Genomic DNA, 115,343 nt, shown 5'->3' on the forward strand with positions numbered 1-115,343 from the left:
GCCGAACTGGACGCGCAGTTCCCCGGCGTGCCCGAGCTCGGTGACGACATCGAACAATTCATGGAGGTCGCCCGTGCTCAGCACTGGATCGAACTGGCCTGAATCCGCGTCAGACAAGTTACCGCGCGAACCGGAAATCGGCCTGCCGCTGTGGTTGCTGGCCGAGCTGACGTATCGCTGCCCGCTGCAATGCCCGTACTGTTCCAATCCGCTGGATTTCGCCGAGCAAGGCAAAGAACTGAGCACCGAACAGTGGATCAAGGTTTTTCGCGAAGCGCGGGAGATGGGCGCAGCGCAATTGGGCTTCTCCGGCGGCGAACCGCTGGTGCGCCAGGACCTCGCCGAGCTGATTGCCGAGGCGCGCCAGTTAGGGTTCTACACCAACCTGATCACCTCCGGCATCGGCCTGACCGAGCAAAAAATCAGCGACTTCAAAAAGGCCGGTCTGGACCATATCCAGATCAGCTTTCAGGCCAGCGACGAGCAGGTGAACAACTTGCTGGCCGGCTCGAAAAAAGCCTTCGCCCAGAAGCTGGAAATGGCCCGCGCCGTGAAAGCCCACGGTTATCCGATGGTGCTGAACTTCGTGACCCATCGGCACAACATCGACAAGATCGACCGGATCATCGAGCTGTGCATCGCCCTTGAAGCGGACTTTGTGGAACTCGCCACATGCCAGTTCTACGGTTGGGCGCAGCTCAACCGGGTCGGTCTGTTGCCGACCAAGGAACAACTGGTCCGCGCCGAACGCATCACCAACGAATACCGCGCCAAACTGGAAGCCGAAGGGCATCCGTGCAAGCTGATTTTCGTCACCCCTGACTATTACGAAGAACGCCCGAAAGCCTGCATGAATGGCTGGGGCAGTATCTTTCTGACGGTCACGCCGGACGGAACCGCCCTGCCCTGTCATGGCGCCCGACAGATGCCGGTGCAGTTTCCCAACGTGCGCGACCACAGCATGCAGCACATCTGGTACGACTCGTTCGGCTTCAACCGCTTCCGCGGTTACGACTGGATGCCCGAACCGTGCCGCTCCTGCGACGAGAAAGAAAAAGACTTCGGCGGCTGTCGCTGCCAGGCCTTCATGCTCACAGGGGACGCGAGCAACGCCGACCCGGTGTGCAGCAAATCGGAACATCACGGCGTGATCCTCAAGGCCCGCGAAGAAGCCGAACACGCGACCCAGACCATTGAACAACTGGCCTTTCGCAATGCGCATAACTCGCGGCTGATCGCCAAGGTCCGCTGAATGCATGAATCCAGGCTCACCGTGGCCAGTCAATGAGCCCTCGCCGGCGACTTTAGCCGCCGCGCCGGCAGCCGCGGCCCAGACTTGCAACTCAGGGCGACGGCAGGTAGGCCATCGCGCGGGACTCGCCCATCAGCAGCGGATGATTGAGTTCAGCACAGGCGCGCAAATAGTCAGCTACCAAGGTGATCCGCTTGAGCTTGCGCAGGTCCTCGCTGTAGTACATCCAGAACTGTCGAGTGACTTCCACCTGATCCGGTAGCACTTCGCACAGGCGCGGGTCGGGACCGGCGAGGAAGCAGGGCAGGATGGCCAGCGCGCGCCCTTCCAGCGCCGCATGGTACTGGGAAACTACGCTGGTGCTGCGCAGGCGGCTGTGCGCGCCGGGCAGCAGGTCGTTCAGGTAGAGCAGCTTGAAGCTGAAGGCCAGATCCTCGACATAGGTCACGAATGGGTGACCGGCCAGGTCCTCGCGGCTGGCAATCGGCGAATGATTGGCCAGGTACTCCGGTGTCGCATACAGACGCAGACGGTAGTCGCACAGCCGCGAGCACACGTACGGACCGCGCTCAGGCCGCTCCAGGGTGATGGCGATGTCTGCCTCGCGCCGTGACAGATTGACGAAGTGCGGGACCGGCAGGATGTCCACGGAGATATGCGGATAGTGGATGATGAAGTGGCTCATCTGCGTGGTGACGAAACAGGAGCCGAAAGCTTCGGTACAGCCGATACGCAGGTGCCCGGCGAGCCCCCCGGTGGTTCCGGAAACCTGCTCGCAGGCTGCCAGCAGCGTACTTTCCAGAGTTTCGGCGTGACTGACCAGGCGCTGCCCCTCGATAGTCATGACGAAACCCGACGCTCGAGACTTCTCGAAAAGCAGTGCGCCAAGGCTTTGCTCAAGGGCGCGGATGCGCCGCGACACCGTGGTGTAGTCCACCCCCAAACGGCGCGCTGCGCCACTCGCGGTGCGTGCACGGGCGACCTCGAGAAAGAAACGCATATCGTCCCAATTCACGTGACTTTGCGTTGTGCTTTTTTGCATATTCATCAGGCTTTTCTGCCAATACATATTGGAAATTAGCCAACATATACTCGCATCCAGCCTGGTTTGACCAGCATCGTTTCTCAACCGGAAAGGCCCCGATTTCAACCAGGGCTAACGGCATGAATGCAGGGTAAAAAACACTGCTTTCAAGCCGAAAACAGGTGGCTGCGCGACAGCGCAATCACTGCCACCATCGCGCCCGCCGAGGGCTAATACGGCGGGTTTCCTGTCGGCGCCACACGTGCCATTTCAACCCTTGCCTCCGGAAGATCGCCAGGGCAGCAACGACTCCAGCAGCATTCAGGTGACGCTCCGCTTCGGGACGTCGCCCGGGTACCCGTACGCCCCTCAAAAGGCCGGAAAACAACAACAATTAAAAGCGGAGCCTCACTATGACGATTGATCATCCGAACCACGCCCAGACCTGCGCCCAGGTCAGGGCCAATCCCAAGTTCCAGCGACTCACCCGCCAGCGCGCGTTCCTGGCTTGGTCACTGAGCGGCGCAGTCCTGGCTGTCTATTACAGTTTCATCATGGTAGTGGCCTTCGCACCTGCCTGGTTGCACCTGCCACTGTACGACGGCAGTCACCTCAGCCTCGGCATGCCGGTCGGCGTGGCAATTATCCTGCTGTCCTGGCTACTTACCGCCTGGTACGTGAACACCGCCAACACCCGCTTTGACGCGCTCAGCGCGCAGATCCTCCAGGAGACCCGCGCATGAAACGCCTACTCGCCCTTCTCGCCCTCAGCCCCCTATTGGCTAACGCCGCACCCATCACCGTGGAGAAGCAACCGCTCAATGTGCATGCCATCGGCATGTTCTTCATCTTCGTCCTCGCCACTTTGCTGATCACTTGGTGGGCGTCCCGTCGCACGCGCTCCGCTGCCGACTTCTACAGTGCCGGCGGCGGTATCACGGGCTTTCAGAATGGCCTGGCGATCGCCGGTGACTACATGTCGGCGGCCACTTTGCTGGGCCTGTCGAGCATGGTATTCGCCAAGGGTTACGACGGCTTCGTCTACATCATTGGCTTCTTTGTCGGCTGGCCTATCGTCACCTTTCTGATGGCCGAGCGCTTGCGCAACCTGGGGCGCTACACCTTCGCCGACATCGTCTCCTACCGCCTAGATCAAACCCGCGTACGCAGCTTTGCCGCCCTCGGATCGCTGACCGTGGTGTGCTGCTATCTGGTGGTGCAAATGGTCGGCGCCGGTCAACTGATCAAACTGTTGTTCGGTCTCGACTACCGCACGGCGGTGGTGGTAGTCGGCGTGTTGATGTTGGTCTACGTGATCTTCGGCGGCATGCTCGCCACCACTTGGGTACAGATCACCAAGGCGGTCCTGCTCCTGGCGGGCGGCACGACCCTGGTGCTGATGGCCATGAGTCGCTTCGACTTCAGCTTCGAGACGCTGGCCGCCCAGGCTGTAGCCGTGCATGCCAGTGGCGTGCAGATCATGGGCCCGGGCACCTTGCTGGCCGACCCGATCAACGCGGTGTCGTTATCTCTTGGACTGGTCTTCGGCATCGCCGGCCTGCCTCACATTCTGATGCGTTTCTTCACCGTGCCCAATGCCAAGGAGGCGCGTAAATCCGTACTGTTCGCCACGGTATTCATTGGCTTCTTCTTCCTGGTGGTCTGCGTTCTGGGCTATGCCGCCATCGTCATCGTCGGCACGGATCCTCAGTACTACGTCGATGGCAAGCTCGGCGGGGCCATGATTGGCGGCAGTAATATGGTGGCCATGCACCTGGCGAAGGCGGTGGGCGGCAACCTGTTTCTCGGTTTCCTCTCCGCCGTGGCTTTCGCCACCATTCTCGCTGTCGTGTCCGGTCTGGCCCTGGCGGGTGCCTCGGCCATCTCCCATGACCTTTATGCTTCGGTATTGAAGAAGGGTCGCGCCGACGAGAAAAAGGAAATGCGCGTGTCGCGCATTGCCACCGTCTGCCTGGGCATCGTTGCGATTTCCCTTGGCATTCTGTTCGAGGGCCAGAACATCGCCTTCCTAGTCGGCCTGACGTTCGGCATCGCCGCCTCGGCGAATTTCCCGGTACTGATCATGTCCATGTACTGGGGCGGCCTGACCACCCGCGGCGCCCTTTATGGCGGCCTGACCGGCCTGATCAGCGCACTGGCCCTGGTGGTCTGCTCACCGTCGGTTTGGGTCGGTGTACTGGGACATGCCCAGGCGCTCTTCCCTTACGACCAACCGGCGCTGTTCTCAATGCCCCTGGCCTTCCTGGTCATAGTGGTCGCTTCCAGGCTTGACCGCAGCGAACGCGCCGACCGCGAGCGCGCCGCCTATGCCGACCAATTCGTCCGTGCCCAGACCGGCCTTGGAGCTTCCATGGCCAGCAGTCACTGACGCTGCTTTTTCCGGGGCTGATGCCCCTAGCGCGAGTCCGCTCCTTTGCTTCGCGCTTTTTTACGCCCGACCTGCGCCGCTCGGCGCAGGACACCCAAAAAGCGCCACTCCCTCGCCAACTCCAAATGGCGCGGGAGCGGCTCGTCGACAACAAAAACAACAAAAGGCATCCAATGAAACCTACCACCCTTACCCTGCTCCTGGCCGGCAGCGGCCTCGCCGTACAGGCTCACGCCGACTTCTTCGCAGACAGCACAGCCAACCTTGAGCTGCGCAACTTCTATTTCAACCGCGACTATCGCCAGGACAACGCCGCCCAATCCAAACAAGAGGAATGGGCCCAGGGTTTCCTGCTGCGCTATGAATCGGGCTTCACCGAAGGGTTGATCGGTGTCGGTTTCGACGCCATCGGCCTGCTCGGCGTCAAGCTCGATTCCAGCCCGGATCGCGCAGGCTCCGGCCTGCTCAAACGTCACCGCGACACGAGCAAAGGTGCACAGGACGAGTACGGCGAACTGGGCCTGACCGCCAAAGTGCGTGCCTCGAAAAGCACGCTGAAACTCGGCACGCTGCTGCCGAAACTGCCGACGGTACTGGCCAACGACTCACGGCTGTTGCCACAAACCTTCAAGGGCGGTCAGTTGACCTCGCTGGAGCTCGAAGGCCTGACCCTGGATGCCGGGCGACTGACGCAGGTCAATCAGCGCGACTCCTCGGATTACGAGGACATGGGCATCACCCGCACCGGCGCCAAGGGCATCACCAGCCGTCATCTCGACAGCGACAGCTTCGATTTCGCCAGCCTGAACTACAAATGGACCAGCAACCTCGCCACCGGCTACAGCTACGGCCACCTCGACAATTTCTACAGCCAGCATTTGATCAACCTGACCTATGTGTTGCCGGTGACGACGGGCCAGTCGCTGAAGACGGATCTGCGCTTCGCCCGCTCCACGGATGATGGCGGCAGCAATGTCGATAACAACGCCATCGGCGCGATGTTCACCTACAACCTTGGCGGGCATGCGTTGGGCCTGGGTTATCAAGGCATGAGCGGCGACACCGGCTACGCCTACGTCAACGGCACCGATGCCTTTTTGGTGAACTTCGTGCAGATCGGCGACTTCGCCAGTAAGGACGAAAAGTCCTGGCAGGCGCGCTACGACTACAACTTTGCGGCCATTGGCGTTCCGGGCCTGACCTTCATGACCCGCTACCTCACCGGCGACAATATCGATCTGGGCGGCAATCGTCCGGAAGGCAAGGAATGGGAACGGGATACCGACATTGGTTATGTCGTGCAGAGCGGACCGTTGAAGAATGTCGGGCTGAAGTGGCGTAACGCGACGGTGCGCTCGACCAATTTCGGCAGCGATCTGGATGAAAACCGCCTGATCCTCAGCTATACCCTGGCGCTCTGGTAAATCCCCCCGCCAGACGGGGGCCGCTCGCATCGCTTGAGAGTGCGAGTGGCCCCCCAATCCAACGCGCCACCTCTATGATTTTTTTGCACAACGCACCGGTTTTTATGAGCATTTTTAATTGATTTTTGCATGCATATACTGGGCTCAAGCGCCTGGTCATGAACCGCGCCAGACCCAACAAAAACAAACAAGGGCATACACCGTGAAGACATCCATGCTTGCCGCCGTCTCCCCGCTCTCAGGTACCTGCACGCGTCTCGTACGCATTGCTGCCCGCAGCGAAGCTCCCTTCGCCGCCTGACCATCCCGTACCTGTACCCGCGCCGATCGTCACCACGATCGATGGAGACTCCAATGAACAGCAACTGCCAACCGTTCCTCGCCGCTCGAGACTTCCTGCTGGCCCACCGTACCGACTACGCCACTGCCGTGCGTGACTTCCGCTGGCCGCAACTGAACGAGTTCAACTGGGCACTGGATTACTTCGATGCCATGGCCGAGGGCAACCAGGCCAACGCCCTGTGGATCGTCGAAGAAGACGGCAGCGAACAGCGCTACAGCTTCCAGCAATTGGCCTCGCGCTCCAATCAGGTGGCCAACCACTTGCGTGCCCTTGGCGTGCGCCGTGGCGAACGCATCCTGCTGATGCTCGGCAACGACGTCGCCCTGTGGGAAACCATGCTGGCTGCCTTCAAAATCGGCGCCGTGGTCATTCCCGCCACCGCCCTGTTGACCCCGGATGACCTGCGCGACCGCATCGAGCGCGGCCAGGTTCGCCACCTGGTGGTCGGCAATGCCCATGTCGACAAGTTCGTCGGCCTGGGTGAAGGCTGCAGTCGCATCTGCGTCGGTCCGGCCCCCGCCGACTGGACCCCATACAGCGCAGCCAGCGAATATTCCGAGCGGTTCGAAGTCGAGGGCCTCACCCTGGCCACTGACCCGATGCTGCTGTACTTCACATCCGGCACCACCTCCAAACCGAAGATGGTGCTGCACAGTCACCAGAGCTACCCGGTCGGCCACCTGTCGACCATGTATTGGATCGGCCTGCAGCCGGGTGACCTGCACTTGAACATCTCGTCACCGGGCTGGGCCAAACATGCCTGGAGCTGCCTCTTCGCACCATGGAACGCCGGCGCCTGCATCTTCATCCACAATGTCGCGCGCTTCAGCGCCACGGCTCTGCTCGGCGCGCTGGAGCGCTACGGCGTCACCAGCCTGTGCGCCCCTCCCACCGTCTGGCGCATGCTGATCCAGGAAGACCTGGCCAGTTACAAGGAGCGCTTGAAACTGCGTGAACTGGTGGGCGCCGGTGAACCGCTCAACCCGGAGATCATCGAGCAGATCCTGCATGCCTGGGACTTGCCACTGCGCGACGGCTTCGGTCAGTCGGAAACCACCGCTCTGGTCGGTAACACACCCGGCCAACTGCTCAAACCCGGCTCCATGGGCCGTCCGCTGCCGGGCTACAGGGTGACCATGCTTGACCCCGACGGCGTACCCGGCAACGAGGGAGAAGTAGCACTGCCGCTGGACGTGCGTCCGCTCGGCCTAATGTTGTGCTACGAGGACAGCCCGGAAAAAACCGCCGAAGTGATGCGCGACGGTTACTACCGCACCGGCGATACCGCACAGATCGATGAAGAGGGCTACATCACCTTCGTCGGCCGTGCCGATGACGTGTTCAAGGCTTCCGACTACCGCATCAGCCCTTTCGAACTGGAAAGCGCGCTGATCGAACACCCGGCGGTGATGGAAGTGGCCGTGGTGCCGAGCCCTGATCCGGTGCGCCTGGCAGTGCCCAAGGCCTATCTGATCCTGGCCCATGACGCTCCGGGCAGCTACGAACTCGCCGCCAACATCCTCGCCTTCGCCCGCGAGCACCTGGCGCCCTACAAGCGGGTGCGACGAATCGAATTCGTCAGCGAACTGCCCAAGACCATCTCCGGGAAGATCCGCCGGGTAGAACTGCGGCAAATGGAAGTGCAGCGTCGCCAGGGCGACGCACGAGGCCCGCAGGAATACTTCGAAGAAGACTTCCCTCACCTCAAGGGCTGAACCCGGGCCGGTACGCCGGCCCTCCTGAATTCAAACGCGACCGCTCGGCCAACCAGGCCGAGGGGCCTCACTCGACTCAAAGAAAGTAGACAGGACCCGAAAATGACCTCCTCCAGCATTCCTAGCGTCAAGCTTCTCATCAACGGCGAATTCGTCGAATCGCGTAGCACTCAGTGGCGCGACGTGGTCAACCCGGCCACCCAGGAAGTCCTGGCCCGCGTCCCCTTCGCCACCGCAGAGGAAATGGACGCCGCCGTCGCCAGCGCCAAGGAAGCCTTCAAGACCTGGCGCAAGACTCCGATCGGTGCCCGCTCCCGGATCTTCTTCAAATACCAGCAACTGATCCGCGAAAACATCAAGGAACTGGCCGCCCTGCTCACCGCTGAACAGGGCAAAACCCTGCCGGATGCAGAAGGTGATGTGTTCCGCGGGCTAGAGGTCGTTGAGCACGCAACCGCCATCGGCAATCTGCAGATGGGCGAACTGGCCAACAACGTGGCCAATGGCGTCGACACCTACACCTTGATGCAGCCGCTGGGCGTGTGCGCCGGCATCACCCCGTTCAACTTCCCGGCGATGATCCCGTTGTGGATGTTCCCGATGGCCATCGCCACCGGCAACACCTTCATCCTCAAGCCGTCCGAGCAAGACCCGCTGGTGACCATGCGCCTGGTCGAACTGGCCCTGGAGGCCGGTGTACCGAAGGGAGTGCTCAACGTCATCCACGGTGGCGTCGACGCGGTGAACCTGATCTGCGACCACCCGGACATCAAGGCCGTGTCCTTCGTCGGTTCGACCAAGGTCGGCACCCATGTCTACAACCGCGCTACGCAGAACGGCAAACGCGCACAGTGCATGATGGGCGCGAAGAACCACGCCATCGTCCTGCCCGATGCCAACAAGCAGCAGACGTTGAACAATCTGCTGGGTGCTTCCTTTGGCGCTGCGGGCCAGCGCTGCATGGCTCTGCCAGTAGTGATCCTGGTCGGTGAAGCGCAGGCCTGGTTGCCGGACCTGATCGAGCGAACCAAGACCCTCAAGATCAATGGCGGCACCGAACCGGGCACCGACATCGGCCCGGTGATCTCCTGCGCAGCTCTGGATCGCGTCAACAGCCTGATCGCCAGCGGCATTGCAGAAGGCGCCATGCTCGAACTGGATGGACGTAACCCAAGCGTGCCTGGCTACCAGGACGGCAACTTCGTCGGCCCGACCATCTTCTCCGGCGTCACTGCACAAATGTCCGTATACCGCGAAGAAATCTTCGGCCCGGTGCTGTGCGTCATGCACGCCGCCAGCCTGAGCGAAGCGATCGAGATCATCAACGCCAACCCGAATGGCAACGGTACTGCCCTATTCACCCGTTCCGGCGCTGCGGCCCGTCACTTCCAGGAAGAAATCGACGTCGGCCAGGTAGGCATCAACGTGCCGATCCCGGTACCGGTCCCGCTGTTCTCGTTCTCCGGTTCGCGCGCCTCCAAACTCGGTGACCTGGGCCCCTACGGCAAACAAGTGGTGACCTTCTACACCCAGACCAAGACGGTGACCCAGCGCTGGTTCGACGAGGACGACACCGGCGGCTCGGTGAACACCACCATCACCCTTAAATGATCTCTTCCGGCCGGCGCCCAGCGTCGGCCGGCCAGGAGCTGAACGATGGAATACCAGACATTAACGGTTGATGTGCAACAGCGCGTTGGCCTGATTACGCTCAACCGGCCGCAGGCGCTCAACGCGCTGAACAGTCAGTTGATCGCCGAGCTGAACCTGGCTCTGCACCGCCTGGAGGCCGACCCCGAAGTCGGCTGCCTGGTCATCACCGGATCGACCAAGGCCTTTGCCGCCGGCGCTGACATCAAAGAGATGGCCGCGCTGGGTTATCCGCAGATCTACCTGGACGATTTCTTCGCCGCCGCCGACCGCATTGGCGCCCGACGCAAGCCAATGATTGCCGCAGTGGCTGGCTACGCGTTGGGTGGCGGCTGCGAGTTGGCGCTGATGTGCGACTTCATCTACGCCGCCGATAACGCCCGCTTCGGTCTTCCGGAACTGAACCTGGGAGTGATTCCCGGGATCGGTGGCACCCAGCGCCTGAGCCGCGCCGTAGGCAAGTCCAAGGCCATGGAGCTGTGCCTGACTGGCCGCCAGCTCGGCGCCGAGGAAGCTGAGCGCGCCAACCTGGTGGCCCGTGTTTTCCCCGTCGCAGAGTTGTTGGAACGAACCCTGGAAGTCGCCCGCGGCATTGCCGGCAAGTCGCTGCCGGCGGCCATGATGATCAAGGAATGCGTCAACCGCGCTGAAGAAATCAGCCTCAGCGAAGGCATACGTTTCGAGCGTCGGCTGTTCCATTCGCTGTTTGCCGGCCACGACCAAAAGGAAGGCATGCAAGCCTTCGTCGAAAAGCGCGTGCCGAATTTCCTGCACCGCTGATCCCCACTCGCAAAAGGTAGTCATCATGCATATCGGATTTCTCGGCCTCGGCAACATGGGCGGCCCAATGGCCCGCAACCTGCTCAAGGCTGGACACAGCCTGACCGTTTTCGATCCTTTCCCGCAGGCGGTCGCCGCCCTGATGGAGGCCGGTGCCAGCGCCGCTGACTCACCCGCCGCTGTGGCCAAAGCCAAGGTTGAGGTGATCATCACCATGTTGCCGACCGCCGACCATGTGAAGCAGGTCTATCGCGGCAAGGAGGGCCTGTTGGCCAATATTGGCCAGGGCGTGCTGTTGATCGACAGTTCGACCATTGACCCGCTCAGTGCCCGCGAAGTGGCCAAATTCGCCCTTGCCCAAGGCAACCCGATGCTCGACGCGCCGGTATCCGGCGGCACCGGTGGCGCGACGGCAGGCACCCTGACCTTTATGGTCGGCGGCCCGGTCAGCGTATTCGACCAGGCCCTGCCAATCCTCTCGGCCATGGGCAGGAACATCGTGCACTGCGGCGCAGCAGGTAACGGCCAAGTGGCCAAGATCGCCAACAACATGCTGCTCGGCATCTCCATGGTCGGCGTCGCCGAGGCCATGGCCCTGGGTGTGGCCCTGGGCATGGACGCCAAGGTGCTGGCCGGTGTCATCGGCACCTCCACCGGTCGCTGCTGGAGCTCGGAGATCAACAATCCGTTCCCGGGCGTGCTGGAAAACGCTCCGGCCTCGCGTGGTTACAGTGGCGGCTTTGGTACCGACCTGATGCTCAAGGACCTCGGCCTCGCCACCGAAGCAGCGAAACATGTGCGTCAGCCGGTGGTGCTCGGTGCTGCCGCCCAGCAGCTGTACCAGACCTTCAGCCTGCAAGGTAATGGCGGCCTGGACTTCTCCGCCATCATCAAACTGTTTCGTGGAGAAGCAAAAGCATGAGCGAGCAGCAAGCCCCGGTGCTGGCCAGTGTGCGCAACCGCATCGGCCACCTGACGCTGAATCGACCAAGCGCGCTGAACACCCTGGACCTGCCCATGGTGACACTGTTGTGCCGGTACCTGTGGGTCTGGGAACAGGACCCGGAGATCGTCGCCGTGACCCTTCGTGGCGCCGGGGAAAAAGCCTTCTGTGCCGGTGGCGACATCCGCATGCTGTACGACAGTCACAAGGCCGGCGACAACCTGCACGAGCTGTTTCTCGAGGAAGAGTACGCCCTGGATGAGTACCTGCATGGCTATTCCAAACCGGTGCTGGCGCTGCTGGATGGGTTCGTCTTGGGTGGCGGTATGGGGCTGGCACAGGCGGCCTCACTGCGGGTGATCACCGAGCGCACGCGGATGGGTATGCCGGAAGTCGGCATCGGCTTTTTCCCCGATGTCGGCGGCAGCTATTTCCTGCCGCGCCTTCCGGGTGAGCTGGGTATCTATCTGGGGGTCACAGGCTGCCAGGTACGTGCCGCCGATGCCCTCTATGCCAACCTGGCTGACTACTGCCTGCCCAGTGAGCAACTGGCCGAATTGGATGCCGCGCTGGATCAGTTGAACTGGACCGGTGCGCCGGACCAAGACCTGCAAGACCTGCTCGGCGGCATGGCCACCGAGCGTATAGCGGGGGCGGAGCTCAAGGCCTATCGCCAGGTGATCGATGAATATTTCGCCCTGCCCGATGTGCCGGCCATACGCACCGCCCTGCAGCGCGAGCAGCGTCCTGAGTTACGCGACTGGGCCGAACAAACGGTCAAGCTGCTCGACAGCCGCTCGCCTCTGGCGATGGCCGTGACCCTGGAGTTGCTGCGCCGCGGCCGTTACCTGAGCCTGGCCGACTGCTTTGCCCTGGAATTGCACCTGGACTATCAGTGGTTCGACAAAGGCGACCTGATGGAGGGCGTGCGCGCCTTGATCATCGACAAGGACAAAACTCCGCGCTGGAACCCGCCAACCCTGGCGGAACTGGCACCACCGCGGGTGCAATCCTTTTTCAGCGGCTTCCGCCCGGCCTCCGCCAACCCTCTTCGCACCGCCTGATCGGCAGGAGACACTGCAATGCACGATATCGAATTGACCGAAGAACAACGCATGATCCGCGACATGGCGCGCGACTTTGCCCGCAGCGAAGTCAGCCCGCATGCCCAAGCCTGGGAGAAGGCCGGCTGGATCGATGACGCCGTGGTGGCGCAGATGGGTGAACTGGGCCTGCTGGGCATGGTAGTGCCGGACACCTGGGGTGGCAGCTACACGGACTATGTGGCCTACGCCCTGGCCGTGGAGGAAATCTCGGCTGGCGACGGTGCCCTCGGCGCCTTGATGAGCATCCACAATTCAGTGGGCTGTGGCCCCCTGCTGAAATATGGCAGCCCGACTCAGCAAGACGACTGGTTGCCGCTTCTAGCCAGCGGCCAGGCCATAGGCTGCTTCTGCTTGACCGAGCCGCAGGCCGGCACCGAAGCACACAACCTGCGCACCCGCGCCGAACTGCATAGTGGGCAGTGGGTGCTCAGCGGTGCCAAGCAGTTCGTCAGTAACGGCGAGCGCGCCAAGCTGGCCATCGTTTTCGCCGTCACCGATCCGGAACGGGGCAAGAAGGGGCTGTCGGCCTTCCTGGTACCGACCGACAACCCTGGTTTCGTGGTTGACCGCCGTGAGCACAAAATGGGGATCAAGGCCTCGGATACCTGCGCGGTGACCCTGAACAACTGCACGATCCCCGAGGCGAACCTGTTGGGCGAACGCGGCAAGGGCCTGGCCATTGCCCTGTCCAACCTGGAAGGTGGTCGCATTGGTATCGCCGCCCAGGCCTTGGGCATCGCCCGCGCCGCTTTCGAGGCCGCGCTGGGGTATGCCCGCGAACGGGTCCAATTCGGCAAGCCGATCATCGAACACCAAAGCGTATCCAACTTGCTCGCCGATATGCACACCCGGCTCAATGCCACCCGACTGCTGGTGCTGCATGCCGCACGCCTGAAAAGCGCCGGGCAACCGTGTCTGTCAGAAGCCTCGCAGGCCAAGCTGTTCGCCTCGGAAATGGCCGAGCGCGTGTGCTCCAACGCCATGCAAATCCATGGCGGCTACGGCTACCTGGAGGATTACCCGGTGGAGCGTTACTACCGCGATGCACGCATCACCCAGATCTACGAAGGCACCAGCGAGGTCCAACGCCTGTTGATCGCCCGCGAGCTGGCCCACTACGCGCTCTGAGTCCCCCCCCGTCCGGATGCGCCCGCCGCGTCCGGCCGCCCACTTTTCTGCCCCTCCTTGTGGAGTTGCCCATGCCCCGCTTGCGCAATATTCCCATCAACCGCCGACTGTGGTTGATCCTGCTGACGTCCATCCTGATGCTGCTGACTCTCGCCGGCATGATGCTCAAGCAGAACTATGACAACCTCTATGCAGCCAAGGCGCTGAAAACCCGTCACGTGGTCGAGACGGCCAGCGGCATCCTGCGCCACTTCCAAAACCTGGAAGAACACGGGCTCAGTCGGGAACAGGCGCAGCAACAGGCTATCGCGGTAATACGCGATCTGCGCTATGGCCACGAGGAGTACTTCTGGCTCGAAGACCTCGATACGCGCATGATCCTGCATCCCAATGCCAAGCTTGAAGGCAAGCGCATGGCTGGCACCCTCGACCCTGATGGCAAGGCGCTGTTTGACGAGATGGTTGCCGTGGCGAAACGCGACGGCTCAGGCCTGGTGAGTTACCGCTGGCCCAAGCCGGGTTCCGAAGCGCCGGTGGAGAAGGTTTCCTACGTCGAACTGTTCAAGCCCTGGGGCTGGATCGTCGGCTCGGGTATCTACATTGACGACGTGCAAGTCGAGTTCCGCCGCCAGCTGGTACACACCTTCGTCATCCTGATAATGATCACCCTGCTCCTCAGCTCGCTGATCCTGCTGATTGCCCGCAGCATCGCCTCACCACTGGCGCAAGCGGTCGATGCCATGCAGAACATCGCCAGCGGCGATGCCGACCTGACCCGCAACCTGGACAGCCGCTGGCGCGACGAGCTGACCGCCCTCAACGGCCACTTCAACGTGTTCACCAACAAGCTACGCACTGTGATCGGCCAATCTATGCAGACCGCCGGCAGCCTGGACCAGGCCTCGCAATCACTCGCTGAGATTGCCAGCGATAGCCAGCGCCACAGCCAGCAACAGTCCCAGCAGATGGAACTGGTGGCCACCGCCATTCACGAGGTTTCTTACGCCGTGCAGGAAGTGGCGAAGAACGCCGAACACGCCGCCAACGAAGTACGCCAGGCCGATGAGCAGGCACGCCAGGGCCAGCACAATATTGACAACAGCCTGAGCCAGATCGACCAGTTGTCCGAGACCATCGGCCAGGCTGTCGAGGTGATCCAGAGCCTGGCCCAGGAAAGCACCCAGATCGGCAGTGTGCTGGAAGTCATTCGCGCCATCGCCGAGCAGACCAACCTGTTGGCGCTGAATGCCGCCATTGAGGCGGCGCGCGCTGGCGAACAGGGCCGCGGCTTCGCCGTGGTAGCAGACGAAGTGCGCCTGCTGGCCCAGCGCACTCAGCAGTCCATCGCGCAGATCCAAGGCATGATCGAGCGCCTGCAGGGCAACTCGAAAGCGGCGGTGAAGGTCATCAATACCAGCAGCCAAGCCGCTCAACAAACCGTCGAACAGGCCCGCCTAACCGGTGAAAGCCTGCACCAGATTCTCAGCGCGCTGCGCAATCTCACCGAACTGAACGCCTCGATCGCCAGCGCCACCCTGGAGCAGTCCCATGTGGTCGAGGACATCAACCAGAATGTCACCCGTGCAGCTTCGCTGGCCCACGAAAATGCCCAGGCAGCAGGCCGGTCCAACGAGGCCAGCCAGGCATTGGGCCAACTGGCGGGTCAACTGAATCGGCTGTTGGGGCAGTTTCGCGTATGAAGGTGATGGCGGTACCTGCCGAACAAGGGCACCACTCGCGCTACCTGGAAACCCGGCACAAGGCTCTCGAGCTGTTCGCCAGGTGTGGCTTCAGCCGGGTAAGCATGCGCGACCTCGCCACTTATCTGGGGATCAATGTCGGCTCCATTTACAACCACATCGATAGCAAGGAAGCCCTGCTGTTCGAGCTGATCGAGGAACTCTACGAACAGTTGCTTCACGGCGCCAGCCTGGTGAATCGCCGCAAATCCGCACCGGCGGTACGACTGCACGGCCTGCTTGAGGCGCACCTCCTGCTACACGAGCGCATGGGGGCGCATTTCCGCCTGGCAGAGTACGACCTCCATTGCCTGAGCAGCGAACAGCATGCCTTGATCCTGACCCTGCGCCGACGCTACGAGGAGCACCTGGTGGAAACTATAGAGCAGCTCACCGGTAAACCGACCAGTGCCACCCGGCGTGCCACCTTGAGCGGCATCGTGTCCCTCCTCAACCAACTGCCAGCCTGGGTTGGGGAGCCCCACGCAAGCAAGGGAGTACGCCGCAAGCTGCTGCATGACATGGTGATGAGTACCCTTAAGGGTGCGTTGCAGGCGACTCATACCTCAGGCTCTGAACTCTCGTCAAAGCCGGGCTAATGGCCGGACGCTGAACATAAATCTCATGCACAAAAAAACGCCACTCATTGAGTGGCGTTTTTTTGTGAATCCTGGAGCCTTTCTCAAGTTCTGCGCAGGAGCGTATGAGGAGCCACACCAAAGGCCTTGCGAAAAGCATGACTGTAATGGGAGAAATCGGAGAAACCGAAATCCAGTGCAGCTTGAGAAATGCTGCGTACCTGGCCGCGTTCTATTGCCTCGCGACTGGCGATCAGGCGCTCTTTCCAGATCTCCGCGACCGGCGTTTTCTGGTAACGGGCAAACGCGCGAGTGACGGTTCGCGTGGACACATAATGCACTTGAGCGATGCGCTCGATCGACAGGTCCGGATCGGTCAGATTCTGCTGGATGTAGTTCATGATCCGACCGTAAAGATCCAGCTCCTCATGTGTCGTCTTCAAGTCCTGGAGTTCCAGGCTGATCGCCAGGAGGTCAAGCAAGGTGTTGGAAAACCGGCTGGATAGCCCCTCGTCTTGAAAGCTCGCAGGAATGCTCGCCGCTTGATGCAACATCTCGCGCAATGGAATCACCCCTGGACGGCGATCGTCCAGAACCACGGCGGTGCAACCTGCTACGCCCGGCAACCGCTGGCTGAGCAACTGTCGCGGAATGCGGACCAAGTGGTTTTCAGTACCACCCAGGCTGAATCGGAACGTCTGGGATGCGTCATAAAGAAACATATTGTCCGCCGCCAGCGTTGCCCTGCGCCCTGCCTGCTCCAATTCACCATAGCCACGCCGGGTGAAACCGAGCCATAGATCTTCATCAGGACCACTGCGCAAATGCTGGGAGGAGCGCTCCCAAAAATGCAGTGGCGAGGACAACGTGCAGATGTCCAGCGGCCCCATGCCGTGCACCTCCAACGCCCCGTTGAAATCGCTCTGCGCCAACGGTTTGCTGTCGGCCACGAGGCAGTGACGGCACACCACTTCTTTCCAGTAATCAAAGCGACGTGGAGCCGCAACGGCAAGGGTTGAATACTGATTGCTTTGACTCATGGCATTCACCTCACGGCGGCGGCTGGACAACAACGGTGACGGTAACGTTGGTTCCCTGTTTAGCAAATAGCAGGCCACTCCCCTTTCGGGCTGCCAACGATTCAGACAGTTGCATATCCGAATCCCGCTGACACCTGACACTGATTACACCTGCCCGATATCGATGCACACACTCGCCTGCTGACGAAGCGTGCGCACCAATTCAACGCATCGTAATCCTGTTTTCAGGGCCTGTCCTTTCTAGCCAAACGGTTGTCCGTACGAGCCAAGCGTACCGTGCCGTCCCCGCCTAACTTCTACCCCACACCGTGCCCCTCCCACCACAACTGATGAGGTGTCCCATGCAACTGCCAGAGCAGCAGCGACAGTCCGATTCATCCTGGCTTTTGCAGAGGCGCGACCTGGCACCTGAAGAGTTCGCCACCTACCTGTTAGAGCTGGGGACTCTGGTGCTGCTGCGTCGACTGGGTGCGCCCACCGCCCGACAGCCTCGCCCTTCGAAACGTTGAACAGATAACCGCATACCAAAAAAAACCAAGGAGCCCCCCATGGAATCTGCGATCGATAAACACCTCAAATGCCCGCGGACGTTGTCTCGTCGCGTCCCCGATGAATACCAGCCCCCCTTCCCCATGTGGGTTGCGCGCGCCGATGAGCAACTGGAACAGGTGGTGATGGGATATTTGGGAGTGCAGTACCGCGGGGAGGACCAGCGTGCAGCGGCCCTGCACGCCATGCGCCACATCGCCGCGAGCCTGAGTTTGCCCGACGGCCCACTGAGCCATGACCTGACTCACCACACCGACAACAGCGGTTACGACAACCTGATGATCGTCGGTTACTGGAAAGACCCAGCCGCCCATTGCCGCTGGCTGCGCTCGCCTGAGGTAATCGAATGGTGGTCATCAGAGGATCGCCTGAGCGACGGTCTCGGTTACTTTCGGGAAATTGTCGCCCCGCGGGCCGAGCAGTTCGAGACGCTGTATGGCTTTCGCGAGGAATTACCCGGTGTCGGCGCCCTGATGAACACCATCAGTGGCGAAATCGAAGAGCACGGTTACTGGGGATCCATGCGTGACCGCTTCCCGATTTCCCAGACCGACTGGATGGCACCTTCCGGTGAACTGACGGTGATCACTGGCGACCCGGCCAAAGGTGGGCGCGTGGTCGTGCAAGGCCACGACAATATCGCACTGATCCGCTCCGGCCAGGACTGGGCGGATGCTGGCGAAGAAGAACGATCACTCTATCTCAACGAAATTCTGCCGACGCTGCAGGCGGGTATGGATTTCCTGCGCGACAGTGGCAAGGACCTGGGTTGCTACAGCAATCGCTTCGTGAATTACATCGACCTGGACGGCAATCTTCTGAACCTGAGCTACAACATTGGCCACTGGCGCTCCCTGGAAAAACTCGAGCGCTGGGCCGAATCCCATCCGACCCATCTGCGGATCTTCGTGACCTTCTTTCGGGTCGCCACCAGCCTGTCGAAGCTACGGCTTTATCACGAAGTCTCGGTATCCGACGCCAAGGATCAAGTGTTCGAGTACATCAACTGCCACCCGCAGACCGGCATGTTGCGTGACGCGGTGATCCCTAAAACCTGACGTCTGACGCTACCCGGCGTCCACGGGCGGTCTCGATCCGAATTCCGCCCTGACACGGATCTCGCTCCCAAACATCTTTTGGCCCCCCATCTCTAGCGCATGGGGTTGGGGGCCCTTTTGTCAGGAAATCGATCATGAAGTTGAGTCACTCTTTACTCGTGCTGTGCATGCTGCCGTTTGTTAAAAGCCAGGCCATCGAGGTAGCTCCCGGCGATTTCGAGCCATTGCCGGCCGGCGCCAACGCCTTGCTGCTCTACTACCAGCACGCTGACCGCTCCGACCTGTACCAGAACGGCCACAAGGTCTCCGACGACGCCAGGCTCAGTTCGGACATCGGCATCCTGCGTTATGTGCACGCCATCGGCCTGTCAGAAAACCTCTCATGGGAACCGCAGATTCTGTTGCCTTTCGGCCAGATGAACGCCTCGGGAGATATCGGTGCCTTGGGCGATACCCGCGGCATCGGCGACCCGATCATTACCGCGCCGCTGAAGTGGACGTTGCCCACCGCAAACAAAGACATCTTCGCCTTGGCACCCTATCTGTACTTCCCGGTGGGGAGCTACGACAAAAACGATGCCCTGAACCTCGGCGAGAACCGCTGGCGCGCTACGCTACAGGCGGCGTACATCCACCATTTCTCCCCGAAATGGGCGCTGGACACGGTGGCCGAAGCCTCTTGGGTGTCGGCCAACAATGACTTCGGCCCGACCGGGGCGAAACTGGAAGAAAACACCCGTTACGAGTACCAGGCCGCCGTGCGCTACAACTGGACGCCGAGCACCACCTTCGCCGTTGGCGGCGGCTACATCACCGGCTCGGCGACCACCGTCAACGGGGTCGATCAGCACGATGGGGTATCCACTTCCTACGGGCGTTTCACCGTCACGCACTTCATCGAGCCCACGCTGCAGATTCAAGCGCAGATCGGCACCGACATCGAAGTCGAACAAGGCTTCAAGGAAGGCGCACGCCTGAACCTGCGCGTCTTGAAAGTGTTCTGAGCGCGCCACGCTTGGCAGGTTGTCCTTTTCAACCAAATGGCTGTCCTTCTCAGCCAAGCAAATGCTGAGAGGGATGCCTAACTTGAACCCTGTTACCCACATCGATTGATGTCGCTCCAGGTGCCCGGCGCGAGGTGTTTTGCGAACACCGTCGAACGCTCCCGTACTGACTGACCCGTCGTCGATCACAGACAAAAAAAATAGGAAAACCATGGCCATTGTTCGCCCTACCCTCGACCAACTGCAGGACATCGCTGGCCGGCTGAATATGCAGCTGACCCACGAGCAAGCAGCGGAATACCTGGCACTTATGCAACCAAGTTTCGACGCCTATGACCTGGTCGACGAGTTGCCGAATTTCACCCCGCCGGTGCGCTACGATCGCAGTTCCGGCTACCGACCTTCGAACCCGCAAAACCTGCTCAACGCCTGGTATTACAGGACCGAGGTGAATGGCGCCCGTGAGGGCAAACTTGCCGGCAAGACTATTGCGCTCAAGGACAACATCTCCTTGGCTGGCGTACCGATGATGAACGGCGCTTCTATCCTGGAAGGGTTTGTACCGTCGTTTGACGCAACCGTGGTGACTCGTTTGCTAGACGCCGGGGCTACCATCCTGGGCAAGGCGACCTGTGAGCACTACTGCCTCTCCGGTGGCAGCCACACCTCTGATCCGGCGCCCGTACACAACCCATACCGGCAAGGTTTCGCTGCCGGCGGCTCCTCCTCCGGAAGCGCTGCATTGGTGGCAGCGGGCGAGGTGGACCTGGCGGTTGGCGGCGATCAAGGCGGCTCGATCCGCATCCCTTCAGCGTTCTGCGGCACCTATGGCATGAAGCCGACCCACGGTCTGGTGCCCTACACCGGGATCATGGCGATCGAGGCCACCATCGACCATGCCGGTCCCATCACCCGCAACGTGCGTGACAACGCGTTGATGCTGGAAGTCATGGCCGGTGCCGACGGGCTCGATCCTCGCCAGGCCGCCCCTCAAGTCGACGCCTACTGCGACTATCTGCAGCGAGGTGTGAGCGGACTGCGGATCGGCATCCTGCAGGAAGGCTTCCAGCTGGCCAACCAGGATCCACGAGTTGCCAACAAGGTACGCGGCGCCATCGCCCGACTCGAAGCCTTGGGAGCCCGCGTCGAAGAGGTCTCCGTTCCCGAGCACAACCTGGCAGGTTCGCTGTGGCACCCCATCGGCTGCGAAGGTCTGACCATGCAAATGATGCATGGCAATGGCGCAGGCTTTAACTGGAAGGGGCTCTACGACGTTGGCCTGCTGGATAAACAGGCCGGTTGGCGGGAACAAGCGGACGCATTGTCCGCGTCGCTCAAGCTGTGCATGTTTGTCGGCCAGTACGGCCTGGAACGCTACAACGGTCGTTTCTACGCCAAGGCACAGAACATCGCACGCTTCGCCCGGGCCGGTTACGACAAGGCACTGCAGAACTACGACCTGCTTGTCATGCCGACCGTGCCGATCATTGCCCAGCCCCACCCTGAGCCGGGTTGTTCGATCACCGAGTACGTGGCCCGAGCGCTGGAAATGATCGGCAATACCGCGCCGCAGGACATTACCGGCCATCCGGCCATGTCGATCCCGTGCGGTCTGGTGGACGGCCTGCCCGTCGGGCTGATGTTCGTTGGCAAGCACTATGCCGAAGGCACCATTTACCAGGCGGCGGCAGCGTTCGAGGCCGATGTCGACTGGAAGACGTTGTAAGGCTGCCTCCCCCCAAACCTCCCGGACATCAATAAAAAACCGGGGGCTGTTCTTCACTTTTTTGACCGTGTTAAACCGATGAGGAGTTACACCATGAGCGCCACTGTATCCCCAGCATCCACTTCGACGCCCAGCGAGCGAGCCTGGGCCTTGTTCAAGGTGATGAAAGAAAAGGAACTGATTCCAGAGGGCTATATCGAGCAGCTGACCGAATTGATGGTGCACCAATGGAGCCCGGAAAACGGCGCCCGTGTAGTCGCCAAGGCCTGGGTCGATCCACAGTTCCGGGAGCTGTTGCTCAGAGACGGCACCGCCGCGTGCGCGCAGTTCGGTTTCACCGGCCCGCAAGGCGAATACATCGTGGCCCTGGAGGATTTGCCCCAGCTGAAAAACGTCATCGTCTGCAGCCTGTGCTCTTGCACCAACTGGCCGGTCCTGGGGTTGCCGCCGGAGTGGTACAAGGGTTTTGAGTTCCGTGCACGCCTGGTTCGTGAAGGACGCACCGTGCTGCGTGAGATGGGCACAGAGTTGCCAAGCGATGTGGTCGTCAAAGTCTGGGATACCAGCGCGGAAAGCCGCTACCTGGTCCTGCCCGTAAGGCCCGAAGGCTCCGAGCACATGAGTGAAGAAGAGCTTCAGAAACTGGTGACCAAGGATGTGCTGATCGGGGTTGCCCTGCCCCGCGTACGTTGACCCAAAAGACGCTCTTCATCTTCTAATTTTCGGAGGTTTTTATTATGGATGGCTTTCACGATCTCGGTGGTTTTCAAGGCTTTGGCAAGGTTCCCCATGTCATCAATAGCCAGGATTACAAACAAGTATTCAAACAGGAATGGGAGCACCTGGCTTACAGCCTGATGTTTATCGGCGCCGACCAGTTGAAAAAATTCAGCATCGATGAAATACGTCACGCCGTAGAACGACTCGATGTCCGCCAGCACGTTGGCACGCAATATTACGAGCGCTACGTTATCGCCACGGCCACGTTGCTGGTCGAAACCGGCGTCATTACCCAGGAAGAACTCGATCAGGCATTGGGTTCAACCTTCAAATTGGCCAACCCTCCCCACGACAAGGGCCGCCCCGCCATCACTGGCCGCCCGCCATTTGAAGTGGGCGACCGGGTAGTGGTTCGCGACGAGTACGTGGCCGGACACGTGCGCATGCCGGCGTATGTGCGCGGCAAGGAAGGCATCGTCCGACACCGCACCTCGGAAAAATGGCCGTTCCCGGACGCCATCGGTCACGGCGATTTGAGCGCAGCGCACCAGCCCACCTACCACGTCGAATTCCAGGTGAAGGATCTGTGGGGCGATGCCGCGGATGATGGCCTGGTTGTCGTCGACCTGTTCGAAAGCTATCTGGACAAGGCCGTCGATGCGAAAACGGGGGCCGCATGATTGACGGGGCCCTGTCGGGCCGGCTGCCGGTGACGGTCCTTTCAGGCTTCCTCGGCTCCGGCAAGACGACCCTGCTCAACCACATCCTGCGCAATCGCGCAGGCATGCGGGTGGCGGTCATCGTCAACGACATGAGCGAAGTCAACATCGACGCCGAGGACGTAGCACGCAATGTGTCGCTGCACCGCGGCAGCGATGAACTGGTCGAGATGAGCAACGGCTGCATCTGCTGCACGCTGCGCGCTGATCTGCTTGAGCAGATCAGCCTGCTGGCGCGTCAACAGCGCTTCGATTACCTGCTGATCGAGTCAACCGGAATTTCCGAACCGATGCCGGTCGCCGAGACCTTCGCCTTCCTCGACTCGCAAGGTTTCAGTCTGAGCGAACTGGCGCGGCTCGATACCTTGGTCACCGTCGTCGACGGCAGCAACTTCCAGGCGCTGCTGGCCTCGCGGGACACCGTTGGCGGCGCGGACGAAACGGGCACGCCATTACGCCACTTGTCCGATCTGCTGATCGAACAGGTGGAGTACGCCAACGTCATCCTCGTCAGTCGTCTGGACCTGATAGGCGAGAAAGGCTTTCTGGAACTGAGCGCCCTCCTCGCAGGCCTCAATCCGAAGGCAGAAATCCTGCCCATGACCCACGGTGCCATCGATCTGTCGAAAATCCTCGACACCGGCCGCTTCGATTTGCCGAGTCTGGTGCAGTCACCCGGCTGGATGAAAAGTCTGGAAGCCAGTGACGAGCATCCTCCCGAGTCGGACACCTATGGAATTGCTTCCTGGGTGTATCAGGAGCGTGCGCCATTCCATCCGCTACGTCTGCTGGAGTTCCTGCAGCGGCCCTGGCTCAACGGGCGGCTACTGCGTTGCAAAGGCTACTTCTGGGTCGCCAGCCGGCATCTGGACATCGGCATGCTGGTGCAAAGTGGCGGGCAATTTCGTTGGGACTATGTCGGGCGCTGGTGGGCATTCATCGCGCAATCGCAATGGCCCCAGGACGACTATCGCCGACAAGGGATTCTGGCCAAATGGGACGACATCACCGGTGATTGCCGGCAGGAAATCGTCTTCATCGGTCAGGGTCTCGACCTGGATATGTTGAAGCGGCAACTGGACGCCTGCCTGTTGACCCCGGAAGAGATCATGGACGGTCCACAGATGTGGCCAACCTTGCCGGGCGCAACCTCCTTCGACCTCCAGGCATTGTCACACTGACTGCTCGGTGAACAGCCTTTCAATACACCCACTTTAGCGAGGCAGGGCAAACCTCGTTATGACCTTTGACTTCAATTTCACAGACTGAGAGGCGCTGTATGTTGTTCTTCAGCAGAACTACTCATCGGACACTGGCTTCACTCGCCGACAGGCTGGATCGACCCGAGATCGCTGACTCATCGATCACGTCGGCCGATCCGCTGTTGCGGCGGATTCTGACAAGGGTGGAGAGCCTTCTCAGCGAGCGGCGAGATCTGCGGGCGCGAGAAGAGAAGCTGAGCCAAAACCTTGAGCAAATCACCTCACGCCTCGCCGAGCGGGACGTTCAGTTGCAACAGCTGGAGACTCGCTGGGAGCTCGCCGTTCAAGGGTCGGGGGACCTGTTCTGGGAATTGGAGCTCGGCGCAACCACACAACCAGATACCGATAGCGCACTGCGGTGGTCGGGGTCCTGGCCGATCCAGACACCGATGCCCGACCAGCTCAATCTCTGGAGCGAGCGGCTGCACCCGGGTGACCGTCAGCGCAACCACGATGCGTTGTCGAAGCATCTTGCAGATCGCAGCGGCCGAACATCCTATGCCCTGGACGTTCGAATGGCCTTCGAAGGTGAATATCGCTGGTGCTGCATCAGCGGAAAATCCCGCCGCGATGCCCAAGGCATGCCCGTGACCATCGCCGGAGTGTTGCGCGACATCCATGCACAACGCTTGCAGGACGAGGCGCTTTCACTGGCTGCCACCCGTTTCGAGATTGCCCGGGAAATGCTTCACGACGGGCTCTGGGACATCGAGGTGGTAGCTGGTGATCCGGCCAATCCGAAGAACGCCATCTGGTGGTCTTCACAGATGCGTCGCTTGCTCGGCCATGCAACGGCCGAAGAGTTTCCCAACACGTTGGAAGCCTGGTCGTCACGCCTGCATCCCGAGGACAGCCAGCGCGCTATAGGCGCCTTCGTCGCACACGTCGATGATCGCAGCGGCAAGACTCCCTTCGACGTCGACTACCGGCTCAGGCACAAGAACGGTGAATACCGTTGGTTCCGCGGCCGCGGCCAGACCCGGCGTGCGGCTGACGGTTCGCCGTTGCGAGTCGTAGGCGCGATCACCGATATCCACGCGAGTCACGAGGAGAGACAGTTGCGCGAGACCCAGGAACGACAACACCAGGCCATGCAGGAAAACCTCACCAAACTGACGCAGATCGTTGCCGCCATTCAGGGCATCGCCAACCAGACCAACCTGTTGGCGCTTAACGCAGCGATCGAGGCCGCCCGCGCAGGCGAGGCCGGACGCGGCTTCGCCGCGGTTGCCGACGAAGTTCGCAAGCTCGCCACTCGCACCAGCCAGGCGACTCAACAGGCTGCCGACATGATAGAGGGCTACTGACCCGCCACCGTGAATGAAGCACCCCATCGGTTGCGTAATTCGGTGGCGCCGTCCCGAACTCGCGGAGTGCGAGTTCGAGCCCCATGACAAGTTCAGTAATGGGTGCTGGAAAAACTACTTAATCAATTTGTAATGGAAATGCTCAGGGTTAGGCTGATTAGTACCGATAGGTTGCCTGCACTGAAACTCCATTAGCACTATTGTCGTAACTTGCACTGTATTGCGGTTGAAGACCTGAGTTGTTCGCCTGCTTTACCGAGACTTTGGAATCCCAGAGATAACCATAAGCAAAGTCTATCGTCAGGTCGGCATTGGGCGAATAAGCACCGCCCAAAGTCACCGCTTGGCGATTCCCAACCGGAATGCGCACGCTGCGATCGGCATTTCTAACGGGCGATGGATCATAGGCGTAGCCTGCGCGCAGCAGCCATTGTTGGTTCAATTGATAGGAGGCGCCCACTGCGGTGCTCCAAGTGTCACGCCAGTTCATTTCTTCGGTCACACTTCCAAGGCCCGCCGCCTCGCCCACAGGGGAAAGACCGCTGTTGACTGCCTCGACCTTCTGGATCCGGCTCCAACGTTTCCAGGTGGTCCCCAGGTAACCCGTCCAGCGACTATTGAAATGATGGGTGATTGAAGTGTCCACGGATTCGGGCATCGTGAGGTCTATCTTGTTGTCATACGTTCCGTCCAGCGGGATAACGCTCGGGGAGCCAGAAACCTCAGTATGCCCTTCGAGTTCATAGTCCACCTTCGAGTGATAGTTGATTCCCCAACGGGTAGCCTCAGTAAAGTCGACCAGGATGCCTACGTTGTAGCCAAGCGCCGTGTCATCGCCTTTGATGGTGACGAGTGTGTCCTCGCCATTGTTCAGGGCGCCGGTGGCCAGGTAATTCTTAAGCTTTGCATTGAAACGGTTGATGGTCGGTCCACCACCAATGGACACGTAATCATTGATCCGATAGGCAATGGTGGGCTGCAGGGTTATTTCCTTGGTCGTGCTATAGGAACCATGGTAACGGCCCTGAAAGCTGCTCTCATAATCATTGATCAAACCACTCGGAGCATAGAGGCCCAGACCAATCGAAAAGCGATCATCAAGTGGCGTCGACATATAAGCGAAGGGCACGACGCCCAAAGGTACCGAGTCCCCTTTATTGGTGCCCGGGACATTGCTTTGCGCATCACTGATGTCGTCGCTCACCGAGACGACCGCGGCTCCGCCGGAAATCTCACTACGCTTCAACTTGGTCAAGCCTGCTGGATTTCCAAAGATGGTGCTGGCGTCCAGCGCGGATGACGACCTTCCCGCATAAGCAGTTCCCGCACTGCTTGCACTTTGTTCGTTCAGGGCAATGCCATTGGCGCCCGCAGTTGTTGAAGCGCCGAGTATGGCTACGGCGCCGGTTAACTTGATCCAGGAAGCAAATGCTTGCTGAACAGAGAAACACGGGGTCGCACGGTTATTCACTTTCATTGTCCACCTCTTATTCTTTTTGTTGGTTGCACGCAGGCAAGGCTTGGCCTTCCCGTGCACATGTCAGTGCCGGTTGGAGTTGATCGAAGTTGTGAAAAAGGCCCTGGCTGATGAATACCAGGGCATGTTTGTTTAACTTATGAAGGCGAACTCACACTCATTTAAGCCACTCCACTTGAAAGCTATAGCGCCCTAGAAGAAGGGCCAGCGACTCTTGGTTTCCTCCCGCCCGGATGCATGCGACTAGCCCGCGTCGTCCATCCTGTACCACCTCTACCTCAACTTCCTGCAGACACATACGCTCCACTTCCTGTCGGACTACTCTGGCAATTTCCCGCTGCTGCAAGGCGGGCTTGAATATCTTGCCCACGGCAGTCAGTGGCAATGCTTCGAGGATTTCAATGCGCTTGGGAACGGCTGCCCGCTCGCTGATATTGAGATGCGCGAACGCCTCAAGTTCTTCCGCGTTGCAAACTTGCCCGGGGCGCAGTTGAACGTAGGCGATCGGCACCTCGCCTGAGTAGGCATCGGGGCTGCCGATTGCAGCGGCCAAGGCGACAGCAGGATGCGCCTGAAGAGCCTCCTCGATTTGCTTGGGATCGATGTTGTGACCGCCACGGATGATCAACTCCTTCTTGCGTCCGGTCAGCCAGAAATAACCCTGCGCATCCTGGCGACCCAAATCACCCGTATTCAGCCAGCGCTGACCGTCGATATCGATCCAGAGGCCCTGGTTATGACGCTCCTCCAGATAGCCATTGAAGAGATTCGGACCACTGATCGTGATGAGGCCAATCTCATCCACGTGGGCGTCGCGCAGGTACTCTCCCGAATCGTTGAGCAAGACCGCGCGCATATTCTGGTAGGCGATCCGTATCCCGATGGAGCCTATATGGCGCTCGCCATGGGGCGGATTGATCGAGGAGACGCAGGCGCCCTCGGTGAGGCCATAACCTTCAAGGATCTTTACCCCGGTCCGGCGCTCGAACTCTCGGAAAAGCTCAGCAGGCATGGGTGCGGCGCCACACATGGCAAAGCGAAGACTGGATAGGTCGCGGCCCTGCCATTCATTTTGCAGAAGTGCAGCATAAACAGTAGGCACGCCGGAAAAGAGGTTGATACCGAAGTGCTCGACCATCTCCCAGAATCGTGAAATCACCCCCTCGCCACGATACCCCTGAGGCGTCCCGAGGATCACATGGTCGCCTTCAGTCCAAGGCATCAGTCCAGTCACCAGCTGGCCATTGACATGAAACAGCGGCAGGCCACAAAAGATAACCTGGCCACCACTGCGTGGCTGTAAGTGAGCAGCCACGGCCCATGCATTGAAGACTTCCGAGCCATGGGTACGCGCCGCGATCTTGGGCAACCCGGTGGTGCCGCCCGTACAGATGTAGGAGGAGCACTCCTCTTGGCGGATTTGCCGACCGCTCTTGAGGTGTGTGTGCGGCTGAGTCTTCATCAGCGATTGCAGATCGTGAATCGCAATACCGTTGTGTAAGTCTCGCTCCTTCAGTGCCGCGACTTTGAGAGCCTCACGCACAGGTTCGGCGACATAGGGTTCCATGCTGACCCAAACGACAGACCTGACCGTGGGTAACTGATCCAGCTGCGAAGCCAGTTTGGGCCACAGATCGCTGCCGGGAGTCGGCGCGAGTGTCACCACCACAGATGCCTTCGCGGCATTCAGCAAGCCAGCCATCTGCTTGGCCTCGAGCAGAGGATTGATCGCCATGACGATCCCCGCCGCCTCCCCGCCCCAGATAGTGAAATGGGTTTCCGGCAGGTTGGGCAGGATGAAGGCCAGCACCTCACCCGGTTTTATACCCAGGTCATGGAAGGCATTGGCCGCTCGGGTGATCTCCGCAAAGAGCTGGGAGTAGTTCCACTCGCAGGTGCGCTTGAAATCGGCGGCATCGGCAAAGAAACTCAGCGCTGGTGCCTCGGGGGCACGCTCGGCCCCCTGACGCAGCGCTTCATAAGTGCTGCAAGCCAGGCCACGCTCCGACAAGGGGACTCGTTCAAGACTTTCGATGTCGTTCAGGGTCTGCACAACCATTCAGGCTTCCCCCACGACGCGGTTGCGTTGCACACCGAGGTCGACCACACCATCGGTGCTGCGAATGCGTGCCTCGACCACGTCACCTGCCTTGAGATACTGCGTCCGGCCTTCCTGCGCCTTGAGGAAAAGCTTCCATTTGGTGGCTTCCGGCATCAGGGCCGCAATGCGCTGTTTCGCAGGCGAAGGGATCGTTAGCGCACAGCCCGCTGGAGTGCCGGTGGCGATGAGGTCTCCAACAGCGAGATCTTGCAAGTCGGAGAGTTCGGTCAGGGTTTCAGCGGGGCCGTAAACCAGGTTGGCCGTGCTGTCGTTCTGTCGCACCTGGTCGTTGACCGTCAGGCGTAGCTGCAGGTCTTTCAGGTAATGAATGTTCGAGGCATCCAGAAGGCAGAGGTACGGGCCGACCGGGCCGAAAGTGCGGTAGCTCTTGCCTTTGTAGAACTGCATCTGGGGAATCTGAATGTCACGCGCCGAGTAGTCATTGACGATGACGACGCCGGCGATGAACTCATGCAGATTGGCGTCAGTGACAGACATTGAACCGGTGATCGCGCGTTTCATCACCAGTCCCAGTTCAATTTCGTAGTCGAGAAAGCGCACGTGGCGCGGCTTGATCAGATCGCTGTCAGCCGCCACCAGGCAACTCGTCGCCTTGGTGAAGATCATGTTGAATTTCTTCGCATCCGGGTCCATGCCCGACTCGATCATGTGCTGACGGTAATTGGCGCCCTGGCAAACGAACTGCTGGTTACGGGTCACCGGCGACAGCAGTTTTACTTCGCCCTCCGCAAGCTCCGGGCCTTTCAGTTGAGCGAGGTCGTCGATACTGTTCTGGCGAACGAAGTCACCGGTGGTTTCAAAAACACCGGGGACAATCGTGATACGGCCCTGGCGAAGCACGCCCCAGTGGATACCGTTCTGAAATTCAAAGCGGACTACGTGTACAGCAGACATTGAAGGTACTCCTGGAGCGGCGTTTGTCCCGCGTTCGGTTGCGCGAGAACTGAGGTGTTGTTCTGAAGGCGGACTGACAACGGTGTAGACCCACGCACCGCCAGCAATCAAAGCGCCGGTTTTAAGCACGTCCCGCCGGCCAAACCGGGTTGAGTTGTCCGACATGGCGGCAGCTCTACCCGAACATCCGCATGAGTGTTATCAACTTGCGAAAGGTCAGGTCCGGGCTGCGTCGCAGGTTGCGGATCAGCAGAAGCACATTGCTCAGGTTCATCTTGGGTTTGGTAAAACTCTTGGGCATGCGCTGCCCCCACTGCGCCATTGCCTCGGGACTCACCGGATGAATGCCCGTAGGCCGAGTGGCCGTGAAAATATCCCCGTCGCAGTAATGCTCGTGCTTATCGCCCCAAGGGTCTTGCCAGTAATCGAAGATCTGACTGCCCAGAATGTGCCGGCCGATACCCCATGAGTGCGCCCAACCGCGCTCGCGCAGGACGCGCTGCCCCATACCCACGGCGTCTGCATCGACGACTTCATAGGCGCTATGGCTGTAGGTGGCCATGAACCCTTGCGCAATCGCGAGCGTATGGTGATCCGCGGGAATATCACCGAGATCAAGGCGCATGAAAGTGACGATAGGCGTGCCGTCGGGGAGTACCTGCACATCGCTGGGAATAAACCCGAAATGCTGCGTATACCAGGCACAGGTCGCTTGGTAGTCGGCCACTTCAATGACGATGTGACCGAGTTTGAGTACTTCAGGGGGAGCAATCGGCGGGCGCTGCGTGGCGTTGATCCGCGGTTGCTCGTGCACCAGGTTCCAGTGCAGAGGAGCTCTATGTGCCAGCGTCTTGCCTGGCGTCTGGTCGCAAACGGCTTCCACAATGAAACCGGACGGATCCGTCAGCCTGACGTAATACCCTTTACCCGGATGTTCCGATTTCTCGACCGATGACGCACCCGGGATTCGAGTGAGCTTTTTCAGATCTTCCAGAGACCGCACTGCAAGTCCGAACCCGATAAAACGTGCATGTTCGGCACGATGGACGCGATAACAATACGCAGTGGCTTCGGTGGCCCGCAGGTAGAGCGTATCGGCCTCCTGCCGACTTACCGTCAGGCCGAAGTCAGTCAGGAAGCGCGCGGCCTCATTCAAGTCCGGTCGTTGGAAGATCAGGTGAGTCAGATCCTGGGCCTTTACCGTCGGCTGCGGATGCCGCGCGGGGTGTGGTGTCGCCAACCGATGCAATTCGTTTTTGTTGTTCATTGTTCTTGTTTTCCGGGTTTTTAGGGCAAAGCTGTCCCGAACCCCTGAAGACTCAGGGGTTTATTCAGTCAAATCAATTACGAGTTCAGTCGAGAGATGGAAGTGCCGGCAACTCTTTGGTCGCCAACGCACGAGCCTCCTCTGACGGCACACCCAATGCCCGCAGTACCAGCTCGGCGGTGTCAGAGCCCGATTCGCGCCACGTCCTGTGACCTTCCAGTACCAGGAAAATCGAGCCGAGCACGCTGCTCGATATCAGCGTCAGTACCGAGAGCAATTGCTCCTGCGCAAACGTGTAGCGCCCAGTGGCAAGCCCGCTCAGAAGATCCTTGGTCGCTTGGCTGCTGAACATTTCGCGCAACGCAGAATTGCTCATGGCGAATTTATGGATGAACGCGCCCCACTGGGAGTCTTCGTGGGCTCGGCGAATGAAGAACCGAATGCCATTGGCAAGGCGCTGAGCTGGATCCGAGAGGGAATTGAAGCTCTTATTGACGCGCTCATGCATCTCCCTCGCGAGATGGCTGGCGACCGCCTCGAACAGGTTTTCCATGCTGCCGATGTTGCTATAAACCGTTCCGCGTGCCACGCCTGCCTCTTGCGCGAGGTCAAGGATGTTCACTTGTGAGGTGCCTCTCTCGGCGAACAGGCGAAAGGCAGCTTGATGAATGCGGCGTTGTGTTGGATTCAGGGATTCCACGGTTCTCTCTCCAGGATTACCTCATAAGTCGATTGAACACTCGTGTTCATTTTACGTCAACCCTATTTTTAAACCTGTAGGTCTTTCTGTCGGAAAACAGGCCTACAACCTAGTAATCTGGATGCTGCGATCGATGTCTTCTGGTCAACAAAAGTCCTGCGCATTGACATAATTGAACACGCATGTTCAGTTATGTTGGCGAACTTTTATTAGCTGAAGGACAGAACATGACCGGCTCAAAGCTCTTCAAACCGCTTCGATTGCCTAACGGCACGGTGATTCCAAACCGAATTGCCAAGGCTGCCATGGAGGAGAACCTTGCCAATGAGGATCACGCTCCAGGGGAAGCGCTAATTAAGCTCTATCGGCGTTGGGCGGAAGGTGGGGCCGGTCTGATCATCACTGGCAACGTCATGGTTGATCGCCACGCCTTGACCGGACCGGCTGGCGTCGTGCTTGAGGACGATCGGAACCTGGTGAATTTCCGGCTATGGGCCGATGCCTGCCGCAGTCGTGGGGCCCAGGCCTGGATGCAAATCAATCATCCCGGACGGCAGCTATTGGCTTCCATGGGGCAACCGGCAAGGGGTCCCTCCGCAGTGGCGGTCGATATCCCCGGACTGTCAAAAGCTTTTGTGCCGCCCAGGGCCTTGAATGAGCAGGAGATCGAAGAGCTGATTGAACGCTATACCCAAGCGGCGGTGCTGGCTGAGCGCGCCGGATTCACTGGCGTGGAAATTCATGCAGCGCATGGCTATCTGTTTAGCCAATTCCTGTCGCCTTTGACCAACCAGCGTAATGACCGCTGGGGCGGTAGCCTGGAAAATCGTGCGCAAATTCTGCTGCAAACCATCGACGCGATACGTCAGCGAGTAGCACCGATCTTTTGCGTCGCTGTGAAACTCAATTCCGCGGATTTTCAGCGAGGCGGTTTCAATGCCGAGGATGCGGCTCGCGTGGTGGAAATGCTCAACGCCAAGGCGGTCGACTTGGTCGAGTTATCGGGTGGCAGCTACGAAAGCCCGGCGATGCAGGGGCAGACCCGCGATGGCAGCCGCTTGGCTCGAGAAGCCTACTTTCTCGAGTTCGCGGAGAGAGTAGGAGAAATAGCGCGCATGCCGCTGATGGTCACTGGCGGCGTGCGTAGAAAGGAGGTCGCGGAGCGAGTGGTGAGCGGCTCAGTGTCGATGGTCGGACTTGCCACTGCGCTGGCAATCGAGCCCGCCTGCCGAGACAGTGGATGGCAGGTCGGGACATCAAAGTGGAGCCCATCGTCGTTCACTGGAAGAACAAGGCGCTGGCATCGCTCGCACTGGCGTCGGTGATCAAGAAGCAGCTTGGCTTGCTGAGCCAAGGCAAACAGACACAACCCGGGACGTCGCCCCTCATGGCATTGATCGGCAATCATCTGAAGTCTCGTCGCCAGGCAAAGCGCTATCGGCGATGGATTGATCAGGCCTGGCCTGATCAAGGATGACATCGGCTCAGGCAGGTAGCGGCTTGCCGGCGATTCTCTTGGCTCTGGCAGGTGTTACGCCCAGAGCCCGGAGAATCATTTCGGCGACCCGCAGATCGTGCTCTGCCACTGCACGTCCCTCGACAACCGAGCGCATTGCTCCGGTTGTGCACGAGACAACCATGTCCAGGGCAATGCCTTCATCCTCGTAAGCGAAAGTGCCCTCGCGCAGACCTTCACGCAGGTCACCAAGCACATGGGCAGCCAAACGCGAGCGCATGGCCTGATCGAAATGGATGATGCGCAGCAGTGCATTGGCCCATTCGTGATCGTCGGCGGCCCGGCATACAAACATACGCACGCCAATCGAAAGCCGCTGTGCGCCGCAGTGCACGTCCGTGCTCAGGACGGAAATGGCATCGGAAAACTCGGCGGCCATGGCGATGCCCACCGCCTCCAGTACTTCGTCGCGAGTTCGAAAATAGTTGTAGATGGTACCGTTGGATACCTCTGCTTCCGCGGCTACCTCGAGTAGCGCGATCTCCCCCACCTCCTTACGTGCGACAAGGCGCAATGCCGCGTCCACCAGGCCGCGACGGGTGCGTTCACGCTTCTTGTGGCCTCTCGTGAGAGGTTCTGGCGCAGCTTCTAAAGGAAGAATGGGGGAATGCATTATCAAGCTCGCAATCTAGTGGGCTCGTTGATGGTAACGGAAACGCTGTCAGGAGTGGCGTGTTCGCTAACCAGCAGGAGCCGGCAGTCACGAAGGAGACTGTCTGCCTCTGCGCCAGGGGCGTGGTGCATGATGATACGGTCAGGACGAACCGCGACCAGCGTTCCTTTAGGGGCCAGCGGCAGGATGTCATGGTTCATGTCTTCAATGAAGTCACAGCTGCCGCCGGAACGTTGGCCGCGTGTTCTGACCTCTAAGAAATGGCCTCCCATTTTTTCCCAGGAAACGATCTGATCAGGGGTTAGCAGTGACAACGGGTCAACACCCAATCCAACCAGGGTCAGGTTGTCTCCCAGAGCATCGTCGCTCAGCTTGATCTGCTTTTGCATGTTACGAACCCAGGCCTGGGGAAACAGGCTGCCACGTACCAGTTTGTCGCCCCGACGATGCGGCACGAACAGGCCGAGCTTGAAGGTGTTCTTAGGCTTGATGTCCAACTGTTCGAAGTACCTCCTGGTAGCGGGAGTCAACGCCAGCGTGCGCATCAAGCCGTGGATAAAGAAAGCTGCGATCTTGTTTTTGGGCATCACCAGGCGGCCCATGAGTTTCGCTAGATTGATCATCGCCTGGGCATGGGGGCGGCGCTCTACGTCATAGGTATCGAGTATTGCAGGCGCGGCATGGCCGCGAAGGACCCAAGCCAGTTTCCAGGCAAGGTTGGCGCCATCCCGAAGTCCCGCTACGAGGCCCTGCCCGACAAAGGGAGGGGTGATATGCGCTGCGTCGCCAGCGAGGAAGATGCGTCCCTTGCTGAATCTGTTGCAGCAGCGCGCGTGGAATCGATACACCGCCTTGCGCTCGATTTGCAACTCTCGCGGGTTGATCCATGGCGCGATTAGCCGGGCTATGCTTTCCGGGCTTTCCAGCTCTTCGCGCGATTCACCGGGTTGCAGCATGAACTCCCAACGCTCCCTTCCACCGGGTGCGGGCATGTGCGGCGTCGGCCGCCGCGGATTACAGAGAAACTCAATGTGATCAATCGCCGACTTATGCCGGTTCATGACATCGACAATCAGCCAATCCTCCGCATAGGTCTGCCCTTCGAACTCCTGGCCAATCAGTGCCCTGACCCTGGAGCTTGCGCCATCCGCACCGACCAGGTACTGGGCGCGAACGGAATGCGATTGCCCATTCTGATCCCGTACGGAGGCGACGACGCAATCCGACTCCTCGACCAGACTTTCAAGCTCGAAGCCACCAAGACTGGTCACTGATTTCAGTCGGGAGACCTGGCTACGCATCGCGTGTTCAAGGTCGGGTTGATAGAACGTCACTAGTTTCGGATGGCCGTCGATGCATCCCTCAGTATTGGCACGACCAAATTGCCCGAGTACCGGGGAGTGCATCCTCACTTCAGGGATAACGATCTTCTCGAAAGCGTCTTCCGACAAACCGGCGAGTTGCAGGATGCGCAGCGCCTCGTTGTCCAGAGCAATGGCACGAGGCATCAGTACGACCTCATGGGTCTTGTCCAGTACCAGGGTCGTGACCCCATAGCGGCCGAGCAGCGCCGCGATTGTCGCACCTACCGGACCGTTACCGATGACCAACACGTCGACAGCGGAAGGAGGCAATTCGGAAACTTTCTTGTTGTTGTTCATCTTGAGCCCTTTTTGTGATTGAAGTCGTGAGGCGCGCAGGTCTCATCGTCAGGCACGATGAAGGTATTCAATATTGAGAGATATTTCAATATTGATGTTTTTGTCATTGTTTTTTTGGGATCATGCTCAAGCCGCGATGAGGCCTAGGGGCGAGCCGAAGTGCGCGGTTTGAACCGAGTTTGCGCGAGTGCCAGTTTCCGACCGGCGACGCTTGGCTTCAGAGCCGATCAGCGTTGTCATTGGAACAATGGCTCAAGACTGCCGAGGCTGGAGAGCAGTTGATTCAAAAGGCTGGTCGATAGGACCAGGAAGCCGGACACACCGGTTTTCAGTATCGAACCCTTTGTGAAGCTTCGCGGTGCACAACCCTGTTTTAGTCTTTAGGAATTAACCGTGGCACGTCCGCAGCCCCATCCGAACCCAGTATTGCTCTGCTTCGTCGAATTCGAGCTCGACGAGTCCAACGCCTGCTTGTTACGTAATGGGGAAGCCGTTGCAGTGGCGCCGACGCCTTTCACGTTGTTATGCGTGCTGGCACGCCAGCCAGGGTCGTTGGTGACCAAGGATGCCTTGCTTGATGCCGTGTGGGGGCATCGGTTTGTCAGCGATTCGGTGCTGAAGACGGCCATCAGCGATCTGCGCAAAGTGCTGGGCGACGACCCCAAACGGCCCCGCTATATCGAGACCGTGTCGAGGCGCGGCTATCGCTTCATCGCTCCGCCCTCCTCCGCACCTTCGAGGCCGCCTATATCCGCGACGGTGCCGGCGGCCGGCGCGCACTCGTCACCGCCATTCATCGGTCGCACCGACGAGGTCTCAAGACTGCAACGAGCGTGGGAGCGAGCGGATGGCGGCCAGCGCGCCGTGGTTTGGCTCGCCGGCGAGCCGGGGATCGGCAAGACCACGTTGATCGAACATTTCCTCACTGGCCTTGGCGACATCGCCTGCGCACGCGGCCATTGCGTGGAGCACTACGGCGCCGGCGAGCCGTATCTACCGGTGCTGGAGGCCTTAGCCGATCTGTGCCGCAACGACCCTACCCTGCCGGCCCTGATGCGCGCCGTGGCACCGACCTGGCTGCTGCAACTCCCGTGGCTGAGTACCACGCAGGAGAAAGACGCGTTGCGGCGTGAGCTTGCCGGCATCGGCCCGGACCGCATGCTCCGGGAAATGGGCGAATTGCTGGACCGCTACACCGAGCAGCGACCGCTGTTGCTGGTGACCGAAGACCTGCATTGGAGCGATCGCGCGACGGTCCAGCTCATCAACTATGTGGCGCGGCGACGTGGCCGCACGCGGCTGATGTGGCTGTCAAGCTTCCGCCTCGCCGAGGTGGTTGCGCTCGATCATCCCCTCAGCTCGTTGCGCCACGAACTGCGCCTGCAACGTCTGAGCGAGGAAGTGGTGCTCGACCCGTTCTCGGAAACCGAGGTCGCTGACTATGTTGCGCTGCGTTCGACCTCGCTGGCACGCGATGAAGCCTTCGTGCGCGCCCTGCACGAGCGGACCGATGGTGTGCCATTGTTTGTTTCGTCAATCACCAGTGAAGTGATGGACCCAAAGGACGACAAAGCCACCATCGAGGCTCGGCTTGCGAATCTGGCGGTTCCCGAAAACCTTGCAGCCATCATTGATCACTACATCGCCAAGCTTGGTCCGGAGCAACGTACACTCCTCTCGGCCGCAGCGGTGTGCGGGGTCGAATTCCGAATCGAGACGGTTTCACTGACCCTCGAGCGCGACCTCGCTTCGGTGGCCCACGCCTGTGAAGAGCTGATACGCGAACAGGTATGGCTCATACGATCGCGGGCCACAGAAGTTGAAGAGACGGAAGAGCTACCCCACTCCTTCCGGCATGCGCTCTTCCGCCAGGTGCTGTACGACCGCACGCCGCGTTCATTGCGCACCCAACTCCATCGCCAGGTTGGCGCTGCCCTCGAACGCGAGCGCACGGCCGGCGTGCCGGTTGCTGCCTCGGAGCTGGCGATGCACTTCGACCGCGCTCGGCAGCCGATGATTGCGCTGCGCTACTACGCCGAGGCCGCAGAAGCTGCGCTGCTGCACTTCAGTCCGGACTTGTGCACTGGCCTCACTGAGCGCGCCTTGGTCCTGTTGATGCAGACTCCCGAAGGGACGGAGCGCAATGCCCTCGAAATTACCCTGGCCACGCTGCAGGGGGTTTCGGCTTTCCACATGCTCGGTGTCGGCAGCGAAGCCAAGAGCGCCTTCGAACGTGCATACAGGCTGTTGACGGATGTACCTGAGCACCCCATGCGTGGTCGCCTCCTGCACGGATTCGGCTATCTGCTTGGTCTGCGCGGCGACTATGCGTTGGCGCTCGAAGTGGCGGAGCGTGCCGAAGCCCTCTCCTGCGACGCAAATGATCAAGAGCTCATGCTGGCGGCGTGCATCGTCCAGGGCGAGGTGCATCACCTCCAGGGACGCACGAAAACGACTCGCCGCTGGCTGGAACGTGCCCTCGCGATCGCCGAACCGCTGGACATCGGGACGAACGAGATCTTTGCGGCTGATCCCCAGGTCATGCTGCACGGCATGCTGGCTATAGAACTCGTGCGTTCTGGTCTGGTCGAGCAAGCCCGAATCCACCTGCAGCAGGCACGGGCACGCGCGCAGGCGTTGCGCCAGCCCATGACCTGGCTGGTCGCCGCCTGGCAGGAGGTGTTGATCGAGGTGAGGATGGGAAACCACATGCGTGTGGCTGCGCTGGCCGACGACATGCAGGCGCTGGTCGATGAATATTCGCTCGCACTTGGGCGAACGGCTTGCCGCTGGTGGCGCGGCTGGGCCGACGCGCGCAACGGTGCACCGCGCGACGGCTACCGTCGCATCCGCGAAGCCTATGAAGAACACACCGGGCTTGGAATGCGCTCCGGAGCCAGCGAGGTACTCGGCTACGCCACCGAGGCGTTGCTGCTGGCGGGTGATTACGACGCCGCACAAGTCGAGCTACAGGAAGCATTTCGGGTGGGCGAAGAACTGGGCGAGCGCGTCTACCTGCCGCAACTATTGCTGCTGGAGGCAGCAATCTCGCGAGCGCAGGGTCAGCCCGACGCCGGCATCGCTGCGGCGCGGCGCGCGATTGAGGAGGCTCGCGCCCAGGAAGCACCGTGGCTGGAGCTGCTCGCGCGGGTCGAACTGTGCGAGCATCATGACGCTACGCCCGAGGACCAACAGGCATTGGCCACGCTCGTTGATCAGTCGCCCGAAACTGACGGAACCGAGCTGGCGAAACGTGCGCGCTCGCTTCTTCAGGCTGCACAGTCGACTTGAAGCGTTAAGGACGAAAACTTGTGGGAGCGAGCCTGCTCGCGATGACGGCGGGACATTCACCGCCGCTATCGCGAGCAAGCTCGCTCCTACAGGGGCTGCGGGTGTTCAACGCCTTAACTTAAGGTGTTGTCCTGACCGAAGTCTGACCTTTCGCTTACGACTCGCCCCAGGGGGCCGCTTACGCTGTCGTCGAACTTTCCTGCCCCCCTGGTCTGCGATGATCCTGAACCCTGAATCCAAATACCCGAGCCGCCGCTCCTACGTAGTGAAGCTGCGCAGCGACGCCGCGCCGGGGGCCCTGGTGGGCCGCCTCGAAAACCTGGTCACCGGACGACAGCGCGAGTTTTCCTCCGCCGAAGAGCTGCTGGAGTCGATTGCCTCGGACCTCGCGTTGTCAGCCGGCGATGAGTGACGCCTCCACCACGAATGAGCGCTCGATATGGCGACCGAACGGCGACCCTTCGCTGACGACTTCGCGCACACCGAGCCCTACGCTGATGCCACCTCGAATCTTCACGAGTCCAATCCGATGCCGCGACTTCCAACTTTCCATCTGTTGACCCGCAACGGGCAGACGCCCCTGCACTATGCCGAGCGCGTGGTCAGCATCGTCATGGGGGCAGCGCTCGCCGCGTCTGTTGCCATGGTCTTGACAGGGTGCTCCACGGAGGTGCTCACGCCGTCGGTAGACCTGCCGAGCAACTTCTCCGCGAGCACGGCTTCCGAAATGGAACCCGAGGCGGCATGGTGGGAGGTTTACCACGACCCGGTGCTGACGGATCTGGTGCGCCGAGCAGCGCGCGAGAATCGCGACGTCAAGATTGCCGCCGAGCGCCTGCACGCCGCGCGTGCTGGCGAAACGGTCAGCCGTTCATGGCTGTTCCCGAGTGTCGGCGCATCGGCCTCCGGCAGCGATCGCAGCAGCGGCTACAACTCGGCCACGAAACAGGGTTATCCGGATACCAAGACCACCAGTGCCGGCCTGGACGTCTCGTGGGAGCTCGACCTGAGCGGCCGCCTGCGCGCCGGCGCAGCGGCGGCCGACGCCGATGCGCTGGCCGCCGAACACAGCATGCGTGGAGTGCGCCTGCTGGTGATGAGCGACGTCGTTAGCAACTACTTCACACTGGTCGGTGCGCAACGCCAGGTCGCGACGCTTCGCGCAATCTCTGCGATGCAGGATGAGACGCTGCGTCTGGTCACTGCGCGCCAGCAGGCAGGGCTGGCATCAGCCTTCGACGTCGAACGCGCGCAGACCGACGCCTTGTCGGCGCGGGCGCAGATTCCGCCGCTGGAAACGCAGGTGGCGGTGTCGCGCCATCGTATCGCGGTGCTGATTGCCGACCAGGCCTTCAATACCGCGAACGTCCAGACTTCGATTAGCGATGTGACAGTGGTGCCCGAGGCCAAGCCGGGCCAGCCCGCCGAGCTGCTGCAACGCCGACCTGACGTGCTGGCGCTGATGGCGCAACTCGATGCAGCCAATGCGCGCCGCAAGCAAGCCGCGGCCGAGTGGTTTCCGCGGCTGTTCCTCGATGCCTCCTTCGGCCGCCAGGGCTTGAGCCTGAACGGCGCCGATCTCGGCGTTGCACGCTTCACCAACGTGGCGGGCCTGCTGGCGATGCCGCTCTTTAACGCCGGGCGCACGCAAGCAATCAACGATGCTGCCGAAAGCGCTCAAAAAGAGGCGTTGCTGCGCGCCGAAGACGGCATCGTACGGGCGCTCGAGGATGTGGAGAACGCCCTCGTCACGCTAGCGCAGGAGCGGCGCCGCGCCGGGTCGCTGCAATTGGCCGCCGCGTCCGCCGAGGCTGCGCAGAACCGCGCCCAATCGCTCTATAACCGCGGGCAGATCGACCTGTTGCCACTGCTGGATTCGCAGCGGGCGCGCCTGGCGGCACGCCTGAACTCCAATGAAAGCAACACCCGCCTGCTGATCGATAGCGTGCAGCTTTATAAGGCACTGGGCGGGGGCTGGCAGGTGTTCGAACAACCCGTCACCCCCACCGCAGCGACCAAAGCCGACCTGCCACCACTTTCTTAAGAATCTGCCGTTTACTAGAGGAATCGCCTTGAAAACCTCCCTTACTGCGGCCGGCGCCCTGGCCGTAGCCGTCATGCTTTGCGCGTGCAGCCCGGACAAGCCGTCCGTGCAGGCACCCCGACCGGTGCGCACCGTTGCAATCAGCTACGACAATGCCCACGAAAGCAGTCGCTACGTGGGAACCGTACAGTCGCGACATGAAGTCGACCAGGCCTTCCGCGTGGGTGGCAAGGTAGCCCAGCGCAAGGTCGATGTAGGCCAGTTTGTGCGTGAAGGCGACATCCTGGCTGTGCTGGATGACAGCGACTACCGCCTCGCTGAGGAAGCATCGCGACAACAGTGGACGGTTTCCGTCGAGCAGACTCGCCAGGCCGATTCTGATCGCCAGCGCCTGACCGCGCTGAAGACTGACGGCTCGGTCAGTGCGGCCGACGACGAGCGCGCACATACGAATGCCCAAACCGCGCATGCGACCGCCGAGGCTGAAGCGCGAAAGCTCGAACTTGCGCGCAACCGGCTCAAGTACACCGTGCTGCGCGCCTCGCGTAGTGGTGTTGTCACAGCTGTGCGCTTTGAGGCGGGCCAGGTCGTGGCGGAGGGCCAATCGGTTGTCTCGGTTGCGAATCCGGATGAATCCGAGATCGTCATCGATGTGCCCGAGGATCAGCTGTCCGTCTTCAAGGACGCGCGTTTCAAGGCCTCGCTGGCCAGTGCGCCGAACGAGATCTTCGATGCCACGCTGCGCGAGCTGTCGCCGCAGGCTGCGACGCAGACGCGCACCTATCGCGCGCGGCTCAAGCCGTTGCAAGCGCTGCCTCTGGGCGCCACCGCCACAGTCATGGCCGAGCGCGAAATGACAAGTGTCTCGGTAGCGGCGATACCCGCCACGGCACTGACGCAAAACGGCGGCCAGCCGGCGCTGTGGGTGGTCACGCCCGAGGGCAAAGACCCGGTAGGCATCGTCGAACTGGAGCGTGTGGCCGTTTGGGGCTACCGCAAAGATGAGGTGCTCGTCTCTGGGCCCAAGGCTGGCGTATTGGTCGTCACCGCCGGCGTCCAGAAAATGACTTCCGGACTGAAGGTCGCGCTACCCGTGACGACAATCGTTGACGCGAACACCACGCAGCAGGCGGCCCGATGAACAATTTCAACCTCACCGACTGGGCGCTGCGTCATCGCGCCATCGTCCTGTTCATGCTCCTCCTTGTCGCGGTGGCCGGCGTCTTCAGCTTCACCAGGCTGGGTCAGCTCGAGGATCCGAACTTTTCCGTGCCCTCCATGACTACCATGGTCATCTGGCCGGGCGCCACCGCCCAGCAGATGCAGGACCAGGTCCTGAACCGCATGGAGAAGAAATTCGAGCAGATCGACAACTTCGAGAAAGTGGTCACCTACGCGCGGCAAGGCTACGCGGGTATGACGCTCACCGTGCGCGGCGGCACCTCCAAGGCCGATCAGCGCGAGGCCTGGTATCAGGCGCGCAAAAAACTCAATGACCTGAGCCTTGAGCTGCCTGACGGCGTGATCGGCCCGATCGTAAACGACGAATACGGCGACGTGTATGGCCTGATGTACGCGGTCAAGGGCGACGGTATTGGCCATGCTGACTTGTCGGACGCCGCCGAGGACATCAAGCGCCGCATGCTGAAGGTGCCGATGGTCAAGAAGATCGATGTGATCGGCAAGCAGGCCAAGCGTGTCTACGTCGAGTTCTCGCACGAGCGCCTGGCAGCGCTGGGCATTACACCGCTGGCCATCGCCGAAAGCCTCAAGAGCCAGAACGCCATGTTGCCCGCAGGCCAGATCGACACCAACGGCGACCGCGTCATGGTGCGCGTGAGCGGCCAGTTCACCAGCGAAGAGGCTATCCGCAACGTTCCCATCGCCGCAGGCGGCCGGCAGATCAAGCTCGGCGACGTTGCGACCGTTACACGTGGCTTTGAGGATCCGCCAACCTACACGGTTCGCCACAACGGCCAGCCAGTGCTGATGCTAGGCATCACGATGACCAGCGACGGCAACATCGTGGACCTCGGCAACGCGATGGAGACGGCGGTCGACAAGATCCAGTCCGAGCTGCCGCACGGCGTGGAGCTGGAACGCGTAGCCGACCAGCCCTCCACTGTGAAAGACGCGATCTGGGACTTCGAGCGGTCACTGATGGAGGCGCTGATCATCGTCATCGCGGTGAGCCTGGCCAGCCTGGGTTGGCGCACTGGCATTGTGGTCGCGACCTCGGTGCCGCTGGTGCTGGGTGGTGTGGCGCTGGTGATGCTGGTGATGGGTTGGAACCTCGAGCGCATCTCGCTCGGCTCACTGATCATCGCGCTCGGCCTGCTGGTCGATGACGCGATCATCGCTATCGAAATGATGGTGGTGAAGATGGAGGCCGGCATGGACCGCGTGAAGGCGGCCGCCTTCTCCTATCAGTCCACCGCCATGCCGCGCCTGACCGGGGCACTCATCACCGTCGTGGGCTTCCTGCCCATCGGCCTTTCGAAGTCCACCACCGGCGAGTACGCGGGTGGCATTTTCTGGATCGTCGGTGCCGCAGTGCTGTTCTCGTGGATTTGCTCGGGTATCTTCACACCGTACCTGGCGGTCAAGATGCTGCCCAAAGACTTCGGCAAGCACCAGCATGCCGGTGATCCGTATGACACGAAGCCCTACCGCAGGCTGCGTGGCCTGATCGATACCGCCATTGAGCGCCGCTGGGTTGTCATCGGAGCAACGTTTGGAGCCCTGGCACTTGCACTGGCCGGCATGAAGTTTGTGCCGCAGCAATTCTTTCCCAACAGTTCGGCCCTGAGTTGGTCATCGACCTGCGCTTGAAAGAGGGCTCGTCCATCGCGGCGACCACCGAGCAGGTGAAACGGATGGAGGCGTTGCTGTCGAAGGACGAAGAGGTCAAGTACTTCACCGCCTACACCGGCGCCGGCGCACCGCGCTTCTACCTCTCTCTCAACCCCGAGCTGCCGAACCCGGGCTTTTCCCAGTTCGTTGTGATGACCAAGGACCTGGATGCACGCGAGCGAGTACGTGCACGACTGGTGGCCGCGGCCGACCAACAATTCCCCCAGGCATGGGTGCGTGTAACCCGGCTTGAGCTGGGTCCACCCGTCGGCTACCCCGTGCAATTCCGCGTCGTGGGGCCCGATACCCAGGTTGTACGCCAAATTGCCCGCCAGGTGGAGAAGGTGGTCGCGTCCAACTCGAAGGTGCGTGATCTCCAGCTCGACTGGAACGACCCGGTTCGCACGCTGAAGGTCGAGCTGGATCAGGACAAGGCGAGCGCGCTCGGCCTCACGCCGGCCGACGTGTCGTTGGCGACCCAGACCGTGATGAACGGCGCTACCTTGTCGCAGCTACGTGAGCACGAGGACCTGATCGACATCGTGGCTCGTGCCGTGCCAGAGGAACGCTTGAGCCTCGACACACTGAAAGACATCAACCTCTATACACGTCAGGGCACGGTGGTACCGCTGTCGCAAGTCGCACAGGTGCGCGCTGAACTGGAAGAGCCGGTACTGTGGCGTCGTAATCGCGACATGGCGATCACTGTGCGTGCCGATGTGAAGGACGGTGCACAGGGTGTATCCGTGACGCAGGAAATCCAGCCATTGCTTAAGGACCTCGAAGCCAAGCTGCCGACCGGTTACCGCATCGATGTGGGCGGAGCGGTTGAAGAAAGTGACAAGGCCAACAAAGCGCTACTCGCGGTGGCCCCGCTGATGCTGGTCACTATCCTTCTGTTGCTTATGCTGCAACTGCAGAACTTTTCCCGCATGTGGATGGTGGTGCTGACTGCACCGCTGGGCTTGATCGGAGTGGTGCCAGCGCTGCTGGTGTTCCAGTCGCCGCTGGGCTTTGTTGCGATCCTGGGGATCATCGCACTGGGTGGCATGATCATGCGCAACGCGGTGATCCTGATCGATCAAGTGCAAATCGAGATCGCTGAAGGGCGCGACCCGTGGAATGCTGTGCTGGATGCCGCCATCCACCGAGCCCGTCCAGTGATGCTGACGGCGCTGGCCACCGTGCTTGCAATGATCCCGTTAACGCGCAGTGTGTTCTGGGGCCCCATGGCAATCGCAATCATGGGCGGCCTTACCGTGGCAACACTGCTGACGATTTTCTTCGTCCCGGCGTTGTACGCAGCATGGTTCAAGGTGGGTCGCCAGACGGCCGCTGACACCCAACAGGTCCGGGGGGACGCCGCGCTCGCATCTGAGTGAGCCGCTATATATCCGTGAATGAAACACCCCATCGGTTGCATCCAGCCTTTGGGGTGCAATTCATCAAGCCATCAAGAGCGCCCTACGGAACCTGTGACCGGAAGATTCCCCAGCAAGTGGAGCCCGGTACTCTTCACGAAAGCGTCATAGTCCATCGGTCTCTCGATACGGGTTTCAGCGTTGGGCAGTACGTAGGCCCAGGCACGCTTGGACGATGCGTCGTAAACCAGCTTGAACAGACGGGTCGGCACCCAGACCTTGTTGTCGCCGATGGTGGTGTGGCCTGAGTCAAAGAGCGGGCCGGTAAAGACAAAAACATTGCCATCGGCGCGCTTGGCAAATTTTCTGACATCCGCCTCGACCTTACTCCAGATCTTCCGATTGTTGGTGGGGTCTTGCGGCACCATGTTCGACAGCGCAAAGGATTGGGCCATTGCATTGGGGTTCGGTGCATCGGCTGCCGGGGATTGATGGCCACGGTCCACGGCCGGATGTTGGCTACGGTAGTCGCTCAACTCTGCCCGTCCACTCTTGGGGATGCGTGGGTCCGGGTAGAACTGGTTGGTGCGCTCCTCCCCTTTGGCATCCTGTAGCTGGGAGGCATTAAGGCGTTCGACCACTACCAGCGGCGTCTTGCTGGTTTGCGAGTACAGCACCGCAAAGTTGTCAGAGCACAGGGCCAGGGGTTTCATGGTTGCAGGCACAGTGGCCATGTTGATCGGTTTGGCTGCCGGGAACAGATCTGTACAGCCGTCAAACGATGCCTGTTTCTGTTTGTTTGAATAGAGTTCCAGCGCCGCGTTCTGGCTGATCGAGCCCGAGCGGGACACGTGTTCCTGATGCTGGGTGGGCGGTTTGAGGAGATCCAGCAGACTGCGGGCTTCTGCCCCGGTCGAGAGCAAAACAAGGGCCGACAGCCCAACTGCAATTTTGCGTAGGTGCATGCTTTTAATCTTCGAATTGGATTGAGGGGTATACGTACGGCGAGTCCCGATTCACGGAACCAGGTGGAGGCGGTTGCTGATTATCTTGCGGCGAGCATGCTTTCACTGTCCTTGATCAAAATACCAATGCGGATCCGGTCGGCTCCGAGCAGTACGACCGCTGACGGTCGTGCGGGATTTATTGACCATGACAAGTCACTTTAGTGCTGAGCAGCGATTACATTCTACTGGCCAATGTCTAAGCGGACTCCTTAACTGGCGCGAAACGTTGTGCGTACTCCTTTGGACTCACCCCCATGCGTCGCACGAAGGCTTTTCTGAGCACGTCGACACTGTGATAACCGCATCGGCGCGCAACCTCTTCCATCGACCGCCTTCCCAGCTCTATTTGCCGACAGGCCGCTTCGACCCGGACGTCCTCGACGTACTTCGCAGGCGTTGTCTTGAATTCCCGCTGAAACATGCGAATCACGCAGACCAATGCGAGCACAAGATCGATTCCCGCCCAGATGCCTGCCGAGATGGAAGCCGCGAGCTCAGGTGACGGCGTTTTTGTGCTGGATGGGCAAATGGTCGATGCGCCGGTCATTGGTCGTGCGCACTCCATTCTGGCGCGCGCGATTTGACTCTGACAGCTCATCCGCTGCGAACACCCAGATAAAAATCAAGCCCCAAAAAAACGCGGGGCTTGATGTGAGTCACACCTCATCAGGATTTACGTCCGCTACCAGGGCCTTGCTCGCCTCCTTCTCGCCCTGCTTGAGAGCCTTTATCTCTGTCGTCGGCAAAGTTACCGCCGCGACCACTACCCTGGCCGCCGCTGGTCGACTTATCCGCATCGGTGGATTGCCGACCGCCCGAAGCCTGGCCACCTTTCTGGCCCGACTGCGAGGCTTTGTCGCTGTCGTCGGTAAAGCTGCCTCCGCGTCCTGCGCCCTGACCACCGCCGGACATACGGTCAGCATCTTTTGACTGCTGTCCGCCTGAAGCCATGCCACCTTTTTGGCCAGCCTCAGAAGCCCGTTGTGGATCGTTGGCAAAATTACCGCTTGATGCCTCTCCGCCTTTCTTGCCGGCTTCTGAGGCTTTGTCCCGGTCTTTGCCAAAGTTTCCGGGGTTGTTGTTTCCAGTGTTAGCCATTTTTGTTCACCTCTTTCTCAAGGACGAGCGCGTGTGCTCGCCTTCAATTACGAGGTCATGAAAAATCGAAAGTTTGAACGAAAATACCCTCTCGGGACGGGCGGAATGGGCAAGATAGTTCCCGAAAAATCTGCCCTGAGCGACTGGCGGCACAGTCACCGCCGATCACCCTGCGATTGGATTATTTTTCAAAAGAGTTCAGATTTTTACTAGGCTATAGAGGCTTTAAAATCCTGCGAACGTCGTGCATGGGAGGTCAGTCGATGACCGAACACATCGTCCATTTTCACTGCCAGATCGATCAGGGAACGACCGAGCGCTTCAGGGATTGTTGTCTTGAAGCCATCGATCAAGGTGCCACGTCGCTGCTGTTGAACCTGTCCACGTGTGGTGGCAGCACCAATTTCGGCTTCACGCTCTATACCTTCCTGAAGTCATTGCCGGTGCCGCTGTGCGCGATTAATGCGGGCAACATCGAATCAATGGGCATTATCATGTTTTTAGCAGCAAGCCGACGCATCACGTCGCCGCATGCGCGCTTCCTGATACACCCCATGAACTGGTACTTCAGTCAAAAATCGGTCGACCATCAACGCTTGCGCGAATACCTGTCGAGCCTCGACAACGACCTCGCCCGCTATGTACAGATTTTCAACCTCGAAACCGCTGAGGCAGAAACCAAACTCGATATTTTCCATTGCCTTTCAGCGGAAGAAAAAGTCATCGCAGCCCACGAATCCCTGGCCTACGGCATCGCTCATGAGATGCAGCAGATGGTCTTCGCCGACGATGTCAAACACTGGAAAGTCAGCGGTGGTTGAGGACAAAAAAATACCCGACTCAAACGCTTCAGAGGGTCTGCCAAACACTTTGAATTTTTCTTGACGCGCTCACTCCTTTGTCTATGAACATAAGGAGGGGTCTCATGAACCGCACCGATCTCTTCGTCATCGAGTACAAGCTCCATGGAGAGCCGAGGTCCTTCATCATCAGGGCAAAGACAATGTGCAATGCGGATGCCTGGCATTGGGCGAGTTGTGATGCCGGATTGGCACCTATTCCCAGACCCGGGAAACCGCCGCTTAAAGTCGTATCCAAACCCCAGGCAGAGCGATACGGGGTCACTGATGTGAAATGGCGCGAGTCCGCAGCGCTGGATTGGACGGATATTTAGTCTTCATGAACGGTCAGCGGTCATCGCGATGACCGTAATAAGAACAGATAAAAAAACGGGAGGTCAGTTCAGGCCTCCCGTCGTTCATTCGACCTTTTACGAAGTGCCTAATCCTCGTGATAGATCGGCAGGCGAATCGGATGCTGGACGGCGCTCCCCATCCGGTCTGATTTGCGTGCCCGAATGATCAGTGGTCTTTGTCACGGTGTCGCGCACCGCCTCAAAGCCCTCCCGTGCCTGTTGCTTGACCTTGTCGGTCAGATCCGCGCTGGTCTTGCCAAGGTACCGTTGTTCAGTTGCCGTCGACGGCAATGCCGCCCCCAGCATGGCGCCCAAAGCGATGCCAGCAGCGGCGACCATCAAGGGTTGTTCCTTGAGCAGATGGCTGAATTGATTGCTCATGACGTGGGTGCTGCGCACCATCCGGTCGCCGACATCATGCACGGCGTGGCTGATGTTTTCGGTGGCGGCACCCAGATTATCCGTCAGGTTGACGGCTTTGCTTTTGACCGTTTGATAACCCTCCTTGAGCGTATCCGTGGTGCGGTGCAAATGCTCGCGCGCACTGTCGATACCGTCCGCCAGGCCATCGGCCCACTCGCCAACCCTGCCCTGATCGGGGACCGTTCGATAAACCGGGGTCGGCGGACGGTTCTGACTCATCATCAACCACAGCAACCCGACTGACGTCAGTACAGCGGGAACGGGATTGTTACGAACACTGGTGCCCAGGTTGTTCAGGAACATCGAGCCATTGCTCTGCATCAAACCCAGCGCCTGATCGAATATCTGACCTGGTGTGAATTTGCTTTCCAGCGCATCAACGATATTGCCGATGCTGGCCCGCTGCGCATCAATTTCACGCTCGATGGCTTCGGGGCTTTTTTGTGATTCCAGTTCAAGTTCACGGTTCATGAGACTTTCCTCCGCAGGGCTTCCTGGTCTTTATTCAAAGCGTCCAGTGTGCGATCTGGCTTGAAGTGAGATGGCTCGAATTGTTTTCTTCCTGACTGCAACATTGCGAACCCGATGATCATCACCACCACACCCACAATCAGCGCAGCCAACCAGGGCGCCATCACGAGGCTCAGGCCGTAGACGGCAGACATCAACAAGATAATGAAGCCTGCCAGCAGCACAATCGCACCGCCCGCGACCGCGGCAATGCCGGCCTTGAGCGTCGCCAGGCTGGCTTGAAGTTCGGCTTTGGCCAATGCCAGTTCCTTGGTGAACAACGCTGGCACTTCGCGCGATAGCTGGCGTAACAAACCGACAACTGATGCGTCATGTTCAGTGGCGGACACCGGTCTTGTGCTAGGGAAATCCGAATCTTCTCTGTTCATCACAGTTCTCCTTTGAAGGCTGTCGAGCCAGGTGTGGAACTCGTTGCGAAGTCCGAAGGACGATCTTGTTCATTCGGTGAAGCCGGCGTGATGCCTGTGTCCTGACCGGCGCCTGGATCGGTACGGGGTGCAACGGAAGTTTCGTAAGGTCGTTGGGCGCCAAAACCGCCTGGGGGCGGCATTGAGTGGCCTGCTGCCGGGTCGCCGGTATCGGGGAATGTCGCCGCAGGGGCGCTGCCGGCTTTCAGGAATCGCGACAGGCCAAAACCCAGCGCAACACTGCCTGCGATGAAGAGTGCGGGGTTGTTACGCGCCAGGTTGGCCGCGTCGTGAAGCAGCTGTTCGGCACTCTTTCCACGCAGGTTGTCCGCCAGACCGCTCATGGACTGCGCGATGTCTGACAGGTAGTCGGACATACCGAGCGTGTCTTTGCTTTCAATCTCGCAAACGAAGGATTTCGTTCCCTGCGCCAACGCCTCGATCTGGTCTGCTGCCGTGTCGCGGTATTGCCCAAACTGGGCATCGGCCTGCTGTCTTGCGCCGCCAATCGCCTCTGTTACGTGTTCCTTCAAGTGTTGAAAATCCTGCTCCGCTTTTCCGGAACCCTGCTGGTCGGTCTGACCGTCCGTTCTGGTGTCTGAAGTATTCATGACTGCCCTCGCCTTCTGGATGAAAAAAAGCGGTATCGGGTTCGCCACGAAACGCCCGTAGCCCCCCTCATTGCAGATGACGGAGCCGCGTTACGGGAGTTCCAATGAAATGATGAGCGATGCGCGGGCAAGACAGTTCGGGAGTTGTGTGGATCATCGTCGAAGCCTTCCGCCCGAGTTTCGGTGGCGGATTCCGTTCCGCTTCGGCCGCCGAACTCAAGACCCAATTGGCAGCCTATGACGGCTATCCGCTCTACCTGTTCGACGGACCGCAATACGTGTCCGATTGGTGGAGCAACGGGTGCGCTAATGCTCATCGCCTCAATGGCACCGAAACATCCAGAAACTGTCGCACGTTAAACAGCGCTAAATTTCTCGCGCCAAGATTGAATGCGGAGATTTAATCATGAGCACAACACACCGACAGCCGTTCTCTGGGCATTTGCTTATGGTGGGCTATGGCAGCATTGGCCGCGGTGTGTTGCCGCTACTGCTGCGCCATATTGCAATTGATCCGGACAGGCTAACTATCATTTGCCCTTCCGCCGCTGCCCGTGAAGCGGCGCAACAATATGGGGTGAAGGTGCAACAGGAGGCGTTGACTGAAGAAAATTTTCACCAATGCCTGCAAGCGCAACTTCAACCTGGGGATTTCTTGCTCAATTTATCGGTGCAGGTCTCCAGCCAAGCGCTACTCGCCTTTTGCCAAGCGCATCAAATTCTTTATCTGGATACCTGCACCGAGCCATGGACAGGTGGTTATAACGCGCAAGACCAAGTGCCAGAAGAACGCACCAACTATGCTTTGCGACATGGTGTCCTTGCTTTGCGCGCAAGCAAGGAAACGGCAACAGCGATCATTACCCATGGCGCCAATCCAGGGCTGGTATCGCATTTGGTCAAGCGAGCGCTGGAGAATCTTGCAAATGATACAAATCACACATTCTCTTCCCCCCTGCAACGCCAAGACTGGGCCAAGTTAGCCTATGACCTTGGAGTGAAAGTCATTCATATTGCCGAATACGATTCTCAGTGTGCTGACCGCCGTAAAGAAATCGGAGAGTTCGTAAACACATGGTCAGTGGAAGGCTTCATCGCGGAGGCATGCCAGCCCGCGGAACTTGGCTGGGGCAGCCATGAACGTGCACTACCTCCTGACGGACGGCGACATCCCTATGGCAGTCAAGCGGCAATCTATTTGGAACGCCCCGGCGCTGCCACTCCGGTGTATACCTGGACGCCCGGAGTGGGGTCAACGCTGGGTCTGCTTGTCACACACAGCGAAGCTATTTCCATTGCCGAATATCTGACGTTGGGTGAGGGCCATCATCCCGACTATCGGCCTACGGTACATTACGCTTATCGGCCTTGTGACGATGCGCTTCTCTCGCTCTATGAACTGGCGGCGCACCATTGGCAGCCACAAGATCGCCATAGAGTGCTCGATGACGATATTACTTCTGGCTGCGACGAACTGGGCGTTCTGCTGCTAGGGCATGAGCGCACCGCCTATTGGTACGGATCACGACTCGGCATCACTGAGGCGCGAACACTTTGCCCCAATAACAGTGCGACCAGCCTTCAGGTCACTGCCGCTGTAATGGCTGGCGTTGTGTGGAGCCTGCGCAATCCTCGCCGAGGAATTCTTGAACCCGATGAACTGCCACACCGGGAGATCCTTGATCTTTGCACGCCCTACTTGGGAGAACTGAAGGGTTTTTATAGTGATTGGACGCCACTTGCGAATCGTCAACCGATGTTTCCAGAGCACAGCATCGAACCGGACGACCCTTGGCAATTCCGCAATTTTCGAGCCAGCTGGTGAATGCCTGTCCTGAATGGCAATGGCCGTCGTCAGTGGTATTCCAACCTGCATGTCGCCTGTGGCAAAGCTGACACCTATCGCCATCCCTTCCGGCAGGTTATGCAGCGTAATTGCCAGAACGAAAAGCTAGGGTCGACTCCCTGCGGTTTGTCTCAACCAGTACAGGCGTGCGTTCCTACCGTCTTGCCGAAGGAATTTTTGGAACCCCACATAATCATTCGTTCATGAGTGACAGAAGAAACTCATGATTGCAGCGCATGTTCAGACCGATGGCCAAGCGTTTTGGTGTCACCGAGGTGCAAGGGCGCAACTCTGCTTCGCTCGCCTGGGAGGATCGCGAAAATGAGTGAACGAATTTCGAGCTTCACCGATGAGCGTTATTGGGACGATAAAATCGCCACCAATGCCGAACAATTCCACGAAGCCGATCGGCTCGATGTGGAAGCGTACAAACTGATTCAAGACGATCGAAGCCCCGAAGCATGGGCGCGATTCACCGAGGCAAAGACCAAGGCTGACGCGAAGCGAGCCGCTGCATTCCAGGAATGGGTGCGCCTGAAACGCATGATGACAAAGGAGGTGAGCGATTGAGAATTTGATTGAAAGAACAGGAGGATTGTTCGCCTTCTTAATCGACATGGCGAGCAATCCCCCTGAGAGTTCATCCCATTTCGTTGATGCACACTACTTTGGGTTGTGTCATGTCCTCATAGGCAAATCGAACGCCTTCTCGTCCCAGACTTCCGTACTTGAAGCCACCGAAAGGCATGGCATCAAAACGGTAATCGGAAGAATCATTAATCATCACTCCGCCGGCTTCGATTTGCCGCGCCAACTTCAAGGCCTTGGAAAGATCACGTGTGAACAGTCCCGCATGCAAGCTGTATTCCGAGGCGTTGGCCAGAGCAACAGCATTATCAAGGTGGTCAAACGGTTCCAGGATAACCACCGGCGCGAAGACCTCCTGCTGCCAAATCCGACTGTTATGGCTTACACGCTCCAGCACGGTCGGAGCATAGCTTCCCGCTTGGCGATGATGTCCGCACAGAAGAAGAGCACCTTCGGCCAGCGCTTCATTCACCAGCTGTTCGGTGCGGCGAGCCGCCTGCTCTGTGATCATCGGGCCAACATCCGTTGCTCGTTGATCAGGATCGCCAAGTACCAATGCACGTGCCTGGCTGACAAAGCGTTCACGGAAATCTTCGTAGATTGAACTGTGCACGAGGATGCGCTGCGTGCCGATGCAGTTCTGTCCCGCTGCCCAGAAAGCACCCGATACACAAGACTCTACGGTCGGTTCTAGATCACAGTCTTCGAGCACGAGAACCGGTGCATTTCCTCCTAGATCCATCGCCAGTTTCTTCAAGCCTGCACTTCGCGCAATGGACTCTCCAGTGGCAAAACCACCCGTGAAGGAAATCATCCGCACTTCTCGCAGCTCCACCAATGCTTTACCCAGATCGACGCCTCCGGTCGCCGGGGTTACCACGGACGGAGGTAGGCCCGCTTCCACCAGGCACTCAACCAGTTTGAGAGCCGACAACGGAGCGAGCTCTGAGGGTTTCAGGATCACAGCATTGCCACCGGCGATAGCCGGGCCCAGTTTATGGGCGACCAGGTTCAGCGGATCGTTGTAGGGGGTGATCGCGACGATAAGCCCCAGCGGCTCACGAGTGAACCAGCCTTGGCGCGATTCGGAGCCTTCATAGGCCTCGAATGGAATCACTTCCCCGGCGTTACGACGAGCCTCTTCCGCCGATAGCTTCAGCGTGTTCACACAACGCTTCACTTCCTTCTCTGCTTGCCGCAGCGTTTTTCCTGCCTCTGCAACAATGAGTCTGGCGAATGCCTCTGCCTCGTACTCTACACGTCGAGCCGTTTCCTCAAGGATGCGTGCGCGCAGGTGACGGGGCATTGCCGCGCTCTCACGCACGCCGATTCGCGCACGCTCCAGCAAGCCAGGAACTGCGGCTGCATCGAGGCAAGGTACGCTTCCCACCAGGCGACCATCGAATGGACTGAACACATCAATCTGTTTGGCATCAACAAGCTGAATGCTGGCCATGCTGGATACGCTCATGACGACTCTCCTACTACTTGCCGTGGGTGGTATGGATAGCGACGATGTCCGACAGCAACGCAAAGGCAGTCTCGATACGCCCTGCCCCAGGCCCGGACACCGTGACAGCCCCCAGAAGTTCGGTGTTGAACGACACCGCATTCGTGGCGCCGGAAACGCCTGCAAGAGGATGCGAATTCGGCAGCAGTCGAGCTTCCACACTCGCTCGAACCGAGCCATCAACTTCGCGATTTGCAGAACCGATCAGCTTCCAACTTGCACCGTTGGCACTTGCTTGAGCGATGTCCCCTGGACTGATGCTGCTAATCCCTGAGCAAGCCACATCACTGACGCTCAATCGAGCATTGAGCAGTTCGTTGGCGAGGATCACCACCTTGAGACGAACGTCAAAACCCTCCACATCAGCAGTTGGGTCTGCCTCGGCATAGCCGAGCTGTTGGGCCTCTGTGACAGCGTCGTTAAAAGTCAGGCCGTCCTTCATGCGGGTCAGCACATAATTGGAAGTTCCGTTCAGGATGCCTTCAAAGCCTTGAACCTCTGCACCTGCCAGAGCCTGTCTTGCCAGGCGAATCACTGGCGTACCACTCATAACCGAACCTTCGTACTCGAAGGCAACACCATTACGACGCGCCAAATCCTTAAGCTCAGCGCCGTGTAACGCAATCGGCCCCTTGTTGGTGGTCACAACATGGATGCCGCTTTCCAGTGCCCAGCGGCAGAACGTAGTAGCGGGCTCACCATCGACAGGGTTGGTGAAGGTGGCTTCAGCAATCATGTCAGCACCAGAATGCTTGATCACGGTTTCATTGAAGGCCTCAGCATTGCCGCCAGGCAGTTGAGCGAAAGCACCTTTCTCAACGGGCAGCGCGACCAACTGCTTTGCATCCAGACCGTCTTTGGCAACGATGGAGCCCAGAAACAGATCGGTGACACCGACAATTTTGATAGTGAAGCCCAGGGACTCTTTCCACTCGGCATTACGATCGGCGACTAATTGGGCGAAGCCACGATTCACGCCACCAAACCCTACCAAGGCAATTTTGTACTCAGTCATAAAGCTGTTCCTTTATTGATGTTGTTCGATAGGAACATCCTAAGAGCCGAGCTTTGGCAGTTGAATATGGCAGAGTGCTGTATTTGTTGGCCGTTTTGCCCGTACAGCAAGACAAGGTGTGTACGGGGCAGAAAGCGCCTTTCTTTGTGCTCAAAACACTGCAGAAAGGACGAATGAGGTGACGGTGTTTTCCACCCCTGGCATCGCAGAGATTTCCTTCCAAACGAGATGGACACGTTCGGGAGAGGCCGCATTGACTCGAAGCATCAAATCAAACTCACCACTCAAGACTTCACACTGAACCACCTCGGGGAGCGAGCGCAGCGCGGCAAGTACCTCTTCTCCACGCATGCGGTCGTAGCGGTAGACAAAGATCACTGCACTGATCAGCGAAGAAGGCCGTCGGGAATCACCGAGACGTACCGTATAACCCTGGATGGCGCCGTCTCGTTCAAGACGCTCAATGCGCTGGCGCACAGCATTGCGAGACAAGTTGACCTTGGCGCCCAACTCAACATGGGCGATACGAGCATTCGCTGTAAGTTCGGCAAGTATGCGCTCGTCCAGCGGGTCCAGAATGCGCTTCATACGTGCCTCTGCTGTGCCAACAAAAGGGCCCGGCATAGACCGTCTAGATCGCCTTTAGCCAAGTACGGTGACTGAGCAAAAATGTCAGGAGTTGTTGGCACCTCTCCCTGCCAGACACCTAACTCGGACAACAGAGCCGCAGATTTGGCCGGAGCAATTTGCCCAAAGGTCACCATTGGAGCCCCCAGACTGCGTCGATGAATTCGGCCAGCCAGCACACCTACAGCAGTATGTGGATCGATTGCAGACCCGGTCTCACAGAACAACTTGACGACTTCGTCGCGAACCTGTGATTCGTCTACGGCATAGGAGTCGAACAAAACTCGGGCTCGGAGCCACTGCTGGTTGCCAATGCTTAACTCGCCGCACTCCTCAAAGTGCTCCATTAACGCCTTCGTTGAGCTCCCATCGTGCCCATACAGCTCCCAAATGAACCGCTCCAAATTGGAAAACAGGGAGAAATCCATCGCTGGAGACAGCGTTCGGTTGCTCACTCGGGTCGAGTAGCGATTGCGGTGAATGAACTGGTGAAGTGCGTCATTGCTGTTTGTAGAAATGATCACCTGGTTGATGGGTAATCCCATTTTCTGAGCAATGTAGCCGGCATAGATCTCAGCAGAGCTGGCTGCTGGAACGCTGAAGCCTACAGGACGTGTTCCGCCCCCCAGTTGCAAGGCAGCATGGAAATAAAAAACGATCTGCGCGAGGACGCCGACCCAGTTCGTGGAGTTGAAACAGATCGGTATTACCCCATCTAACGGCCAGGCCCGGAAGAGCCGAGAAACCAACGTCTGGCAGTCGTCGAAATTACCGTCGACTGGAAAAAGCTGAACCCGATCTGGGTCTGCCGCCTGCAGGACAGAGAGTTGCTCAGCCGGTAGCCCATTGCGCGGATACAGTATCGCCATCCGAGTGCCCGGGCAGTTAGCAAACGCCTCAAGCGCAGCCAGCCCGGTATCGCCATTGGTCGCGCCGACGATCAGCGCCTCTCCACCGACCTCACCCAAGAAATGCTCCACCAAGCGCGATTGCAGTTGCGCAGCGAAATCTTTGGACGAATGGGTCGGGCCATGAAACAGCTGGAGTATCCACTCGTTATGGCCAATCTGCTCAAGCGGCGTAATAGCACGGTGGTTGAAGTTTCGATAGCTGTCGCTCAGCAAGGCCCGCAGCGTGCTTTCGTCCATGGAAGAGCCAACGTAGGGTGAGACCACTCGCCAGACCAGCTCATCGAATGGTAACCACGACCAACTGGTAATTTGCTTCTCAGTGAAGACAGACAAACTTGCCGGGACATAGAGACCACCATCTTCAGCAAGCCCCGACAGAACTACACTGCGAAAATCCGCCCGCACGTCACCGCCGCGTGTGCTTACGTAATGCATGAAGACCCCACATCAGAATTACAAAAGGCGGTGAGCTTGAGCCACCAACCAAGTAGAAAAAGTCGCGGCATCAGGCGAGAGCTGCTCGGCCTGCTCACGCACTAGATAAAAAGACTCGCTGGCTTCGATTCGGTGATTGAACGGAGCAATCAGGTGCCCACTCTTGAGCAAATCTTCCACTACGGAAGACCGCGCCAAGGCAACGCCCTGACCTAGTTCTGCCATGCGAATTGTGGAAATCAGTGTGTCGAACTGAAGACCACGGGAATAATCGACTTCGTTTGCTCCAACCCGCTTCAACCAGTAACCCCAACCTTCCTCGTACCCCAACACATGAAGCAAAGAATGGTTCATCAAATCGCGAGGCTCACGTATCGGTGATTTGGCCATAAGCTCTGGCGAGCAAACGGGTTGGAGGATGTCCCACGTTAATCGCTGAGAGTGCAATCCCGACCACTCACCGCATCCCCAGCGAATTTCCAGGTCATCCTCTCCGTCCGGTTCCTTCACCCAAATGTTGCTGATGTATCGGATGTCGATGTGGGGATACTCTCGACAAAAATCTTCGAGCCGAGGGGCCAACCAATAGTGAAGGAAGGAAAGGCTGCCACGCACCTTCACATGCCTTCGATTACGCTGACCAAAGATCTCGTTGGTCCCCACCGCCAGACGACTGATTGCGTCCTGTACCACTGGCAAGTACGACTGCCCTTCTTCGCTCAAGCCAAGCCCTCGGGGCAGGCGCTTGAAAAGCGCCACACCGAGATGCCCCTCCAACTGACGGATCTGTTGACTGACTGCACCTTGAGTCAGGTGCAACTCCTCCGCTGCATGGGTGAAATTCAAATACCGCGCCGACACTTCGAATGCCCTCAGCCAATTCAAGGGTGGTAGTGATTTCTGATTCATCGGCGCAACCTTATCGAAACTTATCGGAGCTCAATCATTGCCTGAGCCAATCAAGCTGCGCCAGCGGAATGATGGACAGCTGCCGCCAATGCCAACCGTTCTTCTCGCTTCTTGCGAGTGATCCAATAAACGAAGTAGCACCACGCGATAAACGGAAGGCCGAAGTAAAGTGCTACACGCTGTTCCGGATCAAAGGCAATACCGACACAAGCCAGCAAGCAGCACAACAGCGCACCAATTGGAACCCAAGGGTAGCCGCGTACACGGAAATGCAGATCCTCAACTCGCCCGCCATTGGCGACGTATTGTCGGCGGAAGGCTATCTGACTCGCAGCGATGCTCATCCACACGACCACCACTGCAAGTCCAGAAATCGACACCAGGGCCAGGTAAACCGTATTCGGTGCAAGCACACTGCTTAGAAGAGACGCGACAGCACCGGCCATACTCAAGACGATCGCATTAACCGGCGTACCCTGGCGCGATAGCCTGGCGAAACGCTTAGGCATGTGCCCTTGATCACTTAACGTCCAAAGCATGCGCGAAGCCGCATACAACCCTGAGTTAGCCGCAGAAATCAGCGCGGTAAGAATGACAAAGTTCATGATGTCAGCTGAGTACGGGATACCAATCAGTTCGAACACCATCACGAATGGACTTTCGATGACGCCGGCCTGTTCGCGGGGCAGCAAGGTCGCAAGGACAAAAATGGTACCTACGAAGAACAGCGCCAAACGTACTACTGTGGTGCGGATCGCCTTGGGAACGCTTGTCTGAGGATCCTGCGCTTCACCTGCCGCAATCCCGATAAGCTCAGTCCCGGAAAATGCGAAGGAGACAGCTAGAAGTGTCATCGCAATGGGTAAGAAACCTGTAGGGAAAAGCCCTTCGCGGGTAAAGTTGGAGAGTCCGGCGCCCTGCAAATGCTGTACTTGGAAGAGGCCGCAAATAGCCCCACCACCAATGACGATAAAAGTGATAACGGTCAAAACTTTAATGAGCGAAAGCCAGAATTCAGTCTCCGCAAATAGACGAACAGATACAACGTTGCTTACAAAGACTGCAATGGCAAAAAAAGCGCTCCAAATCCATACCGGCGTATCGGGGAACCACCGAACCATCAAGATACCCGCGGCCGTAAATTCAGAGCCAATAGCGACTGCCCAAGTGAGCCAGTACAGCCAGGCCACCGTATAACCCGTACCTGGGCCCAAGTATCGAGTTGCATAAGTACTGAAAGATCCGGTTTCTGGCATCTGTACCGCCAACTCACCGAGACAGACCATTACCAGATACACCATCACCGCGCCGATGATGTAGGCAATTACCGCACCGAGTGGCCCTGCCTGATTAACGGTGTAACCGGAAGTAAGGAATAATCCCGTACCGATAACACCGCCCAACGCCAACATAACAATGTGACGGGTTTGCATTTCTTTCTTGAAGTTTAACCCTGGATCGGACTGATCGTTTTTTGCTTGGATAGTCATAGTTATATTCTCATGAAATGTTCGGACAAAATTTCTCGTTACCGACTACTAGGCAGCACAATTAATTTGTCGCTAGTTGTTATTGTTTTCACTCTTCATGAACGGACGTATTGCCGAGTTCAGCTTCCCACCTCGGTGAAACGCTCGGTGTTTCCAGCGTGAAGGCTTGAATGAAATTGTTTATTACGAACCCACTCAAATGCTTGTTTAAGATCAGCCAGCAAGTCGGCCGTATCTTCAATACCTACAGAGACCCTGACCAAGCCCTCAGAAATCCCAAGTGCCTCGCGTTCCTCCAAGGTGTTTTCCACATGGCTTGTCGTCCGTGCCGGCCCGTAGATGGTTTCAACCGCTCCCAGGTTGCCCGCACGATGGGCATACTTAAGCAGCGGTAGCAAACGAGTCACTGTTTCCATGCCTCCTACCAGCACGAAGCTGACAATTGCGCCATATCCACGCATCTGCGAGCGAGCAATGACATGACCTCGATGTTGAGGCAGTCCCGGATAGTTCACAGATTCAACCAGCGGCTCGGTGCAGAGATACTCGGCCAGTGCTTGTGCACTCACCTGCTGCTGACGAAGACGCAAAGCCAGAGTCTTGATGCCCCGGATGATGAGATAAGCCGAGAACGGATCCAGCGAGGCCCCATTGATTTCGCGGTAGTGGCGAACTTGAGACATAAGATGCTCGCTGCCGCAGACCATACCGCCAAGCACATCGCCATGACCGGACAGAAACTTGGTTGCGCTGTGAACTACCACATCAACCCCTAGGGCAAGGGGATTCTGATTTAAAGGCGTCGCGAACGTATTGTCTGCTATGACCAAAGCCCCAACGCGCTTCGCCGCCGTCACCAGGCGTCGAATATCCAGAACCTTCAGTGTTGGGTTCGTCGGGGTTTCCAGGTAAAGGACATTGCAGCCTTTTGCGATCTCATACTCGATAGATTCGGTGTCGAGGGTATCGCAAAGCGTGACCTCGACTCCCATGCGAGGGAGAAACTCTTCGAAGATTTTGTTTGTGCCGCCGTAGCTGTCGCGGGTAGAAACCACACGCTGACCACAGGACAGGAAGGTATGCAGCACTCCACTGATTGCGGCCATCCCGGTACTGAACGCGACAGCCGACTCTGCGCTTTCAAGCTCGCAGAGTTTGTCTTCCAGGACAGAGACCGTAGGGTTGCTCATGCGGCTGTAAATGAACCCCGGTTCTTTACCCAATGCCACGTCATACCATTCATCAATGTCTTGGTAACCGTAGGCGGCACTGACTACGATGGGAGTTTGGGTAGCGTTGTAGGGATGCTGAACTTGCTCCCCTCCCCAAACCACTCGCGTCCCCAAACCAGCACCCTGGCTATGGCCGGGTTTTATCTTGTCATCCATAAATCTATCTCGCATCGATGAAACACAGATGTGTTCCGATTGGGCTTGCGATGACTATAGGGAAGGCTTGAGCGTGTGAAAAATCATGTTATCTGGGGCTAAGGGGTGGTTTTTTTAATGGATGTCGATATGAAAAAGCCATGGGCATGGCTTTTTCGTCAGTGAAGCTCAATCGCGCTTCCGCCGCGCCAGGCAATTAGTGACCGCGAATATACTGTTCGAGTTGCAGAATCAGGTTTGCTTGTTCTGTAATTGCAGCTTTGACCAGATCACCAATCGACAGCAAGCCAAGTAGTTTTTCGCTTTCTACAACAGGCAGATGACGAAGATGACGTTCGGTCATAATTCCCATGCAGGTCTCAATACTCTGACGAGAGTCCACCGTTATCACGGGTGAACTCATAATAGTCCTGATGGGTGTGCCCGCCGAGGAACGCCCCTTCAATACCATCTTGCGCGCGTAGTCTCGCTCACTGATAACACCGATAACAACTCCGTTCTCTACGACAGGCAACGCGCCAACATTCCGTTCAGCCATGGTCCTGACAGCATCAATGACCATTTGCTCTGGTGCAACGGTGTAAACATCATGATTATGTTCGGATTTCAAGCAGAGTAATTGCGCAACAGTTTTCATAATGAAACCTCTCTTATTTTTATCAAACACAAGTACCCTACACCGGGAGCTCAGACAGCAAACAACTCAACGAACAATACAACCAGTCTGAATCAGAAAAAGAATCTGAAAATTAAAATCCAGCGTTAGAATCCGCCAGTACGATCAATGCTTTCGACTCCGTTCAACCGTCTTCGATGGCACTTCCAAAAATAATTTCTTGTAGTCGGATGAGAAACGACCCAAGTGGTTAAATCCCCACTGCATCGCCACCGCTGCAATGTTTCCATTGCATCCGCCCTCCAGCAACGCCTGTCTTACAGCTTCAAGCCGAAAACGCTTTAAATACACAGTCGGCGTAATACCGAAATATTTCTTGAAGTCATCATAGAGCTTGAAACGGGATACACCCACCGCCCGCCCGACCTCGTCCAAATTGACTTCATCGCAGGCATGCTCATGTATAAGTTTTTTGGCTTTTAATAAATATTCAGGACAGCGAATCTGCGAAAGACTAGCCAACTCGCTCGAATAATTATTTGGCTGCGACAAGATCAAACCCTTTATCAACGCTTTTTCAATATCACGGGTAATGGAGACATGACCAAAAAAATCACGTGCCTGATCCATCTCCACAAGCAGAAATTTTACCAGCCGCCACCATGCAGCAGGAGCGCCGTCACTTGTACTTATTTGGGCTTCGAAGACAATCGGCTGTTGCGAGGGCCTCTGTAACAGTTCCTCCAACACTTGCCGCATTGCCGTACACGTAATGGCGACCTGAATTTTTCGACAATTACCTGCAATAGAGAGTTCTTGCTGATCATAAGGCGATACGATTATTCCGTTTCCGCTATCGGACATCAGCAATCCATTGGGTTTTCTCAGTTCCTGCGCACCACTGATTGGTAAACTGATGCTGTAACTATTGAGTACTGACGCGTCAATATCGATAGTGACATCGGTACCGTATTCGATATATCCAATCACTGTAGACATCGACTTCAAAATATTTCCGGCATGTTGAAAATGAAGGCGCTGCGGGGACGATGCCTTGAGTTCGTGGGGGCCGCAGATATTCACCATCCAGGCTTGCGCACCTTGTACATCATGATGCACTGCATGGATGTCTTGAAATTCAGCATTATTCCCAGCATGAGTTTGCAGATTCATCGCAGCACCAAAAAAGTTACCGATCAGGCTATAACCATACTTTCAACGTCTCAGAATCACTATCCGCATAATGCAAAAATCGTCATAAAAACGCACAAAAGAAACCCGCCATGATTTTCCCACAAAGAGCGAGCCTTACCACCTCAGAAGCGGATAGATATCGCCTCGAATACGGATAGATGCACCACACAGAAAGGCTTTCAATCGGGGTGAGCCTAAAAACTACAAAAGGGTGTACCTGATGAACAACTCGAGAAGCATTGCGCAGTGGCAAGAATACATCCAGGGCTGCCTGGATTTCCGTCCAGCTGAAGGCATTTACCGCATTGCCCGTGACATGTTTACAGAGCCGGAACTGTTCGACCTGGAGATGGAACTGATCTTCGAGAAGAACTGGATCTACGCCTGCCACGAGAGCGAAATCGCCAACCCCAATGATTTCCTGACGATGCGTGCTGGTCGTCAGCCCATGATCATTACCCGCGATGGCAACAATCAGCTTCATGCACTGATCAACGCTTGTCAGCATCGGGGCGCGACACTGACTCGCGTCAGCAAAGGCAACCAGTCCACTTTCACATGTCCGTTCCACGCATGGTGTTACAAAAGTGACGGCCGCCTAGTCAAGGTCAAGGCCCCGGGGGAATACCCGGAAGGCTTCGACAAAGCAACCCGAGGTCTGAAGAAAGCGCGGATTGAAAGCTACAAGGGCTTCGTTTTCATTAGCCTGGATGTCAACGGCAGCGACTCCCTGGAAGACTACCTTGGCGATGCCAAAGTGTTCTTCGACATGATGGTCGCCCAGTCTCCTACCGGCGAGTTGGAAATACTGCCCGGCAAGTCGACCTATAGCTACGACGGCAACTGGAAACTACAGCATGAAAATGGCCTGGACGGTTATCACGTCAGCACCGTGCATTACAACTACGTTTCCACGGTGCAGCATCGCCAGCAAGTCAATGCCGCCAATGGCGGTGGCTCCAGCACACTGGACTACAGCAAACTGGGCGCGGGTGATGCAGAAACCGACGACGGCTGGTTCTCGTTCAAGAATGGCCACAGCCTGTTGTTCAGCGACATGCCCAATCCATCGGTGCGCGCCGGTTATACCACGGTCATGCCGCGTCTGATCGAGGAATACGGCCAGCAGCAGGCCGAGTGGATGATGCACCGCCTGCGCAACCTCAACATCTATCCAAGCCTGTTCTTTATGGATCAGATCAGCTCGCAGCTGCGTATCGTGCGCCCGGTGGCCTGGAACAAAACAGAGATCACCAGCCAATGCATCGGCGTCAAAGGTGAGTCCGACGCAGACCGAGAAAACCGTATTCGTCAGTTCGAGGATTTCTTCAACGTTTCAGGCATGGGAACCCCGGACGACCTGGTTGAGTTTCGCGAAGCCCAGCGCGGATTCCAGGCGCGCCTCGAGCGCTGGAACGAAGTGTCTCGCGGCAGTGAAAAATGGGTCGAAGGTCCCACCCCTAACAGCGAGGTTCTGGGTATCAACCCGGTACTGACCGGCACTGAGTTCACCCATGAAGGGCTCTACATCAATCAGCACGGATCCTGGCAGCGCTTCCTTTTGCAAGGTCTGGAACAAAAAGCCCTGAAGTTGAAGGAGGTGTGAAATGAGCGCACTACAGTATTCCGTCGAACAATTTCTCTACCGCAAAGCCGAGCTGTGTGATCAACAGAACTGGGACGCCTATATCGCCCTGTTTGATGAGCAGAGTGAATTCCACCTGCCGCAATGGGAGTCAGAGCATGTGTACACCACCGACCCCAAGCGCGGCATGTCGCTGATTTACTACTCGAACCGCTCCGGTCTGGAAGATCGCGTGTTTCGTTTGCGCACGGGTAAATCGGCGGCTTCAACGCCGATGCCGCGCACCTTGCATCAAATCAGCAATGTGCGCATCAACGAGCTCGACAACGGACTTCTTGAAGTCAAGGCAGCCTGGGTCACGCTCTTCACGCGACAAGGGTTGTCCGAGCAGTTCTACGGCCATGTGACCTACCACCTCAAACCCGTCGCGGACAGCTGGAAAATTACTCGCAAGCACATCGTATTGCTGAACGACACCATCAACTCAGTGCTTGATTTCTATCACCTTTGAGCTGTGGAGCACGCTGTCATGAATCATAAAGTCGCTTTCAGCTTCGCCGACGGCAAGACCTCGTTCTTCGAGGTCAAACCAAACGAGTTGCTGCTCGACGCCGCGCTGCGCAATGGCGTAAACATCCCCCTGGACTGTCGCGAAGGTGTTTGCGGGACCTGCCAGGGACGCTGCGAATCAGGCCAATATACTCAAGATTACGTTGATGACGAGGCCCTGTCCGAACAGGACTTGGCGCAACGCAAAATGCTCTCTTGCCAGACCCGCGTGCAATCGGATGCCTCGTTCTATTTCGACTTCGATTCGAGCTTGTGCAACGCTGGGGCCACTCAGTTATTGCAAGCGGTGATTACCGGTGTAGAGCAGGTTTCGGCCACCACGGCGATCCTTCATCTAGATGCTTGCTCCCACTCCCAGCAATTGGACTTTCTTCCGGGGCAATACGCTCGATTGCATGTACCTGGAACCAGTGAATGGCGCTCCTACTCATTCGCCAACCGGCCCAATCCCAATAATCAGCTTCAGTTTCTCATCAGGCTGTTGCCTGATGGAGTGATGAGCAACTTCATCCGTGAGTATTGCCGCCCCGGAGAAGTGCTCGAGTTCGAGGCGCCTTTGGGTAGCTTTTACCTACGTCAGGTCAGTAAGCCTCTCGTCCTGGTGGCAGGAGGAACCGGCCTATCGGCCTTCCTCGGAATGCTGGATACCATTGCCGAAAAAGGTGGTTGCGGACACCCGATCCAACTGTTCTATGGCGTCACGCAGGATAATGACCTCTGCGAAACTCAACGCCTGGCTGATTATCGCGAGAGAATCGCGAACTTTGATTATCACTTGGTGGTGTCGAAGCCATCAGAACACTGGAAAGGTAAAACCGGCTGGATTCCTGATCACTTCGACCGCCAGTCGTTCGAAGCCAATCCATTCGACATTTATTTGTGCGGTCCCCCGCCGATGGTCGAAGCGATTAAAGCCTGGTTCAGCGATCAGAAGATTGAGCGGTTCCAGATGTATTACGAAAAATTCATCGAGAGCAATTCCAAGCATTGAGATTGCATGAGGAATATCTGGTGCAGACCAGATATTCCTGTGCTTTTTTCATTATCCGCCGACGCTGCTGATCAATACCCCACCGTCGAACTCTCAGCGATCAAAACGATCTGCCAAATGCCGTAGCGCTTTGGCCTGAGCGAGCAGATCCTCGCCAATCCGCTGACCGTCCAATGCCTTATCTACACTTTGCGTCGACAGCTCGGCCACTTGCACAACCTGTTGTGACAAGCTCTCGACCACTTGGGATTGTTGCTCCATGGCGGATGAAATCTGCATGCTCATGCCAGATATTTGGGTCAGTGACAAACTCACTCCAGCCAAATTACCTTGGACTGATTCCACCTCGCTCGTACTGTTTCGCGCGAACTCCCGCCCCTCGTTGGTCAGTTGTACGGTGCGTTCGGTCGCATTACGCAGTTGCAGTAACAGCGGTTGGATTTGCTGTGTTGCTTCCTGAGTCCGAGTCGCCAGTTGCCGTACCTCGTCGGCAACGACGCTGAACCCCCTGCCTGCTTCGCCGGCGCGAGCTGCTTCAATAGCCGCGTTCAGAGCAAGTAGATTGGTTTGTCCGGCAATCGAACTGATGATGTTGGTAATAGCGCCAATGGACTCGGTAGAGCTGGCCAGTTGTTGAACCGCCAGTGCAATATCCCCAACCGATGTACTGAGTTGCTGCATCGCATCGAGGCTCTTGCTGGACAATTGTTCGCCATGATTGGCAAGCCGGGCAGCTTCCTGAGTGGCCAGATTGGTGGCCTGAACGTTGCTGGCAACTTCCTGTATGGTGGCGCCCAATTCGCTAAGGGCGGTCACCGACAAATCGGTTTCATCGCGTTGCCGTTCGAGGCGCAGGGTTTCGCCCTGGATCAACTGGGCAAGCTCGACCACCTGCTGTTCTACGACGCCCCCGGTCGTCCCTATTCGTGACAATGCGCTTTGCAGACGACGTTCTTCGGCAACCAGTGCCATCTCCATCAACGCTGCAACACCTGGCGCGCTGCTGTAAATTTTCGCGGTCAATCGATCGGCAAACGCTTTGGGATGCGCCACAAAAACTTGCTTGACGGCTCGGGTCTGCCGCCAATCCTGAATACCCGCTATAACGAGCGATCCAGCAACAACTAAGGCGCTCTGAGTCAAATGGGAGTTCAGTTGCCAAAGGCCTGCTGACAACAGTAATCCGAGCGGCAGGGTCGGTAATGCAACGCCCACTAGTTGATGGATATGAGAGCTCCACTGCAGAACGCCGCCTCCTGATTTCAATCGCGAGTAGAGCTTTTCTGCACGCTCACATTGCGCTTGCGAGGGTGAGCTATAGACAGCCCCATATGCCTGAACTCCATCATCGCCGAACACTGGTTTTATGTAGACGTTCAGCCAGTACGTTGAACCGTCCTTGCGCCTGTTCTTCAAAAGTCCCATCCAGGGCTTTCTTTGTTGCAGCGCGCTCCACAGGCTAATAAAAATATGTGCAGGCATATCAGGGTGCTTCAGAAGACTGCTTGACTGTTGCAACAGCTCCTTACTCGTATAGCCGGTAAGTTTGATGAACGCGTCGCTACTCTGGGTAATGCGCCCCTGCAGGTCGGTGCGACATATCAGAACAACATTGTCAGAAGAAGTAGGAGATGCAGACATGGCTGAAGGTCCCAAAAATGAAAAAAAAGCCCGCCCCCTAGGGGCAGGCAAAAGACCAAAGTAATCGAAGCTATGGAGCACAATGACTGTGGCGGTCTAAAAATGATGGACATACCGCACTTGCACACGACTACCTTCAGGACGATTCTCGACGTCCTGTTCGAAGTACGCATTCACAAATACATGATCCTCTTTGGAAAAGCTGTACATCGCCCCAGGCCCGATTGCCCATACCTTTTCGCGGCGGCCGGAAACCTCATGACCGTCAACTTTGGTATCCGTGATTTGCTTCAGCCAATAGCCATTGATACCCAAACGCAGCTGCGGCGTCACCGCATACTCAGTAGCAAAGTTTGCGTGTAAAGCCTGGCCGGCTTGCATATCGTCGGCGCCACCAAACGCCGGGCCCGGATCATCGTTCTTGCCGTTGTAAAGATAGTGAGCACGAACGGATGCAGTCCATTTTGGAGTAAACCAATAAGTGGCCGCCCAATAGGGGTCAAACGACCAAGCGTTGGCGCCCGGATTGATGTCATGCTTACTGTCGTATTTGCCAGTCGGCACGTTCACCTGCAACTCAATGCGATGCGCGAAACGCGGTCCATCGGGTCCCATGATTGGATCAAACTGAATCATCGGGCCCAAAAGCAGATCGCCTACGCCACTTTGAGCCTTCAGCGCCACATTATTGAGTCCGTCATCAACATCCATGCTCGTTACAAAAGGAAGCACGGCATTCATACCCAGCGTAGCGTTGCCCAAGCGAAGGTCGGAAAAATAGCTGACTTGTGTCACCGCGACCTGATAATCCAGCTCCTGCTTGGGCAAGCCCAGCGACTTTCCATTTTGATCCCGAAAACGATTGGCACTGTAATTCTGGAAGTATTCCTGAAAGTACCACCCCGCCCCCGCTGGCGGCGCACCATCGAGAAAAGTTGTTAAACCCAGATTGACGACTGGCAGGTCATACGCCTGCGCGGTTTCAATTCCCAAGAGGCTAGTGCTCAACACATATACCGATAGCAGTTTTCTTTTTATTTTCATGACGCTCTCCACTTACAGCAAGGCTAAAGGCAGAGAAGTTGAACGTAGCAATGGGCGCGTAAAGGCTGTCCGTTACCACATAACGTTGAACCCTTGCCGCACAAGCAGCGCATCAACAAGTCTCAACACCTGTAGGATGTTCAGCAGGCATTAGTGTTTTTACAACCACCATTTTTTTATTTGGGGGCTGGGCTTGATCATGATCACCGCCTCTCTTTCTGACTATCCGCCAACTGCATGGGCTATCCACTATGCGCGAGTAAATCCAACAGGCTATTTGTTCAAGATGACTAGCCCACCTTCGGCATTTAAAATGCAACGCGGTTTAGGCTCGCCTCAGCAATTAAACGGCATCAGAGCTTTTCAGTTAATTATCCGAGAGCACTAGTCACTTCATATGAATAGCCCTAGAAAAATTGCGCTTGTAACGGGTGCTGGACAGTGTACCGGGCGGGGAATCGCCCTTCGCCTGGCCAGAGAGGGGGCTGATATCGTATTGGTCGATAAGGACGCAACGCTGCTGCGGCATACGTCCGAAGAGATCATTGCAGTGGGGCGTCGCGTGTCAGTTTTCCTAACCGATCTGACCCGACAGAAACAACTTCAAGAGGCAGTCGATCATGCGGAAAAAACATTCGGCAGCTTAGATATCATGGTCAATAACCCTGAATTTGAGAGAGAACACCCAAACGCTGATATTGGCTATGACGAAGTTGCACGACTGATCAATCACAGTGTTCAAAGCACACATTGGGGCATTCAGGCCGCCGCGGATAAATTTCGTCAGCGTTGCCAAAAAGGCACGATCATCAACGTATTGTCCAGCGCCGGGCATGAAAACCCGACACTGATCGATATTCTCTCTGCGTCAAAAATGGCGGTGCGGGTGCTGACTCAGGCCGCATCCAAAGAACTGGCTCCGGCCGGAATCATAGTCACTTTGCAATGTTTCGGATCCATCATTCCAATGGCGAGATACGTGTCGTAACAACAGGCGTACTTCGCCGTTCGAAAAGAACGGCGAGGTTCAAGCCCTGACTTATCGATTTACCCCGGGATGTTGCGCAGCCACTCGATACTGCCCGCCGTGAAACACCAGCGGCTCCCCTGCGCCGTGGCGGTAGTGTTCGATTTGTCCAAGGAATATCAAATGGTCACCGCCCTCATATTGAGTGACATTGCGGCAGACCAGCGTGGCAATCACGCCATCGAGCAGAGGCACCCCGGACTCTCCGGCCTGGAAGGCCACACCCGAAAACTTGTCTGGCGCAGGTCGTGCAAAACGTCCGGAAATATCGTGCTGATCTGCGCCTAGGACGTTGATCGCAAAATGCTCGCACGACAGGTAGTCCGGCAGACTCGGCGCGTTGCGCGCAATACTCCAAAGCACCAGTGGCGGATCGAGTGAAACCGACGAAAAGGAGTTGGCGGTCATGCCAACATTGCGTCCATCGGTCGTGCGCGTAGTGATTACGGTCACCCCAGTGGCAAACTGCCCGAGCAGATTGCGCAGTTCGCGTGGATCGCAATCCTGCGCGTTGACCAGATCATGTTCGATGGATTCTGCGGTAAGTGCATTCATGATGAACTCCTGGCTCGATGGCGGCTCAAGCGGCCTGACGAGTCTTTTTCTGAATAAAGGCCTGGCAAGACTGGGCGTCGAACCACCAAGGTGCGAAAGTGCGTGGATCATCGAAACCATTGGCGATGGCCGATGCCAGAGGTTGTGACTGGCTCGCGGCACCGAGCAGTTCGAGCAGGTGCTGAGGCGGTGGTGTCAGCATGGTGTTGGTCCACTTGACCACATGCTGGGCATAGCTCCAGTACTGCTCGAAGGTGTCATGCATCCAGTCAGGGCCAAAGTCTTGCGTGCCACGAGCGATAATCGCATCCAGGTAAACCTTGCTGCACTTGGCAGCATTGTTGGAACCTTGGCCCGTAATCGGGTCGTTGACTACAAGAGCATCGGCCATACCAAAGACCTTGCGTCCCGACGGCAGCGTCAATACCGGTTTGCGTACCATTGGCGTGAATCTGCCGGACAAGAATCCCTTGTCATCAGTCATTTCCACGGAGCGGCAGCGTTCGGCTTCCCAAGGGACGTAACGATTGATCAGCTCCAGGCTTTTTTCGAGATGTTGCTCGGCAGATGTAATCCCCTGCCAGCAGTCCATCGGCCCACCCGGAATTCCTTCAAAGACCATGATTTCGCAAGGTCCGGTGGTCGTCAGGCAAGGAAACACAAAGTACTCGCCTACACCTGGAATCAGGTTGAAACTGACCCGGGAAAACGGCGACATCGGTGTCATACCCTTCACATAGGTCAACGACAGCGCCCTTTGCGGCTGCTGAAACTGAGTACGCTCGGCGTCTTTTTCAAACAGATTGACGATTTCGCCCTTGCCCGCAGCCAGCAGTACCAAATCATGGGTGGTCGACAAGAGCTCCAGCTCGGCTACCCCGACATCCTGGATAATGACCTCACCGCCACGCTTTGCGACCTCGTCCAGCCATACCGGCATTTTCAGGCGCTGATCGACGGATTGGGCATAGCGATCCAGCCGGGTACTCCAGCTGAACAGTGGCTCATTGGGCTGCTCTGGGTTAGGCACTGCCAGACCAATACCTTCAACAGCCGGGCATTGGTCTTCCCAGAAGTTCAGCCCCAAATCACGCTCACTCTGCAAGGCGGCGTTGAACATACACTGACTGGACATCACTTTACCGTTGCGAATGTCCTCGCCATTACGATTAGTGGTCAAGGTGACATGGTAACCCTTGGCGAGCAGGCCTAGAGCGAGTTGCAGGCCGGCTTGACCGGCTCCGACGATGGCGATTCGACGCATTGTTATTCTCCTGGTTATCGACGGTTACAGGTGTGGCATTCGGCAGTCGCCGAACAGGGTTTCTTGTTAGGGTTTTGTGTTACTCGGCAAGCCGTGGTATCGCCGGCAGGTTCTGTTCCGGTCCCATGACCGAGTAACCTCCATCGACGGCATAATCCGCGCCCGTCACAAAGCTGGCGGCGGGTGAACATAGAAACGCCACCACATTGGCCACTTCGGAAGGTTCTCCCAAGCGCCCCAACAGGTGATAGGAAGCGGCGACCGCATCAGCCTTCTCACGGTTATCGCCACTGACTTCGGCGATCACTCGCGACCAGGTCCAGCCAGGCGATACCGAATTGACGCGGATGCCGTCAGCAGCCAGATCCATGGCCATGCAGCGAGTCAGCTGCACCATCGCGGCCTTCGAAACTGGATAGAGCCAACGGCCGGTCTGGGCACACTTGGCCGAGATGGAAGTGAAATTGACAATCGCACCACGTCGCGCTTTAAGGTCCGGATGCACGGCTTGAGTCAATGCCACCGCTGATACCAGGTTCACATCAAGCGCTTGTAGCCAATCCTGACGGCTGGAAGCAAAGCCCTGATCGCTGTAAGTGCAGGCCAGATTGATCAGCAGGTCGACTCCACCAAAACGTGCTCGAACTTCTTCGACTGCATGCGCGATGAGCTCGTCATCCGTCACATCGAGATGAAAAAATGCGGCTCGCTCACCCAGTTCGGTGGCGGCCTTGAGACCCGCTTCACGATCGATATCGAACAGTGCAACGCTAGCCCCCGCATCCATTAACGCCCGAGCCACGGCGGAGCCAATCAAGGTCGCACCACCGCTGATAACAGCCACTTTGTTCTGTAGATGTGACATGGTTATCCCCTTAAACCGACTTGTCGGCGCTGGAGGCCCAACTCGGCATCAACGTATTGGAAGGCAGCGATTCATCGAGCAGTTTCCGGGCAGTCACTACACCGGCCACTGGCAACCCTGTCGGGTCAAGCAGGCCGATCTGAACCAGCACACTGGCCTGATCCCAGTAGATGTGTTCGTGATAAAGCTTGGGGCCGCGGAACTTGACTACGCCAAGCATCGGGATCTCGACATAGCGTCCGGTTGGTGCTACCCCGGGAAGCATCCAGTCGATCTCGGAGTCATGGGTAAAACTCATGATGAATTCATCAACGATCTGTGACGCACCGACCGTGCGAGACAGCGGCGTGAGCGCCATGTCCTTGGGATTGCCATGGACGAAGTGATGTTGGTAGAAGCGGCTCAACTCTTTTGCACCCACGCCGCCGGTCATGGTCGGGATGTGATTGACGTAAGGTTCAGCGACCATGGTGGCCATAGTTGCAGGTACGTCCCGGGTATCGAACTCGTGTCGCACGTGTTCATCCCAGAGATCAGAGAGGTTGTAGTCAGGGCCTAGAACCCGACGCAATGCAGCCACAGTCCGTTCGTGAGCCAACAGTGCCGACGGTTTGTGATAGTGATGGCCGTTAGGGCGAGCGAAAGCATGATCAACTCCCGGATAAACGTAAAGTTCAACACCTGGCTTGTCGTTCAGTACCTTTTGAATCGCGGACCGAGCCTCGGCAGGACAGAACTGATCTTGTTCGGCCATATGGAGCACCAGGCGACCTTGCAAACTTTCAGCTTCCGGCAAGGCGTTTTCAATACCCACGCCGTAGTAGCCGACGGCACAGGCTACTTCAGGTAACCGACACGCCGCCAGGTAAGCCAGCTTGCCGCCCAGGCAGTAGCCCACAACACCCAGGTCGCCCGGCTTACATTGGGGCAAGCTCTGCAGGGCATTCAGACTGGCGCGAATATCATCGATACCAAGTGCCTCGTCGAAACCTTGGTAGAGCTCGTAAGCGCGACCAAAGTCTGCCTCGGTGTAACCTAATTCGACACCGGGCTCCTGGCGCCAGTACAGGTCCGGTACCAGCACGGTGTAACCTTCTTCGGCCAACAGGTCAGCGACTTCACGCATAGCCTGGTTAACACCAAAGATTTCCTGACAGAGCACCACGCCCGGGCCGCGACTATCGACGGAGGTCGCCAGGTAAGCCTGGAAATGACCACCGGACGCAACCGGCACGCTGACATATTGGCCTTTCATATCGATTCTCCAAGGGTTCAGGAACGTTGGAGATGATATTGGGCACCTTTAGAGGTGCCGACTATCCGCTGAATGCGATGCCTGTCCGTGGTATGCAGGAAGTTACACAGGCCAGAATCTGATGCGCAAAATGAAACAAAGCTGTGAGAGTGGCCAGAAAGAGCAGACGCCGAACGTTCACCTCATCAACCAACTGTTTGAAGGAGAGCCGAGCGGGGACGTGACTGCCGCGCCTCACGCTCTTCAAAATGCTCGACGAGCAAAAAAGTGAACCAAGGGCGGACCGGTATAGGAGGAGAACAAAACTTGTTCAGTACAATCCTTGAAGGTGAAAGCGCAGTACTAAACGATGGCGGTTCTCTGAAGCAGTCCGGGCAGGGCCAGCAGAAGCAATCGTAGTACCGAGAAAGGATGAGCCGCAAAATTGCGAACCTGATCACTGCGGCTTTCGCCGTAGAGGCACCAGTTGCAAAAGTGTTCACAGTTGTTGGTCAGCAGCCGGTATTGATTTTCACCTACCCGAGAGAGCGCTCGCCGGATGATTTCTTCTCGTTCGAATCTGACTTGCTGGGCGCTCTTTACCCAAAGCCGTTGCCCGGACGTAAACCGTTGCAGTGTCAGAACTTCTATAGGGCCTGCGTGCAAACCGGAGTAGAGCCCTGAGTAGTGAACGACTTGGTATTCACCCAGGTAAATCCCATGATGGTAATAGCCGTTTCGTGAGGTGATGAGGTGGCTCCCAATGGCGACCTCTGCCTCAGCTTCCCAGTCCCAGTCTTGCCATTGGCTGGTACGGAGCTCTTCTACTGCAGCGAATTTATAGGAGATGTTCATCATGTTCCGCCTTACTGGGCATGTGTGAGTGCTCTTGTTGGCACTCCCACCTCAGTTAATTCAGAAGCGTTGGAACGATATTGAACATCTGCACCGAGCGGGACTATCCGCTGGGCGCTAAACCTGTCCATGACGTGCAGAAAGATTTCTGATTCGCAACTGACTTGAAGACAGTGCTTTTTCCTCCTTCGAAAACGCCAAATAGCCAAGAAAAAAACGTTGGACACCTAATGTTTGCGGGGGGATTCTAGGAACCAATGAATCAAGCTTCGCAGCAGGCTTGAACACTTGAAAGCTGTCTGGCATGCCCATTGCTTGAGTAGGTAGAAGGCCCCGATGAGGGCACATAAAGAAACGGACATGCATACAGGTTATCCGGTTAACGCAGCGACTATCCTTATCCTGCAAAACCTCGGTAACACTACTGTGCGCCATGCCTTGAAACCGTGCATGCAAGTGAGTCGACCATGGGCCTGAATCTCATCCCGGAGAGTTGCGGCAGTCTCTTTGACAGAGCTTCGCTGTTCACTCCTAAAAACCAGTTATTTCTTCTCAATGACCTGGATGCCATTCGTGACGGAGTCAGTAGCGTTTTCAAAAAACACGAACTGCGCTGTATTCAGGAAACCGACCGCATCAGCGCACGGATGCACCATGTCAGTCGCGGGCATTTGTCCCTGAACCGACTGGAATATGGAGCCCGGGTAAACATCGATCCCGGTCGCCTTGAAGATTTCTTTTTAATCCAGGTTCCCATCAGCGGAAAGGCACGCATCATTTGTGGCGGACACGACTTCATCTCCTCCCCCAACATAGCTTCCTTGATTTCACCGAACCTGCCGTTATCGATGTGCTGGGATGCCAATGCTCCCCAACTGGCACTTCGAATCGAACGTGACGAGGTTGAGTACCATTGCGCTCAACACCTTGGACATGTGATGGACAGACCACTGGAGTTTAATCCTGAACTCGATCTGACCACCCCAGGCGGAAGCTACTTGCTTCAGCTGATTTCCATGCTCGCAGATGCAATTACATTGGATGAACATCCGCTCCACCACTCTCTGGTGCTCAAACAGTTCGAGTCAGTCCTGATCAATGCATTGGTCTATGGCCAACCCAATAATCTGCGAGAACAACTGGAGGGTGCCAGTAAACCAAAAGCACTCCTGCCATTTTTCGTCAAAAGGACCGAGGAGTATATGCGGGCTCATGCGAATGAACCGCTGAGCATAGAGCAATTGGCCGAGCACGCAGGAGTCAGCGTTCGCACATTGTTTGCCGGCTTTCGCGATTTTTGTGACACCACGCCCATGGCCTACCTGCGCAACCTGCGATTGGAGCAGGTGCATCTTGAATTGAGCAGTCATAGCCATGACGCTTCAGTAACCGATATCGCGCTCAAATGGGGCTTTGCCCATTTGGGACGGTTTGCTCAGGAATATAAAAAACGTTTTGGCGAGGCACCTTCAACGACGCTCAGATTCCGACGCTGATATCGGCCCAGACACCCACGACCTGCCAATAGAATTGGTCGTAGGCGCTCTGATTGTGCAGCTCAGGTGTCAGTTTGTACGCCAGCCACGCGAGCCTTCCTCTACGAATGCTCCGCTTGTGACCATCCATCCCGAAAAGATCACCCCGATTGTTCAGGATTTCAAAATCTTGATACTTGCGAAGGTTGACTCATCACGTGCCTGATCCAGCAAGCTCATCGGCCTTGCCAATGGCAAAGCCTGCGCAATCGATCTTGCTGTCACTAGCGGTTGCGTTTCCGCCACCAGGCGCTCGTCGCTGGGTGGAATGCCGAAACACTCGCGATAGCACTTGGAAAAATGGGGGGTGGACACAAAGCCACATACCACCGACAACTCTACGATGGAGATCGGCGTTTGCTTGAGCAACTGACGTGCGCGAATCAGGCGCAGTTTGAGGTAATACCGCGAAGGCGAGGAATGTAGGTATTTCTGGAACAACCGCTCAAGCTGTCGACGCGACAAGCCGACGTAATTCGCCAGTTCGTCCAGATCAATCGGCTCTTCCAGATTGGCCTCCATCAAGGCGACGACTTCCTGCAACTTTGGTTGATGGGTACCGAGCATGTGCTTGAGGGGCACTCGTTGGTGATCCTGCTCGTTGCGGATTCGCTCGTAGACGAACATTTCGGAGATGGCCGCTGATAGTTCATGACCATGATCGCGACTGATCAGGTGCAGCATCATATCCATTGGCGCCGTTCCACCAGAGCTGGTGAAGCGATCTCGGTCGAGGGTGAATAAACTGGAGCTGAGGTTCACTAGCGGGAAAGCTTCCTGCATGGCGGCCAGAAATTCCCAGTGCACACTGCAATCGAAGCCATCGAGCAGGCCCGCCTTGGCCAAGGCCCAACTGCCAGTGCACACGCCGCCGATCCGCTTCGAACGTCGCGCCAGGGCTCGCAACCAGGTTACGTGCTCCCGGGTCACAGCGCTTTGAATGCCAATGCCACCGCAGACGATCACGGTATCAAGCATCGGTGCGTTAATGATCGAGGTGTCCGGAGTGATCGGCATGCCGTCGCTTGCCCAGACCTGCTCTCCCCCCAAACTCAAGGTATGCCAACGATAGAGCTCTTGACCGGTCAACTGATTGGCCATTCGTAGAGGCTCTACTGCAGACGCCAGCGAGATCAACGTGAATTGGTCCAGCAGCAAGAAACCGATAGTTTGGGGAGGAGCGGCCTTGGAGGTGTCGTATGCCATCGAAGATTATTCTCGCAGTGACGGTAGTGGCCCGTGGCGCAGGCGGCTTTTGCCGCCTCGCCACTGGTCGAGCACTGATGAGGTCGCCAGCAGGTTTACGCTGGAGATGGCTGCTATGCACTTTCCGCCGACACCGCCCGCTGCGGCTGACCATGGTGACGCGTAGTCACAAGGCCGATAAAGGAAATCACCAGCGCCAGGCCGATGGTCGAAGAAACCTCCATACGGTGCTCGGGGGTCACCATCATCACCGCCAACGCAGCGCAGATGAACACGATGACCAACCAGGTGAGCCAGGGAAACAGCCACATCTTGAAAGTCAGCGTGACGTTCTGCCGACGCAGAATCCTGCGCATGCGCAATTGCGACACGGCGATAACCAGGTACACCAGCAAGGCGATGGCGCCGGAACTGGCGAGCAGAAACTGGAACAGTCCGGCAGGCATGAAATAGCTGAACAAAGTCACGCCGGCACCCAGTATGGTGCTGGCGATCACCGCAGCTCTCGGCACGCCCGCCGACGACGTCACCTTCAGCGGCTCCGGTGCATCACCGCGCTTGCCCAGCGAGAACAGCATGCGCGAGGAAATATAGATCGAGGAGTTCATGCAACTGGCCACGGCAATCAATACCACCACATCCACCAGTAACTTGGCGTGGGGAATGTTCATCAGTTCCAGCGCTCGCTGGTACGAGCCCACCGACGCCAGCAACGGATCATTCCAGGGCACCACGGAAATGACCACGAAAATGGACAGCAGGTAGAACACCCCAATGCGCCAGATCACCGAACGTGTGGCTTTGGCAATGTTCTGCGCAGGATTGCTGGATTCGGCGGCAGCAATGGTCACCGCTTCTGTACCGATGAAGCTGAACATGATGGTGATGAATGCCCCTACGACCGCTGACAAGCCGTTGGGCGCAAACCCGCCATGTTCCTCCATGAGTCGACTCAACCCGCTGGCTTCCCGCTCGGGAATCCAACCCATCAACACCGCAAAACCAAGACCGATAAAGCCGATGATCGCCACGACCTTGGCCATCGCAAACCAGAATTCGAACTCGCCGTATTTGGACACGCTGAACAGGTTAGTCACGACCAACAGGATGATCGACAGCAAGGCAAACAACCAGGTATCGATCTGCGGGAACCATTGATTCATGACATGCCCGGCCGCGAGCGCTTCGATCGGAATCACCAACACCCAGAACCACCAGTAGAGCCAGCCGATGGTGAAACCGGCCCAACGCCCGATCGCCTGATCGGCATAGGTTGAGAAAGAACCGGTGTCCGGGTTGGCCACTGCCATTTCGCCCAGCATGCGCATGACCAATACGACCAACAGGCCGGAGCACAGATAAGCCAGCAATACCGCCGGACCGGCAGCAGCGATGGCATGTCCCGACCCGACAAACAAGCCTGCGCCGATAATCCCCGCGATGGAAAGCATGGTGACGTGTCGCGGCTTGAAACCCTGTGCCAACTGACCGTTCGAATCTTTGGAGTTCAGGCTATTCATTGTTTTTTTTTGTTCTCTGGTGATCGACGTTAGCGCGTGCTGACTGAGGGTCAGGCGATCATCATTTCTTCCTGTTGCCCCTTATCGAAAGCGGCGAACCTCAGCGCTTTGGAGCATTCCCCATCAGTCAACGCAACTGCACACTGACATGAAATGACACGCCACCTTACGCGCCCACTCATCCACGCAAGTAGCCTGAGCGCGCCACGTGCGAGTCTGATTTCGACATGCATCAGTGCGTAGGGTCTCTGGCCTTCAAGAAGAGATCCCTCATCCAACCGATAAATTGACCGCCGGAAGTAGACTTTAAGGCCCCACATCTTCTTTTCCGACGTACAACCTGTCCTTTGGGAATTACTTCTTAATCTTTCACTCATTGCTGCCGATGCCTCTAGATTAGGGCATAGGAGCAATACAGATGAGAAACAACCAACCGGTTACGCAGCGCGAGGTTGCCCTTGGACCTCAACAAAAACTCATCTCGACAACGGATGCACGAGGTGTCATCACGTACTGCAATGACGCCTTTGTTGATATCAGCGGTTTCAACAAGTCCGACCTGATCGGCGCACCTCAAAACATCGTTCGTCACCCCGACGTACCCTCCGCCATCTTTGCCCATATGTGGGGCGCGCTGAAGCAAGGCAAGCCGTGGATGGGCATCGTCAAGAACCGCTCCAAAAACGGCGACCACTACTGGGTCAACGCCTACGTCACGCCGATTTTCGAAGGTCGTGAGGTCGTTGGCTATGAATCGGTCAGGGTCAAGCCGACGGCCGAGCAGATCCGCCGCGCCGAAGCCCTCTATAAACGCATCACTCTTGGAAAATCAGCCATTCCCGGCAGCGATCAATGGCAACCCGCCCTACTCGCCTGGTTGCCTGTTGTGACGATCGGATTGGTGGGGACGCTGGGCGGCATGTTCCTCAGTGCGCCTGAGGCTTTCATTTTGGCCGTCGGGGTATCGATTCCCATCGGGTTGCTTGTGTCCCGCAGACAAAACCGAGGGGCGCTGCATCTATTGGAAATGGCTGAGGCCTCAACCTCCGACTCGTTGCTGGCCAAAATGTACAGCGATGAACGCGGTCCTCAGGCACGCCTTGAAACGGCGTTTGTCAGTCAGGCGTCTCGGCTCAAGACCTGCCTCACTCGGCTGCAAGACACGGCAGAGCAACTGACCAGTCTGGCGGGGAGATCCGATGGCCTCGCCGCCGATAGCTCTCGTGGACTGGACCGCCAACGGGTCGAGACCGAGCAGGTGTCGGCCGCAGTCAATCAAATGGCGGCCACCACCCAGGAAGTCGCCAGCCACGTCCAGCGTACTGCCGACGCCACTCAAGAAGCCAATGTGCTGACCGGACGTGGACGCGAGGTGGCCCGAGACACTCGAGAAGCCATTCAGCGCCTCTCCGTCGTGGTGGGCGAGACAGGGCTGACAGTGGCGCAGTTAGCCAAGGACAGCCATGAAATCGGGACGGTGGTGGATGTCATCAAAGGCATTGCCGATCAGACTAACCTGCTCGCGCTGAACGCAGCCATCGAAGCCGCGCGCGCGGGCGACATGGGTCGAGGCTTCGCGGTCGTCGCTGATGAAGTGCGTCAGCTGGCCCAGCGCACGACTCAGTCCACGATCCAAATCCATAACCTGATTTCCAAGTTGCAGGTCTCATCCAGCAACGCGGTTAAAACCATGGAAAACGGACAGCGACAGGCCGAAGAAGGCGTGGCGTGGGTGCTTGAGGCAGACAAGGCATTAGTCGGTATCAGTGAGGCCGTCGCGAACATCACAGACATGACGACCCAGATTGCCGCTGCGACCGAAGAGCAAACCGCCGTGGCCGAGGAAATCAGTCGCAATATCACGACCATTGCTAATCTGGCGGACCAAACATCTGAACAAGCCAGGCATTCGGCGGAGCTGAGCAAGGAATTAACCCAGACCGCTCAAACCCAGTATTCATTGGTCGAGCGATTTAACCGATAACCCATCAACTTTCTTAAAAAAAGCCCGCTCCTGCGGGCTTTACAGTTCAGGCGCCTGATCAACTACTTTCCAATAAGTTTTGGCAAGGCGCTCAAAACGCTAAATGCCGGGTCAGTTGATCAACCGGCGGTGACGGTCATGCCGCCGTCGGCCATGACCACGGAGCCGACGATGAAGCTCGCGCGGTCCGAGGCGAGAAATGCCACAACTTCGGCGATTTCCTCAGGCTGCGCGGCACGACCAATGGGGGCTGCTTCACCGTGCTGGGCCAAGAAGCCAGGGCCGTCGTCAACCACGTCGTTGAGGATGTTGGTCACCACGTCGCCGACGCCGATAGCATTGACTCGAATGCCATGCTCAATCGCCTCGAGCGCCAGCGTGCGGGTCAACTGGGCCAATGCCCCTTTGGAAGCGGTGTAAGCGGCAATCGTTGGGAATGCGAAATAGGATGCGTAAGAGGCTATGTTGACGATAGCTCCCGATTTGTTGGGCATCATTGCCTTGACCGCTTCGCGGCAATGCAGGAAGGCCGCGGTTACGTTGACCGCCTGGATGCGCTCCCAGTCTGCGCGGGTCATGTCGATGACTAACTTATTGATGATGATCCCGGCGTTGTTGACCAGTATGTCCAGCCGACCGAACTTCTCGACGGCCAAACCAACTGCGCGCTCGGCGACGCCGTCTTCGGTAATGTCGGCCACCAGTGGCACTAACCCGGGGCGGGCGAGTTCTTCGACGGAAGGATTGCGGTCTTCAGCAATGACCTTGGCGCCACGCGCGTGCAGCAACAATGCGATAGCCTTGCCGATGCCACTGGCGGCGCCGGTGACCAGCGCGACCTTGCCTTCGACTTCGTTAGGAATGCTGTGATTGATCTCAGTCATGGTGCTCTCCTGCCTTGCAAGCCGACGAGATATTCGGCGGCTCAGCGCCTGTGAGGCGCCGTCGTTATCGACGGCTTCACTGTCTCGCAATGGGGAGGGTTGGGCTTTCGCAGGCTTGCCGAAGCTGTCGGAGTTTTGCGCCAACGTTAAAGCGTCTGATGGAAGCCGAGGCTACGGTATTCTATTGACGCCAGCCCCCCATCTGAGGGTGTTTCAATGGAGCCTCCTGTGCCCCAGCCCGAAAATGAAGTCCTGAAACCGATCGATGCTCAGCGCATCACGGCCGAATCGATGCCGCATCATCTGCCGGGAACACCGCAAGTGTTGCCGCTGCTCACGCAGATGCAGGATGTGATGGTGCAGTTGTTCAGCCATCACAGCACCGTCGAGCCGATACTGGTGCCCGCCGTGGTGGAGCCTCTGCTGGTATTGGTCCTGGCAGGAACGGCCAGGGTCGAGGAACGCTCGCTCGATGGGGCATGGAAAGCCGTCAATGTGCAGGCTGGCGACTTCTTTCTCACCAACACAAGCGAGCCCTATGAGATGCGTTGGCAGACGATGGGGTGCGACACCTTCGAAGTGATGCATCTGTATCTCGGCCTTCCACTGATCGACCAGGCTGTCCGTGACCTTCTGGGCGAGCACACCGTTGCGGTGAACTTCCTCGATATCTCCGGTGCCCAGGATGAGCGGGTAAATTTCATGCTTAATCAGCTGCGCTTCGAGCTGATCGAGGAGCGTAATCCCAGCCTGTTGTTCATACACAGCCTGGCTCAGGCGCTGACCGTTCATCTGATACGCCGTTATCTCGATCCGCACACCACTACCCGGCGCAGCAACGCACTACAAGCGTACAAGCTGCGCCGCGTCATCGATGCGATGAACGAGCACCTGGCCGATGACTTCCGCCTTGCGCATTTGGCTCAAATCGCCGATTTGAGCGAGTATCACTTCAGCCGGATGTTTAAGCGTGCCACGGGGCTGTCGCCATCGCAGTACTTCATCCGCCTGCGTATCAGTCGCGCCCGGCATCTACTGCTTGAGACCGATCGCAGCATTATTGATGTTGGATTGGAGGTCGGTTATGCCAGCCCCAGCCATTTCTCCCAGGTTTTTCGTCGCGAGGTGGGTGTCACGCCCAGCGCCTACCGCCAAGCGTGACATGCCCTACAGTTTCTGCGAGGCGCTCGCTCTAATCGAGTATCCCCCCTGCGCGATTAGTGGATCTTGAGGTTTGCCGCCAGAAAGTCCATGAAGGCTCTGACGCGTGTGGGCAACTTTCCTCCTTGCCCTACGTAAACCGCATGCACTTCAGTCTTTGCGATGGGCATGAAGTCCTCTAAAACCGGGAGAAGGCGGCCGTCCGCCAGATCGTGCTCGACCTGGCAAAACCCTACGCGCGCGAGGCCGAGGCCGAGGATTGCAAGTTCCCGTATTCCATTGCCGTCACTGGCCCGTGCGTTACCGGTAACGGACACCGGTGTTAGCTGGCCGTTTGCGCCGACGAAGCTCCACTCCATCATCGGTGGGCTGAAGGTGAACCCCAGACAGTTGTGATCTACAAGATCGGCTGGAGTTTTGGGTATGCCGCGTGCTGCAAGGTAGGCCGGCGATGCCACGATAAGACCTCTCGTCTCGCCCAAACGCCTGGCCACCAGATTGGAGCTTTTGAGCGGTCCGCTGCGGATGGCCACGTCAGCCCGTGCGCTGATCAGGTCGACGACTTCGTCGCTGAGGAAAACCTCCACCGATACTCCAGGGTGGTGTTGCAAGAATGTCTTCAATAGGGGCAACAGATACAAACGCCCGATATCGACGTTGCAGTTGACCCGCACTACTCCCTGAGGCGCGGAGCTGGCTGCTGCCTCCTGCTCGGCCTCATCGAGCGCCGCCAGGATAGTCAGGCTGCGCTCATAGAACGCGGCCCCTTCAGGCGTGAGCAACTGCCGCCTTGTTGAGCGATTGAGCAAACGCGTTCCCAAGCGGTTTTCCAGCCTTGAGACAAGCTTGCTGACCGCTGATGGGGTCATCGCACAGTTCTTGGCGGCAGCCGTGTAGCCGCCATCTTCAACGACCCTGACGAACACGTTCATTTCAGCGAAGCAGTTTATGTCCAACCGTCTCATATGAATTCAAGTCACAAGTTGTATGCCCCAGAACCGGCTATATCTGCCGCGTTGCCACTCATACTCTAATCCAGAGCCTGAAAGGCGGACGTGAAATTCAGCAAATGACGAGCCACCACTTGGATACCAAGTTTGGAGGGTGAGATGAATAGCGAGATAAAACTGGTCCTGATTCACGGTGCTCAGGATGAAGAAGGACTGAACACTGCACTGCTGAAATGGGTTTCTGATGTTTTAGCGCAACGTGCTGAGTTCGAGCCTTGGTTTATAGAACCTGCCAACCTCATAGCCAAGTCAGACAATGTGGCAGTTATACAGCGACAGGAAAGTCTTCGCCATTTGGCCGAAGCTGATGCATTCCTGATCATTACATCGGAACTGGCCAATGTTTATCACTCCGAGCTGAAAGCATTCATTGAGCAGGTTTCAATTCGCTGGCAGGCAAAACCGGTGGCATTCATCGGCTACGGCGGGGCGTCGGGTGGACGTTGCGCAATTGATCAGCTTCGCCAGGTACTGGCCGGACAGCACGCGGTACCCATCTGCAATTTCGTGTCGTTCCCTAATCCTTGGGCGCTAATCGATGAGGCCGGGGGTATACGTCAGCCTGATCAAGCCAGGCTTCCAATGGCTCGAATGCTGGTACAGCTGAACTGGTGGGCGAGAGCCCTGAAGGCTGCGCGACAACAGATGCCCTATGAACGGGTGAGCTAAGCCTCAGTGCAAAAGCGCCGCCGCAGAAATGGGCAAAGGTTACGCAGTATCCGACTAACAGAAACTTGTTGCCCGTCCCTAACCTTGTTTCCAGACCCGCTTCCTGGGCGAACAGAAGAGGAAACCGATCATGTTGAACATCAAAGACAAAGTCATCGCAATCACCGGCGCAAGCAGCGGTATCGGTGAGGCTACCGCGCGACTGCTGGCTAGCCAAGGCGCGAAAGTAGTGCTTGGCGCTCGTCGTACCGACCGACTGGAAAGGATTGCAGGCGATATCAACGCCTCCTGCGGCAGGGCTGAATTCCGTGCTCTGGACGTCACAGACCGAAAGGATGTCCAGGACTTCATCGACTTCGCCGTTACCCGGTTCGATCGTGTTGATGTGCTGGTGAATAACGCTGGTGTGATGCCTCTTTCCAAACTTGAGGCACTCAAGGTGGATGAGTGGGACCGTATGATTGACGTGAACATTCGCGGAGTGCTGCACGGTATCGCTGCCACGTTGCCGCTGATGCAGCGCCAACGGGCTGGGCAGATCATCAATATTGCCTCTATTGGTGCCTATGCAGTGAGTCCGACTGCGGCCGTTTACTGCGCCACCAAGTACGCTGTCCGGGCCATTTCCGAAGGCCTTCGTCAAGAGGTTGGAGGCGATATTCGGGTTACCGTCATCGCTCCTGGTGTTACTGAGTCCGAGCTAGCCGAGAGCATCTCTGATGAGGGCGGTCGCGCAGAGATGAAAGAGTTTCGCAAGATCGCGATTTCGGCCGACGCCGTAGCAAGAGCAATTGCCTATGCCATTGAACAACCTGCGGATGTGGATGTAAGCGAGCTGATCGTTCGGCCCACGGCGAGCCCTTTCTGACGGAGTGCGCAATTACGGCGCTGGTCTTGCTGCCTGGCGCCCCAGCTTTCCAATTCGACTAGATGCCATTCCGAACGCCATGCGAGGCGATCAGCGTATTAAGCCAATCAAGGAGCAACGATATGACTCATTCCTCAAGCGATCAAAACAGCTATGTCGGTATGTGGGTTACTGTGGATGGCCGCATACGTCATGAACTGCTTGCCGGTGGCCGCTATGACGAGGCCCGTGGCGATAAGAAAAGTGCCTACCAAGGGCGTTACTGGCTCGAAGGAAACCACATCGAGTATGTAGACGACACAGGGTTCACCGCCGACGGTGAGTTCCGTGATGGGGTTCTCTATCACGCCGGCATGGTTCTGTATAAGGAACAGGAAAATAGAGCTGGCAACTAGCACCGAAACGGCGGCAGCTGTAGTCCGGACCGGGGTTGCTTTTTCTTCCTGTCGCCACTGTCAACGATGGGCTGTGGATTCAACCGGATCGACCTCGTCTCTACCGCCACATCACCTACAGCTGTCGATCAGGTGTTGGACGGTGATTGCGGCGTATCGGGATTGAGTTGCTGACGTCTGAATTGCCCAGGTGGCTGGCCATGTATCTGGCGAAAGCGTCGGGAGAAATAAGCCTCGTCAGCGAACCCGCACAACCTCGCCACCTCCCCCACCGGCCGGGTTCCATTGAGCAAGTAATTGCGCGCCGCGTGCATCCTGCGCTCGAGCACCAGCTCAGTGAAGGTCTTGCCGATTTCCTTGCGCAACCAGTGCGTCAGATACGTCGGTGACAGGTAGGTCGCAGCAGCCACCTTGATCAGGTTGAGATCAGGGTCGGCGATATTTTTGCGCAAGTATTCGGACATCCTGCTCAGCGCATCGCGGCGGCTGACTTCGGCGGCATTCTCTTCGGCCAATCGTTTGAGCGGCTCGGCATACAAGGCACAAACGCTCCCCACCAATTGCAGCAGCAACCCCTTGAGCATCTCGCGGGTGCCAAACTGACGGTTCTCATCCAGGGCTCGCATCTGTTCGATCAAGGCACAGACTTTGCGGAAGTCCTCATCGCCCAGAATGAAATCCAGATGTTCCTGAAAGCGGAATGGCGACAACTCCGGCGCCAGGAGAATCGAGACTTCCTCCAGATCCATCGGGTCACACTGCAAGTGCGGTAGCAGGAAGGTCTGGGAAAAATTGATCACCATGAAATTGCTGTCGGCCGGATGCGGAATCACGTGCACGCGATGCGGCAGGATGAAGGCCAGCGTATTACGCGGAAACGGACGTTCGACATTACCGATGTGCTGCACGGTATCGCCACCGAGGTTGATCTGGATTTGGAAATACTCATGGCGATGCGGACTGGTTTCGGCGCTCCGACCCTTTTTGTCGCGGATGTAAAAGTCCGTCAATTCGCTGCGTTGCTGCATGACGTAAGTGGGCACTCGACTCGGTGACAACATCGCCTGAGGATCCTCGACAGGTACATGGACAGGTTGTCGTCGCGCCGCAATGCCGGCGGCGACTGCGGTGATTGTGAAGGCAGACCCCGCCGGCTTCAACACGTCATAGGACGACAACGAAATGCAGAGAATTAATTGTATCCGTGTGTGATGTGCCGCCTGTCCAAAAAAGCTACCTGCACACAAAGATAATTAATCGTTTAAAAACAACAACTTTTGAAACAAATGAAGCATAAACAAGGAAATGTGCTGATTTGTTTTTTCTTGGACACATGCATTCATCGCCTTTTTCAGAAGAAAAAACGATCTAACGCCTCCGTTGATTTTGAGATGTTGTACGACCACTGTGATAGCCAATGCAGCCCGAACCTTCCAAAAACAATCAAAAGGTGCGCACGTGATGAACCTGTTTTTCCCCCTCGCCAACCCTCCCCCGATCGAGCCAGTCCGAAGGCGTATCTGAGCGCCTGACAACGGCTGTCCGCGCCTCTCATGCAAGTAGCGATTGCTCTGCCCCGGCACTGCGGGCACGGCTTCGGCTGCGCGCGAACATCTCGATTCTTCTAACAATAAAAAGGTCTACTCATGTCGAACTCGCAAACCTCCCCGCCCACCGCGCCGTCGGTGAGCGCCAGCGCCCGGGACGCCCTGCTGCCTCAACGACTGCCGACGCGTCGGCGCTGGTTCATGCTGTCATTGCTGCTGATTGCGACCATCATCAATTACATCGACCGCGTAAACATCTCGATTGCCGCACCGTTCATGGCCAAGGATCTGGGCCTGGACAAGATCGAAATGGGCCTGATTTTTTCCGCGTTTGCCTGGACCTACGCACTCGCCTTGGTCCCCGCCGGGTTCATTGCCGATCGCTTCGGTTCCCGGTTCACTTACGGGGTGTCGCTGATCAGTTGGTCGACGGTCACCGTGTGCCAGGGCTTTGCCACAGGATTCGCTTCGCTGTTCGGGCTGCGTCTGGCCGTCGGTGCCATGGAAGCTCCAGCGTTTCCGGCCAACAGCCGAGCGGTCACGGTGTGGTTCCCGGCCCGCGAACGGGGCCTGGCCAGCAGCATTTACGTGTGTGGCCAATATCTGGGCACGGCTCTGTTTACCGGCGCACTGTTATGGCTGGCCACGACCTATGACTGGCGCCATGTGTTCTACAGCACCGGAATACTCGGCATTGTGTTCGGTGTGATCTGGCTCTACGTGTACCGCGATCCGCTGAGCTGCAAGAACGTCAGCCAGGAAGAACTGAAGTACATCGAAGCCGGGGGCGGACTGGTCAAGAGCAGTCAGGAACGCACCCGGTTCAACTGGCGGCAGATCGCCGAGTTGTTCAGCTATCGGCAGATCTGGGCGATTTGCATCGGCAAGTTCGCCAGCACCTCGGCGTTGTATTTCTTCCTGACCTGGTTCCCGACGTACCTGATCGAAGAACGCAAGCTGACCATGATCAAGGCCGGGATCTTCGCGGTGCTGCCGTTCGTGGGTGCAACGGTCGGCATTCTGCTGGCCGGCATCGTCTCCGACTTGCTGATACGCCGTGGTTACTCAATGTCCTTCGCTCGCAAGTTGCCATTGGTGGTCGGATCGATGCTGGGCATGTCGATTGTGCTGGTGAATTTCACCGACTCGAATGTGATCTGCATTGCCGTGCTGGCCATAGCCTTCTTCGCCCAGGGAATCGCTTCGTCGTCGTGGGCGGCCGTATCGGAAGTCGCACCCAAGGAACTGATCGGCCTGACCGGCGGAGTCACCAGCCTGGCCGCCAACATCGGCGGGATCGTCACCCCGATCGTGATTGGCGGCATCGTCCACGCAACCGGCTCGTTTGCCTATGCCTTCTGGTTCATTGGCGGCGTGGCGTTGATCGGGACCTTGTCCTATTCGTTGCTGCTCGGTCGCTTGTATCGCATCGAACTCAAGGCGCGCTGAGCCAAGAAACCGTTTTTCTCCAACACGAGGCGGCTTTCGTCCAACTTTGCAAAAGATTGCCGCCGTACGCTGACGCTTCAAACAGGACGACATAAAAATGACAATGACTGAGTACGTGTTTACCCCGGATCTGCCCGTGACCTTGCCGGTTGCCGGCAGCCAGCAGCGCTTTCCCGTTGGCCGGGTATTTTGCGTCGGCCGCAACTACCCTTGGCCAGACACCCAAGGCCAGTCCCGCCAGCCGCCAGTGTTCTTCATGAAACCGGCGAGCAACGTGGTGGATGCGGCGGGTGAAGTGACTTTCCCGCCGTTGACCGAAGAGTTTGTCCACGAAATCGAATTGGTCGTGGCCATCGGTGAAGGCGGCGCCAATATTCCGCAGAGTCAGGCGCTGGCCTATGTCTGGGGCTATGCCGCCGGTCTTGATCTGACCCGTCGTGATGTCCAGCGCGCGGCCAAAAGCAATGGTTTGCCGTGGGAAGGTGCCAAGGTGTTCGACGGCGCCGCGCCGATGACCGCCATCGTGCCGGTGACTCGCGCCGGGCACCCGGATGGCGATGTGTGGCTGAACGTCAACGGCGAAGAGCGCCAGCGCGACAGCCTCGACAGCCAGATCTGGTCGGTCAGTGAAATCATCAGCCGCATCTCACAGTCGGTAGCGCTGCGGGCCGGTGACCTGATCATGACTGGCAGCCCGGCAGGCGTCGATGTGCTGCAACCGGGCGACATCATCAACGCCGGGATCGACGGCATCGGCCAACTGGAAATGCGAGTCGGTCAGCGATCTTGAACCCGGCTCACGCCCTCGTGAATTGAAAAAGGAGATAACAACATGAACAGTCCTTTGAAAGTGGCCCTGGTTACCGGCGCCGGCAGCGGAATCGGCCGCGCCGTGGCCCTGGCTCTGATGGCCGACGGATTCACCCTCGTAGTCGCCGGACGTCGGCCGGAGCCATTGCAGGCATTGGTCGACTTAGCGCTCAGCGAAGGACACGAAGCGTTGGCGGTGCCCACTGATGTGCGTGATCCGGCCAGTGTCGATGCGCTGTTTGCCACCATCACCGAGGTATACGGACGCCTTGACGTGGTGTTCAACAATGCCGGGGTCAACGCCCCCGCCGTGTCGCTCGATGAGCTGACATTCGAGCAGTGGCGAAACGTGATCGACACCAACCTCAACGGCGTTTTCCTCTGCGCCCGTGGTGCCTTCGGGCTGATGCGCCGGCAACAGCCACAGGGCGGACGCATCATCAACAATGGCTCGATCTCGGCGCATACCCCACGCCCCTTCAGCAGCGCCTACACCGCCAGCAAACACGCGGTGCTGGGGCTGACCAAATCCCTGGCCCTGGACGGGCGAGAATTCAACATCGCCTGCAGCCAGATCGACATCGGCAACGCCCTGACCGAAATGTCGGTGCGCATGACCAAAGGCGTGCGCCAGGCCAACGGCACCATCGCCGTGGAGCCGATGGTGGACGTCAAGCATGTGGCCGATGCGGTGCGCTACATCGCCAGTCTGCCGCTGGAGGCGAACGTCCTGAACATGACCGTCATGGCCACTGCCATGCCGTTTGCCGGTCGCGGTTAAACCGGCCTTTTTATTCCGTTACGCGAGGTTTACATGAAGCCAGAAGTCTTGCAGCTCAGCCCGATCCTGATCCCTGAAATCAACGCGCGGCTCGATGAGTTGTTTACTGTCAGACGTTACTTCCAGCAGGCCGACAAGCAGGCTTATTTACAGGAACACGGCGCGAACATTCGCGCAGTGATCACCGGCGGGCATACCGGTATCAGCCAAGGGCTGATGGCGCAATTACCGAAACTGGAAGTGGTGGCGGTCAACGGCGTGGGTACCGATGCGGTGGATCTGGCGTACGCCCGGGATCGCGGAATTCGCGTGACCGCAACCATCGGCGCGCTGACCGAAGACGTCGCCGACCTGGCCATCGGCTTGTTGATTGCCGTGTGCCGGGGTCTGTGCACCAGTGATCGTTATGTGCGTTCAGGGCAATGGCCCCATAGCCCGACACCGTTGGCCCCGTTGCCGTTGGCGCGTCAGGTGTCGGGCATGCGCATCGGCATCGTCGGCATGGGCCGGGTCGGCCGTGCAGTGGCGACCCGGGCCGCAGCGTTCGGCTGCCCGATCAGTTACACCGATCTGCAGCCGATGAACGATGTGAACCACACTTTCATCGCCGATCTGAAGCAGCTGGCCAGCAACAGTGATGCGCTGATTCTCGCGGCCGCTGCCGACAAGGCTGAAGCCATCATCAATGCCGAGGTGCTGCAGGCGCTGGGCAAGGACGGGTATCTGATCAACGTGGCGCGCGGCAAGCTGGTCAACGAGGTCGATCTGGTGGCGGCGCTTGCCGCTGGTGAGATCGCGGGTGCAGCGCTGGATGTGTTTGTCGATGAACCGAACGTTCCCGAGGCACTGTTTGCCAACGAAAAAGTGGTTCTGCAGCCTCATCGCGCCAGTGCGACACTGCAGACCCGCACGCGGATGGGAGAAATGGTGGTGGCGAGCCTGGTGGACAGTTTCGCCGGGAGAATACCGCAGGGTTCCGTGACTGACTGAAGGTTGGCCGCCGAGGAGATGTTGCGTCCCCTCGGCGGCTCGGTGTCAGGTAAACAGATCGACGCCCAATCCGAGCTGCGACGATTCCGGTGAATACCCGATCTGCAGGCGCGGAGGGTTGAACCACCGCGATGCGCACCAAGGGAATTTGGAGGCGAGGATCTGGAGGCGAAGCGCTCAGTCGGGGAGAGACCCTCAACATTGATAGCCTGTTCAACAGCCGCACCGATTTCCGACAGACAATTTCTACAAATAGCCAGCAACTGCGACTTGATTACGTCCCAGCGCCTTGGCTCGATACAGTGCTTTATCAGCATTGTTCATCAAGCTGTGCAGATCTTTATCTCCGGCATCCGTCGACGCTACGCCGAGGCTGGCTGTTATGCAGTGAACAGGCTCGATCATCAATCCAGCAATAGTCTGGATGAGCTGTTCTGCAATCTCGACGGCGGCCTCAATGGAGGTATCCGGGAGCAGAACTGCGAATTCTTCTCCACCTAGCCGGCCGTGGATATCCGTTGCACGAAAGGATGAACTGATGACCGCACCCATTTGGCGCAAAACCTGATCCCCAACCTGATGGCCGTAGGTGTCGTTGATATGCTTGAAGTGATCCATGTCCAACATTACGACGCACAACCCTAACCGGTTGGTTTCGCATTCGTTGTAGAGCTGCTGGGCATGCTCGAAAAAAGCTCGTCGACTTTTCAGGCCGGTCAGTTCATCAGTTTGTGCTGCACGGGTTGAAATGCTGTTCGCATGTTCCATTTCACGGGTTAGTCGAAAGGCGGTTTCCAGTGCTTCGGACATTTTCCGTGTAGCGCGGGCAACAAATGACGCGAACACCAAAACCGAGAGTGCCATGCCGACTTGAATCATGGACGATTGAAACAGCAGCCAGGCGGTGCACGGCAACAGAACCAGTCCGATGGACACGAGTGTCATATAGAGGTAGGCCGAGTAGCAGGACACCGCGCTGACAGACATCCCGACAGCAAAGAGCATGACCAACGCCTGCGACAAAAGATCGTCTGCGGGCATGACAACGAATGCACCTCCCCCCCAGATACTGGCGGACAGCACGAGCGTGCTCCAGTATTTGCGCTCCCAGCGTTGAGGCGTACGCTCACTTTCGTCGCTGCGAAAATAGGCAACAAACATCGAGATGCGCAACAGCGTCGATCCGGTCAGTATGGCCAGCCACCAAAGAACAACGCTGTGTTCAAAACGATCCCAACACAGCCAACACAGCATGATGGCAGCGAGGTAGCTACCAAAAACCGCCGAAACTGATTGGCGAAATAGTTGATGCAATCGGTCAGTTCGCACCTGCTCGGCTATGAAAAACTCTTGGTCATTCCGAGATCCTGGGCAGTCCATGTGATCCACCTGATCATGACTCAACTAAAAAAAAGCGATTGTGGCACCCTGCCACTAACGCAAACAACCGAATTACGCTCGTGGCCGTCCGCAAAGTTCCTGGAGAATGCCCCCATCTCGTAGCCAAGCCCGAACGCCGACACGTTCAATGAGCTGCGCTCCTGTCGACCCATGAGGAAGAGTGCCCACTTACATCGACTTGACTGACACCACTTCCACAAACCTGAATTTTGTTCTGGCCGCCTTAGTAGCTTCTTGCTCTGCAACCAGGGAGCTCAGCGTATCGGCCTCATGTACCATCTCGTGCATCTCGCCTTCAAATTCATTTCCCACCCGCAGCGTGACTCTCAACCTGGGCGTGAAGCCTTTTGAGACTATCTTTTTCTTCGCTGCCTTTACCGGTTGCACGATCACGACATCCGGGACGGAGTCTTGCACGTGTGAGGTAATTGCCGGCGCAAGGGACTCCGAATCACCGAACAGTGCCCGGCGCATCTCTTCTTCCGTCAATTGTGTATTCATATCATTTCTCAGAAGGGTGTTATCTATAACCTGACGGATTCTATCAGCATGACCGGACTCTGTAGTAAAGCGTCGCAGGGCAGGCCTGAAGCGGTAAAAGGCCAGCAGATACCGGCGAGCGTCAGCGTCTGCCGGAACAGGCGTACCAATCGGCAGATCTGAATAAGGAACTGACTTTTGCCTGCGCTTTCGTATCCGCCCTGTCATGCCTTCGTCACATCCACCCAGCACAATGCCGTCAGCCAAAGGGATTTGGCCCTATCAACAGAAAGCCCGGCTAAGTGCCGGGTTTTTTCGTTTCATCGACATGCTTTTCACGAAGTACTCACAGAACGGAGCGCAGATTGAACGGACAAAAGGATTTGACCCCATACAGAGAGCCCGCCATGCGCGGGCTTTTTGTTGTCAGACTTGCAGCGATATCGCTACAAGGCAAAAACCGTAATCGAAGCTCTATCCTCGGAAGTTCGAATTACCGGCTAACAAACTGTTATGCCCTCCCCCATCAGAAATCGACGGTGGGGCGAAAGCGTTTTCACTGTTGAGGCGTGCAGACTGGATCAAGCCCATGTTGCCGATCGGTTGGGCACAAGATCACGCTGGGCCAAACATCCAGTCATGCAGAGCTTCAATGACGCAGATTCAAGGCTTGATCTGGCCCTGATTAGCGCAAAAAGAGCCTAGTCCGAGCAACACGGCCGAACGTTTGGGTTTCAGATACGACTCGATCCGCGTCAGGGTGCAAGGCGCCAGGGCTTGCAATGCCGCAGGAAGCGGCTCCTGGACAAACAGCAGGCCCGGCGTATGGGCTACGCTGCTGGCTTGCGACTCGGTGATCGAACTGACGGGCCGCCCCATGTAATAGACCAGGCGAATGTCCGCAGCTCCCAAGCTATAGGCCGGGACGTTTGGGTACGCATCGGCGGCGGCTTTTATCTGCGCAAATCCGTCGATCCGATGGGCAAATACCCGCCCTTCAAGACCCAAGTAGAACAGCGTGTATCCCGCCAGTACCACGGCCGGAACAATGCGCAGACTCCAGCGCTGCCAAGGGTGCCGGGCCTGGGTCAGCAGTTGGCTCCAGCGCCAGGCCAACAGCAGGGCGATGGCCGGATAGATAGGCAACAGGTATTTGGCGTGCTTCTCGGTGAACAGCGAGAACAGCAGCAGCGGCACCAGAATGCAGCACAGCAACAGGGTCAACTGCGGACTCAGGCGGATGGCGTGCCAGAGTTGCCGCGGCCGCACCAGAAGTATCAGCCAGAAGGGAAAGAAATCCCCACTCAGATACAACAGATAGGCGTACCAGGCTTCTGCCCCCTGGCCATTGATTTTCTTGACGATGTCTTCGTTGACGATGGCCGACCAGACGCTCCAGCCCTCCTGCATGGACACCGCCAGATACCAGGATACCCCGACCAGCACCGCAAGCATCCAGCCCCAGCCGTCACACAGAAAAGCTCGGGCCAGACGATCGCGACAGATCAACGCATAGACCAGTATCGGCGCGGTCACCCACAACAGGCAGACCGGCCCCTTGGTCAGCAAGGCACAGCCGAGCAGCCCGTAACTGAGCCAGACCCAGATGCGACCGCCTTGCGCGAACAGAAAGCGCCATGCACAAAACAGCGCCAGCAGACACAGGCCGGTCAAAGGCATTTCTATTTCCGCCCGGCGGGCAAACAGGCTGAACCCGGCATTCGCCGCCAGGAACACCACAGCCAACAACGCCACCTGTCGCCCGGCGAAAGCATAAGCCTGGCGATACAAGGTCAGACAACACAGCGTCGCAAACAGCGCCGAAGGCAGGCGCACGCTCCATTCGGAGAGGCTGCCCAGCAGTGACGTGCTGACCAGGGCCAGCCAATAGAACAGCGGTGGTTTGGACAGGTACAGCTCGCCGTTCATGTACGGCAACAGCCATTGGCCAGCCTCGTGCATTTCCCGTGTCGTCACGGCGCGACGGGCTTCATTGACGCTCAGGAACGGCAAACTTCCCAGTCCCCAGTAAAACAGCAGCAGGAGCAACACTGCCACGCCCAGGGTTGGCCAATCCAGCGCGCGCCGCGCGGCTTGCATCGGCCGCAATACCTCGCCTTCTGTTCTCATACGCGCCTCACTCCTTTTCCAAGATGCACGAGAATGCGTGAGTCCGCTCAACGGGCTCATCGTGTTTTCGTGAACTAATAACAACAGCACTCGCCAATAGCGCGGGCAAGTACAGGGCTACTTTTGGCAGATGGGCAAGTTGCACGAATAGCGCCACCGCCCACATGAAAAGCGGAGGTTTGTCTGCGTAAGCCAATCGCTCTAACCGCGAAGTAAATAGTCGTATCCGCACCGATTCAGTCCTTTTTTTCCAGCTCGTGGCTTTCCTGCTCACGATGTTTTGCAATCAATTGCAAATTGCGCAAGTACACAATAAAACCGAAGGACTGGCCGACTATAAAAACCGGGTCTTCGCGGTAGATTGCGTACGCCAACAACAGCGCACTGCCGACGATACTCAGGTACCAGAATCCAACAGGTATCATGCTGCGTTTTTTGTATTCGCTGTATAGCCACTGCAGGACAAAACGCCCGGTAAAAGCCAACTGGCCAACGAAGCCAACGGCCAACCACAAAGTTTCTCTGCCCATGTCAGACCTCGGTTTCCTGGGCGTTGACTTCCAGGCGGGTGCGTTTTATCAGCCACCACACCCCGAACAAATCAACTATGCCCACAAGGGCTCGGTCGAGGTTGCCGTAGTTGGAAACTCCTGCACCGCGCTCACGGTGGTTCACTGGTTGAATCAACATTCGGCCGTTGTGACGACGGATCAGCGCAGGAATAAAACGGTGCATGTGATCGAAATACGGCAAGCGCAGAAACGCCTCGCGTTCAATCAATTTGATACCGCAACCGGTATCGGGCGTTTGGTCTTTCAGCAGACGACTGCGCAGGTTGTTGGCAAATCGCGAAGCCCAGCGTTTGCTCGCCGTGTCCCGGCGGTTCACGCGGTGACCCGCCACCAGTTTGACCCCGCCGGGTTTGCCCTCCGAACCACGGACCAAATCGAGCATTTTCGTTAAATCGGCTGGATCGTTCTGACCATCACCATCAAGGGTTGCCAACCAATGCCCACGTGCCACTTCAGCAGCGTGGTAAATCGAGGTGCTCTGCCCAAGGGAACGAGCATGACTGAGCACCCGCAACTGACTGTAGCCATTACCTTGTAATGTCCGTAATTCGGTGGCTGTGGCATCGGTGCTGCCATCGTCAACCACTATGACTTCAAAGGTCTCGTTGGCCAGCGCTACACGCACTTCCTCCAGAAGTGGGATGAGGTTACCGGCTTCGTTTTTTGCCGGAATCAGGACCGACACATAAGGCGTTTCTTGCATGACATTTCCATAAAAAAAGCTGAGGTGTGAGCGGCTAGACGCCGTAATAGATGCGGTACCAATCGACAAACGAATGAACGCCGTCGCCTGACTGCAGCGGCATGAAATTATTTATTGCGCGGATTTCCAGTGCCTCTTCAATGCACTCGACAAACTCCAGAAGCTTCACCGGCGCGCCAAAGCCGATGTTGTAAACCTTGCTTTGCGCGTTGGTTTCGCACGGCAGGCTTCCAGCATGTCGACCACATCCAGCAACTGGAACTCGAAATTGCGGCGGTCGACGTCAATGAATTCAGAAAGCACAACAACGGCGTTTCCACCGGCAACACGTCTAGCGTTAACATCCTTGCCGCACTTCCGACGACACACTTCTACCAAGCCGACATAGTCGTTACTAACAACGGTCACTTCCATAAATCACTCTGCATGTTTGCAAGGCTCTTCTGTACCTGCGGAGGCTTATAATCAAAACGAAATGAAAATTTTGTGAGCGGCAAAGGTGATAGCGAAAAAAAGCTTTAAATAATGCGTTTTAGAGGAGAACAGGTTTCAGGAGGCCACCTTAACGAATCCGTTTGATACCGTTTAAGTGCTGCTGGGTGCCACCACGCCAGTGCTGATGGCCTTGATCTCGAAAACCGCCGACAACTCGCAAACGGGCCACGTGATGGGATGGATGGTTTCAAAAAGCGTTTGAGGGACTCGGTACAACTACGCCTGTCCGTGACGCTATCGCTGGCCATCCTGATCGTTGCGGTGCTGGCCGGGATTTTTGCGTTTGTCTCTGCGTTCGACGAGGCCCACGAAATGCAGGACGACACCTTGCGTCAGGTGGCCGTCTTGTTTGATCGGCAGCAGGTGTCCCTACCCTATCCCGCGTCCCAGGAAGTCGATGGCGACAATGAAGAATCCAGGGTCATCGTGCAATACCTGGCCGATGGCAGTAAAGCAATCGGCAACGATGACCCCCTGATACCACTGCCCTTCCCCACCACACTGGCCGATGGCCTCTCGACCTTGAATGTCATCGACGAAGACTTTCGTGTGCTGGTCAGAACAACCGCCCGCGGTGAACGCATCGTCGTCGCTCAAGAAACCGGCGTCCGCGACAAAGAAGCCCGCGAGAGCGCCTGGCGAAGTTTGCTGCCGTTTCTCATTCTGTTTCCGGTGCTATTGCTGGCGGTGGGCGACCTGGTGCGCAAACTGTTCCGTCTGATTGCCGCCCTTTCGGCTGACATCGATCGACGCGATGAACAGGCACTGCACCCTATCGACGAGCACGCCCCCTCTTCCTGCGTTCACCCGCTGAAGGCAATCCTGCGATTAAGTACCGAGTTGCCAAAAAGATTCGGGACGCCTGACCGTTTTCGGGGATGACGGGGTTGTCGGTTCGGGATGTGACGCAGTGTTCTGCATTGATGGTCAGCGCGCAGCCAAGATAGGTCCAGGACAAAAGGTATCTTTCGTTTTACCTGCCAGCGAAGTGAATCTCGGTACCGGGCTCGCCGAGTCTGCTGAACCGATAGCCGAGCGCATCGGACCGGCTGCATTGGGCCCGTCGGCGGCCGGTCACGCTAATTTGATGGCGCCGCCCTGAATGTCGTCGCGCGCCAATCGCAAGTCATTGGCGTCCTGATTGAGGCGGTGAATCAGGTTGAGCAGCCGCTGGCGCAACAACTCGTCCTTGATCTGCTCAGTTGCGCGCATTACATCCAGCGCCGCCATCTCGTTATTGGTGGCGACTGAGTCGAGCAACTTGCGCATGCTTCGTGATGGCCGATTCATCTCTTGCACCTTAATTCCATTGCCGCGAATTGTATTGCCCGAATATTACGTCCGTGTTTCAGCTCCTCAAATTCGGTCGAATTCACGGACTCACAAAAATGGCCGTAGAGCGTCAGCGACTCTGGTTCATAACCATCGGTCAGTGTCAGATGACGAACCTGCATCCGACCGACATGCCACAGCTGATCGTTACACATAGCGTCAAACGAAAAGCGCCATGACGGCCGCAATTCGGGCCGTTTTTATAGTGTTTCAGCTTCGCGCAAAGTCAGCGGGCTGTTCTGGATGTAGCGTGCAATCTCGTCCTTGCGCATGAATGCGACCCCCGGCCGGCTTTTGGCGTAACGCAGAAACTCGTCCCAGACCCTCACCATCTGTGGCGAGCCGCTGATGCGGTCATGAGCGCTGACCGACATCAAGCGGCGGCGTGTGCCGGCTTCTTCGTAGAGTTGATCGAAATCCAGCTTGATCTGCTCCAGGAACTGGGTCGGCGAATAGTTACGGCCTTCGATCAGCAGGATGTCGTTGTTGCGCAGCGTATATGGCACCACGACGAAGTCCTTGCCGTTGACCTGTTCAATGAAAGGCTCATCGCGACTCAGATCATCGATGTGGTAGACGTAGCCCAACTCTTGTAGCAACGACAACGTGTTCGGACCACGCCGCAGCCAGTTGCAGTTGTAGCCTATCGGTCGCTGGCCCGTGACTTCTTCGACCATGCTGGCTGCCTGGATGAGGAACTGCTTCTCCTCCTCGCGGCTCATCGCATACTGGGAACTCCAGCGAGGACCGTGTCCGGCTGCTTCATGGCCGCGCGCAACGATCTCTCTTGCCATTTCGGGATGCCGCCGAGCGGCCTCGCCGATCATGTGCGAGGTCACCTTGACATGGTGGCGATCCCACAGATCGAGCATGCGTGGAATTCCCTCGCGATAGCCGTAGGCGAACCAGGTATTGGCTGCTGGATCCGATGGAATGTCCGGCGGAAAATCTACCTTGGGGAAAGGACTGTCCGTACCTTTGGACGGCTGTCCACCCGCCTCAAATTGCATGGAAATGGAAATGACCAGCCGAATGCCGTCAGGCCAGAACTGACCATGGCGTGGCGTAGTCACGAGCTTTGACGTGGAGGGAGCAGCTTGCGCGGCTGCGACGGTAGGGAACACCGCACTCGCAGCAAGGACGCCCGCTGCCGCCCCGGCTCGATTGAGAAACGTCCGGCGGCTGACTTGCTCCAATGTATTCGGGCCGTCAGCAATGGGTTCATGGTCAATGTTCATCAGTGCAAATCTCCTTACTTGGCAATCAAGCCGAGCTGTTGCAGCAGGGTCAGATTGTCTTCGAGATGCCAGTTCTCAGCGATGCGACCTTCGACGATGCGATAAATATCGGTCGCGATGAAGTCGATCGGCTGCCCTTTGCCCTGGACGCTCTTGAACCGACCGGTAAAGTGGCCAGTGAAATGCAAATGAGCGATGACTCGGTCGCCAACCACCATCATCTGCTCCACTTCACACTGGATATCGGGAATAGCCGCATGCATCGTTCTCGAGGCCGCGATCGGCCCGGTAATGCCCTGGGGGCGACCTGGCGGCAGTGTTGAATCCTTGAAGTCGGGTGCCAGGGCGGCGCGCGCGAGAGCTTCGTCGCCGGTGGTCCAGAACGTGCCATAGCGGCGTGCGGCCAGGATCTGCGCCTCGACCTGTGCCTTCGCAAGACTATGGTCGACGATCACAGTGCGGGGTTGGACGAGCGAATCGGTCGCGGCGAAGACGGGGGTCAGCGCGACGGTGGCCAGGGAAGTGAGTAACCAACAACTTGTGCGGGTCAGGCGCGCAACAGGCAAAAGCGACATGAGGATTCTCCAATCGATAGGTAATGAGGGATACACGGTCGAACTGCAGTTTGAAAGGCTCGGCGGCTCAGGGGATGACTGATTGCTGATTGGGGACCAGTTCGATGACGACGCCCGATGCCATTGCGACGAACAACTGGCGTTCGCCCGCAAGCGGCACTTCATTGAGCCCATAGTGAATGCCGCTGAGTCGAATCCGATCGAGCAACTGCGACTGTTTGTTCATGCCACTATTTTGCGTAGCCCTCCTCAATTTGATAATTGACGTATTATTTGAATAACTTTCAAAAAATTTCGAAATATCATGGACTACCTAGGCGACATCAGGCTGTTTGTCGAAGCAGCAAATCTCGGTGGATTGTCGGCTGCAGGTCGCAAGCTCGGGCTATCCCCCGCTGCCGCGAGTGCGCGCCTGGTTAAGCTCGAATCTGTGTTGCATACGCGCCTGTTCGAGCGCACGACACGCCACCTGCGCTTGACGGATGAAGGGCGGACGTATTTGTCCTATTGCCAGCAGGCACTCCAGGCACTCGACGATGGCAATGCCTTTCTCCAGGCTGGGAAAAGCGTCGTGGGTGGCAAGATGCGAATATCCGCTACCTCGGATTTCGGTCGCAACGTGTTAAAGAACTGGCTTGACCAGTTCAACACGCAATACCCTGAGGTCAGGTTCGCGCTGGTGCTATCGGATTCGCTGTCGAATTTGTTGCAAGACGATATTGATCTCGCCATCCGATTTGGCGTGCCGCCGGACAGTTCCTTCGTTGCCCGCCCCTTGGCACCCAATCGGCGCGTGCTGTGTGCATCGCCTCGATATCTGGCAAAACACGGCGCCCCCGAACATCCACGGGATTTGGAACGTTTCGACTGCATTGTCCTTAACTCTGTCGCCGGGCCTGCAAACGACTGGCGCTTCATCCGAAATGACAAAGTCGAAAGTTATAGGGTCCCGCTTGCAAACGCTCGCGAGACGAATGATGGCGCGGTCGCTCGAGAGTGGGCGGTTCACGGTTACGGCATTGCAATGAAATCGATGTGGGATATTGGCGCAGACCTACGAGCAGGACGCTTGAAGATTCTATTGCCGCAGTGGCGGTCTGAGGACGCGCCGGTACATGCCCTATATCAACGTAACCGGTATATGGCACCTCGCGTACGCGCCCTTCTCGAATTTCTGATCGAGCGCTTTGCAGAAGAATCCAGCAACCTGGACGAATATTTGAGCTGATACTTTCGGATGCAGCTGCAAGAAGCGACGAAGCGGCGGCATAGGTGACTTTCGCGCCGGTGCATCAGTGCGCAATTACAAACTCGATCACTGGATAAAAGGATGGTGACGTTGTCTCTCACTCTGAGTGACTCGCCTGAAAAAGCTTCAACAATGTTCGATCGACTAGGGTGCTGAACGTCACAACGTTCAGCACCCTCTGACTCGCTCACTTCCTCTCGCGGTTCACTACTCCCTTCCTGTTTGAAAGGAAGCGTTGGATTGCCCTCGCTATCCGCAGTTGTCGAAGCAGATTCGGGCTGATTGTCAGCCCTGTCATTTCAGGATTTATTTCCACCAATACTCGACCTGAACACCTACGTTGGAGCCTTGCAGGTCTGTACCAAACGCACCGGTATCAGACAGCGCCGATCCCGGAGACTGCAAGCTGGCGGCGCGTTGCGCAGCCTTGTTCCAGGTAGCGTAGGTGTAATACAGACGAAATTCCGGCCTGTCCCAGAATCCGGGGCCCTTCGGTGACCAGGTAGGCGCGATGGTGTACTTAGTGAGTTTTCGGGTACCGTCTGCAGCTTCAACCTGGTCGCGCCCAACTTCGGTAATCAACTTGAACTGGTCCGTGAACGCATAAATTGGCCGAACACCAATGGATAACCAGTTCTGATCATCACCATCAGGGCGCGTGTCTTTTTGATAGACCAATTCAACTTGACCACTAAAAGCATGGGTCATTTGCCAGTCGAAAAACTCCACGAGCCGCCAGCTCTTGTTGCTCTCATCCAACGTGGTATCACCGGTGTAGCCCAATGCGGTGCCCGGCCCTCGGCCGTATTGAACAGCGAACTTGTTGACTCCGCCAAGAAACGCGACCTGCTTGTGCTGGGCAACCACCGACCAGCCCTGATGAGCATTCTCGCGGCTCGGCTTGTCCAGATAACTGACGCCCAGTTGAACCTCGCCACCGGGATTTGTGTTGAATCCGCTGACCGTCACATCATGACGGGTAACAAAATCCTTTTGGAAGACGTTGTCCTTGCGTGAGAGCACATAGCTGTATTTCAGATCTCCCAACGCGACCTGGTCGAACCCAAAGCCTGTTGAGCTTTGGTTCCAGTAGAAGTAGTCGGAAATATTGATGTCGTTTCGGTTGTAGTAACGACGGCCCGCCCAGAAAGAACCGCCATTCAATGCCGGCATCTTGCTCCACTCAGCGTAGAGCTGGCTCATCCGCGTATAGCCGTGCTCCCCGTCAAATTTTGGTTCATGGCCATATTCGTTATAAAACTGTGCCATGCCTTCCACGCTGACCACCGAGCCGTCGTCCAGTGAAAGCAGATCCTGGCGCAAATCCAGCTCCAGATATTGCTCACATTCGTTGCCAAGACGGTATTTGGATTGCGCGCCCGGTAGCTGAAAACACGACTGTTTCCCTCCTTGAGTCGAATCCCCTACTCCGGTTCTGAAATAACCACTGAAGTCTGTTGAATACGCGTCAACGGGCAAAAAGCCGACAGCAAAGGACGCACCCAGAACTGCGCTGAGAGTTTTAACGTTCATTCATAACACCTTTTGTTTGTTATATTTATTGGATAAGGCCAACGCGAACAGCACGCTTTTAATCAAAGTACGCGGTTAACTCCCACGCACCTGTTTCAGAAAGGGAAATACCAAGTTAAATCGAATAGAAAAGGCACCGCTGAACCAATGAGAAAAATCCAGGCATTGCCGGCGCAAAGTGACCAGACGAGCTAACGATAAGGCATTACCCGTCCAATCTTATGAGGCTCTACCCCCGATGGCGTCCTCGGAAGAAATCTATAAGACCCTGCGTAGATGAATCATCAGCCGGTTGCGCGTCATAGCGAGTCAGGAGGTTATGGACGTTGTTACTTAGCTCCTTGCCCAGTTCCACGCCCCATTGATCAAACGAATTGATTCCCCAAATTACACCTTGGACAAAGACCTTGTGTTCATATAGGGCGATCAGCGCACCAAGGCTATGTGGATTGATGATCTCAAGAGCAACTGTATTGCTTGGCCGGTTACCGGGGATCACTTTATGCGGTGCCAGTCGTTCAATCTCACTGGATGAAAGGCCTTTGGCTTTTAGCTCTGCCTCAGCTTCACTGCGGGTTTTGCCCCACATCAGCGCTTGGCTTTGAGACAAGCAATTGGCATACAGCCATTCCTGATGATCAGCCACTGGATTGTGGCTGACCACAGGCACAATGAAGTCAGCTGGAATCAGAGGCGTTCCCTGATGCAGCAACTGGTGGTAAGCGTGCTGTCCGTTACACCCCACGCCGCCCCAGATTACCGGGCCCGTGGTGCAAGACACTGACGTGCCGTCATGACGAACACTTTTGCCATTTGACTCCATGTCCATCTGCTGCAGATGCTTAACGAAGTTGCGCAGATAATGGTCATAGGGCAAGAAAGCATAGCTTTGCGCACCCCAAAAATTGTGATACCAAACGCCGAGTACCGCTAAAAGAACAGGAAGGTTCTGTTCCAATGGTTCGTTCAGGAAATGCTGATCCATAGCGTATGCGCCGGATAGCAGTTCCTTGAAGTTAGCGATACCAATGGCCAGCGCAATCGGCAGGCCAATTGCAGACCATAGTGAGTAACGGCCACCAACCCAGTCCCACATAGGAAATATGTTTGCTTCACGGATGCCGAAATCCAGCGCTGCCTGGCGATTACTGGTCACAGCAATGAAATGGCGATATAGCTTCTCTTCCGTCCCGCCCTTAGCCAAGTACCAGCTACGAGAAGCTTGTGCATTCTTCAAGGTTTCAAGAGTACCGAAGGTTTTACTGGAGATGATGAACAGCGTTGTTTCTACGTTCAGTTCGGCTGTAACCTCTCGGAACTCACTGCCGTCGATATTAGCTAGATAATGGCACCGCACCCCATGCCGAGCAAAAGGCGCCAGCGCCTCAGAGACAAGCTCCGGGCCCAGAAATGAGCCACCAATACCAATGTTTACGACATCGGTGATGACCTTGTCGTTGTAACCACGCCACAGATGGTTATGGATACGACTCACAACGTCAGTCATCTGCGCCAAGGCTCCATGCACATCGCGCATCAAGTTGCGACCATCGACCATCAAAGCGTCTCCCACTGGTCGCCGCAGCGCCGTATGCAGCACTGGACGCCCCTCGGAGCAATTGATTTTCTCTCCACTGAACATGGCACGCGCGGCCTGTTCCACGCCTGCCTCGCGAGCAAGGTTTACAAGCAATGAACGCGTTTCGTGAGTGATCAGGTTTTTGGAGTAATCCAAAAACAGCCCGCAGCCCGCCAAGGAAAAGTCTTGAAAGCGTTTACTGTTATCTCGAAAGGCATCGCGCATACTAAAATTTTTCATGCTCTCTCGATGATCGAGCAGATTGCGCCATGCCGGCAGTGCAGTCACATCATTCGTTTTGTTGTAGTTATTCATGCTCAGCCCTTCTTCGCCAATACGGCTTGTGCCGTCTCAATCAACTCTTTTCTTGCCATTCAAATGCGGGCGTTTTGTAACTGTGCAAACGCAGAAGCGCCATCACAGGAATAAGCCCTGCATTGTGCAGTTACGACCCATTATCGGATTTAGTTCCGCGAGGCCAGCGTTCTCCATCGCGATTAAAATAAATGTTTATCTCTATAACGAAATCATTGAAACCTGACGAAAACAAAACCGAACGCGGGACACTCAAGCAGAAAACACTGCAAACATGCATATCCGTGCACGACAAATGGAAACCAGGTACTAGTCATTTAGTTTCAAAGTCATTCAGGCGGCGAGACGTGGACTAGCATCAACTAATTCGCGTCTGCACCGCTAAATCCTCAGGACGAAACCCTGAGTACCGTCATTTGGGAGCGCCGCAAGAATCTCGCTGGATTAAAGAGGGTTTCAATCTAATAGTCTGACGTCTACCCTCAGGTTGCTTGATACGCTTCAATAAAAGCTTCACAGCCTGGGCCCCGAGCTCCTCGAGAGGTTGCGCTACAACTGTCAGTCTTGGGCTAAAAGCATCCGCCCAGTCGAAATCGTCAAAGCCAACCAGCGCGATATCCTTTGGCACCTCAAGCCCCGCTTCACGAAGAGCCTGCATTGCACCAATGGTCATCAAGTTGTTTGCAGTCATTATTGCGGTGGGCGGGTGCTCTAGCGATAGCAAATGGCGAGTGGCTTCCATTGCCGGCGCAATCGCCGATTCACCACAGCAAACCAATTGATCTTCGTACTCAATTCCAGCGTCAGCTAAAGCCGCACGGTAGCCGTCAATTCGCTCATGAGAAGAAGACTGGGTCAATCGTCCGGAGACCATCCCGATACGCCGATGACCAAGCTTAATCAAATGTGCAATCAACTCTTGAGAGGAGTGCTTATTCTCTACCCCCACCTGATCAAAAGACGTCGAGAGAAGTCGATCGATGAGAACCGTGGGTATCTTGTTGGCTTTTAAGTAATCAAATACTCGATTTTCCGGATCATATTCCGAAGCGAGTACAATCCCGTCAACACGTCGCTCATGCAGTGCCTTGACCGCTTTGAGTTCCTGTTCCGGATCTCTTTGCGTATTGACCAGTATCATCATCAATCCGCTTTTCGCGCATGCCGCTTCGATGGCACGTACTGTTTCACTGAAGTAATAGTTTGAAAGCGTAGCAATCGCCACACCAATAGCACCCGAACCCGAAGAGGAGCGAGCCAGAGACCGAGCGAGTGAGTTTCGAATATAGCCTACGGACTCTACAGCCTGATTCACACTACGGACGGTGTCAGGATGTACTTTACGAGTACCGTTGAGTACATGAGATACCGTAGACATTGATACGTTCGCGGCTCTCGCGACATCGCTCATCTTTGCGCCCACTGTGTATCACTCCTTTCTCACGTGATTTGATGGATAGCGCTGAACTCATGTCCAGTTGCTACCTATTGTAAAGCTCACGGCGAGAAAATGCGTCGATGGCTCTCGGAATTGATGCCGGGGCGAGCCCGCAATTTCGTGAAAGACCCAGCGAGATGCACAGCGCATCTGAAATCTGTAAATCGAGATGGTGGAATCCGCTATGCAGCATAGCCGGGCACTCCTTTTTATTATCGTAGCGATCATCCTGCGAACCAATTGATGGACGCAGCAGCGCTTGTTGAAAAAAGCATAGCCGAGACGAAAGCGCTTGCGCAAGCGCTTTCCTAACATCCTATTCACCTCCTCTTTGATCGGGGCTTCCCTAGGGGATGGACATGGAAGTGCTTTTTGGAGAATTCCTCGAACGAAAAGGAAAGCGCTTGCGCAAGCGCTTTCCTTTCGACTATGTTGCTCGAACAAGAACACCGATGAGAGGTTTCAACTACTTCTCAAATCGGTAGATAAGGAGTTAACAGCTATGCTGAGCACTGGATCTGAAAGCCCCCCTCCTGCCCTATTGGAAATGCATTCCATCTCGAAGTCATTCAATGGGGTGCGCGTCCTGCATGACATTGACCTCAGTATTTTCCCAGGACAAATCCACGCGCTAATGGGCGAAAACGGCGCCGGAAAATCCACTCTGATGAAAATACTATCGGGGGCCTATGTTGCCGACAGCGGCACTATTCGAATCGACGGATGTGAGATTCGAAACTATGGCGTGAACGATGCGAAGCGCCATGGCATATCCGTCATCTATCAAGAGCTCAGCTTGTGCGCGAATATGAGCGTGGTGGAGAACATCTACCTGGGTAGAGAAATCCGACGATGTGGCGTTATAAACCGCAAGGCAATGACCGAAGGTGCGCTCGTAGTACTAAAGCGACTTGGCGTTACATTTGATCCGCACGCACTGGTCGGTACTTTGTCGATTGCGGACCAACAACTTGTTGAAATCGCGCGTGCAATTCATGCCGATACGCGAATCCTGGTGATGGACGAGCCTACAACGCCGCTATCCACAAAAGAGACCGAAAGTCTTTTTACATTGATTCGCCAGCTACGTGATGATGGCGTCGCGATCATCTATATCAGCCATCGTATGGCCGAGATATACGCATTGTCCGATTGTGTTTCGGTACTCCGGGACGGTCATTACGTCGGTTCGCTGGATCGCGTCACGCTGTCAGCTGAAACCCTGGTCCGGATGATGGTTGGCCGCGATGTTTCCGGCTTCTACGCCCATGAGCGTCCTTTGTGCTCTTACGAGCAACCGATACTACGTGTTCGCAATCTTACAGATGACTTCAAAATTCAGGATTGCAGTTTCGATCTGTATGCCGGCGAAATTCTCGGGATTGCAGGACTGGTGGGTTCTGGAAGAACCGAACTTGCCCGATTAATCGCAGGCGTCGACGCGTACTCAGGCGGAAAGATTGAAATGGACGGCGAAGTTGTAGTCATACGCTCTCCTCGCGATGCAAGTAACGCAGGCATCGTCTATCTGACAGAAGACCGCAAAGCACTGGGCCTTTTTCTCGACATGAGTGTCCACGACAATATCAATGTATGTGTTGTGGGAAGTGATGCTCGATATGCGGGGTTCGTGGACCGAACCGCCGGAACTGGACGTACCGAACAAGCAATCCAGGCACTCAATATCAAAGCGTCCTCCGATATCAATGTTGGAGCGCTGTCCGGAGGCAACCAGCAAAAAGTTTTGCTGGCTCGTCTGCTGGAGATGAAGCCCAGGGTATTGTTTCTCGACGAGCCTACATCGGGTGTCGACATTGGGGCTAAATCAGAAATATATAAAATCATCAATGCATTAGCAGCATCCGGCGTTTGCGTAGTGATAATTTCAAGTGAACTACCAGAAATCGTTGGAATTGCCGACCGTGTATTGGTCATGTGTGAAGGTAAACTTGTCACCGAACTCGGTGGCCACAGCGGTCTTGATATCACACCTGAAGCCATTATCGCGTCTGCCACAGGCAGCGACAGGTTGACTCTAGCCAACGGAGACTTAGTCCAATGACTTCCCCACTGCAAAACAAAGTAGCAAGTGACTTCACCACGCCTGGTGTACGAAGCATCGCCGGAGTTTCCACCCAGGATAAAATGCGCCAATTGATGAGAGTGGCGGGCATGCTGCCCGTATTGTTACTCCTTTGTGTGGGCTTTGGACTGATGAGCGAGAGCTTTTTCTCGGTTCAGAATTTCTCGATCATCAGTCAGCAAGCCTCTATCAATGTGGTATTGGCGTCAGGTCTGACTTTCGTGATTTTGACAGGTGGAATCGACCTTTCGGTTGGTTCGATTCTGGCTGTTTCCGCAGTAGTGTCGCTATTGGTATCGCAAGTTCCGGGGTTTGCTCCCCTGGCCATCGCTGCGGGGCTTGGAGTCGGACTGTTACTAGGGCTCGTCAATGGTGTATTGGTCGCGTTTGGTAAGCTACCGGCGTTTATCGTCACGCTAGGCGGATTGACTGCGATGCGTGGAATCGCACGCCTTATCGGCGAAGACAAAACGGTTTTCAATCCCGACCTGTCCTTTGCTTACATTGGAAACGATACGTTGTTCGGGGTGCCATGGCTGGTTGTAATCGCGGTAGTCGTGGTTACTCTTTCGTGGGTTATTCTTCGACGTACGGTGTTAGGCGTACAGATTTACGCAGTGGGCGGTAATCCTGAGGCCGCACGGTTGTCGGGAATCAAAGTCTGGAAAGTCCTGTTATTTACTTATGCCCTGTCCGGTTTATTGGCGGGCGTGGGGGCCATCATGACTTCCGCTCGACTGATGGCTGCTAATGGACTGCAAATGGGGCAGTCTTATGAACTCGACGCTATCGCCGCCGTTATTCTAGGAGGCACGCGCTTTACAGGAGGCGTCGGCACTATCGTCGGTACGCTAATTGGCGCCCTGATTATCGCTACACTTTCCAATGGCCTGATATTGCTGGGAGTCTCGGATATCTGGCAATACATTATCAAAGGTGTTGTCATCATCGGAGCGGTAGCCCTCGATCGCTTTCGGCAGTCAGGTGCACGAACCTGAATCAATATCCCCCCCACACTCCAATAACAAGAGACAGTGCTCATGAAAAAAATAATATTTACCGCTGTTTGTACACTACTGGCATTTAGCAGCGCTCAAGCGCGAGAGTTGAAATCCGTCGGGATAACAGTTGGCTCGCTGGGTAATCCTTACTTTGTAGCGATGGTAGATGGCGCCAAAGCCGAGGCACTGCATATCAATCCCGCCGCAAAATTTATCTCAGTGTCGGCAGATTACGATTTGAATAAGCAGTTCACTCAAATCGATAACTTCATTTCTTCGGGCGTAGACTTGATTCTTGTCAACGCCGTCGACCCTGTCGCAATCGCGCCTGCGATTGCGAAAGCAAGGAAGGCAGGCATAGTGGTTGTGGGCGTAGATGTCATGGTGCAAGGTGCCAACGCCACGGTACAGACCGATAACGTCGAAGCCGGCAGGATTGTATGTCAGTACATCTCTGAGAAACTGGGTGGCAAGGGTAACGTTATTATCCAGAATGGTACGCAAACTTCAGCAGTCTTGGACCGAGTCAATGGCTGTAAGAGTGTTTTCGCGCAGGCGCCCGATATCAAAGTACTGTCTGATAATCAGGATGCCAAAGGCTCGCGCGAAGGTGGCTACAGCGTGATGCAAGGCGACTTGACTCGCTTTGCAAAAGTCGACGCGGTGTTCGCGATCAATGACCCCCAGGCCATAGGTGCAGACCTGGCAGCAAAACAACTCAAGCGCAAAGGCATCATTATCGCATCGGTGGATGGAGCTCCCGATATAGAGACTGCGCTCAAAAGCGATACACAGATCCAGGCATCCGCCTCCCAATCCCCTTGGGGCCAGGCACAACAGGCCGTAACGATGGGTAATGACCTGTTGAATGGCAAATCTTTGGAAAGCACAACGGTATTGCTTCAACCCTCACTGGTAACACGAGCCAACGTCATGGAGTACAAAGGCTGGCAAGCTGACCACTGACCAATTGACCACTGAGCGATTGAGTCAAATGACATAGGGGTCCCACCTCTGTCATGCGGGAAATGGCTGCTGCGAGGTGCTCGCAGCGGCCGAACGGCATGAAAATCCCTAGAGGGGCGAACCTACGGGAAACCTGAGCGACGGCTGCTGAGGAGAGATTTGGCATGTTTACCAAAACAAACACAATAGTAAGCACAGAGCTACTCAACTACGTTAAGGCTCTGTCTGGTAATCGAATTGTCGTTGCGCTAGCGGGGCCGCCTGGTGCCGGTAAGTCCACCGTTTCTCAGGCCTTGGTAGAGGCTCTTAATAGCGTTATGCCGGGGAGCGCAGTTGTCGTTCCCGGGGATGGCTTTCATTACGATGACGCGGTTCTTGGATCCTTGAACCTTTTGGATCGTAAGGGCTCACCTGATACATTCGATGTGGGTGGCTTCAGGAGTCTGCTGCTGCGGCTTCGTGCAAACAACGAACCAGTGATTGCCGTTCCGGTATTCGATCGAATCCTGGAGATATCCCGTGCTGCAGGACAGTTGATTCCCTCTGACGTGAAATATCTCATCGTGGAAGGAAACTACCTTCTATTAGACCTCGCCCCATGGTCGTCCTTAAGAGACTGTTTTGACGCCACCATAATGCTGCAGGCTGACCGCAGAACCCTGGAAGCGCGCCTGCTTGATCGATGGCGATCATTGGGTTTCGATGAGGCTACTTCCTATGAAAAAGTTCATCGCAACGACCTTCCGAATGCCGACATTGTGATTTCGGCCAGCAATATCGCTGACTTCACGATCACAAATTAAGATCCCACTTCCTTTTGAGAAAGAATCACGCGTTAACCAACAGCTTTGCTTGGCTAGCTTCTTAACGCTAACAGGCCTACGAACGCTATCAACAACTTGTAGCGAACCTTTAAAGAGCGAATGACTATGTATCTGGTATGTGGTGAAGCGCTGTTCGACTTCTTCAGTGAAAACGACGTCAACACTCAAGCTTCAAAAGTGAACTACAAAGCGATTGCCGGTGGTTCGCCGTTCAACGTCGCCGTCGGCTTGCGCCGCCTGGGCATCGACGTCGCGCTGTTCGCCGGGCTGTCCAGCGACTACCTCGGCCGGCGTTTACAGCAAGTGCTGCAGGAGGAAGGCGTGCGCCCGGACTACCTGCAGGACTTCGACGCACCGACCACTCTGGCGATGGTCGCCGTCGGTGCCGACGGCTCGCCGCATTACAGCTTCCGAGGCGAAGGCTGTGCCGATCGCCAGCTGTTGCCGGGGCATTTACCTGAGTTAAGCGCTGAGGTGCGTGGGTTGCATATCGGCTCGTTCTCGCTGGTGGTGCAGCCGATTGCCGACACGCTGCTGGCCCTGGTCCGCCGGGAAAGCGGCAAACGCCTGATCAGCCTCGACCCCAACGTGCGACTGAACCCGGAACCGAATATCGAACTGTGGCGCGAGCGCATCAACACTCTGGTCGAGCATGCCGACCTGATCAAGGTCAGCGACGAGGACCTGAACCTGCTCTACCCCGAGCGTGATCCGCAGAGCGTGATCCATGGCTGGCTGGAACACCGCTGCCAGCTGGTATTCCTCACCCGTGGTGGCCAGGGAGCAACGGTGTTCAGCCGCCGCCATGGCAGTTGGTCGGCACCGGCCTGCGCAGTGGTGATGGCTGATACCGTGGGCGCCGGCGACACCTTCCAAGCGGCGTTGATCGCCTGGCTGACCGAACAGCAGCTGGATTCGGTGGAGGGTTTGCAGCGCTTGAGTCGCGAACAGATCGACGCGATGCTCACCTTCGCCGTCAGCGCCGCCGCCCTGACCTGCGGCAAGACCGGGCCGGACTTGCCTTATCGGCATCAGTTGGATTGATATCTGGTCGGGGTCTGTATCGCGGGCATTGCAGTTTTCGCGAGCAAGTGGGGTCCCCCCACCACCGCTTGACTTGGGCTGTGGCGAAGACTGGCTGTTGCGGGCGCTGGCTGAACGGACTATCAAAGTGATCGCCGTAGATGGCGACGCGACTTGGTCGAGAAAAGCACTGGATGGTGCTGGACTTCAGCAATTCCCGCCGGAACGAAAAAAGGACCCGACGGTCCTGTTTTCAATCGCTTGCAGAATTCTGTAGAACTCTTCAGCGCAATAATTGGAGCGGGAAACGAGACTCGCATCTGGCGTCCGATCCATTGAAATCTATGGGGTTTCTTTTATTCCTGAAGCAGGAATGGACTCAACTCTGGACTTGTTCGAAGGGTATCTCAAGAACAAAAATTGAATAACTCTATGCCCCTACTCCAAGTGCAGACTCCAATCTCGGGTAGGCAATTTTTAGCCCGGACCACCGTATACAGCCCCGTTGCTGGGGCCGTAAGTATCACTTCCAAGGCCGGCTAAATCAGTGTGCGATGCACACCGATTTCAGTTCGGTGTAAGCCTCAATTACTGCGCGACCGAACTCACGACCCATACCGGATTGTTTAACACCACCAAATGGCATTGCAGGGTCGAGAAGTACGTGAGCGTTGACCCAAACGGTGCCCGCTTCGATACGCGGTACCAGATTCATGGCCTTGCTCAGGTCGTTGGTCCACAGGCTGGCGGCAAGGCCGTAGCGATTGTCGTTGGCCAGGGCAATCACCGCGTCTTCATCGTCAAAGGGCATCACGCCTAGCACCGGACCAAACACTTCTTCCCTGGCCACCGCCATGCTGTGGTCGATATCGGCCAGAATCGTCGGCTGCACATAAAAACCGTCACCTTCCAGTAACTCGCCGCCCGAGACCACGCGCGCACCTTCCCGGCGAGCCAGCTCGATGTGCTTGAGTACGCTTTGTTGTTGCTTGCGCGACACCAGCGGGTTGATCGCTGCGTCGCAGTTCATACCCGCACCGATCGGCATGGCCGATACCGCTGCCGCGAGACCTTCTACAAACTTGTCGTAGATCGAGCGATGCACATAGAAGCGCGAGGCCGCTGCGCAGACCTGGCCGTTGTTCAGCAGGCCACCCAGGATCGCGCCCTGAATGGCTTTTTCGATGTCGGCATCTTCGAGAATGATCATCGGGTTTTTGCCACCCAACTCCAGGGCAAAACGCGTCATGTTTTCCATGCACGCAACGCCGACACTTTTGCCCACAGCGGTGGAGCCGGTGAAGGACACTTTGCTTACCAGCGGGTGCGCCGTCAGTGCGCCGCCTACCGAGGCGCCACCACCGGTCACGACGTTGAATACGCCCGCAGGAATGCCCGCCTCAATGGCCAATTCAGCCAGACGCATGGCGGTCAACGGGGTTTCCATCGCCGGTTTGATGATCACCGTGCAACCGGTGGCCAGCGCCGGCATCAGCTTCCAGGCAGCGATCAGCAGCGGAAAATTCCACGGCACAATCCCGACCACCACCCCCACCGGTTCACGCTTGGTGAAGGCGGTGAACTTCGCACCTGGTGGCAGCGGGATTGACACATCAAAGGTTTGCCCTTCGATCTTGGTCGCCCAGCCGGACATGTAACGCATGAACTCCACGGTGGCGTTCAGATCAAGCGCACGCGCCATGTTGATCGACTTGCCCTGGCTCAAGGTTTCCAACTGGGCCAACTCTTCAGCATGTTCCTCAACCAGGCGGGTGAAGTTCAGCAGAATGCGTTCGCGGTCCGCCGGGCGCAAACCGGACCACACGCCGGACTTGAAGGCGGCATGGGATGACTGCACCGCGCGCTCGACCACTTCCAGCGGCGCATCCAGTGTTTCGCAGAGGGTTTGCCCGGTAGCAGGGTTGACCACGGCAATGCTTTGCCCTTCAGCGAACACCCATCGACCGTCGATGAAACAGCCATGACGGCGGTCGAGGAATGCAGCCACCTGCGGCAGAATTTCAACGTTGCTCATAATTCACCTTTCGTTCAGACGAGTTGTTCAGCCAGAAAACCGGCTGATTACTGTTGTTCTTTAAGGAAACACACGACCGCCTGGCGATCGTCTGCAGAAGCCAGCCCCATGTAGGGCATGTAGGTCCCCGGCACAAAGGCCTGGGGTTGAGCGATGAGTTGCGCGATGTTTTCGGCTTGCCAATTGATGTCTTTGTTGCGCATGGCCTGGGAGTAGTTGAAGCCTTCCAGCGAACCGGATTTACGCCCGACCACACCCGCCAGGTTAGGCCCCATCATCCCCGCCATCCCCTTGCTCACCGAATGACAAACACCGCATTCATTGGCGAAGACCTGGGCGCCATGGCCCTGATCGGGTGTGCACTCGGCCGCCAGCGCGGTGTGCGTCAGGGTGAATGAAAGCAAACCCATGAGGGGTAATCGCAGGGAGGTAAACATAAGAAAACGACCTTGGAATCCGCGCGCTCGTCAAACGAGCGCCAACACTGAAAGTACCGATACAGCGGCGCATCGGTGGGGTTAGTACGGATTGTCGATGGTCGCCGGCACGCAGGTTTTGTCCTGCGTGCCAGTCGTGTTGCCAGGGCTGCCAAACGGGCCAATCTGGCAAGCACAGCCAACTTTTTGGCAACCACACAAAAGGGCGAAAAAGTTCCGGGCCGTAGTATCGAAAAAGACCGCAAACCTGCGCTCAAGAACAAGAACGGATGCCACATATGCTCAAGTCCCCCTTGCTTCGTCTCTCGACTCTCGCGCTGATGATCAGTGCCGGCCAGGCTGGCGCCTACGAACTCTATGCCGATGACGACAGTCACCTGAACGCTACCCTGGAAGCGGTATTGGGTGTTTTCCACAGCCAGGAAAACTACGCGCTGT

The 115,343-nt window shown here is 57.2% G+C and carries 102 protein-coding genes and 8 pseudogenes (1 of these 110 running past the window's edge); 57 read left to right on the top strand and 53 right to left on the bottom strand.

The genetic code is table 11. The features are described from left to right. A pseudogene (locus DFS28_RS09795) lies at positions 1-102 on the top strand (coenzyme PQQ synthesis protein D); the annotation flags it as partial. Positions 103-136: 34 nt separating this feature from the next. Then, positions 137-1,252, top strand: a complete 1,116-nt coding sequence (gene pqqE / locus DFS28_RS09800; protein ID WP_165933963.1) for a pyrroloquinoline quinone biosynthesis protein PqqE — start codon at positions 137-139, stop codon at positions 1,250-1,252. A gap of 91 nt (positions 1,253-1,343) precedes the next feature. Here pqqE and DFS28_RS09805 read toward each other — a convergent pair whose 3' ends face one another. Next, positions 1,344-2,294: a LysR family transcriptional regulator gene (locus DFS28_RS09805; RefSeq protein WP_032830043.1), complete on the bottom strand. Its 951-nt coding sequence runs from the start codon at positions 2,292-2,294 to the stop codon at positions 1,344-1,346. A 395-nt stretch (positions 2,295-2,689) separates the two neighbouring features. Between DFS28_RS09805 and DFS28_RS09810 the strand changes: the two genes are divergently transcribed. The 11 genes from DFS28_RS09810 to DFS28_RS09860 all read left to right on the top strand — a co-directional run bounded on the left by DFS28_RS09810 (position 2,690) and on the right by DFS28_RS09860 (position 16,092). Beyond that, positions 2,690-3,019 carry a DUF485 domain-containing protein gene (locus tag DFS28_RS09810; RefSeq protein ID WP_111449570.1) on the top strand — a complete coding sequence of 110 codons (330 nt, stop codon included), beginning with the start codon at positions 2,690-2,692 and terminating at the stop codon, positions 3,017-3,019. After that, entirely contained in the window at positions 3,016-4,665 is a 1,650-nt protein-coding gene (locus DFS28_RS09815) for a cation acetate symporter (protein ID WP_111449571.1), read from the top strand. Before DFS28_RS09810 ends, DFS28_RS09815 begins: the two co-directional genes overlap by 4 nt. Before the next feature lie 173 nt (positions 4,666-4,838). Further along, positions 4,839-6,089 (top strand): OprD family porin, encoded by a 1,251-nt coding sequence (locus tag DFS28_RS09820; RefSeq protein ID WP_111449899.1) that lies wholly within the window; start codon positions 4,839-4,841, stop codon positions 6,087-6,089. A gap of 354 nt (positions 6,090-6,443) precedes the next feature. Next, positions 6,444-8,147: an AMP-binding protein gene (locus tag DFS28_RS09825; protein WP_111449572.1), complete on the top strand. Its 1,704-nt coding sequence runs from the start codon at positions 6,444-6,446 to the stop codon at positions 8,145-8,147. 102 nt (positions 8,148-8,249) lie between these two features. After that, the gene (locus DFS28_RS09830; protein WP_111449573.1) at positions 8,250-9,758 is read left to right on the top strand and encodes a CoA-acylating methylmalonate-semialdehyde dehydrogenase; all 1,509 of its coding nucleotides are present in this window, start codon (positions 8,250-8,252) and stop codon (positions 9,756-9,758) included. Between the two features lie 45 nt (positions 9,759-9,803). Next, positions 9,804-10,577, top strand: coding sequence for an enoyl-CoA hydratase (locus tag DFS28_RS09835; protein ID WP_111449574.1), 774 nt, complete (start codon positions 9,804-9,806; stop codon positions 10,575-10,577). Between the two features lie 25 nt (positions 10,578-10,602). Beyond that, positions 10,603-11,499, top strand: coding sequence for a 3-hydroxyisobutyrate dehydrogenase (gene mmsB / locus DFS28_RS09840; protein ID WP_111449575.1), 897 nt, complete (start codon positions 10,603-10,605; stop codon positions 11,497-11,499). Next, on the top strand, positions 11,496-12,584 hold the full coding sequence (locus DFS28_RS09845; RefSeq protein WP_111449576.1) for an enoyl-CoA hydratase/isomerase family protein: 1,089 nt from the start codon (positions 11,496-11,498) through the stop codon (positions 12,582-12,584). The genes mmsB and DFS28_RS09845 overlap by 4 nt, the downstream gene beginning before the upstream one ends. 18 nt (positions 12,585-12,602) lie before the next feature. After that, the gene (locus DFS28_RS09850) at positions 12,603-13,754 is read left to right on the top strand and encodes an acyl-CoA dehydrogenase family protein (protein WP_111449577.1); all 1,152 of its coding nucleotides are present in this window, start codon (positions 12,603-12,605) and stop codon (positions 13,752-13,754) included. A 71-nt stretch (positions 13,755-13,825) separates the two neighbouring features. Next, positions 13,826-15,454: a methyl-accepting chemotaxis protein gene (locus tag DFS28_RS09855; protein ID WP_111449578.1), complete on the top strand. Its 1,629-nt coding sequence runs from the start codon at positions 13,826-13,828 to the stop codon at positions 15,452-15,454. After that, on the top strand, positions 15,451-16,092 hold the full coding sequence (locus DFS28_RS09860; protein ID WP_111449579.1) for a TetR/AcrR family transcriptional regulator: 642 nt from the start codon (positions 15,451-15,453) through the stop codon (positions 16,090-16,092). Before DFS28_RS09855 ends, DFS28_RS09860 begins: the two co-directional genes overlap by 4 nt. Before the next feature lie 83 nt (positions 16,093-16,175). On the opposite strand, the gene DFS28_RS09865 is transcribed toward DFS28_RS09860, so the two are convergent. Further along, on the bottom strand, positions 16,176-17,111 hold the full coding sequence (locus DFS28_RS09865) for a helix-turn-helix domain-containing protein (RefSeq protein WP_111449580.1): 936 nt from the start codon (positions 17,109-17,111) through the stop codon (positions 16,176-16,178). Between the two features lie 341 nt (positions 17,112-17,452). On the opposite strand from DFS28_RS09865, the gene DFS28_RS30605 reads away from it, so the two are divergent. The 9 genes and pseudogenes from DFS28_RS30605 to DFS28_RS31140 all read left to right on the top strand — a co-directional run. Next, positions 17,453-17,620, top strand: a complete 168-nt coding sequence (locus DFS28_RS30605; protein ID WP_165933959.1) for a hypothetical protein — start codon at positions 17,453-17,455, stop codon at positions 17,618-17,620. Between the two features lie 39 nt (positions 17,621-17,659). After that, the gene (locus DFS28_RS09870) at positions 17,660-18,718 is read left to right on the top strand and encodes a phenylacetaldoxime dehydratase family protein (RefSeq protein ID WP_111449581.1); all 1,059 of its coding nucleotides are present in this window, start codon (positions 17,660-17,662) and stop codon (positions 18,716-18,718) included. Between the two features lie 134 nt (positions 18,719-18,852). After that, a complete protein-coding gene (locus DFS28_RS09875; protein WP_111449582.1) occupies positions 18,853-19,722 on the top strand; it encodes a transporter in 870 nt (289 codons plus the stop codon). Positions 19,723-19,933: 211 nt separating this feature from the next. Next, entirely contained in the window at positions 19,934-21,448 is a 1,515-nt protein-coding gene (locus DFS28_RS09880) for an amidase (protein ID WP_111449583.1), read from the top strand. A 93-nt stretch (positions 21,449-21,541) separates the two neighbouring features. Then, on the top strand, positions 21,542-22,141 hold the full coding sequence (gene nthA / locus DFS28_RS09885) for a nitrile hydratase subunit alpha (protein WP_111449584.1): 600 nt from the start codon (positions 21,542-21,544) through the stop codon (positions 22,139-22,141). Positions 22,142-22,185: 44 nt separating this feature from the next. Next, positions 22,186-22,848 carry a nitrile hydratase subunit beta gene (gene nthB / locus DFS28_RS09890; protein WP_111449585.1) on the top strand — a complete coding sequence of 221 codons (663 nt, stop codon included), beginning with the start codon at positions 22,186-22,188 and terminating at the stop codon, positions 22,846-22,848. Further along, the gene (locus DFS28_RS09895; protein ID WP_111449586.1) at positions 22,845-24,068 is read left to right on the top strand and encodes a GTP-binding protein; all 1,224 of its coding nucleotides are present in this window, start codon (positions 22,845-22,847) and stop codon (positions 24,066-24,068) included. Before nthB ends, DFS28_RS09895 begins: the two co-directional genes overlap by 4 nt. Positions 24,069-24,538: 470 nt before the next feature. Further along, positions 24,539-25,159 (top strand): annotated as a pseudogene (locus DFS28_RS31135) (PAS domain-containing protein); the annotation flags it as partial. A 30-nt stretch (positions 25,160-25,189) separates the two neighbouring features. Beyond that, positions 25,190-25,444: pseudogene (locus tag DFS28_RS31140) on the top strand (methyl-accepting chemotaxis protein); the annotation flags it as partial. Positions 25,445-25,613: 169 nt separating this feature from the next. Here DFS28_RS31140 and DFS28_RS09905 read toward each other — a convergent pair. From DFS28_RS09905 to DFS28_RS09925, 5 genes are all read right to left on the bottom strand, one after another. Next, positions 25,614-26,933, bottom strand: a complete 1,320-nt coding sequence (locus tag DFS28_RS09905) for an outer membrane protein transport protein (RefSeq protein WP_111449588.1) — start codon at positions 26,931-26,933, stop codon at positions 25,614-25,616. Between the two features lie 157 nt (positions 26,934-27,090). Next, positions 27,091-28,992, bottom strand: coding sequence for an acyl-CoA synthetase (locus DFS28_RS09910; RefSeq protein WP_111449589.1), 1,902 nt, complete (start codon positions 28,990-28,992; stop codon positions 27,091-27,093). After that, the gene (locus DFS28_RS09915; RefSeq protein WP_111449590.1) at positions 28,993-29,949 is read right to left on the bottom strand and encodes a fumarylacetoacetate hydrolase family protein; all 957 of its coding nucleotides are present in this window, start codon (positions 29,947-29,949) and stop codon (positions 28,993-28,995) included. Between the two features lie 175 nt (positions 29,950-30,124). Next, positions 30,125-31,216, bottom strand: coding sequence for a VOC family protein (locus DFS28_RS09920; RefSeq protein WP_111449591.1), 1,092 nt, complete (start codon positions 31,214-31,216; stop codon positions 30,125-30,127). An 85-nt stretch (positions 31,217-31,301) separates the two neighbouring features. Next, on the bottom strand, positions 31,302-31,916 hold the full coding sequence (locus DFS28_RS09925) for a TetR/AcrR family transcriptional regulator (protein ID WP_111449592.1): 615 nt from the start codon (positions 31,914-31,916) through the stop codon (positions 31,302-31,304). A 227-nt stretch (positions 31,917-32,143) separates the two neighbouring features. Here DFS28_RS09925 and DFS28_RS09930 point away from each other — a divergent pair. After that, positions 32,144-33,393 (top strand): annotated as a pseudogene (locus DFS28_RS09930) (NADH:flavin oxidoreductase/NADH oxidase family protein). Between the two features lie 7 nt (positions 33,394-33,400). Here DFS28_RS09930 and DFS28_RS09935 read toward each other — a convergent pair. Together DFS28_RS09935 and DFS28_RS09940 are read right to left on the bottom strand one after the other, a co-directional pair. Continuing rightward, positions 33,401-34,045, bottom strand: coding sequence for a TetR/AcrR family transcriptional regulator (locus DFS28_RS09935; RefSeq protein ID WP_111449593.1), 645 nt, complete (start codon positions 34,043-34,045; stop codon positions 33,401-33,403). 2 nt (positions 34,046-34,047) lie between these two features. Next, positions 34,048-35,706, bottom strand: a complete 1,659-nt coding sequence (locus DFS28_RS09940; protein WP_111449594.1) for a bifunctional 3-(3-hydroxy-phenyl)propionate/3-hydroxycinnamic acid hydroxylase — start codon at positions 35,704-35,706, stop codon at positions 34,048-34,050. Positions 35,707-36,099: 393 nt separating this feature from the next. On the opposite strand from DFS28_RS09940, the gene DFS28_RS09945 reads away from it, so the two are divergent. The 6 genes from DFS28_RS09945 (at position 36,100) to DFS28_RS30790 (ending at position 45,276) form a co-directional block, all read left to right on the top strand. Further along, positions 36,100-38,997, top strand: a complete 2,898-nt coding sequence (locus tag DFS28_RS09945; RefSeq protein ID WP_111449595.1) for an AAA family ATPase — start codon at positions 36,100-36,102, stop codon at positions 38,995-38,997. Positions 38,998-39,214: 217 nt separating this feature from the next. Then, positions 39,215-39,409 carry a hypothetical protein gene (locus DFS28_RS09950; RefSeq protein WP_111449596.1) on the top strand — a complete coding sequence of 65 codons (195 nt, stop codon included), beginning with the start codon at positions 39,215-39,217 and terminating at the stop codon, positions 39,407-39,409. Positions 39,410-39,526: 117 nt separating this feature from the next. Next, positions 39,527-41,041, top strand: coding sequence for an efflux transporter outer membrane subunit (locus DFS28_RS09955; protein WP_111449900.1), 1,515 nt, complete (start codon positions 39,527-39,529; stop codon positions 41,039-41,041). A 28-nt stretch (positions 41,042-41,069) separates the two neighbouring features. Next, a complete protein-coding gene (locus DFS28_RS09960; protein WP_111449597.1) occupies positions 41,070-42,182 on the top strand; it encodes an efflux RND transporter periplasmic adaptor subunit in 1,113 nt (370 codons plus the stop codon). Further along, positions 42,179-43,873, top strand: coding sequence for an efflux RND transporter permease subunit (locus DFS28_RS30785; protein WP_256596855.1), 1,695 nt, complete (start codon positions 42,179-42,181; stop codon positions 43,871-43,873). The genes DFS28_RS09960 and DFS28_RS30785 overlap by 4 nt, the downstream gene beginning before the upstream one ends. After that, the gene (locus DFS28_RS30790; RefSeq protein ID WP_256596856.1) at positions 43,852-45,276 is read left to right on the top strand and encodes an efflux RND transporter permease subunit; all 1,425 of its coding nucleotides are present in this window, start codon (positions 43,852-43,854) and stop codon (positions 45,274-45,276) included. The genes DFS28_RS30785 and DFS28_RS30790 overlap by 22 nt, the downstream gene beginning before the upstream one ends. A gap of 71 nt (positions 45,277-45,347) precedes the next feature. Here DFS28_RS30790 and DFS28_RS09970 read toward each other — a convergent pair whose 3' ends face one another. Beyond that, positions 45,348-46,220 carry a DNA/RNA non-specific endonuclease gene (locus DFS28_RS09970; protein WP_111449598.1) on the bottom strand — a complete coding sequence of 291 codons (873 nt, stop codon included), beginning with the start codon at positions 46,218-46,220 and terminating at the stop codon, positions 45,348-45,350. 238 nt (positions 46,221-46,458) lie between these two features. Continuing rightward, positions 46,459-46,692: pseudogene (locus DFS28_RS09975) on the bottom strand (helix-turn-helix domain-containing protein); the annotation flags it as partial. A 49-nt stretch (positions 46,693-46,741) separates the two neighbouring features. On the opposite strand from DFS28_RS09975, the pseudogene DFS28_RS30795 reads away from it, so the two are divergent. Further along, positions 46,742-46,846, top strand: a pseudogene (locus tag DFS28_RS30795) (CoA ester lyase); the annotation flags it as partial. Positions 46,847-46,928: 82 nt separating this feature from the next. Here the strand turns inward: DFS28_RS30795 and DFS28_RS09985 are convergent. After that, the gene (locus DFS28_RS09985) at positions 46,929-47,360 is read right to left on the bottom strand and encodes a general stress protein (RefSeq protein ID WP_111449599.1); all 432 of its coding nucleotides are present in this window, start codon (positions 47,358-47,360) and stop codon (positions 46,929-46,931) included. Positions 47,361-47,623: 263 nt separating this feature from the next. Here DFS28_RS09985 and DFS28_RS09990 point away from each other — a divergent pair, with 263 nt between their 5' ends. Together DFS28_RS09990 and DFS28_RS09995 are read left to right on the top strand one after the other, a co-directional pair. After that, positions 47,624-48,181, top strand: coding sequence for an ATP-dependent Clp protease proteolytic subunit (locus DFS28_RS09990; protein ID WP_111449600.1), 558 nt, complete (start codon positions 47,624-47,626; stop codon positions 48,179-48,181). 104 nt (positions 48,182-48,285) lie between these two features. Continuing rightward, positions 48,286-48,534, top strand: a complete 249-nt coding sequence (locus DFS28_RS09995; protein WP_111449601.1) for a DUF6555 family protein — start codon at positions 48,286-48,288, stop codon at positions 48,532-48,534. A 96-nt stretch (positions 48,535-48,630) separates the two neighbouring features. Here the strand turns inward: DFS28_RS09995 and DFS28_RS10000 are convergent, their stop codons facing one another. From DFS28_RS10000 to DFS28_RS10010, 3 genes are read right to left on the bottom strand one after another with little or no spacing between them, the layout of a single operon-like run. Next, on the bottom strand, positions 48,631-49,449 hold the full coding sequence (locus DFS28_RS10000) for a DUF3618 domain-containing protein (RefSeq protein WP_111449602.1): 819 nt from the start codon (positions 49,447-49,449) through the stop codon (positions 48,631-48,633). Beyond that, the gene (locus tag DFS28_RS10005; RefSeq protein WP_111449603.1) at positions 49,446-49,877 is read right to left on the bottom strand and encodes a phage holin family protein; all 432 of its coding nucleotides are present in this window, start codon (positions 49,875-49,877) and stop codon (positions 49,446-49,448) included. The genes DFS28_RS10000 and DFS28_RS10005 overlap by 4 nt, the downstream gene beginning before the upstream one ends. Then, the gene (locus DFS28_RS10010) at positions 49,877-50,527 is read right to left on the bottom strand and encodes a hypothetical protein (RefSeq protein ID WP_111449604.1); all 651 of its coding nucleotides are present in this window, start codon (positions 50,525-50,527) and stop codon (positions 49,877-49,879) included. The genes DFS28_RS10005 and DFS28_RS10010 overlap by 1 nt, the downstream gene beginning before the upstream one ends. Positions 50,528-50,646: 119 nt before the next feature. Here DFS28_RS10010 and DFS28_RS30610 point away from each other — a divergent pair, with 119 nt between their 5' ends. Then, positions 50,647-50,931 (top strand): hypothetical protein, encoded by a 285-nt coding sequence (locus tag DFS28_RS30610; RefSeq protein ID WP_165933956.1) that lies wholly within the window; start codon positions 50,647-50,649, stop codon positions 50,929-50,931. Positions 50,932-50,933: 2 nt separating this feature from the next. Next, the gene (locus DFS28_RS10015) at positions 50,934-52,352 is read left to right on the top strand and encodes a homospermidine synthase (protein WP_111449901.1); all 1,419 of its coding nucleotides are present in this window, start codon (positions 50,934-50,936) and stop codon (positions 52,350-52,352) included. Here DFS28_RS10015 and DFS28_RS10020 read toward each other — a convergent pair. Further along, positions 52,329-52,478: pseudogene (locus DFS28_RS10020) on the bottom strand (ZIP family metal transporter); the annotation flags it as partial. The gene DFS28_RS10015 and the pseudogene DFS28_RS10020 overlap by 24 nt on opposite strands. Positions 52,479-52,694: 216 nt before the next feature. On the opposite strand from DFS28_RS10020, the gene DFS28_RS10025 reads away from it, so the two are divergent. Further along, the gene (locus DFS28_RS10025; protein ID WP_111449605.1) at positions 52,695-52,943 is read left to right on the top strand and encodes a hypothetical protein; all 249 of its coding nucleotides are present in this window, start codon (positions 52,695-52,697) and stop codon (positions 52,941-52,943) included. Between the two features lie 70 nt (positions 52,944-53,013). Here the strand turns inward: DFS28_RS10025 and DFS28_RS10030 are convergent, their stop codons facing one another. The 9 genes from DFS28_RS10030 to DFS28_RS10070 all read right to left on the bottom strand — a co-directional run bounded on the left by DFS28_RS10030 (position 53,014) and on the right by DFS28_RS10070 (position 63,035). Beyond that, positions 53,014-54,432, bottom strand: a complete 1,419-nt coding sequence (locus DFS28_RS10030; protein ID WP_111449606.1) for an aldehyde dehydrogenase family protein — start codon at positions 54,430-54,432, stop codon at positions 53,014-53,016. Between the two features lie 13 nt (positions 54,433-54,445). Continuing rightward, the gene (locus DFS28_RS10035) at positions 54,446-55,486 is read right to left on the bottom strand and encodes a homoserine dehydrogenase (RefSeq protein ID WP_111449607.1); all 1,041 of its coding nucleotides are present in this window, start codon (positions 55,484-55,486) and stop codon (positions 54,446-54,448) included. Between the two features lie 150 nt (positions 55,487-55,636). After that, entirely contained in the window at positions 55,637-56,074 is a 438-nt protein-coding gene (locus tag DFS28_RS10040; RefSeq protein ID WP_008154112.1) for an Lrp/AsnC family transcriptional regulator, read from the bottom strand. Beyond that, positions 56,071-57,459 carry a threonine synthase gene (thrC, locus tag DFS28_RS10045; protein ID WP_111449608.1) on the bottom strand — a complete coding sequence of 463 codons (1,389 nt, stop codon included), beginning with the start codon at positions 57,457-57,459 and terminating at the stop codon, positions 56,071-56,073. Before thrC ends, DFS28_RS10040 begins: the two co-directional genes overlap by 4 nt. An 18-nt stretch (positions 57,460-57,477) precedes the next feature. Continuing rightward, positions 57,478-58,368, bottom strand: coding sequence for a LysR substrate-binding domain-containing protein (locus DFS28_RS10050; protein ID WP_111449609.1), 891 nt, complete (start codon positions 58,366-58,368; stop codon positions 57,478-57,480). 50 nt (positions 58,369-58,418) lie between these two features. After that, complete coding sequence (locus tag DFS28_RS10055; protein ID WP_111449610.1) at positions 58,419-59,858, bottom strand: amino acid permease; 1,440 nt, start codon at positions 59,856-59,858, stop codon at positions 58,419-58,421. Between the two features lie 119 nt (positions 59,859-59,977). Further along, on the bottom strand, positions 59,978-61,246 hold the full coding sequence (locus DFS28_RS10060; RefSeq protein WP_111449611.1) for a cystathionine gamma-synthase family protein: 1,269 nt from the start codon (positions 61,244-61,246) through the stop codon (positions 59,978-59,980). A 196-nt stretch (positions 61,247-61,442) separates the two neighbouring features. Then, the gene (locus DFS28_RS10065) at positions 61,443-61,883 is read right to left on the bottom strand and encodes a CBS domain-containing protein (RefSeq protein WP_111449612.1); all 441 of its coding nucleotides are present in this window, start codon (positions 61,881-61,883) and stop codon (positions 61,443-61,445) included. Positions 61,884-62,027: 144 nt separating this feature from the next. Then, entirely contained in the window at positions 62,028-63,035 is a 1,008-nt protein-coding gene (locus tag DFS28_RS10070) for an AraC family transcriptional regulator (protein ID WP_111449613.1), read from the bottom strand. Between the two features lie 241 nt (positions 63,036-63,276). Here DFS28_RS10070 and antA point away from each other — a divergent pair, with 241 nt between their 5' ends. From antA to antC, 3 genes are read left to right on the top strand one after another with little or no spacing between them, the layout of a single operon-like run. Further along, a complete protein-coding gene (antA, locus tag DFS28_RS10075) occupies positions 63,277-64,662 on the top strand; it encodes an anthranilate 1,2-dioxygenase large subunit (protein ID WP_111449614.1) in 1,386 nt (461 codons plus the stop codon). 1 nt (position 64,663) lies between these two features. After that, complete coding sequence (gene antB / locus DFS28_RS10080; protein WP_111449615.1) at positions 64,664-65,152, top strand: anthranilate 1,2-dioxygenase small subunit; 489 nt, start codon at positions 64,664-64,666, stop codon at positions 65,150-65,152. Between the two features lie 18 nt (positions 65,153-65,170). Continuing rightward, positions 65,171-66,202 (top strand): anthranilate 1,2-dioxygenase electron transfer component AntC, encoded by a 1,032-nt coding sequence (antC, locus tag DFS28_RS10085; RefSeq protein WP_111449616.1) that lies wholly within the window; start codon positions 65,171-65,173, stop codon positions 66,200-66,202. 93 nt (positions 66,203-66,295) lie between these two features. Here antC and DFS28_RS10090 read toward each other — a convergent pair whose 3' ends face one another. Beyond that, positions 66,296-67,843, bottom strand: coding sequence for a methyl-accepting chemotaxis protein (locus DFS28_RS10090; RefSeq protein ID WP_111449617.1), 1,548 nt, complete (start codon positions 67,841-67,843; stop codon positions 66,296-66,298). Between the two features lie 96 nt (positions 67,844-67,939). Further along, positions 67,940-68,887: a transporter gene (locus DFS28_RS10095; protein WP_111449618.1), complete on the bottom strand. Its 948-nt coding sequence runs from the start codon at positions 68,885-68,887 to the stop codon at positions 67,940-67,942. Between the two features lie 397 nt (positions 68,888-69,284). Here DFS28_RS10095 and DFS28_RS10100 point away from each other — a divergent pair, with 397 nt between their 5' ends. After that, positions 69,285-69,875, top strand: a complete 591-nt coding sequence (locus DFS28_RS10100; protein ID WP_111449619.1) for an SDR family NAD(P)-dependent oxidoreductase — start codon at positions 69,285-69,287, stop codon at positions 69,873-69,875. 51 nt (positions 69,876-69,926) lie between these two features. Here DFS28_RS10100 and DFS28_RS10105 read toward each other — a convergent pair whose 3' ends face one another. The 5 genes from DFS28_RS10105 to DFS28_RS10125 all read right to left on the bottom strand — a co-directional run bounded on the left by DFS28_RS10105 (position 69,927) and on the right by DFS28_RS10125 (position 74,687). Then, positions 69,927-70,469 (bottom strand): flavin reductase family protein, encoded by a 543-nt coding sequence (locus tag DFS28_RS10105; protein ID WP_111449620.1) that lies wholly within the window; start codon positions 70,467-70,469, stop codon positions 69,927-69,929. Positions 70,470-70,494: 25 nt separating this feature from the next. Continuing rightward, positions 70,495-71,733, bottom strand: a complete 1,239-nt coding sequence (locus DFS28_RS10110; protein ID WP_111449621.1) for a styrene monooxygenase/indole monooxygenase family protein — start codon at positions 71,731-71,733, stop codon at positions 70,495-70,497. A gap of 79 nt (positions 71,734-71,812) precedes the next feature. Further along, positions 71,813-72,598, bottom strand: a complete 786-nt coding sequence (locus DFS28_RS10115) for an SDR family oxidoreductase (RefSeq protein ID WP_111449622.1) — start codon at positions 72,596-72,598, stop codon at positions 71,813-71,815. A gap of 10 nt (positions 72,599-72,608) precedes the next feature. Further along, positions 72,609-73,853 carry a dienelactone hydrolase family protein gene (locus tag DFS28_RS10120; protein WP_111449623.1) on the bottom strand — a complete coding sequence of 415 codons (1,245 nt, stop codon included), beginning with the start codon at positions 73,851-73,853 and terminating at the stop codon, positions 72,609-72,611. A 342-nt stretch (positions 73,854-74,195) separates the two neighbouring features. After that, entirely contained in the window at positions 74,196-74,687 is a 492-nt protein-coding gene (locus DFS28_RS10125; RefSeq protein WP_158539673.1) for a lecithin retinol acyltransferase family protein, read from the bottom strand. A 467-nt stretch (positions 74,688-75,154) separates the two neighbouring features. On the opposite strand from DFS28_RS10125, the gene DFS28_RS10130 reads away from it, so the two are divergent. Continuing rightward, positions 75,155-76,183, top strand: a complete 1,029-nt coding sequence (locus tag DFS28_RS10130) for an AraC family transcriptional regulator (protein WP_111449625.1) — start codon at positions 75,155-75,157, stop codon at positions 76,181-76,183. Positions 76,184-76,336: 153 nt separating this feature from the next. Here DFS28_RS10130 and DFS28_RS10135 read toward each other — a convergent pair whose 3' ends face one another. Then, positions 76,337-77,428, bottom strand: coding sequence for a GlxA family transcriptional regulator (locus DFS28_RS10135; RefSeq protein WP_111449626.1), 1,092 nt, complete (start codon positions 77,426-77,428; stop codon positions 76,337-76,339). A gap of 113 nt (positions 77,429-77,541) precedes the next feature. Further along, complete coding sequence (gabP, locus tag DFS28_RS10140) at positions 77,542-78,948, bottom strand: GABA permease (protein WP_111449627.1); 1,407 nt, start codon at positions 78,946-78,948, stop codon at positions 77,542-77,544. Positions 78,949-79,426: 478 nt separating this feature from the next. Between gabP and DFS28_RS10150 the strand changes: the two genes are divergently transcribed. Then, the gene (locus DFS28_RS10150; RefSeq protein ID WP_371922167.1) at positions 79,427-80,932 is read left to right on the top strand and encodes a methyl-accepting chemotaxis protein; all 1,506 of its coding nucleotides are present in this window, start codon (positions 79,427-79,429) and stop codon (positions 80,930-80,932) included. Positions 80,933-81,051: 119 nt separating this feature from the next. On the opposite strand, the gene DFS28_RS10155 is transcribed toward DFS28_RS10150, so the two are convergent. Next, on the bottom strand, positions 81,052-81,816 hold the full coding sequence (locus DFS28_RS10155; RefSeq protein ID WP_111449630.1) for an SDR family NAD(P)-dependent oxidoreductase: 765 nt from the start codon (positions 81,814-81,816) through the stop codon (positions 81,052-81,054). A 216-nt stretch (positions 81,817-82,032) separates the two neighbouring features. Here DFS28_RS10155 and DFS28_RS10160 point away from each other — a divergent pair, with 216 nt between their 5' ends. Further along, positions 82,033-82,977, top strand: a complete 945-nt coding sequence (locus DFS28_RS10160; protein WP_111449631.1) for a helix-turn-helix domain-containing protein — start codon at positions 82,033-82,035, stop codon at positions 82,975-82,977. A gap of 56 nt (positions 82,978-83,033) precedes the next feature. Here DFS28_RS10160 and DFS28_RS10165 read toward each other — a convergent pair whose 3' ends face one another. After that, positions 83,034-83,942, bottom strand: a complete 909-nt coding sequence (locus tag DFS28_RS10165; RefSeq protein WP_111449632.1) for a LysR family transcriptional regulator — start codon at positions 83,940-83,942, stop codon at positions 83,034-83,036. A 144-nt stretch (positions 83,943-84,086) separates the two neighbouring features. Here DFS28_RS10165 and DFS28_RS10170 point away from each other — a divergent pair, with 144 nt between their 5' ends. The 3 genes from DFS28_RS10170 (at position 84,087) to DFS28_RS10180 (ending at position 85,919) form a co-directional block, all read left to right on the top strand. Beyond that, the gene (locus tag DFS28_RS10170; protein WP_111449633.1) at positions 84,087-84,656 is read left to right on the top strand and encodes an NADPH-dependent FMN reductase; all 570 of its coding nucleotides are present in this window, start codon (positions 84,087-84,089) and stop codon (positions 84,654-84,656) included. Between the two features lie 130 nt (positions 84,657-84,786). Continuing rightward, complete coding sequence (locus DFS28_RS10175) at positions 84,787-85,524, top strand: SDR family oxidoreductase (protein WP_111449634.1); 738 nt, start codon at positions 84,787-84,789, stop codon at positions 85,522-85,524. A 122-nt stretch (positions 85,525-85,646) separates the two neighbouring features. Next, on the top strand, positions 85,647-85,919 hold the full coding sequence (locus DFS28_RS10180) for an Atu4866 domain-containing protein (protein ID WP_111449635.1): 273 nt from the start codon (positions 85,647-85,649) through the stop codon (positions 85,917-85,919). A gap of 128 nt (positions 85,920-86,047) precedes the next feature. Here the strand turns inward: DFS28_RS10180 and DFS28_RS10185 are convergent, their stop codons facing one another. Next, the gene (locus tag DFS28_RS10185; protein WP_111449636.1) at positions 86,048-86,980 is read right to left on the bottom strand and encodes an AraC family transcriptional regulator; all 933 of its coding nucleotides are present in this window, start codon (positions 86,978-86,980) and stop codon (positions 86,048-86,050) included. Positions 86,981-87,565: 585 nt separating this feature from the next. Here DFS28_RS10185 and DFS28_RS10190 point away from each other — a divergent pair. The 4 genes from DFS28_RS10190 to DFS28_RS10205 all read left to right on the top strand — a co-directional run bounded on the left by DFS28_RS10190 (position 87,566) and on the right by DFS28_RS10205 (position 91,496). Further along, positions 87,566-88,915, top strand: a complete 1,350-nt coding sequence (locus tag DFS28_RS10190) for an MFS transporter (protein ID WP_111449637.1) — start codon at positions 87,566-87,568, stop codon at positions 88,913-88,915. A gap of 97 nt (positions 88,916-89,012) precedes the next feature. After that, positions 89,013-89,705 carry a fumarylacetoacetate hydrolase family protein gene (locus DFS28_RS10195; protein WP_111449638.1) on the top strand — a complete coding sequence of 231 codons (693 nt, stop codon included), beginning with the start codon at positions 89,013-89,015 and terminating at the stop codon, positions 89,703-89,705. A gap of 42 nt (positions 89,706-89,747) precedes the next feature. Next, on the top strand, positions 89,748-90,506 hold the full coding sequence (locus DFS28_RS10200) for an SDR family oxidoreductase (protein ID WP_111449639.1): 759 nt from the start codon (positions 89,748-89,750) through the stop codon (positions 90,504-90,506). Positions 90,507-90,539: 33 nt separating this feature from the next. Further along, positions 90,540-91,496 (top strand): 2-hydroxyacid dehydrogenase, encoded by a 957-nt coding sequence (locus tag DFS28_RS10205; RefSeq protein ID WP_111449640.1) that lies wholly within the window; start codon positions 90,540-90,542, stop codon positions 91,494-91,496. A gap of 246 nt (positions 91,497-91,742) precedes the next feature. On the opposite strand, the gene DFS28_RS10215 is transcribed toward DFS28_RS10205, so the two are convergent. From DFS28_RS10215 to DFS28_RS10250, 7 genes are all read right to left on the bottom strand, one after another. Further along, the gene (locus DFS28_RS10215) at positions 91,743-92,876 is read right to left on the bottom strand and encodes a diguanylate cyclase (protein ID WP_111449641.1); all 1,134 of its coding nucleotides are present in this window, start codon (positions 92,874-92,876) and stop codon (positions 91,743-91,745) included. A gap of 189 nt (positions 92,877-93,065) precedes the next feature. Further along, positions 93,066-93,398 (bottom strand): hypothetical protein, encoded by a 333-nt coding sequence (locus DFS28_RS10220; protein WP_111449642.1) that lies wholly within the window; start codon positions 93,396-93,398, stop codon positions 93,066-93,068. A 642-nt stretch (positions 93,399-94,040) separates the two neighbouring features. After that, on the bottom strand, positions 94,041-95,507 hold the full coding sequence (locus DFS28_RS10225) for a glycosyltransferase family 39 protein (RefSeq protein WP_256596857.1): 1,467 nt from the start codon (positions 95,505-95,507) through the stop codon (positions 94,041-94,043). 236 nt (positions 95,508-95,743) lie between these two features. Further along, positions 95,744-96,037, bottom strand: coding sequence for a lipid-A-disaccharide synthase N-terminal domain-containing protein (locus DFS28_RS10235; protein WP_008154156.1), 294 nt, complete (start codon positions 96,035-96,037; stop codon positions 95,744-95,746). A gap of 1 nt (position 96,038) precedes the next feature. Beyond that, positions 96,039-96,782 (bottom strand): glycosyltransferase family 2 protein, encoded by a 744-nt coding sequence (locus DFS28_RS10240; protein WP_111449644.1) that lies wholly within the window; start codon positions 96,780-96,782, stop codon positions 96,039-96,041. A 34-nt stretch (positions 96,783-96,816) separates the two neighbouring features. After that, positions 96,817-96,951, bottom strand: a complete 135-nt coding sequence (locus tag DFS28_RS30805; protein ID WP_256596858.1) for a hypothetical protein — start codon at positions 96,949-96,951, stop codon at positions 96,817-96,819. Then, complete coding sequence (locus tag DFS28_RS10250; protein WP_111449645.1) at positions 96,948-97,196, bottom strand: hypothetical protein; 249 nt, start codon at positions 97,194-97,196, stop codon at positions 96,948-96,950. The genes DFS28_RS30805 and DFS28_RS10250 overlap by 4 nt, the downstream gene beginning before the upstream one ends. 258 nt (positions 97,197-97,454) lie before the next feature. Here DFS28_RS10250 and DFS28_RS10255 point away from each other — a divergent pair. Then, positions 97,455-98,150 (top strand): annotated as a pseudogene (locus tag DFS28_RS10255) (two-component sensor histidine kinase); the annotation flags it as partial. Between the two features lie 201 nt (positions 98,151-98,351). Here the strand turns inward: DFS28_RS10255 and DFS28_RS10265 are convergent. The 4 genes from DFS28_RS10265 to DFS28_RS10280 form a co-directional block, all read right to left on the bottom strand. Beyond that, a complete protein-coding gene (locus DFS28_RS10265) occupies positions 98,352-98,567 on the bottom strand; it encodes a hypothetical protein (RefSeq protein ID WP_008154187.1) in 216 nt (71 codons plus the stop codon). Between the two features lie 242 nt (positions 98,568-98,809). Further along, positions 98,810-99,847, bottom strand: coding sequence for a polysaccharide deacetylase family protein (locus DFS28_RS10270; RefSeq protein WP_111449647.1), 1,038 nt, complete (start codon positions 99,845-99,847; stop codon positions 98,810-98,812). A 14-nt stretch (positions 99,848-99,861) separates the two neighbouring features. Further along, positions 99,862-100,422, bottom strand: coding sequence for an ester cyclase (locus DFS28_RS10275; RefSeq protein WP_111449648.1), 561 nt, complete (start codon positions 100,420-100,422; stop codon positions 99,862-99,864). A gap of 67 nt (positions 100,423-100,489) precedes the next feature. Continuing rightward, positions 100,490-100,648: a hypothetical protein gene (locus tag DFS28_RS10280; protein ID WP_178082204.1), complete on the bottom strand. Its 159-nt coding sequence runs from the start codon at positions 100,646-100,648 to the stop codon at positions 100,490-100,492. Between the two features lie 78 nt (positions 100,649-100,726). Between DFS28_RS10280 and DFS28_RS10285 the strand changes: the two genes are divergently transcribed. Next, positions 100,727-101,650 (top strand): LysR family transcriptional regulator, encoded by a 924-nt coding sequence (locus DFS28_RS10285; protein WP_111449649.1) that lies wholly within the window; start codon positions 100,727-100,729, stop codon positions 101,648-101,650. 327 nt (positions 101,651-101,977) lie between these two features. On the opposite strand, the gene DFS28_RS10290 is transcribed toward DFS28_RS10285, so the two are convergent. The 3 genes from DFS28_RS10290 to DFS28_RS10300 form a co-directional block, all read right to left on the bottom strand. Continuing rightward, the gene (locus DFS28_RS10290; protein WP_111449650.1) at positions 101,978-103,204 is read right to left on the bottom strand and encodes a carbohydrate porin; all 1,227 of its coding nucleotides are present in this window, start codon (positions 103,202-103,204) and stop codon (positions 101,978-101,980) included. 229 nt (positions 103,205-103,433) lie between these two features. Continuing rightward, positions 103,434-105,098, bottom strand: a complete 1,665-nt coding sequence (pgi, locus tag DFS28_RS10295; protein ID WP_111449651.1) for a glucose-6-phosphate isomerase — start codon at positions 105,096-105,098, stop codon at positions 103,434-103,436. A gap of 412 nt (positions 105,099-105,510) precedes the next feature. After that, entirely contained in the window at positions 105,511-106,521 is a 1,011-nt protein-coding gene (locus DFS28_RS10300; protein WP_111449652.1) for a LacI family DNA-binding transcriptional regulator, read from the bottom strand. Between the two features lie 517 nt (positions 106,522-107,038). Here DFS28_RS10300 and DFS28_RS10305 point away from each other — a divergent pair. The 5 genes from DFS28_RS10305 to DFS28_RS10325 all read left to right on the top strand — a co-directional run bounded on the left by DFS28_RS10305 (position 107,039) and on the right by DFS28_RS10325 (position 112,454). Then, the gene (locus DFS28_RS10305; protein ID WP_111449653.1) at positions 107,039-108,598 is read left to right on the top strand and encodes a sugar ABC transporter ATP-binding protein; all 1,560 of its coding nucleotides are present in this window, start codon (positions 107,039-107,041) and stop codon (positions 108,596-108,598) included. Further along, the gene (locus tag DFS28_RS10310; RefSeq protein ID WP_111449654.1) at positions 108,595-109,617 is read left to right on the top strand and encodes a ribose ABC transporter permease; all 1,023 of its coding nucleotides are present in this window, start codon (positions 108,595-108,597) and stop codon (positions 109,615-109,617) included. The genes DFS28_RS10305 and DFS28_RS10310 overlap by 4 nt, the downstream gene beginning before the upstream one ends. Before the next feature lie 42 nt (positions 109,618-109,659). Then, positions 109,660-110,586: an ABC transporter substrate-binding protein gene (locus DFS28_RS10315; RefSeq protein WP_111449655.1), complete on the top strand. Its 927-nt coding sequence runs from the start codon at positions 109,660-109,662 to the stop codon at positions 110,584-110,586. A gap of 164 nt (positions 110,587-110,750) precedes the next feature. Further along, on the top strand, positions 110,751-111,389 hold the full coding sequence (locus DFS28_RS10320) for a nucleoside triphosphate hydrolase (RefSeq protein WP_008145810.1): 639 nt from the start codon (positions 110,751-110,753) through the stop codon (positions 111,387-111,389). Positions 111,390-111,515: 126 nt separating this feature from the next. Further along, entirely contained in the window at positions 111,516-112,454 is a 939-nt protein-coding gene (locus DFS28_RS10325) for a carbohydrate kinase (protein ID WP_111449656.1), read from the top strand. Positions 112,455-112,977: 523 nt separating this feature from the next. Here DFS28_RS10325 and DFS28_RS10335 read toward each other — a convergent pair. Together DFS28_RS10335 and DFS28_RS10340 are read right to left on the bottom strand one after the other, a co-directional pair. Continuing rightward, positions 112,978-114,468, bottom strand: coding sequence for an aldehyde dehydrogenase family protein (locus tag DFS28_RS10335; protein ID WP_111449657.1), 1,491 nt, complete (start codon positions 114,466-114,468; stop codon positions 112,978-112,980). A gap of 47 nt (positions 114,469-114,515) precedes the next feature. Next, a complete protein-coding gene (locus DFS28_RS10340) occupies positions 114,516-114,905 on the bottom strand; it encodes a cytochrome c family protein (protein WP_111449658.1) in 390 nt (129 codons plus the stop codon). Positions 114,906-115,183: 278 nt separating this feature from the next. Between DFS28_RS10340 and DFS28_RS10345 the strand changes: the two genes are divergently transcribed. Continuing rightward, positions 115,184-115,343 carry the 5' portion of a hypothetical protein gene (locus tag DFS28_RS10345; protein WP_111449659.1) on the top strand. Its footprint extends 1,163 nt past the window's final position, so 160 of the gene's 1,323 nt are visible here — the first part of the coding sequence; the start codon lies at positions 115,184-115,186; its stop codon lies beyond the right edge, outside the window.

Source organism: Pseudomonas sp. 478 (assembly GCF_003254125.1).
In the GTDB taxonomy this organism is placed as follows: domain Bacteria; phylum Pseudomonadota; class Gammaproteobacteria; order Pseudomonadales; family Pseudomonadaceae; genus Aquipseudomonas.

Excerpts from the sequence above, each read along its gene's own strand:
- DFS28_RS09850 (WP_111449577.1), top strand. The coding sequence starts at position 12,603 with ATGCACGATATCGAATTGACCGAAGAACAACGCATGATCCGCGACATG.
- nthA (WP_111449584.1), top strand. The coding sequence starts at position 21,542 with ATGAGCGCCACTGTATCCCCAGCATCCACTTCGACGCCCAGCGAGCGA.
- DFS28_RS09955 (WP_111449900.1), top strand. The coding sequence starts at position 39,527 with ATGCCGCGACTTCCAACTTTCCATCTGTTGACCCGCAACGGGCAGACG.
- DFS28_RS10175 (WP_111449634.1), top strand. The coding sequence starts at position 84,787 with ATGTTGAACATCAAAGACAAAGTCATCGCAATCACCGGCGCAAGCAGC.
- DFS28_RS09915 (WP_111449590.1), bottom strand. The coding sequence starts at position 29,949 with ATGTCTGCTGTACACGTAGTCCGCTTTGAATTTCAGAACGGTATCCAC.
- DFS28_RS10215 (WP_111449641.1), bottom strand. The coding sequence starts at position 92,876 with ATGGACTGCCCAGGATCTCGGAATGACCAAGAGTTTTTCATAGCCGAG.
- DFS28_RS10190 (WP_111449637.1), top strand. The coding sequence starts at position 87,566 with ATGTCGAACTCGCAAACCTCCCCGCCCACCGCGCCGTCGGTGAGCGCC.
- DFS28_RS10120 (WP_111449623.1), bottom strand. The coding sequence starts at position 73,853 with ATGAAAGGCCAATATGTCAGCGTGCCGGTTGCGTCCGGTGGTCATTTC.
- DFS28_RS10220 (WP_111449642.1), bottom strand. The coding sequence starts at position 93,398 with ATGAATACACAATTGACGGAAGAAGAGATGCGCCGGGCACTGTTCGGT.
- DFS28_RS09970 (WP_111449598.1), bottom strand. The coding sequence starts at position 46,220 with ATGCACCTACGCAAAATTGCAGTTGGGCTGTCGGCCCTTGTTTTGCTC.
- DFS28_RS10240 (WP_111449644.1), bottom strand. The coding sequence starts at position 96,782 with ATGCAAGAAACGCCTTATGTGTCGGTCCTGATTCCGGCAAAAAACGAA.
- DFS28_RS09820 (WP_111449899.1), top strand. The coding sequence starts at position 4,839 with ATGAAACCTACCACCCTTACCCTGCTCCTGGCCGGCAGCGGCCTCGCC.
- DFS28_RS30605 (WP_165933959.1), top strand. The coding sequence starts at position 17,453 with ATGCAACTGCCAGAGCAGCAGCGACAGTCCGATTCATCCTGGCTTTTG.
- DFS28_RS10100 (WP_111449619.1), top strand. The coding sequence starts at position 69,285 with ATGAATAGCCCTAGAAAAATTGCGCTTGTAACGGGTGCTGGACAGTGT.
- DFS28_RS10115 (WP_111449622.1), bottom strand. The coding sequence starts at position 72,598 with ATGTCACATCTACAGAACAAAGTGGCTGTTATCAGCGGTGGTGCGACC.
- DFS28_RS09995 (WP_111449601.1), top strand. The coding sequence starts at position 48,286 with ATGAACCGCACCGATCTCTTCGTCATCGAGTACAAGCTCCATGGAGAG.
- DFS28_RS10325 (WP_111449656.1), top strand. The coding sequence starts at position 111,516 with ATGTATCTGGTATGTGGTGAAGCGCTGTTCGACTTCTTCAGTGAAAAC.
- DFS28_RS09830 (WP_111449573.1), top strand. The coding sequence starts at position 8,250 with ATGACCTCCTCCAGCATTCCTAGCGTCAAGCTTCTCATCAACGGCGAA.
- DFS28_RS10035 (WP_111449607.1), bottom strand. The coding sequence starts at position 55,486 with ATGACTGAGTACAAAATTGCCTTGGTAGGGTTTGGTGGCGTGAATCGT.
- DFS28_RS10090 (WP_111449617.1), bottom strand. The coding sequence starts at position 67,843 with ATGTCTGCATCTCCTACTTCTTCTGACAATGTTGTTCTGATATGTCGC.
- DFS28_RS09950 (WP_111449596.1), top strand. The coding sequence starts at position 39,215 with ATGATCCTGAACCCTGAATCCAAATACCCGAGCCGCCGCTCCTACGTA.
- DFS28_RS10065 (WP_111449612.1), bottom strand. The coding sequence starts at position 61,883 with ATGAAAACTGTTGCGCAATTACTCTGCTTGAAATCCGAACATAATCAT.
- DFS28_RS10040 (WP_008154112.1), bottom strand. The coding sequence starts at position 56,074 with ATGAAGCGCATTCTGGACCCGCTGGACGAGCGCATACTTGCCGAACTT.
- DFS28_RS09825 (WP_111449572.1), top strand. The coding sequence starts at position 6,444 with ATGAACAGCAACTGCCAACCGTTCCTCGCCGCTCGAGACTTCCTGCTG.
- DFS28_RS09895 (WP_111449586.1), top strand. The coding sequence starts at position 22,845 with ATGATTGACGGGGCCCTGTCGGGCCGGCTGCCGGTGACGGTCCTTTCA.
- DFS28_RS10000 (WP_111449602.1), bottom strand. The coding sequence starts at position 49,449 with ATGAACCGTGAACTTGAACTGGAATCACAAAAAAGCCCCGAAGCCATC.
- antB (WP_111449615.1), top strand. The coding sequence starts at position 64,664 with ATGAGCGCACTACAGTATTCCGTCGAACAATTTCTCTACCGCAAAGCC.
- DFS28_RS10060 (WP_111449611.1), bottom strand. The coding sequence starts at position 61,246 with ATGGATGACAAGATAAAACCCGGCCATAGCCAGGGTGCTGGTTTGGGG.
- DFS28_RS10015 (WP_111449901.1), top strand. The coding sequence starts at position 50,934 with ATGAGCACAACACACCGACAGCCGTTCTCTGGGCATTTGCTTATGGTG.
- DFS28_RS09805 (WP_032830043.1), bottom strand. The coding sequence starts at position 2,294 with ATGCAAAAAAGCACAACGCAAAGTCACGTGAATTGGGACGATATGCGT.
- DFS28_RS10290 (WP_111449650.1), bottom strand. The coding sequence starts at position 103,204 with ATGAACGTTAAAACTCTCAGCGCAGTTCTGGGTGCGTCCTTTGCTGTC.
- antC (WP_111449616.1), top strand. The coding sequence starts at position 65,171 with ATGAATCATAAAGTCGCTTTCAGCTTCGCCGACGGCAAGACCTCGTTC.
- DFS28_RS09920 (WP_111449591.1), bottom strand. The coding sequence starts at position 31,216 with ATGAACAACAAAAACGAATTGCATCGGTTGGCGACACCACACCCCGCG.
- thrC (WP_111449608.1), bottom strand. The coding sequence starts at position 57,459 with ATGCATTACGTAAGCACACGCGGCGGTGACGTGCGGGCGGATTTTCGC.
- DFS28_RS09815 (WP_111449571.1), top strand. The coding sequence starts at position 3,016 with ATGAAACGCCTACTCGCCCTTCTCGCCCTCAGCCCCCTATTGGCTAAC.
- DFS28_RS10275 (WP_111449648.1), bottom strand. The coding sequence starts at position 100,422 with ATGTCGCTTTTGCCTGTTGCGCGCCTGACCCGCACAAGTTGTTGGTTA.
- DFS28_RS09875 (WP_111449582.1), top strand. The coding sequence starts at position 18,853 with ATGAAGTTGAGTCACTCTTTACTCGTGCTGTGCATGCTGCCGTTTGTT.
- DFS28_RS09985 (WP_111449599.1), bottom strand. The coding sequence starts at position 47,360 with ATGGCTAACACTGGAAACAACAACCCCGGAAACTTTGGCAAAGACCGG.
- DFS28_RS09845 (WP_111449576.1), top strand. The coding sequence starts at position 11,496 with ATGAGCGAGCAGCAAGCCCCGGTGCTGGCCAGTGTGCGCAACCGCATC.
- pgi (WP_111449651.1), bottom strand. The coding sequence starts at position 105,098 with ATGAATAACTACAACAAAACGAATGATGTGACTGCACTGCCGGCATGG.
- DFS28_RS10310 (WP_111449654.1), top strand. The coding sequence starts at position 108,595 with ATGACTTCCCCACTGCAAAACAAAGTAGCAAGTGACTTCACCACGCCT.
- DFS28_RS10165 (WP_111449632.1), bottom strand. The coding sequence starts at position 83,942 with ATGAGACGGTTGGACATAAACTGCTTCGCTGAAATGAACGTGTTCGTC.
- DFS28_RS10095 (WP_111449618.1), bottom strand. The coding sequence starts at position 68,887 with ATGAAAATAAAAAGAAAACTGCTATCGGTATATGTGTTGAGCACTAGC.
- DFS28_RS10185 (WP_111449636.1), bottom strand. The coding sequence starts at position 86,980 with ATGTTGTCACCGAGTCGAGTGCCCACTTACGTCATGCAGCAACGCAGC.
- DFS28_RS10195 (WP_111449638.1), top strand. The coding sequence starts at position 89,013 with ATGACAATGACTGAGTACGTGTTTACCCCGGATCTGCCCGTGACCTTG.
- DFS28_RS10280 (WP_178082204.1), bottom strand. The coding sequence starts at position 100,648 with ATGAACAAACAGTCGCAGTTGCTCGATCGGATTCGACTCAGCGGCATT.
- DFS28_RS10305 (WP_111449653.1), top strand. The coding sequence starts at position 107,039 with ATGCTGAGCACTGGATCTGAAAGCCCCCCTCCTGCCCTATTGGAAATG.
- DFS28_RS10125 (WP_158539673.1), bottom strand. The coding sequence starts at position 74,687 with ATGAACATCTCCTATAAATTCGCTGCAGTAGAAGAGCTCCGTACCAGC.
- DFS28_RS10050 (WP_111449609.1), bottom strand. The coding sequence starts at position 58,368 with ATGAATCAGAAATCACTACCACCCTTGAATTGGCTGAGGGCATTCGAA.
- DFS28_RS10320 (WP_008145810.1), top strand. The coding sequence starts at position 110,751 with ATGTTTACCAAAACAAACACAATAGTAAGCACAGAGCTACTCAACTAC.
- DFS28_RS09865 (WP_111449580.1), bottom strand. The coding sequence starts at position 17,111 with ATGAGTCAAAGCAATCAGTATTCAACCCTTGCCGTTGCGGCTCCACGT.
- DFS28_RS10335 (WP_111449657.1), bottom strand. The coding sequence starts at position 114,468 with ATGAGCAACGTTGAAATTCTGCCGCAGGTGGCTGCATTCCTCGACCGC.
- DFS28_RS10155 (WP_111449630.1), bottom strand. The coding sequence starts at position 81,816 with ATGACTGAGATCAATCACAGCATTCCTAACGAAGTCGAAGGCAAGGTC.
- DFS28_RS10180 (WP_111449635.1), top strand. The coding sequence starts at position 85,647 with ATGACTCATTCCTCAAGCGATCAAAACAGCTATGTCGGTATGTGGGTT.
- DFS28_RS10070 (WP_111449613.1), bottom strand. The coding sequence starts at position 63,035 with ATGAATCTGCAAACTCATGCTGGGAATAATGCTGAATTTCAAGACATC.
- DFS28_RS10160 (WP_111449631.1), top strand. The coding sequence starts at position 82,033 with ATGGAGCCTCCTGTGCCCCAGCCCGAAAATGAAGTCCTGAAACCGATC.
- DFS28_RS10030 (WP_111449606.1), bottom strand. The coding sequence starts at position 54,432 with ATGAGCGTATCCAGCATGGCCAGCATTCAGCTTGTTGATGCCAAACAG.
- DFS28_RS10205 (WP_111449640.1), top strand. The coding sequence starts at position 90,540 with ATGAAGCCAGAAGTCTTGCAGCTCAGCCCGATCCTGATCCCTGAAATC.
- DFS28_RS10225 (WP_256596857.1), bottom strand. The coding sequence starts at position 95,507 with ATGAGAACAGAAGGCGAGGTATTGCGGCCGATGCAAGCCGCGCGGCGC.
- DFS28_RS10025 (WP_111449605.1), top strand. The coding sequence starts at position 52,695 with ATGAGTGAACGAATTTCGAGCTTCACCGATGAGCGTTATTGGGACGAT.
- DFS28_RS10235 (WP_008154156.1), bottom strand. The coding sequence starts at position 96,037 with ATGGGCAGAGAAACTTTGTGGTTGGCCGTTGGCTTCGTTGGCCAGTTG.
- DFS28_RS09855 (WP_111449578.1), top strand. The coding sequence starts at position 13,826 with ATGCCCCGCTTGCGCAATATTCCCATCAACCGCCGACTGTGGTTGATC.
- DFS28_RS30610 (WP_165933956.1), top strand. The coding sequence starts at position 50,647 with ATGCGCGGGCAAGACAGTTCGGGAGTTGTGTGGATCATCGTCGAAGCC.
- DFS28_RS10250 (WP_111449645.1), bottom strand. The coding sequence starts at position 97,196 with ATGGAAGTGACCGTTGTTAGTAACGACTATGTCGGCTTGGTAGAAGTG.
- DFS28_RS10270 (WP_111449647.1), bottom strand. The coding sequence starts at position 99,847 with ATGAACATTGACCATGAACCCATTGCTGACGGCCCGAATACATTGGAG.
- DFS28_RS10265 (WP_008154187.1), bottom strand. The coding sequence starts at position 98,567 with ATGAATCGGCCATCACGAAGCATGCGCAAGTTGCTCGACTCAGTCGCC.
- gabP (WP_111449627.1), bottom strand. The coding sequence starts at position 78,948 with ATGAATAGCCTGAACTCCAAAGATTCGAACGGTCAGTTGGCACAGGGT.
- DFS28_RS09910 (WP_111449589.1), bottom strand. The coding sequence starts at position 28,992 with ATGGTTGTGCAGACCCTGAACGACATCGAAAGTCTTGAACGAGTCCCC.
- DFS28_RS10010 (WP_111449604.1), bottom strand. The coding sequence starts at position 50,527 with ATGAATACTTCAGACACCAGAACGGACGGTCAGACCGACCAGCAGGGT.
- DFS28_RS10055 (WP_111449610.1), bottom strand. The coding sequence starts at position 59,858 with ATGACTATCCAAGCAAAAAACGATCAGTCCGATCCAGGGTTAAACTTC.
- DFS28_RS09905 (WP_111449588.1), bottom strand. The coding sequence starts at position 26,933 with ATGAAAGTGAATAACCGTGCGACCCCGTGTTTCTCTGTTCAGCAAGCA.
- antA (WP_111449614.1), top strand. The coding sequence starts at position 63,277 with ATGAACAACTCGAGAAGCATTGCGCAGTGGCAAGAATACATCCAGGGC.
- DFS28_RS10340 (WP_111449658.1), bottom strand. The coding sequence starts at position 114,905 with ATGTTTACCTCCCTGCGATTACCCCTCATGGGTTTGCTTTCATTCACC.
- DFS28_RS10135 (WP_111449626.1), bottom strand. The coding sequence starts at position 77,428 with ATGGCATACGACACCTCCAAGGCCGCTCCTCCCCAAACTATCGGTTTC.
- DFS28_RS10315 (WP_111449655.1), top strand. The coding sequence starts at position 109,660 with ATGAAAAAAATAATATTTACCGCTGTTTGTACACTACTGGCATTTAGC.
- DFS28_RS09860 (WP_111449579.1), top strand. The coding sequence starts at position 15,451 with ATGAAGGTGATGGCGGTACCTGCCGAACAAGGGCACCACTCGCGCTAC.
- DFS28_RS09880 (WP_111449583.1), top strand. The coding sequence starts at position 19,934 with ATGGCCATTGTTCGCCCTACCCTCGACCAACTGCAGGACATCGCTGGC.
- DFS28_RS10200 (WP_111449639.1), top strand. The coding sequence starts at position 89,748 with ATGAACAGTCCTTTGAAAGTGGCCCTGGTTACCGGCGCCGGCAGCGGA.
- DFS28_RS10285 (WP_111449649.1), top strand. The coding sequence starts at position 100,727 with ATGGACTACCTAGGCGACATCAGGCTGTTTGTCGAAGCAGCAAATCTC.
- DFS28_RS09990 (WP_111449600.1), top strand. The coding sequence starts at position 47,624 with ATGACCGAACACATCGTCCATTTTCACTGCCAGATCGATCAGGGAACG.
- DFS28_RS09940 (WP_111449594.1), bottom strand. The coding sequence starts at position 35,706 with ATGAACAACAACAAGAAAGTTTCCGAATTGCCTCCTTCCGCTGTCGAC.
- DFS28_RS10105 (WP_111449620.1), bottom strand. The coding sequence starts at position 70,469 with ATGAATGCACTTACCGCAGAATCCATCGAACATGATCTGGTCAACGCG.
- DFS28_RS10110 (WP_111449621.1), bottom strand. The coding sequence starts at position 71,733 with ATGCGTCGAATCGCCATCGTCGGAGCCGGTCAAGCCGGCCTGCAACTC.
- DFS28_RS09835 (WP_111449574.1), top strand. The coding sequence starts at position 9,804 with ATGGAATACCAGACATTAACGGTTGATGTGCAACAGCGCGTTGGCCTG.
- nthB (WP_111449585.1), top strand. The coding sequence starts at position 22,186 with ATGGATGGCTTTCACGATCTCGGTGGTTTTCAAGGCTTTGGCAAGGTT.
- DFS28_RS10130 (WP_111449625.1), top strand. The coding sequence starts at position 75,155 with ATGGGCCTGAATCTCATCCCGGAGAGTTGCGGCAGTCTCTTTGACAGA.
- DFS28_RS09935 (WP_111449593.1), bottom strand. The coding sequence starts at position 34,045 with ATGCATTCCCCCATTCTTCCTTTAGAAGCTGCGCCAGAACCTCTCACG.
- DFS28_RS10005 (WP_111449603.1), bottom strand. The coding sequence starts at position 49,877 with ATGAACAGAGAAGATTCGGATTTCCCTAGCACAAGACCGGTGTCCGCC.
- mmsB (WP_111449575.1), top strand. The coding sequence starts at position 10,603 with ATGCATATCGGATTTCTCGGCCTCGGCAACATGGGCGGCCCAATGGCC.
- DFS28_RS09810 (WP_111449570.1), top strand. The coding sequence starts at position 2,690 with ATGACGATTGATCATCCGAACCACGCCCAGACCTGCGCCCAGGTCAGG.
- DFS28_RS09870 (WP_111449581.1), top strand. The coding sequence starts at position 17,660 with ATGGAATCTGCGATCGATAAACACCTCAAATGCCCGCGGACGTTGTCT.
- DFS28_RS30785 (WP_256596855.1), top strand. The coding sequence starts at position 42,179 with ATGAACAATTTCAACCTCACCGACTGGGCGCTGCGTCATCGCGCCATC.
- DFS28_RS10170 (WP_111449633.1), top strand. The coding sequence starts at position 84,087 with ATGAATAGCGAGATAAAACTGGTCCTGATTCACGGTGCTCAGGATGAA.